Origin of the sequence: Antribacter soli, assembly GCF_021568775.1 — a bacterium.
Taxonomy (GTDB): Bacteria; Actinomycetota; Actinomycetes; order Actinomycetales; family Cellulomonadaceae; genus Antribacter; species Antribacter soli.
Map to the genome: position 1 here is coordinate 1 of NZ_JAKGSG010000025.1, position 114,443 is coordinate 114,443.

Genomic DNA, 114,443 nt, shown 5'->3' on the forward strand with positions numbered 1-114,443 from the left:
GTGCCGGGCGCTGGGGGGTGTGTGTGCGCGGTCTCCCGCCGGGCCGGGCCCCGCGAGGCGCCGCCGGGCCTGTTGCTGCCGGCCCTTCAGTCCTTCCGGGCCATCGCACGGCGCATCATGGATCGCACGATCGGCGCGTGCAGCGCGCCGACCGGTGCCCAGTAGAGGCGTCCGCGCCAGCCATGGAGGCGGACGACCGTGGTGACCTGCAGGAGGCCGCCGTCGGCGGCGACACCCACCCAGAAGTCGAGGTGGCGGTCGCTCTCGTGGGCCATGGCCTCACGGTCGTCGGTCGCGTCGACGGCGAAGACCTGCGCGCCGGTGCGCCGTGTGTCGGCGCCGACGACGACGCCGGCGAGGAGCTGGCGCAAGCCCGCGAGGATGCGCACGGGCCAGGGCACCGACCGGATGTCGAACAGCCGGTCGAGCCACCAGGCGGGATCGGTCGGGCTGCCGGCGGGCAGCGGGAGGGCCTGGACGTCGATGACGTCCGGCGCAGGGCAGGCATCGATGGCGAGCGATCGCACCAGCGGGCTCCTGACGGCGGATCGGCAAAGGCGGGCGTTCCGGGGCGGGTCCAGTCTGCCCCACCGCGCGGGAGCTCACTCCCCCGCGCTGTCGCAGATCGCGCAGACCTCGCGGATCGGCCATCTGCACAGGATCCGCCCAGGTTGCTACCGGTGATTCCGTAGGGTGCTCCGGCAGGCTTCTCACCAGCCCGAACACCTGGAGGACCGCTGTGACCGCCGTACCCGACGAACCGCTTCTCGTGCTGGTCGGTGGCGTGCCCGGCGCCGGCAAGAGCACGTTGCTCGCCCGCGTCGCCGACGACCACCCCGGCGCCCGCGTGCTCGACCCCGACCCGTACCGGCGACGGCTGGCCGCGCTGCTGCCCGGGGTGCCGTACCGGTTCTGCAGGCCGGTCGTCCATACCCGGCATGCCGTGACGACCCTGGGCGCCGTGCTGCGCGGACCGGCGGCGTCCCCGGAGGGCGTCATCCTGGTGCACGACCCGGCGACGCGACCGGGCCGGCGAGAGGCGCTGGCGCGGCTGGCCCGGTCGTGCGGCTGGCGCCCGGTTCTCGTGGTCGTCGACGTCCCGCGCCAGGCTGCCCTGGACGGCCAGTCCGAGCGCGGCAGGGTGGTCCGTCCACGGTCGTTCGCCAGGCACTGGGAGCGGTGGGCGGCGCAGCGGTCAGAGCTCGCAGCCGCGGCCACGCGTCGTCGGCCGCTCGGGAGCTGGGCCGAGGTGCACGTCGTGGACCGCACCACGGCGCTGCCCGCGGTGCGGGGGCTGCTGGGGCGCCGGTCCGGCGACCTGCGCGGCGCCGCCGTCGGCCCCGACGGCGGCGCCCGCTTCGTCCGGGGCCAGGGCCCCGGCCGCGGTCACGAACCGGTCCGGGCCTGCTCTCGCACCGCGTCCGCGACGGCCTCCGCGACCCGGTGGTCGAACACGCCCGGGATGATGTAGGCGCTGTTCAGCTCCTCGGGGCTGACGACGTCGGCGATCGCCACCGCGGCCACGCGGAGCATCTCGGTGGTGATGTCGGTCGCGCCGGTGTCGAGCAGGCCGCGGAACAGGCCCGGGAACGCCAGGACGTTGTTGATCTGGTTCGGGTGGTCGCTGCGGCCCGTCGCCACGACGGCCGCCGTCTGCGCGGCCGCGCGAGGGTCGACCTCCGGCGTCGGGTTCGCGAGCGCGAAGACGATCGCGCCGTCGGCCATCTGGGCGACGTCCTCCCCCGTGAGGATGTCGCCCGCGGACACCCCGATGAAGACGTCCGCGCCCTTGAGGCCCTCCTGCAGCGAGCCGGCGAAGCCGCCGGCGTTCGTGTTGGCGACGATCCAGCCGCGGTGCGGGTCGTCCGTCGGCTCGCCGGCGTGCAGCGCGCCCTCACGCCCGAACGCGACGATGTACCGGGCGCCCTGCGCCGTGAGCAGCCGGATGATGGCGTTGCCCGCGGCGCCCACACCGGAGACGACGATCCGGACCTCGTCCAGCTTCTTGCCCACGACCTTGAGCGCGTTGATCAGCGCGGCGAGCACCACGATCGCCGTGCCGTGCTGGTCGTCGTGGAAGACCGGGATGTCGAGCTCCTCGCGCAGCCGCGCCTCGATCTCGAAGCAGCGCGGCGCCGAGATGTCCTCCAGGTTCACCCCGCCGTACACGGGCGCGATCGCCTTCACGATGCGGATGATCTCCTCGGTGTCCTTGGTGTCGAGGCACACCGGCCACGCGTCGACCCCGCCGAACTCCTTGAACAGCGCCGCCTTGCCCTCCATCACCGGGAGCGCCGCGGCCGGGCCGATGTCGCCGAGGCCGAGCACGGCCGTGCCGTCCGTGACGACGGCGACGGTGTTGCGCTTGATCGTCAGGCGGCGCGCGTCCTCGGGGTGCTCCGCGATGGCGAGGCAGACGCGGGCGACGCCCGGGGTGTAGGCGCGCGACAGGTCGCGGCGCGTCTTGAGCGGCACCTTGGCTGTGACCTCGATCTTCCCGCCCAGGTGCATGAGGAACGTCGAGTCGCTCATCTTCAGCACGTGGGCGCCCTCGAGGGCGTTGATCGCGTCGACGACGCGCTCGCCGTGGCCGGCGTCGACGGTGTCGCACGTGATGTCCATGACCAGGCCGTGGGACGTGGAGTGCGCGATGTCGACGCCCATGACCTCGGCGCCGGCGTCGGTGACGGCGTTCACCACCGTGCTGGTGGCTCTCTGGGACGCGGCGACCTCGACGCGCAGGGTGATCGTGTAGGACGGGCTCGGCTGTGACATGGGAAAGTCCTACCGCCAGCCGAGCTCGGGCGCCACATGGCGCACCACGTTCTCGAGGACGTGCGCGTTGTAGTCCACGCCGAGCTGGTTCGGCACCGTGAGCAGCAGCGTGTCCGCGGCGGCGACCGCCTCGTCCTTGGCGAGCTCCTCGACGAGCCGGTCGGGCTCGCCCGCGTACGTCTTTCCGAACCGGGCCCGGGTGCCGTCGATGACGCCGACCTGGTCGGAGTCGCCCGCCTCGCCGCCGAAGTACGCGCGGTCCCTGTCGTCCGTGATCGGGAAGATGCTGCGGCTCACGGACACGCGCGGCTCGCGCTCGTGGCCCGCGGCCTTCCAGGCATCGCGGAACCGCTGGATCTGCTCGGCCTGGAGCTGGTGGAACGGCACGCCGGTGTCCTCCGTCAGGAGCGTCGAGCTCATGAGGTTCAGACCGCGCTCGGCGGTCCACTCGGCTGTCGCCCGTGTGCCGGCACCCCACCAGACGCGGTCCCGCAGGCCGTCGGAGTACGGCTCGAGCCGCAGCGGGCCCGGCGGGTTGGGGAACATCGGCCGCGGGTTGGGCTCCGCGAACGCCTCGCCCTCGATCATCCGCAGGAACGTCGCGGTGTGGTCCCGGGCCATGTCCGCGTCGCTGCGGCCGTCGGCCGGCGCGTACCCGAAGTACCGGAACCCGTCGATGACCTGCTCGGGTGACCCGCGGCTGATCCCGAGCTGCAGGCGGCCGCCGGCAATGAGGTCGGCCGCGCCGGCGTCCTCCGCCATGTACAGCGGGTTCTCGTAGCGCATGTCGATGACGGCGGTGCCGATCTCGATGCGACTGGTCCGCGCACCCACGGCCGCGAGCAGCGGGAACGGGGAGGCGAGCTGGCGCGCGAAGTGGTGCACGCGGAAGTACGCGCCGTCCGCGCCGAGCTCCTCGGCGGCGACCGCCAGCTCGATGGACTGCAGCAGCGCGTCCGACGCCGTACGTACCTCGGACACCGGCGACGGCGTCCAGTGACCAAAGGACAAGAACCCGATCCGTTTCACGACTCGATTCAACACCCTCAGGGTGATCGGCGGCGCACGATGGCCGGGTGGGCCCGGCGTACGCGACGGCGTCGGGCACCCGGCACAATACGACCGTGCGGATCAGCCTCGACTCCCCCGTGCGCGACGACGTCGGCGCCCTCCTCGACGAGCACCTCGCCGACATGTACGCCACCTCGCCGCCCGAGAGCGTGCACGCGCTCGACCACTCGGCCCTGCTGGCGCCGGGCATCACCTTCTGGACCGCACGGGACGACGACGGCGCGCTGCTGGGGTGCGGTGCGCTCAAGGAGCTCTCCGCGGAGCACGGCGAGATCAAGTCGATGCGGACCGCCGCGAGCGCCCGGGGTGGTGGTGTGGCGTCGGCCGTGCTCGGGGTCCTCCTCGAGGAGGCGCGGGCGCGGGGGTACGGGCGGGTGAGCCTGGAGACGGGGTCGCAGGACTTCTTCGCCCCGGCGCGCAGGCTGTACGCGCGGCGCGGCTTCACGGAGTGCGGCCCGTTCGGCGTCTACGTGCTGGACCCGTTCAGCGTGTTCATGACGATGGAGCTGGCGCCGGGGCTGTGAGTCGGGGCGGTGACGCGGGGCGCGCCCGCCCCGGGGGGGGGGGACGGGGGGGGGGGGCGGCCCCCCCGCGCGGGGGGGGGGGCCCGGGGGCGCCCCTCCGCCCCCCCGGGCCGGGGGGGGGGGCGCCCCCCGGCGGGTTCGAGGTCGGCGACGACCACGGCGTAGTTGTCGGGGGCGCCGGCGGCCTCGACGGCGCCGGCGATCGCCTGCCCGACGGCGTCCGGGTCGGTTCCCTGCACCATGAGGGCCTCGAGCGCGGCGGGGACGATGCCCGCAATCGAAGCTGGAGCCCCTCAGGCGCAGATGGTGAAGCGGAGCAGCGTGCACCCCACCGTGCCCTGGACCAGCCCGATCACCTCGTAGGCGAACCCGGCGAGGAGCACGGCGGCCACGAGCAGGTTGACGATCGGGTAGCGGCGGGCGTCACCTGCACGGAGCGCCGGCTGCAGGGCGTTGGCCGCCCCTGCGAGCACCAGGCCGAGAGTGGCGATCAGCAGCGGCAGCTCGAACGACCACCGTTGCCCGGACCCGAGCACCTCGAGGACGGGTGCGACCCGGCGGGCGATCGTCTCCTGCAGCGCCAGGTACGGCAGCGCGAGCCCGATCGCCGCGGCAGCGCGCCAGTCCACGATCGTCACCTTGATCTTGCCCATGCTGAGCGCCACTCAAACCTCCGACATGTCCCTTTAGTTCCCTTGCGCCCAAGTGTCGGAGACGTCGGCCCGGAGCGCCAGCCCCTCCTGTGATGTCACACGAGCCGGCGCCGGGGCAACGGCACCCGGTCCAGGTCCGACGCGACCGTCAGCTCACCGCCGTACACCGACCGCGCCTCGGCCACGAACTCCCCCATGTCCGTGTACCGCTGCGAGAAGTGCGTCAGCACCAGCGACCGCACCCCGGCGTCGGCCGCCACGCGGGCGGCCTGGAGCGCCGTCAGGTGCCCGTGCTCCTCCGCGAGCGCCCGGTCGCGGTCGAGGTACGTCGACTCGATGACCAGCAGGTCGGCGCCCTCGGCGAGGTCGCCGGCCGCGTCGCACAGGCGGGTGTCCATGACGAACGCGAACCCTTGGCCGGGTCGCAGCACGGACACGTCGTCGACCGTGACCCGGCCCCGTGCGGTCTGGAGCGACCCGTCGCGAAGGAGGCGACCGGCGTCGGGCCCAAAGATGCCTGCGGCCGCGAGGCGGGCAGGGTCGAGGCTGCGCCCGGCGGGCTCGTCGAGGCGGTAGCCGAAGGCCTCGAGCGTGTGGTCGAGGCGTGCAGCGCGCAGGGTCGCGGTGCCGTGCCGCTCCCCCGGCACGCGCGGGACGGGTCCGTCGGCGGCCAGCCCTTGCAGGGCGAGGCGCTCGCGGTGGTGGAACGCGGTCGAGTCGCACAGGGCACGCACCCACCGCGCGCCGGACGCGGGGTAGGAGACGGGCACGACGTGCGGCACGCCGTCGAGGCTGATCCGCTGCACGACGCCGGCCAGGCCGAGGCTGTGGTCGCCGTGCAGGTGGGTGATCGCGATGCGGGTCAGGTCGGTCGCGGAGATCCCGGCGTGGAGCATCTGGCGCTGGCTGCCCTCTCCCGGGTCGAGCAGGATCGCCTCCTCGTCCCACAGCAGCACGTAGCCGTTGTGGTTGCGCGTGCGGGTGGGGACCTGGCTGGCGGTGCCGAGGACGACGAGCTCTCTGCGGGACACGAGCGGAATTGTCTCGCGCGGCGGTGCGCGGCGGCATCAGGATTGTCCGGTGAGCGACACCACCGACCCGGACCTGCGCGCCGACTGCTCGCGCTGCTTCGGGCTGTGCTGCGTGGCGCTCCCGCTGACGCTGTCGGCGGACTTCGCGTTCGACAAGCCGGCCGGTGAGCCGTGCCGGAACCTGGGTCCCGGCTTCGGGTGCACCATCCACGAGCGGCTGCGGGACGCCGGCATGGCGGGCTGCACCGTGTACGACTGCTTCGGGGCGGGGCAGCTCGTGTCGCAGGTGACGTTCGGCGGGACGAGCTGGCGCGGGGGCCCGCCCGAGCGGGCGCGGCAGATGTTCGCCGTCTTCCCGGTGGTGCGCGGCCTGCAGGAGCTCGTCGTGCATCTCACCGAGGCCCTCTCGCTGCCCGGGACCGAGCCCGTGCGGGACCCGCTCGGGGCCGCTCTGCGTCGCGTGCGGCGCCTGACGGGTCGTGGCCCGGACGACCTGGTCGGGATCGACCTGGATCCGCTGCGGGGCGAGGTGGGAGAGCTGCTGGAGCGGGCCAGCCGGCTCGCGCGGGCTCGGGCCTGCGCCGGGTCCCGGACGCGGTCCTACCGCCGTGCCGACCTGGCCGGAGCCCGGCTCGCCGGCCAGGACCTGCGGGGCGCTGACCTGCGGGGCGCGCTCCTGGTCGGTGCGGACCTCAGGGGCGCCGACCTGCGGTCGGCGGACCTGCTCGGGGCCGACGTACGCGGCGCCGACCTCACCGCGGCCGACCTCACGGGTGCGCTCTTCCTCACCCAGCCGCAGCTCGAGGCGGCGCGCGGCGGGGCAGGGACGCGCGTCCCGAGCGGCTTGCGGCACCCGGCGCACTGGGCCGTGCCGGATCCCGCCTGAACTGCGGGGCGATTCATCCGGATCACCCGCTTCCCTCCGTCGCCGGTACATGGCATTCTCGGCCCTTGCGCAGGGGTGCGATCGGTGACGTGGCCGGGAGGAGACGAAGCATGGCGTGGGACCAGTCCCCCGGTGGTGCGCCCAGAGCGTCCGCGCCCGTCCGGTCGTCGCCCCAGTGGTTCCCGCTCGCCTCGCCGGTGCCCATCGCCGTCGGCCGACCCGTGTTCGCCACCGTCGGGCTACGCACGACGGGACTGTCGCCCCGCGAGCACCGGGTGCGCGAGATCGCCGTCGTGCGGCTCGACGAGCGCGGCGGCGTCGTCGACGAGCTGTCCACCACCCTTGCCACCGAGGGGTTGTCACCCGGCCGGCCGGCGGGCCCGAGGTTCCATGAGATCGCGCCGGCCCTGCGCGACACCCTCGCCAGGACCGCCCTCGTCGCCCACCACGCACCGCTGGCGACGCACTTCCTGCGCACCGAGTTCGCCCGCGCCGGCTGGGACGTGCCGACGCTGGCGCACGTCGGCACGTTCGAGGCGAGCCTGTACTACCTGCCCGGAATGCGCCGTCGCACCCTCGTGGACTGCTGCCGCGCCGCGGGGGTGCCGTTCGTCGACGTCCGCTCCGCGATCGGCGAGGCACGCGCCACCGCGGGCCTGCTCGGCGCCTATCTCGACGGCCGCTTCGGCGTGCCCGTGATGGACGACCTCGTCCACGTGCCCGTGCGCGCCTGGGTCGTGGCCTGGCCCGACGCGCCCGTTCGACCGGCGGCACCGCCCGACGCGCCCTCGGCGGGCGCCGGCGACGAGGTGGCGTCCTGGCCGCCCACGGCGCGACTCGTGCGCCGGCTGTCCCGCCTCGACCTCACCGCGCTGCCGGAAGCCCGCGCCCCTCACCTCCGGTCCTACCTCGAGCAGGTCGTCCACGCCCTGGAGACCGGGATGATCACCCGGGCCGGGGCGCTCGCGTCGGGCGAGGTCGCGGCCGCGCACCACGTCACGTCCGACGAGGCAGCCGCCGTGCACCGCAACCTCGTCACCGAGCTGGCCCGCAGCGCCATCGAGGACGACGAGTACTCCCAGGAGGAACGCCAGGACCTGTACCAGGTCGCGGCCATCCTCGGCGTGCCGCAAGGGGTCGTCCTCGGCCTGATCCGCAAGGCGACCCCGGTCGACTTCCCCAAGCTCGAGGAGGAGGGCAGCCAGCGGCCGGCCGAGCCCCGCGGGGCCGGCCCGAAGCAGATCCGCGCCTGGGCCGCGGTCCAGGGGTACCAGATCGAGCCGCACGAGCGGATCCCGTGGTCGGTCGTGCGGGCGTTCGAGGAGGCGCAGGCCGCAGGCCGCTGACCGGGCCGACGCACCTGGACGGAGCACACCCGCGCCGCCGCGTGATCGGCAGTTCGTCGCATGATCGGCAACTCGAACTGCCGACCATGCTCTGAACTGCCGATCACGCCGTCGTCCGACGTCGGGTCAGGCGTCCGGGAACCCCTGCGGGTTCTGCGACTGCCAGCGCCAGGTGTCGGCGCACATGTCGTCGATGCTGCGGGTCGCCTGCCAGCCGAGCTCGCGGTTCGCCCGCGTCGCGTCGGCCCAGAACGCCGGCAGGTCGCCCGGACGGCGCGGCCCGATCTCGTACGGCAGCTCACGGCCCACTGCCCGCTCGAACGCGTGCAGGAGCTCCAGCACCGACGTGCCCGTCCCGGTGCCGAGGTTGTACGCGCGCGCCGGCTCCGTCATGGCGTCGAGGTGCTCCACGGCGGCGACGTGCCCCTCGGCCAGGTCCATCACGTGGATGTAGTCGCGCTCGCACGTGCCGTCCGCCGTCGGATAGTCGGCGCCGTGCACGGTCAGGTGGTCGCGGCGGCCGACCGCCACCTGCGCGACGAACGGCATGAGGTTGTTCGGCACACCCTGAGGGTCCTCGCCGACCTCGCCCGACGCGTGGGCGCCCACCGGGTTGAAGTACCGCAGCAGCGCGACCTTCCACCCCTCGCTCACCGCGGCCACGTCCGACAGGACCCGCTCGATCATCACCTTCGACTGCCCGTAGGGCGACGACGACGAGAGGTACTCGTAGTCCTCCCGGTACGGCACCGGCGCCTTCTCGCCGTACACGGTGGCGGACGAGGAGAACACGAACTTCGTCACGCCGTGCGCGCGCATCGCGTTCACCAGCGAGAACGTGCTGTCGAGGTTGTTGCGGTAGTACTCGAGCGGCTTGATCACGCTCTCCCCCACCGCCTTGTACCCGGCGAAGTGGATCACCGCGTCGACCTGCTCGTGCGCGAAGACCCGCTCGGTCTTCTCCGCATCGGTCAGGTCGAGGGAGTGCACCGGGATCCGCTTGCCGGAGAGCGCCTCCAGCCGCCCGATGACGGTCGGCTTGCTGTTCGAGAAGTCGTCCACCACGACCACGTCATGGCCGGCGGACAACAGGGACAGGACCGTGTGCGAGCCGATGTAGCCGGCTCCGCCAGAGACGAGAACGCGCATACGACAAACCTACCGGTCCGCACCCCTGCGGCGGCGTGCGGTGTCCTACCCTGGGCGCCATGACGGTTCCCGAGGCGCTCGCCGGCTTCGGCCTGGTCGCCCTGCTGCTGACGATCCTGCCCGGACTCGACACCGCGCTCGTGCTGCGCACGGCCATCACCAAGGGTCGCGGCCACGCCTACGCCGCTGCCGCGGGGATCGCCGCGGGCTGCTTCGTGTGGGGCGCGGCAGCCGCCGTCGGCGCGACCGCGCTGCTCGCCGCCTCGCGGACCGGGTACCGGATCCTCACGCTCGCGGGGGCCGTCTACCTCGTGTGGCTCGGGATCGGGCTGCTCCGCTCGGCGCTGCGGCCGCGCCCGGCCGCTGAGGCGGCAGCCGGCGAGCCGGGCGGGGGCATCTGGCGGTCGTTCGGCACCGGCGCGCTGACGAACCTGCTCAACCCGAAGGTGGGCGTCTTCTACCTGGCCACGATCCCGCAGTTCGTGCCCGACGGTGTCAGCCCGCTCGCCATGGGCGTCGCCCTGGGGGCGGAGCACAACCTCATCGGGCTGGCCTGGTTCACCCTCCTGGTCACCGCGACCGGCTTCACGCGTCGCTGGCTGTCGGGCCGCACCGCCCTGCGCGTGGTGGACGGCGTCACCGGGACCGTGCTGGTCGGCTTCGGCGCGAAGGTGGCGCTCGAGGCACGCTGAGCGTGGAGGTGCCCTGACCACGGCCGATACCCTGCACGCGTGGCGTACACCGAGCAGCGCACCGACCGGCAGGGGCGCAACGTCTGGATCGGCCGGTTCCGCATCGACGGCCGCCTGCGCAGCACCCGCCAGTTCTCCGCCCGCCGCGACGCCCTCGCCGAGGCGCGTCGCCAGGAGGACGCCGGCAAGCACGCCGAGTGGGTCGACCCGGCCACCGCCCGCATCTCCCTGGCCGAGTGGTTCGCCGCCTGGCAGGCCGGTCGGGCCGACCGTGCGCCCCGCACCCTCGAGAGCGAGCGCGAACGCTTCCGTTCCCTCGTCGCCCCCGCCTTCGGGGAGGTCCCGCTGCGCCGCGTCACCCACGAGGACGTCACCCGGTGGGCGGCCACCATGCCCGCTCCCGGCACCGGCGAGGTCGCCTCACCGGCGCGGCGCCGCGACGCCGTCCGCCTGCTCGTCACCCTCCTCGACGCCGCCGTCGACGCCCGCAGGCTGCGGACCAACCCGGCCCGGACGCGGTCGGGCAAGGTGGGCGCCCTCCCCCGGGCGCCGAAGACGAAGCCGCACCGCTACCTCTCCCACGAGCAGCTACGCCGCGTCGCCGACGCCGCGGGCGACGGTGCGGGCGGCGCCGCCCGCACGCTGATCCTGCTCGCCGGCCTTACCGGCCTGCGCTGGGGCGAGGCCAGCGCGCTCACGATGGCCGACGTCGACCCGCTGCGCCGCCGGATCCACGTCACCAAGGCCTACACGCGCCTCGACGACGGCACGATCCTGCTCGGCGACACCAAGACCCACGCACGCCGCGAGGTCCCGCTGCCCACCACGCTCGCCGAGGCGCTCGCGGCGCAGGCAGCGGGCCGTGGCCCTGGCGACCTGCTGTTCCCCGGCGCCCGGGGTGGTCCGGTGCGCCGCGAGAGCTTTGATCGCGGCTCCTTCCGGCCCGCGGTCCACGCCGCGGGCGGCGCGGTGAGCACTCTCCAGGGGGCGCTCGGCCTGCCGGCGAGCGGGGTGTACGACGACGGGCTGGTCGCCTCGGTGCGTCGCCTCCAGTCGGCTCAGGGGCTGGCTGCGACCGGGGTGTGCGACCCGGGGACGTGGGGCGCGGTCGCCCGGCTGGACCGGGACCGGCGAGAAGGGCTCACACAGGGCGAGAAGGTCAGCCGGACGCGGCTGCTCGCCGTCCTGGGCCGCACGACGCTCGGGCCGGGCGCGGAGGACTTCGCGCCGCTCACGCTGCACGACCTACGGCACACCGCCGCCTCCCTCGCCATCGCGGGCGGCGCGACGGTCAAGGCGGTGCAGCGGCTGCTCGGGCACGAGTCCCCGGTGCTCACGCTGTCCACGTACGCCGGCCTGTTCGAGGACGACCTCGACCGGCTCGGGGAGTCGATGTCGGACGCGTTCGACGCGGCCGTCCCGGGGCAGGTCCCGCGGCAGGTCACGGGCGGCTCCGGTGCAGCGGCTGCACACCATGTGCTCACTGACGGACCGATCAGGGCCTCCGTGATCGCTCTCGCGGCCCAGAACTGAGCCGTTCCTGAACTCTTTGCACACCCGCTTTAGGAAAGCGGGTGTGTAGGGTTCGCGGCTCGAAAGTAGTGGGAGGAGTGCGGTACTACTACGACTACCCGTCTGTTATCTGGTAGTTTGCGCGGTGTGACGACGATGATGAGCGCCCTGACCGCGACGCCGGACGCAGACGAGCCCGCTGGGTCCCGAACCACTGACACGCTCACGACCGACGCCGGCGCTGCAGCCGGCGTAAGTCCCGCGCGCACGACGGACCGCGACCGGGTGTTCGAGGCGGCCGAGGCCATCGCCGCCGAAGGGGGCTCCCCCACCGTGACGCTCGTGCGCGAGCGTGCCCAGTGCTCGAGCGCGTCCGCGACCAGGTTCCTGCGGGAGTGGCGCGAGCGGCGGTCGGCCCGTGCTGAGTTCCCGGCGGTGCCGGAGCCGGTCCGGGCCCTTGCCGACCGCAGCATCGCGGCGCTGTGGGAGGCCGCGGTGAGCACGGCTCAGGCAGAGCACGCCTCCGAGCTGCAGGCCGTCCGGGCGGAGGCCGACGTGGCGCGTGGCGAGGCCGACGGGCTGTCGGAGCGCGTCGACGCGCTCGAGCAGGAGGCCGGCCGGATGCGGTCCGAGCGTGCCGAGGCGGTGGCTCTCGCGGAGCAGGCTGACGCGGCACGGTCGACGGCGGACGGCGAGCGGGACGACGCCCTCGCCGCTGCGGCCCGCCTCGAAGGCGAGCTCGCCGCGACGCGAGACGCTCTCGAGGAGGCGCGCTCCGGCGTCGGACAGGCGCGTCAGGAGGCCGAGCGGGCCGTGGCCGAGGCTCAGGCCCGGGCCCGGGAGGCGGCCGACGATGCGCGGAGCGCGGTCGATCAGGTGCGGGCAGCGGCTGAGGCGGCGACCGCCGGGCTGCGGGAGGCGCTGGCCGACGCGCGGTCCGCCGCGGAGGCCGCCCGGAGCGAGGCCGGGCGGGTGCGCGGGTCGGTCACGGCGGCCGAGCGGGAGCGGTCAGCCGCCGTCGCGGCCGCGGCGCGGCTAGAGGGTGAGCTGTCGGCCACGCGCGACCTGCTCGCGGCGACCCGGGAAGAGCTCGCGGACGTCCGCGCCCTGGCGGGCGAGGCCGAGCGGGCGCGGGGTGCCGCGGAGGCCGGTCGCGCGGCGGCCGAGGCCCGGCTGGAGCTCGCCGGGTCCAAGTAGGGGCGAAACGCCGTCGCTAGGCGGCCAGCGCGTGACCGATCGCCCGGACCAGGCCCGTCGTGTCGATCGCGCCCTGCCGGTACCGGGTGACCACCTCGGCGAGAACCTCGCTGATGTCCCGCGCGCTGCGGGGCGTTCGGGCCGTCGCACGCCAGATGTCCCGGTCGAACACGCGGGTCCTGCGCGCCGGCCCGCGGTACAGGCGCCCGGCGAGGCGCGGCTCCGTGGGTCCGACGGCGGGCGCCGGGCCCAGGTGGACGGGCCCACCCTCGGCGCGGGCAGCCCGGGCGGCGGCGGCGACCACGCTCTCCGCGTCCCGCAGGGCGGCGAGCCGTGACGACCGGTATCGGGCGCCCGGGTTCCAGCGCGACGCGAGATCCGACTCCTCGCTCCGGCGCACCCCGGCGGGTGCGCGGACGGGAGCCGCCGGAGCCGTCACCGGAGGCGCCGCGGGCGCAGGAGGCGGCGGCACGGGGGCGTGTGCCGCCTGGTGCGCGGCGGGCTCAGCAGCGGTGTTCGTGGCGGGCTCCGCAGTCGCAGCCGCGTCCGGCAGCGTGTCGGCGGCCCGGGGCGGGGCCTGCGCTGCCTTGAGGGTGGCGACGATCACGGCGACGTCGTCGAGCGGCTGCTCGGCCGCAGGCTCCGCCGGCGTCGGGCCGCTCGCGCCCGGGTCGTCCGCCGCCTGCTCGGGTGTGGCGTCCTCGTGCGCGTGACCGTGCTGCACGTCGTCCTGCTCCGTCACGTGACCACATCCCCTCGTCGCGACCGGCCAGACCCTCGGTGCTCGATCGGCCCGTGCTGTTCTGCCCGTATCGTCCCGCAGAGGTTCGCCCCTGGGCAAGCCGGACCTCAAAGAACGGTCAAGCCCAGGGCGGCCCGTTCAGCGCAAGAGGTCGAGGAAGCTCGGGGCGGTCGCGAACGGGTCGGCGGGGCCGGCGTTCTCGCGCGCCGCGACCCGCTCCGCGAGGGCCCGGCCGGCGCGGTCGATCCGCTGCGGGAGCGGGTTGACCGAGTCGTCACGACCGTCGTGCTGCGTGGCTCCGGTGGCCCAGTCGTCGGTCGCGGCGAAGACCGACGTGCTCACGACGTCGGCCCGCAGGTAGGTGAACAGCGGCCGCACGGAGTACTCGAGGGCGAGCGAGTGGCGGGTGGTGCCGCCGGTCGCACCGAGCAGCACGGGCATCTGGCTCAGCGACTCCTTGTCGAGGATGTCGACGAACGACTTGAACAGCCCGGAGTACGTGGTGGTGAACAGCGGCGTCACGGCGATGACGCCGTCGGCCTTCGTGAGGGCGTCGACCGCTCGGGCCAGGTCGCCCGTGGGGAACCCGGTGAGCATGGCGTCGATGATCGCGTGCGCGTGGTCGCGCAGCTCGATCTGCTCGATCGTCACGGTGTGGCCGAGGAGCTCGAGCTCGCGGGCGGTGGCGGCCGAGAGGCGGTCCGCGAGAAGGCGCGTGGAGGAGGGCTGCGAGAGCCCGGCGGAGACGACGGCGAGCGTGCGCTGGGTGGTCATGGGGTGGTCCTTTCCGGATCGGGGAGCGTGGCGGGCCGACGGCGGCCGGGCGGCCGGCCGCCGTCGGGCGGAGCGATGTTCGTCGCGCGGAGCGATGTTCAGAGGCCGAAGGCGCTGCCGGCGTTCGCGTGCCGGCCGTCGGCGTTCTCCTCGGCGCGGCGGCCCGTCCACCTGTCCTCGGTGCCGCCGACGTGCGCGGCACCCTGCTCGCCGGCGGCGCGGGCGGCCGCGACGCGCTCGGCGTGCGTGGGCGGGTTGAGCGGCACGTCGTCGGACGGACGCTTGGCGTCGACGATCTTGCGGAGCTCGGGCACGACGTCCCCGGCGAGGAGGTCGATCTGCTCCAGGACGGTCTTGAGCGGCAGGCCGGCGTGGTCGATGAGGAAGAGCTGGCGCTGGTAGTAGCCGATCTCGTCGACGAAGGCCCCGTAGCGGTCGATCACCTGCTGCGGCGAGCCGACGGTGAGCGGCGTCTCGCGCGTGAAGTCCTCCATCGACGGGCCGTGGCCGTAGACGGGCGCGACGTCGAAGTAGGGCCGGAACTCGTTCCAGGCGTCCTGCGAGTTCTTCCGCATGAACACCTGGCCGCCGAGGCCCACGATCGCCTGGTCGGCGCGGCCGTGGCCGTAGTGCTCGAACCGCTGGCGGTAGTACTGCACCATCTGCTTGGTGTGGGTCATGGGCCAGAAGATGTTGTTGTGCAGGAAGCCGTCACCGTAGTACGCGGCCTGCTCGGCGATCTCGGGGCTGCGGATCGAGCCGTGCCACACGAACGGCGGCACCCCGTCGAGCGGGCGCGGCGTGGAGGTGAAGCCCTGCAGCGGGGTGCGGAACTTGCCCTCCCAGTCCACGACGTCCTCGGTCCACAGGCGGCGCAGCAGGGCGTAGTTCTCCACGGCCAGCGGGATGCCCTGGCGGATGTCCTGGCCGAACCACGGGTAGACCGGGCCGGTGTTGCCGCGGCCCATCATGAGGTCCATGCGGCCGTCGGAGATGACCTGGAGCATCGCGTACTCCTCGGCCAGCCGGACCGGGTCGTTGGTGGTGATCAGCGTGGTCGCGGTCGACAGCGTGATGTTCTTGGTGACGCCCGCCAGGTAGCCGAGCATCGTGGTGGGGCTGGACGCGACGAAGGGCGGGTTGTGGTGCTCGCCCGTGGCGAAGACGTCCAGGCCGGCCTCGTCGGCGTGCTTGGCGATGGTCAGGATGTCACGGACGCGCTCGGTGTCGTCCGGGGTGTGGCCCGTGGTCGGGTCGGTGGTGACGTCGCTGACCGTGAAGATCCCGAACTGCATCGTGTGCTCCTGGGTCGTTCCCCGTGCGGCCCGGTCGGCCGCATCCTTCTGGTCCATGCTTTTGCATGTACGAGGGCTCTAACCGAGCGAGGCCCCCGGATGTTCCCGCACCCCGGTTCCGGGTGTTTCCGCGTGATTTCCCGCACATTGCGCCCGGTTTGCCCGAGTCCGCGTTTGCGTGGGAGGCCGTGACGCGTAGCCTGGTCAGGCGCTCGCAGCAGGTTTGTTGTACCCGCTGCAACACCACGCCTGAACGCCCAGCGGAACCAGCCTCGCACGTCTCGTGCCGCAGGCAGGGCCGTACCGGCCACGACGCACACGACCCGGCCCGGAACATCCGCAGGGGCCCGTGCGTTGGTAAGACGGACCTTTTCTCGACACCCTGGAGGACGACATGGCTGACCGCTCCCTGCGCGGTATGAGCATCGGTGCCAAGAGCATGGAGTCCGACGAGGGCGTGGACTTCGCCCCGCGGTTCCAGGCCTACTACGACTGCCCCAATGGGCACACCATCATCCTGCCCTTCTCGACCGATGCCGAGGTACCCCCGGTATGGGAGTGCCGTTGCGGCACGGAGGCGCTGCTGCGCGACGCCGAGCGTCCCGAGCCGAAGGCCACCAAGCCGGCCCGCACGCACTGGGACATGCTCCTCGAGCGTCGCACGGTCAAGGAGCTCGAGGAGCTTCTCGACGAGCGGCTGGAGCTGCTGCGCGCCGGCAAGCTGCGCCGGAGTGCCTGAGCCGGAGCGGAACCGCAGGCTCGGGCACTGACAGGCTCCGCCTGACAGATCCCCAGTCTGAGCGACCGACCTCACGGACGGCCGGCACCCGCAAGGGTGCCGGCCGTCGTGCTGTCCGGACCCTCGTCGTCGGCACCGGCCACGGCCGCGCGTGCGGAGCGCCGCCCGCGGGCGTGCGCCACGACGCCGGCGACCACGAGCAGGGCCCCGAGCCCGCCGGCAACCCACCCCGGCCAGTAGCCCGCGACGACCGCGGGCGTGAGCGTGCTGCGCAGCGGCAGGGCGGCAGCGAACGTGTCGTGCGTGAACAGCTCGGTCGTGTGCAGGAGCGTCCCGTCGGGCGCGATCACGCCGGACACCCCGACGGTCGAGATCTGCACCGTCGCCCGCCCGGTCGTCATGGCCTGCATGCGGGACATCGCGAGCTGCTGCGTGGACTCGGCGGTGAACCCGAAGGACGCGTTGTTGGTCTGCACCACGAGCACCTGGGCGCCGCGCTGCACGGCGTCGCGGATGATCTCGTCGTAGGCGACCTCGAAGCAGATGATCGTGGCCAGGCGGATGTCGTCCTGTCCGGCGCGGCTCGGGACGTCGATGACGGCGGGCTCGGTGCCGGGCAGCATGTCGGTGGTGACGCGGTCCACCTGGTCGGAGAGGAGCCGCGCGAACGAGCGCATCGGGATGTACTCGCCGAACGGCGCGGGGTGCTGCTTGGCGTACCGGGCGGTGACGCCCTGCCCCGCCTGCCACAGCAGGGACACGTTGTACCGCCCGCCGGTCTCGGGCCACTCCTGCGCGCCGACGAGGATCGGCGCCTCGACCTCCTCAGCAGCGGCGTCGAGCGCGGTGGCGACGTCCCGCGTGGTCTGCGGGTCGAGGTCGGAACCGTTCTCGGGCCACAGCACCACGTCGAGCTCGCCCGCGAAGTCGTCGGCCAGCTCGTAGGTGCCCTCGAGGTGGTTGTTCAGCACCTCGGCGCGGTTCGCGAACGACCCGAGGCCGGGTTCGCCCACGTTGCCCTGCACGGCACCGGCCCACAGGACGCCGTCCTCGGCGAGGTCCTGCCCGGCGTCGAGCACGTTCGTCCCCTCGGGGCCGCCGACCGCGCCGGCGACCTGCGAGGTGGGCAGCGGCAGCACGAGCGGTCCGACGACGAACGCGGCGCCCAGCACCGCGGCCGTCAGGGGCGCGCCGAGGCCCGCGGGACGACGGCCGCGGGCGACCTGCGCCGTGTGGGCCACGGCGAGCGCCAGCAGCACGCCGGTGGTCGCGACGAGGAGCGTCACCAGGGTGGGGCCGCCGAGCCAGGCTGCCCTGCCGAGGGGTGCGTCGACCATCGTCCAGGCGAGGCGGCCCCACGGGAACCCGCCGAACGGGATCTCGGCGCGCCACTGCTCGACGGCGGTGAACACCAGGGCGAACGCGGCCGCCTCGGCGAGCCACGCCCACGCCCGGGCGGTCGGGCCCCAGCGTCGCAGCGCCCGCCGCGCCCAGGTCCACAGGGCGCCGAAGGCCGCGAGGAACGCGGCCTCGAGAATGCTGAGGGCGATCCACGGGACGAGAGCCGTCCCCTCGTGCGCCCACCAGATGTGCGGCGCGAAGAACGTGAGCCCGAACAGCAGTCCCGCCAGCGCGTTCCACCATGCTCCGTCGCGGCGTAGCGCGGCCCACAGGAGCGCCACGGCCGCGAACGCCGCGGGCCACCACGCCACGTCGGGGAACGCGGCCCACAACGCGACGCCGCCCAGCGGTGCGAGGAACAGGGACACCAGCCGGGACGGCTCAGGAGTGTGCACGAGGACACCCTAACCAGTAGTCGGAGGGGGTGGTGTCAGTCGAACGTGTCGTAGAGCACGACGCCGTCGCGCACCGTCTGCAGGCACTCGGGCTCGCCGGCGTCGGGCGACAGGTCGGGCAGCAGGGGCTGGCCCGCGCGCGCCTCCTCGCTCCACGACGTCAGGCGGCCGGGAACGCTCTGCACGGCGAGGCGCTCGGCGCGCCACACGGCGAGGTGCGCGGGCGAGCCGACGCGCAGCTCGCCGACAGAGTCGTGACCGGCCATGCGCCACCCGCCGCGGGTGTGCGCGCGGAACGCCGCCCGGGCCGAGACCCGCTGGTCCGGGTCCTCGTGATTCATCGCGGCCCGCACGCCCGCCCAGGGGTCCACGGGCGTCACGGGCGTGTCCGACCCGAACGCGAGGGGCACGCCCGCGCCCGCGAGGTCCGCGAACGGCAGGAGCGCCCCGGCCCGCACGGCGCCGAGACGGGAGGCGTACATGCCCTTCGTCCCGCCCCAGGCGGCGTCGAACGCGGGCTGCAGCGACAGGCTCACCCCGTGCAGCAGCAGGGCGGCCAGGGCGTTCGCGTCGACGAACAGCGCGTGCTCCACGCGGTGCCGCGCCGCGCGCAGCGGGCCAGGGCCGTCGACCTGGGCCGCGACCTGCAGGCCGAGGATCACCTCGTCCATCGCGCGGTCGCCGATGACGTGGAACCCGGCCTGCCGGCCCACCGCCGTCACCGCCGAGAGGTGGTTGGCGATCTCCTCGGCCGACAGGTACAGCTCGCCGTACCAGGCCTGTCCGGCCGGGCCGGCCATGAGGTCGGAGTAGGGCGCCCGCAGCGCCGCGGTGCGCGACCCCAGGGAGCCGTCGACGTTCAGGTCGCCGCCGATGCCCGTCAGCCACGGCAGCTCGGCCAGCAGCGCCCGCGCGTCGTCCGCCGTCTCGCACAGCTCGCCGCGGTACGCCACGACGTGCGGCAGTCCGCACTCGGCCGACGCGGTCAGCTCCATGAGCTCGGTCAGGCCCGCGCGCGTGTCGACGTGCGGCGCGCTCATCTCGTGCACGCTCACCACGCCCTGCCGTGCCCACGCCTCCAGCGCCCACCGGTACGCCCGGGTCCGGCGGACCGGGGTGACGTCCTGCGCCAGGTCCCGCACCACGTGGTGCGCGTCGACAGTGACCAGCCCGTCCTCGGACCAGCCCGGCAGCCCCTCGGCTCCCGCCCGCGCACCCAGCGCCGACGACACGACCGCCGAGTGCACGTCCACCCGCGCCGCGTACACCGGCCGCCCGCCGCACGCGGCGTCCAGCTCGCTGCGCGTGAAGGCGCGCCGCTCCGGCCACGAGAGCTCGTCCCACCCGAACGCGAGCAGGACCTCCTCCCCCGACGGGTCCTCCGCGGCCAGCTTGCGGGCGCCCAGGTGGAGCGCCGCGAGGGCGTCCGCCAGGGAACGCACGCCGGCGCTCGCGGACAGGTCCACGGACTGCCCGGACAGGCCGGTCTCCATGGTGTGCACGTGGGCGTCGACGAACCCGGGGGCGACGAGGGCGCCGTCGAGGTCCACCACGCGGTCGGCGCGGGCGGCCAGGCCGGACGCGGTGTCGTCCGAGCCGATCCACGCGACCACGCCGTCGTCCACCAGGAGGGCCTCGGCGAACGGGTCGGCAGGAGAGTGGACGACGCCACCCCGGTACAGGATCGAACGCGCTGGCTGACTCACGGATGGACTTTACGTGATCAGAGGCTTGAGTACGCGACCACGCCTCGCAGCACCGCGTCCTGCGCCCGCCGCGCCGTGTTGCGCAGGCCGGCGCTGGGCGCGGCGGCAGCGAGCTGGTCCAGCACGTCCACGACCTGCTTGCACCAGCGGACGAAGTCGCCCGCGGCCAGGTCGGTCCCCCGCAGCACGGCGTCGAGGCCCTTGCCGGACGCCCAACGGTGCACGGGGGCGACGAGCCCAAGGTCGAGCTGGCCGGTCGCGGTCAGGCCGTGCGCGTCCTCCAGGTCGTCGACCTCGGACCACACGCGCTGGGTCTCGTCCAGCGCGAGGGCGAGGCGGCCCTGCGGCCCGCCGGGCACGTACGGCTCGCCCGGGTCCTCGCGACGGCCCTGGAACACGACCGCGGACACGACGGCGGCCAGACCGGCCGCGTCGAGGCCGTCCCACGCGCCGCGGCGCAGGCACTCGGCGAGCAGCAGGTCGTTCTCGGCGTACAGGCGGCGCAGCCAGCGGCCGTCGTCGGTCACCCGAAGGCCGCCGGTGCCCGACGGCGCAAGGGCCGCCGCCTCTCCCCGGGCCGCCGTGGCGGCCCCCGTGCGCTCCAGGTACCCGAGGCGCAGCAGCACGTCGCACGTGCGGTCGAAGGTGCGCGCGATCGACCCGGTGCGGCCTTCGACGCGGCGCACGAGCTGGTCGTGCTCCTTCTTCAGGCGGGTCCACCGCTCGGCCCACCGGGCGTGGTCGTCCCGCTCGGGGCAGGAGTGGCACGCGTGCGCGCGCATCGCCTTGCGCAGGCGCGACAGCTCGGCGTCGGACGCCGCGTCGGACCGGCGAGCCGCGTGGAGGCCCGGGCGGCCGCCCGAGCCGGGCGCGTCGTCGTCGGCCAGCGCACCCAGGGCCGCGCGCATGGACGAGGCCAGGTCGCGTCGCTCCTCGGGGCGCCGCGGGTTGAACGCCTTCGGGATGCGGACCGTGGCGACCGTGCGCAGGCCGCCCGGGGCGTCGGCAAGGGTGAGCTTCTTGACCTGCCGCTCCTGCGTGAGCACGGTCGGGCGCGGGCCGTCGAACCCGCCGGGCTCGCCCGGCTCGAGCACGAGGACGTAGCCACGCCGCCGCCCGGCCGGCACCTCGACGACGTCGCCGCGGCGCAGCCGCTCCAGGGCCGTCACGACCTCCGCGCGCCGTGCGCCGCTGACCGCGCGCGACAGGTCCTTCTCCCGCTCGGCGATGGCCTCGCGCAACGCCATGTACTCCGCGAAGTCGCCGCGGTCGCACGCCATCGCCTTCGCGTAGCCGTCGAGGGCCTCCGCGTGCGCCTGCGCCTGCTTGGCCAGGCCGACGACGCCGCGGTCGGCCTGGAACTGGGCGAACGACGTCTCCAGGACCTCGCGGGCCCGGTCGCGCCCCACCTGCGCCACCAGGTTCACCGCCATGTTGTACGTGGGCCGGAAGCTGGACTTCAGCGGGTACAGACGGCGGGACGCCAGACCGGCCAGCGCCACCGGGTCGAGCGCCTGGTGGTCGACGACGACCGCGTGCCCCTCGATGTCGATCCCGCGGCGCCCCGCACGGCCCGTGAGCTGCGTGTACTCGCCGGGCGTGACCGCGACGTGCGCGGAGCCGTCCCACTTGACGAGCTTGTCGAGCACCACGGACCGCGCCGGCATGTTGATGCCGAGCGCGAGCGTCTCGGTCGCGAACACGATCTTGACCAGACCGCGCGAGAACAGCTCCTCGACCGTCTCCTTGAAGACGGGCAGCATGCCCGCGTGGTGCGCCGCGACACCGCGCGACAGCGCCTGCGACCACGACCAGTACCCGAGCACGTCCAGGTCCTCCGGCGGGATCGCGGCCGTGCGCTGCTCCACCAGCAGCCGGATCTCGTTCTCCTCCTGCGCGTTCGTCAGGCGCAGGCCGGCCTTGAGGCACTGCTCGACGGCGGCCTCGCACCCCGCCCGGGAGAAGATGAAGTAGATCGCGGGCAGCAGCCCGTCGGCATCCAGCGCGTCGATCACGGCGAAGCGCGGCGGCGTGCGGCGATGCCCCTGCGGAGGGGTGGGGCCGGCCGGGCGCCGGCCTGCCGGGCCGCGGAACCCGCGGTCGCCCCGGCCCTGGCCCCGGCGCCCGTGGTCGCCCGGCCGGTTGCCGCCCTGCCCGGACCGGAACGCGACCTGCAGGTCGGGGTTGATCGGCGGGTTCACGCCCGGGTCCGTCGGGTCCACGTGCCCCGCGTACAGGTCCAGCAGGCGCGGGGTGCCGCGCGGCTCCGGCGCCGACATCAGGACGTGCTGCCACAGCGGCACCGGCCGGCGCTCGCTGACGACGACGGCGGTGTCGCCGCGGACCATCTCCAGCCAGTCGCCGAACTCCTCGGCGTTCGAAACGGTCGCCGACAAGGACACGAGCTGCACGTCGTCGGACAGGTGGATGATCACCTCTTCCCACACGGCGCCGCGGAAGCGGTCGGCGAGGTAGTGCACCTCGTCCATGACCACGTACGCGAGGCCGTCCAGGGCCGGCGAGCCGGCGTACAGCATGTTGCGCAGCACCTCGGTGGTCATGACGACCACGGGCGCGTCCCCGTTGACGGTGGTGTCGCCCGTCAGCAGCCCGACGTTCTCCGCGCCGTGCCGGCGCACCAGGTCGCTGTACTTCTGGTTGCTCAGCGCCTTGATGGGGGTGGTGTAGAACGCCTTGCGGCCACCCGCCAGCGCCAGGTGCACCGCGAACTCGCCGACGACGGTCTTGCCCGCCCCGGTGGGAGCCGCGACGAGCACGCCGCGCCCCTCCTCGAGGGCCTCGCAGGCCAGGACCTGGAACTCGTCCAGCGTGAACCCGAGCTCCTCGCGGAACCGGTCCAGCTCGGCGGCCGAGCTGCCCGACATCTTGTCCCGGGCGGCCCGCGCCTGTGCGGCGGCGTAGCGCTCGGCGGGGCTGAGCTGCGTCATGCGCCCAGCCTACGGGCGCCGACGCCGCTCATCCGACCGCGATTCGGGACCCCTAGGCCGCGTCGGCGAACCGGCGCTCCGCGCGGCGGTCGTTCAGCAGCGCGACGCCGACGGCCGCAAAGTACAGCACGCAGATCGGCAGCGCGACCAGGATCATCGTCAGCGCGTCCGGCGTCGGCGTCATGATCGCGGCGAACGTGAAGGCGATCAGGATCGCCCACCGCCACGCCTTCAGCAGCGTGCGGCCCTGGAGGATCCCGGCGAGGTTGAGCACCACGAGCACCACCGGTGAGACGAACGCGAGGCCGAACGCGAGGATCAGCCGCATCACGAAGCTCAGGTACTCCTGGGCGTTGTTGAAGTTCGAGGAGCCCTCGGGGACGAAGCTCGCGAGGATCTCGACCGCGTGCGGCAGGACGAGCCACGCCATGAGCCCGCCGCCGACGAACAGCGGCACCGACGCACCCACGAACGTGAAGGCGAACCGGCGCTCGCGGGACGTGAGCCCTGGCGTGACGAACGCCCAGACCTGGTACAGCCACCACGGGCACGTCACGAAGACCGCGAGGAACAGCGCCGCCTTGACCTTGATGTCGAGGGCGGACGCCAGTCCCGTGAAGTTCAGGGTGACCTGAGCGCCGGTCGACTCCGACGCGGCTCGCAGGGGTGCCTGCAGGGCTTCGAGCAGCGGGTCGTACAGCATCCAGCCCAGGACCGCGCCGACGACGAGCCCGAGGGCGATCCGGACGAACCGCTTGCGGAGCTCCAGCAGGTGTTCGAGCAGGGGCATGCGGCCGTCGACCGGCCGCGAGGTAGGTGCCACGCGTCAGACCTTGGGAGTGTCGTTGTCCTTAGGGGCGGTCTGGGGCGTGCTCTGAGGTGCGCTCTGGGGTGCGGCGGTCGGGGCAGCGTCCGTCGGGGTCGCGTCCTTCTTGTCGTCGCGCAGGTCGCTGATCTCGTTCTTGAAGATCTTCATCGACTGGCCGATGCCCTTGGCCAGGCCCGGCAGGCGGTTGGCCCCGAAGAGCAGCAGGATGACGGCGAGCAGAACGATCCAGTGCCACGGCTGCAGTGCGCCCATGGTGACTCCTCTTCCGGTGTTTCGGTGTATGCCCGATCCTACGCAGATCCTGCCGCCTGGGAAGAAGCCGCCCGTAGACAGCGACGGTCCCCGCCCGCGATGCTTCCGCCGTGCTCACGTTCCGCTGGCATCCGGCCCCCGTCCCCGACCACCTGCGGGTCTCACAGGTCTACGGCTGGTGCTTCGCCGACTGCGGTCGCGTGCTGCTGCGCGACGACGCCGGCAAGATCGGCATGCCGGGCGGAAAGCCCGAGTCCGGGGAGTCTCGGCTGGAAACCCTGCACCGCGAGTGCATGGAGGAGGTCCAGATCACGATCTCCCGGCCCGTGTACCTGGGCTACCAGGAGGTCACGCCCGACGACGGCGCCGAGCCGTACGCCCAGCTCCGGTACGCCGCCCGGATCGAGGAGTTCCTGCCGCGCGCCGTGGACCCCGACAAGGGCCGCATGTACCGGCGGCTGCTCACCCCCGTGCACCGGGCGCCGGCGCGCCTCGACTGGGGCGTGCCGAACCTGCTGCAGGCGGCCGCGGCGGCGCTCGTCGCGGAGCGTGAGCTGGGCTTGGACCCGAACGGGACGCCGGAGGACGACTACCGGGACTGAGCCGAGGCTCGTCCGGCTGTCCCGGGCTTTCCCTACCGGATCTCAGAGCGCTCGGGCGGTGTCTCCCACGCCGACCCGGGGGGGGGGGGGGGGGGGGGGGGGGGGGGGGGGGGCCCCCCCCCCCCGGCCGCGGGGGGGGCGCCCCCCCCCCCCCCTCCCCCCCCCCCCCACCTCCTGGTCGGCGGAGTGGGCAGGATGCTGACTGTCCACAGACTCGGCCCAGCGGGCAGCGGGATGCGCCACGATGTGATGATATCGACCATCATGAGACATCCAACACCACTACCCCGGGCGCTCCTCGAGGAGGCACTGCGCCACGGAGGCGTGGTCGGCGTCGCGCAGTGCGATCGGTACGGCGTCGACAAGTTCCGCCGGCACCGGCTGGTCGCGAGCGGGCGATGGACGCGCTTGACCCAGGGCACCTACCTCACCGACGTGGTCCCGACGGGCGTCCACGAGCTCGACCTCGCGCGGCAGCGCGCAGCGTGGTCGGGGTCGTTCGCGTTCCCAGGGGCGATCGTCGTGGGGGCGGCAGCGCTCGTGCTGCACGGGATCAAGGGCCTGCCGCGTACCGTGACGCCGGAGGTCGCCCTGCCCGACGGCGCGCGGGCGCGTTCCCGCGACGGGATCGTTGTGCGGCAGTACGACGCCCGCATGCGCGTGGTCGACGTGGCGGGGCGGCCGGTGGCCGCACCCGAGTGGGCGTTTGCGCAGGCCGCTCCCCTCCTGCCTGTCCGCGAGCTGGTCTCGGCGATGGACTCGGCCGCGAACAAGGGCGTCATCGACGACGTCGGCCTCGCCCGGGCCCACGAGATCGCCAGGGGCCGCCGCTGGATCAGCCGCGCACACCTCGCCTGGCAGGCGTACGACGGACGGGCCGAGTCGCCGCCCGAGACGCACGCGCGGCTGATGTGCAGGGAGGGCGGCATCGGTCCGGACGACCTGCAGCGGGAGATCTTCGACGCGCGCGGCCGGTTCCTCGCCCGGGCGGACCTGGCATGGTTCCTCGGCGGGGACCACGACGCCGGAGCCGACCGGTGGCTGCTCGTGGAGATCGACTCCGACGAGTTCCACACCTCCGCCCAGGAGGTGCGCGCCGACGCCGTGCGGCAGAACGGGCTCCTCGCAGTCGGTCGTCACGTCCTGCTGCGGTACTTTGCGCGGCACCTGCGCGACGAGCGGTCCGTCGTCGGGCAGATCCGTTCGGTGCTCGACGCCGAAGGCTGGGTCCCCGGCCGGTCGCTGCCGCCGGCCTACCCCGTCGTGATCGTGCGGCGGCGGGCCGTCTGACCCCATGTCTCCCGCGCCGACCAGGAGACCCCGCGCCCAGCCCGCCCCGCCGGCGGGAGACTGAGTCCATGGCGACGACGAGTGCGGGCCTCCTGCCCTACCGACGACGGCCCGCCACCGGGCTCGAGGTTCTGCTCGGCCACATGGGCGGGCCCTTCTGGGCCCGCAAGGACGCGGGCTCGTGGACGCTGCTCAAGGGCGAGATCGACCCGGGTGAGGACCCTCATGCCGCGGCGCTGCGCGAGGCGAGCGAGGAGCTCGGGATGGCGCTACCGCCGTCGTCGGGCCCGGACATCGAGCTGGGCGAGGTCCGCCAGCGCGCGGGCAAGACGGTCCTGGCCTGGGCGCGCGAGTGGCCCGAGCCCGGACCCGACCTGGAGCAGATCGCCAGCAACACGGTCGAGGTCGAGTGGCCTCCGCGGTCGGGGCGACGCATCGAGGTCCCTGAGATCGACCGCGTCGCCTGGCTCGAACCCGACGACGCACGCCGCCTCGTCGTAAGCGCGCAGGCTGCGTTCGTCGATCGTCTGGAGGACGCCCTGGCGAGGTGAGTCCGTCAAGGTCGTTCGGAGGGAAGGCCCCGGGCCAACCTCACTCGTTGAAGTGCTTCCACTTCTGCCACGTCGCCTCGTTGCGGGCCCGGCGGGCACCGCGCCGCTCTGCGCGGGCCGCGCGCTGGGCGGCGACGCGCTCGTAGTGCACCGTCATGTCGTCGAACAAGGTCGGCAGGGGGACCGACGACGTCTCCGCCGCCCGGGCGATCGCCTCGCCGACCCGGTCGCTCGCCCGGGCGGCGACCTCTCCTGCCCTGCTGAGCTCCTCCAGGAGCGCCTTCGCCTTGCGCCACAGGTCGCGGGCAAGGAAGGCCGCCCCGACGAGGGTGCCCACCACCAGCAGCGTCCACACCCAGAACCACATGGGCGAAAGCCTAGGTGGGATCACGGGCCCTCGCTCCCGGGTCGCCTCTGATCGTGACCGGACGGAGACCGTAACGGGTCAGTTCCGGGTCAGTTCCGGGTCAGTTCCGGGTACGCGTCCAGGGCCTCGCGCGCCGCGGACCGCACGTCCTGCGCCAGGTCGGCGGGCGCGACGGACCGCACGTGCGGGGCCAGCTCGAGCAGCAGCCGGCGCAGCCAGGCCCGGTTCGTGACCCGCAGCCGCACCTCGAACGTGCCGTCGGGCAGGTTGCGCACCGACTCGACGGGCACCTCCTCGGCCACCCACCGGGCGCCCGACGAGAGCACGAGCGTCGCGACGGGCGCGTCCACCCCGGCGAACAGTGCCGCGAAGTCGACCTCGCCCGACACGTCGTGCTCCTCGACGGGCATGCCGGTGTCGACGGCGTCGAGGATGCGGTCCACGCGGAACGTCCGCGGGCCCACCGCCCGGTGGCACCACGCCGCCAGGTACGCGTACTCGTCCTGCGTGTGCAGCCGTACCGGGTCGACCTCGCGCTCGCTGACCACGTCCGCCGACGTCACGTACCGGATGCGCAGCCGGCGCCCGGCCGCCAGCGCCGCCGAGATGACCGTGACGACCTGCGGGTCGCCGCCCGGGGCGAGCCGCACGTCGACGGCGTTCGCCGCTTCCCCCGTGGCGTCCGTCAGCTTCGCCAGCGCAGACCGCACCACCGCGGACCGCTCCGGGTCCGTCCGCACGGCGTCGGACGCGGCCATGGCCCGCAGCGCCGCGACGAGGGCGACCGCCTCCCGGGTGCCGAGCCGCAGCGGCCGCGTCATGCCGCGCGCCTCCGTCAGGTGCACCACGCCCCGGTCGATCGACTCCGCGTCGAAGTCGAGCAGGTCGTCCGGCCAGTACCCCGGCGTGCCCGACACCCACAGGGAGTCCACGTCCGCCAGGATCTGCCGCGGCGTCACCCCGAACCGCGCGGCCAGGTCCTCCACCGGCACCGGTCCCGCACCCTCCAGGTAGGCCACCAGGCCCAGCAGCCGCAGCAGCCGCTCGTCCGCCCGCTCAGCCACGGGTCGCCTCCTCGTTCGTACCAGTACCGGTGCTCGTGCCCGACGCCGGACCGGTCGCCCCGGTAGCGCCTGTCGCCACGCCGGCGGCCGCGTGCAGCCGCCGCAGCACCTCGGCCCGCAGGTCCGCCGGCTCCAGCACGACCACCGCCGCCCCGTACCCCGCGACCTCGTCCGCGAGGCCCGACCGCCCCCGGAACGGCACCTCGACGACGTCCCGCGCAGGGGTACCGGGAACACGCGGGGGGACGAGCCCGGCGCCCTCACCCCACGAGGTGTCCTCGCTTCGCTGCGGTACCTCGCGGGGGCCCCGGGGCTCCGACACGACCTTGCCCCGCGCCCGCAGGGCACCTGCGCGCTCCGGGAGGATCGCCAGCACGGCCGTGCGCACCTCCCCCGACGCCTTGCCCAGCATCGCGTCCGTGTCCAGGTCTCCCGGGATCTCGTACGCCCCGGCCGGGCCGAAGATCTTCACCCGGCCCTCGACCCGCGACAGGCGGAACACCCGCGGCGCGCGGCGCTCACGGTCGAACGACAGCAGGTACCAGCCCCCGCCCCGCGCGGCGATGCGCCACGGCTCGACGTGCCGCGTGCGCACCTCGCCGGTCGACGCCGCCCGGTACGTGAAGGACACCGCCCGCCGCGCGTCGATCGCCTCCAGCAGCGGCCCGTACGCCGCCCCGACCGCACGCACCCGGGGCGCGAGGCCCGCCAGCGCGTCCTGCGCCGCGTCCCCCGCGCCGGCAGCGCGCAGCTTCGTCATCGCCCGCGCGATGTCCGTCCGCAACGTCTTGTCGGCCCAGAACTGCGCCGCGAGCGACAGCACGCCCAGCTCCGCGGGCGTCAGGTCCACCGGCGGCAGCGCGTACGCGTCCGGGTCGATCCGGTATCCGAGCTCGTCCGTGTGGCCGCCACCGCCAACCGTCGCGATCGGGATCCCCAGCTCGCGCAGCATGTCCTTGTCACGCTCGAACATCCGCTCGAAGGCGTCGTCGCTGGGGGCGCCGGTATAACCGGCCACGGCAGTGCGCACCTGCTGCTTCGTCATCGCCGCGTTCGTGTTCACGAGGGCGATGACCAGGTTGAGCAGGCGCTCGGCGGGATTGAGGTCCTCGGGCATCGGGACAACGGTAGCCTCACCTGGTGATGACGTGGCGTATCGGGACCGTTCTGTCCACAGGCAAGTCGTGGCGCGGTGCCCGGGAGCTCGACGTCGCCCTCGACCGCCCCCTGCCCGGCCGGCCCGAGGGCGACGGACCCGCCACCGTGCGCGCTCTCGCCTACACCGACCTCGTCGGCGACCCCCGCCCCGGCGACGCGGTCCTCCTCAACGTCACTGCCCTCGCCCGCGGCCTCGGCACCGGCGGCTACGCCCTCGTCGTCGGCCCCGCCGCCCGCACCGGGGCGGACCTCCCGCCCGACCCCGCGCCCGGCCCCGGCCACCTCGTCAAGGCCCGCTACACCCCCTTGCAGACGATGGTCCTCGGCGTCGACGAGCAGGAGTCGCCCCACCACGACCTCCTGCGCGACGCCGACAGCCTCGACGCCCTGCCCGTCGTCGTCGCCGACCTGCACTCCGCCCTCCCGGCCGTCGTCGCCGGCGCACGCCACGCCGCGGCGCTCGCGGGCCGCCCCGCTCCGCGCGTCGCGTACGTGATGACCGACGGCGGTGCCCTGCCCGCCGCGTTCTCCCGCACCGTCGCGACGCTGCGCGACGCAGGGTGGCTCGAGGTGTGCGTCACCGTCGGCCAGGCCTTCGGCGGCGACCTCGAGGCCGTCACGGTGCACACCGGCCTGCTCGCGGCCCGCCACGTCGCCGGCGCCGACCTCGCGGTCGTCGCGCAGGGGCCCGGCAACCTCGGCACGGGCACCCGCTGGGGCTACTCCGGCGTCGCCGCCGGTGACGCCGTCAACGCCGCCGCCACCCTCGGCGGGCAGCCCGTCGCGTCCCTGCGTGTCTCCGGCGCCGACGCCCGCGACCGCCACGTCGGAGTCTCCCACCACTCCCTCACCGCCTACGGCCGCGTCGCCCTCGCGGCGGCCGACGTCCCGGTCCCCGCCCCCGCCGCGGACGTCGAGGCCCTGCCCGGCTGGGGCGCGCCCCTCACCTCCCGCATCGCGGAGCAGGCCCGCACGCTCGGCACCGAGGGAGGCGGACGCCACCACCTCGTCGACGTCGTGGCCGACGCCGCCCTGGTCGCCACCCTGCGCACCTCGCCCGCCGCCCTGCGCACGATGGGGCGCGACCTCGACGCCGACCCCGCCTCGTTCGTCGCGGCCGCCGTCGCCGGCGTGCACGCCGCCCGGCTCGTCTGGTCCCGGGCATGAGGCTGCCGGCTTCCGTCCGGACCGGCGCCGCGCTGCTGCTCGTCGCCCTGGTCGTCGTCGCGGCCGCCGTCACCTCACCCTGGCGCTTCCAGATCGACGGGGCCGTCCCCGTGCCGTCCATCAGCCTCGGGGCGCCCGGCGCATCCTTCTCCCCGGCCCCCGAGGGCGAAGAGGGGCGCCAGGACCCCGGAACGGGCATCGAGTGGCTCTCCCTCGTGCTCGGCGTCCTCGCCGTCGTGCTCCTCGCGCTCGTCGGGGTCGCGATAGCCCGCCGCCTGAACGCCCTCAACCGGGACTCCACGAAGCTCGAACCCGACGACCTCGACACGGGCGACACCATCCTGGACACGCCCGACGACGCCGTCGACCTGCCCGCCCTCCAGGACGCCGTCACCCGCGCCCTGCTCTTCATGGACACCCACCCCGCACCACGCAACGCCGTCGTCGCCGCCTGGGTCGCCCTCGAGGAAGAAGCCGCCCGCCAGGGCACCGACCGCGACCCCGCCCAGACCCCCACCGAGTTCGCCGGAGTCCTGCTCGACCGGACCCCCGCACCGGCCGACGCCGTCGGACGCCTGCGCGACCTCTACCACCTCGCCCGGTTCACCTCCCGGCCCGTCACCCCCGACCAGGCCGCCGGCGCCCGCCAGGCGCTCGCCGACATCGCCAGCGCCCTGGAGGTCCGCTCGTGAGGCCCGCCCTGCGCGTCGCAGGCACCGCCGTCCTGTCCGCGGCCGCCGCGACCGCGGCCGCCTGGACCGGCCTGCTCGACCCCTGGCACGCGTTCGCCGCCGGGGGCCTGGTCACCACCCTCGCGATCGTCTGGACCGCGACCGGGACCCCCGTCGACGACCCCGCCTGGCCCCGCCGCACCGAGGAGGTCCGCCCCGGCGGCCGCCACGACGTCTCCGACCTCGGCTGGTCCACCTTCGGCCGCGACGGTCGCGTCACCGACCGCGTCGTGTACCGGGTCCGGGCGCTCGCTGACCGGCGCCTGCGCCTGCTCGGCGTCGACCCGGACGACCCGGCCCAGCGGCCCGAGGTCGAGCGGCTGCTCGGCGCCCGCGTCCTCGCCCAGATGACGTCCAGGCAGCCGCCCACCGCGCGCTCCCTGCAGGCGTGGCTCGACGCCGTCGACCGGCTCGCACCCGAGAACATCCACCACCCCCGGAGGAACCCGTGACCGACCCCGCGCCGCAGCCCGTGAGCGGGTCTGACGTCTCCGTCCTGCCCGTCCCGGAGGTCGCGGCGCTCGGCCGGCGCATCCTCGCCGAGGTCGGCACGGCGGTCGTCGGCATGACCGATTCGCTCAAGATCGCGCTCGCGACGATCCTCGCGGGCGGCCACGTGCTGTTCGAGGACGTGCCCGGCCTGGGCAAGACGCTCGCCGCGCGGTCGCTCGCCACCGCGCTCGGGCTGGAGTTCGCGCGCCTGCAGTGCACGCCCGACCTGCTCCCGGCCGACATCACCGGCTCGTCGGTGTTCGACCCGGCGAGCCGCACGTTCGAGTTCCGGCCCGGGCCCGTGTTCACCGGCCTGTTCCTCGCCGACGAGATCAACCGCACCGCGCCGAAGACGCAGTCCGCGCTGCTCGAGGCCATGGCGGAGCGCCAGGTGTCGATCGAGGGCACCAGCCGCCCGCTGCCGCGCCCCTTCCACGTGCTGGCCACGTCGAACCCCGTCGAGTACGAGGGCACGTACCCGCTGCCCGAGGCGCAGCTCGACCGGTTCATGGTGCGGCTCGCCGTCGGCTACCCGGACCGGGAGCAGGAGGCCGAGGTCCTCGTCCGGCGTCTCGCGCGCCGCCAGGAGGCCGCCCCGGTGCAACGCGTCGCCGACCCCGCGACCGTGCTCGCGATGCAGGCCGGCGTCGAGGCCGTCCCCGTCGACCCGGACGTCGTGCGGTACTGCGTCGACCTCGCCGCAGCGACGCGCGGGCACTCCGCCCTCGAGGTGGGCGCGTCCCCGCGCGGCTCCCAGAACCTCCTGCTGCTCGCCCGCGCGGTCGCCGTCCTCGAGGGCCGCGACTACGTGGTCCCGGAAGACGTCAAGCGCGTCGCCGTGCCCGTCCTGGCCCACCGCCTCACGCTCACCCCGACCGCGTGGGCCTCGGCGCTGCGCCCCGAGACGATCGTGCGCGACCTGCTCAGCACCGTCCCGACGCCCGCGACGGTGCGGGCCGAGCCATGAACCCGTCCGGCGGCGACGGGGTGCCGTGGCCGCGGCGGGCCGACGACGACGCCCTCCGCTGGCGACCCACCTCGGCGCACACCGCGGCGGTCGTGGCCGGCGTCGTGCTGCTGGGCATGGGCATCGCCGCCGGCCGCGCCGACGTCGCGCTGCTCGGCGTGCCCGCGCTGGCCGCAGCGGTGTGGGCCCGCGGGACCCCGCCCGGCCGGCTCGTGCAGGCCCGCCTCGACGAACCCGAAGGCCCCACGCACGCGGGAGAGCTGCGAGCAACCCTCCGCCTCGACGCGCCCGAGGGCGCCGGCCTCGCGCACCTGCGCGTCACGGCGCCCGGGCACCGGGAGACCCAGGTCGTGGTGCGCGCGGCCGACGCCGGCGGGTCGCGCCCCGGCGACACGTCTGCCGTCGGGCGGAGCCTCGACCTGAGCCTCGCGTCCGTGCGGACCGGCCCGCAGGAGACGTTCACCGTCGGGCTGCGCGCCTACGGGCCGGCGGGCGTGTGGGAGCAGACGCCGTCGGACGCCGCCGGGCACAGGCGCCTGGTCCTGCCCGGCGCGCAGCCCCTCGGCCGCCTGCCCCTGCCCGGCCGGCTGCGCGGCCTGACCGGCCCGCACACCTCACGCCGCCTCGGCGACGGGTCCGAGCTGCGCGACGTGCACCCGTTCGCGCCCGGCGACCGACTGCGCCGCATCGACTGGCGCGCCACAGCCCGCCGATCCCCCGACCTCGACCCGCTCTACGTCCGCCGCACCTACGCCACGGCCGAGGCGACGGCGGTGCTCGTCGTCGACTCACGGGACGACGTCGGCCCCGACGTGCGCACCTGGCGCGGCTACGGCACCCAGCGCGTCGACGAGCCGACCTCGCTCGACCTCGCCCGGCACGCCGCGGCGTCCGTCGCGACCGCGTTCGTCGACACCGGCGACCGGGTCGGCCTCGAGGACCTCGCCCGACGGCGACGGCCCCTGCCGCCGGCATCAGGCCGTCGCCACCTGCGGCGCGTGCTGCACGCCCTTGCGCTCGCGCACCCGGTCGACCAGGCCACCGTCCACCGCGTGCGACCGCCCCAGGTGCCCGCCGACGCGATCGTGTACCTCTTCTCCACCATGCTCGACGACGAACCGGTCCGGCTCGTGCGGACCTGGCGCGAGCTCGGGCACGAGGTCGTGCTCGTCGACACCCTGCCCGACGTGCACGCCGTCGCCGAGACGCACCTGCGCATCGGCTGGCGGATCGCCCGCATGGAGCGCGACCTGCGCATCGAGGCCCTCGCCAGCGAGGGCGTGCCCGTCGTGAGCTGGGCCGGATCCCAGCGGCCCCGCGCCGCGGTGCGGCTCGAAGCCGTCGCACGACAGGCGACCAGGAGGCCGCGATGACCTCGCGAGCCACGACGAGGGAGCGCCGATGAGCCGGCCCCTGACAGGACGCACCAGGCTCGCCGACCGTCCGCTGCCCCGCGTCACCGTCGAGACCGGGCCCACCGTGCCCGGCTGGGCACTGCGCGTCGCCCTCGGCGCCGCAGCCGCGCTCCTCCTGGCCGGCGCGGGCGCCCGCACCGAAGAGCTCAGCACCCTGCTGGTCGTGCCCGTCTCCCTGGCGCTCGTGACCCTCCTCGTGGTGCGGCCCCGGCCCGCCGTCGTGGGCGTCGTGCTCGTCGCGTCCGGCGTACTGCTCCTCGGGTCCTCGCTCGCACCCTTCGACCCGTGGGCGCTCGTCCTCGCACCCCTCGCGTACCTCGTCACGCGCCTGGCCTGGTGGGCCGACCACGTCACCTCGTCGGCACACGCCGAACGGGCGGCGCTCGCGGCGTGGTGGCGGCGCGACGCCGTCGTGGTCGCGGGGACGCTCGGGCTGGGGGCCATCGCCCTCGTCGCGTCGGGGGCCTCCGTCGCGGTGGGCGTGCTCGTCGGCGGGATCGCCCTCGTCCTGCTGGCGAGCCTCGTGCTCCAGGGTCAGGATGGACGGGTCTGAGCAGATCCGAGGCACACCCGAGGAGGCTGTCGTGTCCGCCAAGAAGTCTGGTCCCCTGCCCCGCTACACCGTCCCGTCGCTCACCGTCGAGCAGGGCGCGCAGGTCGCGGAGATCCTGCAGGAACGCCTGAACTCGCTCAACGACCTGCAGCTGACGCTCAAGCACATCCACTGGAACGTCGTCGGGCCGAACTTCATCGCGGTGCACGAGATGCTCGACCCTCAGGTCGACAGCGTGCGGCTCATGGTGGACGCCATCGCCGAGCGGATCGCCACCCTCGGCGTCGCGCCCGTCGGGACGCCCGGAGCGCTCGTCGCCGCCCGCACCTGGGAGGACTACCACCTGGGCCGCGCCACCGTGATCGAGCACCTGGGCGCGCTCGACGAGGTGTACGAGGGCGTCATCGAGTCGCACCGCAAGGCCGCCAAGGACACCGAGCAGCTCGACATCGTCACGAACGACCTGCTCATCGGGCACCTGCACGATCTCGAGATGTTCCACTGGTTCGTCCGTGCGCACCTGGAGTCCTCGGCGGGCGTGCTGTCGACGGAGGGCGCCACGACGGAGCTCGAGGCCGCCCGCAAGGCGAGCCAGGGGGACCGGACCACGAAGGCGACGAAGGCGACGAAGGCGCGCTGACGTCGGTTTCCGGAGGGCGGGGCCGCACGCTAGCCTCGCCCGCGTGACCGACGACGTTGTGCAGCCCACGATCCGCCCGTACCGGCCCGGCGACCGCGACGCGGTCGCGGAGATCTGCGTCCGCACCGCCGCGGGCGGCGGCGATGCGCGCGGCCTCTACTCGGACGACCTCCTCATGCCGGAGGTCTACGCCCTGCCGTACGTGGACCACTCCCCGGAGCTCGCCTGGGTCGTCGTCGCGCCCGACGTGGGGGCGGCGCGCGACGCCGACCCGGCCGCCGAGACGCTGAGCGTCGCCGACGGCCGGATGGTCGGCTACGTGATCGGCGTCGCCGACACCGTCGAGTTCGCCGTGTGGTGGGCGCGCGAGTGGGCGCCCGGCTTCGTGGCGCGGCATCCCGCGCCCGGGGTTCCGACGGGCCGCGACCCCCGCTACAAGGAGGCGGACCTCCTGCGGGACGGCGCCGACGCCACGCGCCTGACGAGGGGCCTCACGCCCGAGGAGCTCGCCGCCTACCCGGCGCACCTGCACATCGACCTGCTGCCCGAGGCGCAGCGGCTCGGCCTCGGTGGCCGGCTGCTCGACACGCTCCGGGAGGGGCTCGCCGCGCGGGGCGTCCCCGGGGTGCACCTCGGCATGGACCCCGCGAACGTCGGGGCGCGCTCCTTCTACGACCGCTACGGCTTCGCCGAGCTGCCCTCCCACCGCCCGCACTCGCCGCTGCTGGGGATCAAGACGGCCTGAGCGTCGCCGGGCGGGGGCCGGGCCGGCTCACTCCTCGGTGACCCACGCGCGGCGCACCTGCTCGAACCGCGTCGGCAGGGGCGGGCGCAGCGCCCCGTAGCGGGCGTTGGTCCGGTGGGCGAACCGGCGCCACGACAGCACCAGCCCCTGACGCGTGATGGGCAGGCCGCTCGCCACCGTCGTCCCGTTGTCGTGCGTGTGGTGCACGGTGAGCAGCAGGGCGCGCGGGACGGAGCCCTCGAGCTCGGCGGCGAGCTCCTCCCGGACCACCATCCAGTGCCGGATCACCAGGACGACCTCCGGCGGCAGCGCGTGCCGGCGCTCGGTCAGGTGCTTGCCGTGCCGCACGAGGACGCTGCCCTCCCCCGCGCGCGCGGCGGTCGGGCCGAGGTCGAGGTCCTCGACGCGCAGGCGCAGCAGGTCGCCGTACCGGGCGCCCGTGGACCGCACCAGCCCGGTGATGACGGCCAGGCGGACCGTCTCCGGCTTCGTGCCCGGCCGCAGCGCCTCGACGGACAGCTCGCGCCACACCCACTCCGCCTCCTCGAGCGTGACCGGCGGCCGCGGGTACCGAGCGACCCCCTCGTCCGAGCTGACTGGTGAGACGACGTCGTTACTGGTCATGGGTCTAGTGAAGCGCTTGGCACACTATTTATCCAGGGAGACACGCCGGATAGGCTCGACAGGTGAACCTGCTCCCTGCCCTTCCCGGGACCCTCGCCCGGCCGGTGGACCACGAGCTCGTCGTGAAGAAGTCCCGGTTCCTCGCGCACCTCGCGCCGGTGGCGAGCGTCGGCGAGGCGGAGGCCGTTGTGGCGCGGGTCCGCAAGGAGATGTGGGACGCCCGGCACCACTGCGTCGCCATGGTGATCGGTACCCACGCCGACCAGCAGCGCTCCACCGACGACGGGGAGCCCTCCGGCACCGCGGGCGTGCCCATGCTGGAGGTGCTGCGCCACCGCGACGTGACCGACGTCGTCGCGGTCGTCACGCGCTATTTCGGCGGGGTCCTGCTCGGCGCTGGCGGCCTGGTCCGCGCCTACTCGGGCTCGGTGTCCGAGGCGCTCGACGCCGCGGCCGCCGCCGGGCTGATGCTGCGCCGCGAGGTCCTCACCGAGGTCACCGTCGCGGTCGCCCACGCCGAGGCAGGCCGCCTCGACAACCTCCTGCGCGACTGGGCGGCCGGCCACGGCGCCGTCGTGGGCGAACCCTCCTACGACGCCGTGGCGCACCTGCGCCTGCTCGTCCCGCCCGCGCACCTGCAGGAGCTGCACGACGACGTCGCGGCCGCCACCGCGGGCACGGTCACGCCCGAGACGGGCGCGGACCGCGTGGTGGACGTCCCGGCCTGACCACACGGCTCACGACCGGGCGACCGCCGCCGCGCCGCCCGGGATCAGATCCCGTCCGGGCCCACCGTCGCGCCGTCCGGCACGCGCGCCGGCTCGCCCGTGTCCTCCAGCGCGGCCTTGCCCGTCGCCACGACCCCGGCGCCGAACGTCCAGTCCCCGCGCACCGTCAGCGACTCGGCGTCGGTCAGCGACGGCGCACCCTCAGCAAAGCGCTCGCTGAAGCCCCCGACGAGCTTGTAGTGCTTCGGGTCGAGGTCCACGAGCGGCGCGGGGCCGGTTGCGACGAGGCGGTAGTCCTCGCTCAGCTCGTACACGTCGGACCGCAGCACCAGGAGGTCGTTCGTCGTCTTGACGGGCAGGAACCGGGACCGCTCCACCTCGATCGCGACGGCGCCCTCGAAGACCGCGACGGCCGCACCCATGGCGGACTCGATCTGGATCACCTTCGGCGACGTCGGGTCCGTCGGGTCGACGGTCTTCTCGTTGCGGATGAGCGGCAGCTCCAGGACGCCACCGGTGCGGTCGAGCTCGGCCGCGAGCGACTCCAGGTCGAACCAGAGGTTGTTGGTGTGGAAGTAGCGGTGTCTGGTGGGGTCGAGGGAGACCTCGAGGTCGTCGGGGTGGGTCTGGGCGGTCTCGCGCTGGATGATGCGTCCGTCGGCCTTGCGGACGACGAGCTGGCCGCCCTTGACGTCGGCGGGGGTCTTGAGGCACATCTCGGCGGCGTAGGGGGCGCCGGAGGCAGCGAACCAGGCGGCGATGGTGCCGTCGGGCGCCGCGCCGAGGTTGTCGGAGTTGGAGATGGTGGCGTAGCGGAAGCCGGCGTCGAGCAGGGCGCGGACGACGCCGGAGGCGTGCAGGGCCGCGTAGAGGTCGCCGTGGCCGGGCGGGCACCACTCGAGCGTGGGGTCGGCGGGCCAGGAGACCGGCTCCAGGGTGTCGGCGAGGAGCTTGGGCTCGCGGTTCTGCAGGAAGTCCGAGGGCAGGCCGTCGACGGCGAGGTCGGGGTGCTTCGCGAGGGCGGCCAGCGAGTCGGCCTGCGTGCGGAACGAGTTCATGAGGAGCAGCGGCAGGCGGGCGCCGGTCGCCTTGCGCGCGGCGCGCACCTGCCCGGCGATGACGTCGAGGAACGTGAGCGTCCCGCCGTCGGCCACCTCCCGGACGGGTAGGAGCGACTTCGCCTTGTCCATGCCCATGGAGGTCCCGAGGCCGCCGTTGAGCTTGATGACGGCGGTGCGGGCGAGCGCGTCGGCGGCGTCCTGGGGGCTGACGGTGAGGTCGGCGTGCCGGGGCAGGTCGGGCAGGGGTTCGACGTCGGCCTCGCGGACGAGCCCGGTCGCCCCTGACTCCAGGAGGCCGTAGAACCGCGTGAACGTCTCGATGGCGGCCTCGGCCACGCCCGCGTCGGACATCTTCTGGCGGGCGTGCTGGAGCCCCGTCGCACTCGTCATGCGGCCAGACTATTCGAACCGGGTGGGATCCCCCGCACCTGTCCGGACCACCTCGGGGTAGCCCTCGGACCAGTCGACGACGGTGGTCGGCACGGTGCCGGCGTCGCCGCCGTCGACCACGGCGTCGAGCACGTGGTCGAGCTCCTCCTTGATGGTCCACCCGTCCGTCATCGGCTCCGTCGCGCCCGGCAGGATGAGCGTGGACGACAGCAGCGGCTCCCCCAGCCCGCGCAGGATCGCCTGCGCGACGCGGGAGTCCGGGATGCGCACGCCCACGGTCTTCTTCTTGGGGTGGGCGAGCCGGCGCGGCACCTCTGCCGTCGCCGGGAGGATGAACGTGTAGGGACCGGGCGTGACGGCCTTGATCGCCCGGAACGCGTTGTTGTCCAGCTTGACGAGCTGCCCGAGCTGGGCGAAGTCGGAGCACACGAGCGTGAAGTGGTGCCGGTCGCCGAGGCCGCGGATCGTGCGGATCCGGTCGGCGCCGTCGTGGTACTCCATGCGGCAGCCGAGTGCGTACGACGAGTCCGTGGGGTACGCGATGAGCGCGTCCCCGCGCAGCAGGTCGACGACCTGACCGATCGTGCGCGGCTGCGGGTCGGTCGGGTGCACATCGAAGTACCGGGCCATGCTCGCGAGCCTATGCCCGGTTTGCGGTACTCGCCGTCTCCGGGGCGCCCAGCGCCCGGCGCAGCTCCGCGGTGCTCGCGTTCCCGCCGGTGCAGACGACGCCGACGCGCTGCCCTGCGTAGCGCTCGGGCTGCCCGACGACGGCCGCCAGGGCGGCAGCCCCCGCCCCCTCGGCGACGGTGCGGGCGGCGGTCAGGTAGAGCGCCTGGGCGCGGGTGATGTCGTCGTCGGTGACGAGGACGAAGTCCGCGAGGTGCGCCCGCAGGACCTGCTGCGTGAGGGCGAACCCGGTGCCTGTGGCAAGGCCTTCGGCGCGGGAGGCGTTGGGGCGGGACAGGAGCTCGCCGGCCCGCCACGAGTCGTGGGCGGCGGGCGAGGCGGCGGACTGCACGGCCACGACCTCGACGTGCGGTGCGACGGCCGACGCGACGAGGCATGCGGCGGCCGCCCCGGAGCCGCCGCCGACGGGCACGACGATCGTGTCGAGGTCTGGGGCCTGCAGGAGCAGCTCGAGGTAGAGCGTGCCGACCCCGGCGACGATCGCGGGCTCGTTCGCGGCGCCGACGAGCCGGGCGCCGGTGCGGGCGGCGAGCTGCTCGGCGTGGGCCCGGGCGTCGTCGAAGGTGGCGCCGTGCAGCACGACGTCGGCGCCGAGGTCGCGCACCGCCCGCAGCTTGAGCGGGTTGGGGTCCCGCGGCATCACGATGGTGCACGCGGTGCCGGTGTGCCGGGCGGCGTAGGCGACCCCCTGGGCGTGGTTGCCCGTCGAGTAGGCGACGACGCCGTGGGCGCGCTCGGCGGGGCCCATGGTCAGCAGGAGGTTGGGGGCTCCCCGGGCCTTGAACGCGCCGGTGTGCTGCAGGTTCTCGTGCTTGACGACGACGCTCGCGCCGGTCGCGCGGTCGAGGTCGGCGTACGTCGCGACGGGCGTGTGCACGACCAGGCCCGCGAGCCGGGACCGGGCGGCGAGGACGGCGGCGAGGGTGCTCATGGTTCCCAGCGTGCGCGCACCCCGACCCATAGGTCCAATACCAGTTCATGCCGCTACCGATCGATGGAGCCGATAGGTAAGCGGTAGGCTGGACACATGTCCGCCGAGCTCGACCTCACCCGCCTGCGCGTGCTGGCCGCCGTCGCCCGCACGGGCTCCGTCACGGCCGCCGCGAAGGACCTGCACTACGCGCAGCCGTCCGTGAGCCACCACCTGAGCCGCCTCGAGGCCGAAGCCGGGATCCCGCTGCTGCAGCGGGCCGGCCGCGGCGTGCGGCTGACCGAGGCCGGGCGCCTGCTCGCGACCCGCGCCGAGGAGATCCTCGGCCGGGTCGAGGGCGCGCGGCGTGAGCTGGACGCCCTCGCCGGCCTGCGGGCGGGCCGGGCCCGCCTGGCCGCGTTCCCGTCGGCCCTGGCGACGCTCGTCCCGGACGCGATCACCCGGCTCGTGCGCGACCACCCCGGCCTCTCGGTCGGGCTCGTCGAGGCCGAGCCCCCGGAGGCGGTCGCGGCCCTCGCGTCTGGCGACGTCGACGTCGCCCTCGTCTTCGAGCACACCGACGTGCGCCACACCCGATCGGTCGAGGACCTGTCGCGCTTCGAGGTGACCACCGTGCTGGACGAGCCGGTGCACCTGGTCGGCCCTGCGACGTCGGGCACGCCCTCGACGGGCCCCGGAGGGACCACCGGCGGGACCACCGGCGGGACGGTCCCGGCGATGCCCGGGGGGATGGCCGGGACGAGCCTCGTCGACCTCGCCGATGCCGACTGGATCGCCGGGTGCGAGCGCTGCCGGGCCGACCTCGTGGCGCGCTGCGGCGCCGTGGGCTTCGCCCCGCGGATCGCGTTCGAGACGGACGACTACGTGGCGGTGCAGGCCCTCGTGGCCGCCGGGACAGGCGTGAGCGTGCTGCCGGACCTCGCCCTGCGCGCCCACCGCCATCCCGGCGTGGCGACCACTCCCCTGGCCGGCGCCCAGCGCAGGGTCCTGGCACTCACGGTGGGTGAGCCGGCGCCGCCAGCGCGCGAGCTCGTGCGCCGCCTCGTCGCGGCGGGCCATACCCTTCAGGAGTGACCCGGGCGACACCCGGACCGGATGTTTCGGGCAGGCAAAACCTATGTGAAGGTGCCAGTCCAATAGCCGGAATGTCTCGCCAGGGGGTTTCGGTCCCCTGAGCACCGTGGCACCATTCGGCTCGTGCACCTCATCCGCGAGTTCACCCCGGACGCCTACGAGTTCGCGCTGTCGTCGTGGTCCTGGCTCGGTGTGGAGGACAAGGTGCCCCGCTTCGCGTCGTGCTTCGGCGACATGTTCCTGGAGTCCGCCCAGGGGTGGTGGTTCCTCGACACCGTCGAGGGAACGCTGGAGATGTGCTGGACCAGCATGGACGAGATGTTCGCCGAGCTCGAGAGCTCCGAGGGTCGTGCCGAGTACCTCCTCGAGGAGACCCTCAACCTGGCCGTCAGCGGTGGCATGCAGATCGCCGACGACGAGGTCTTCGCCTTCCTGCCCCCGCCGGCCGTGACCGGCACGATGTCGGTCGACAGCCTCGCGCCGCTGCGCTTCGCGATCGCGGCGAACCTCGCCGGCCGTATCCACGGCGAGCTGCGGGGCATCGTGCCCGACGGCGGCGTGCCCGCACTCGCCGCGAGCATCGTCCCGGCCGCGGCCCACGGCCAGGACGGGTTCCCCCTGCCCGGCCACGACGCCGGTGGCTACGGATCCGGTGGCGGCTACGGGGACAACGGCTTCGGGTCGAACGGGTTCGGCGACAACGGCTTCGCCGGGTACGGGTACGCGGCACCGGTGCCCGCGTCCGCCGTCGCCCCGGCAGCGACCGCGACTCCGGCCGCGCCCCGCCATGGATCGCACTTCGCGGCGGACCAGGTCTACGACCAGGAGCAGGACCCGCACCCCGGCACGTACGGGGCACCGCAGCAGCAGGGCTGGCCCGCCTGGACGTGAACCACCCGACCGCGAGACGGGCGCCCGACGCGCCTGTCTCGCGACCGCACGCCTATCTCGGCGGGGTCCGCGCCAGCTGCTCCGCCCGTCGCGCCACGTCGCGCGGCACGCCGCCCACCGCGTCGTCGGCAGCGACGGGCTCGCCGGCCACCCGGCGGAGCGGGATCACCCCGGCCCACGTGCCGGCCGCCACGTCGGCGGGCTCGTCGACCGGGCCGGTCGCCCGCTCCTTCATCGACGCCTCGGCCAGCGGGAGCGCGAGCACCACGGTCGCAGCCAGCTCCTTGCGGGTCGCGGGCCGCAGGGTCGCCGACCGGCCAGGGATCATGTGGTCCACGATCGCGTCGAGCGCACGCACGCGCTCCGCGTCGTCCTCGACCACCCGCGGCCGGCCGATCACGACGGCCGACCGGTAGTTCATGGAGTGGTTGAACCCGGACCGGGCGGCGACCAGGCCGTCCAGCTCCGTGACGCTCACGCAGACGTCGCGCTCGAGCGCGCGGCCGAGCCAGCCCGCAGCCACCGACCCGTGGAGGTAGAGCGTGCCGCCGTCGTCGGGACCCGAGGGGTCCACCGCGTACGCGACGGGCAGCACCACCGGGTGCGGCCCGCCGTCCACGCCGAGGTGGGCGACGAGCCCGTCGGCGAGGAGGGCGAGCAGCCGACGGCGGTCGGTCACCATGCGGTTGCGGCCGCGGGTGGGGGTCGTGCGCGTCGTCGTCGAGAGGGGGGCCGAGGTGCTCATGCCGGTAGCATCGGCCCCCGGGTGGCCTGCCGTCACGGGCCACTTTCGCACCATCTCGACAGGACACTTCGATGGCCACGCTCCCTGTCCGCCTCGATCGCGACCGGCCGGAGCCGCTGCCGGCCCAGCTCGCGGGCGCGATCCGCGCGCTCGTGGTGGCCGGCACGCTCACCCGCGGCGACCGCCTGCCCTCCAGCCGGGCGCTGGCTGCCGACCTGGGCGTGTCCCGCTCGGTGGCCGAGCAGGCCTACGACCAGCTCCGCGCCGAGGCGTGGCTCGAGGCCCGGCACGGGTCCGGCACGTTCGTCGCCTCCGGCGGCCCGCTGCCCGCCGTCGTGACGCCGCTCCGGCGGGCGACCCCGCCGCCGGCGCTCGTGCAACTCGACGCGGGAACACCCTGGATCGACCCCCGGCACCTCGCGGGCTGGCGCCGCGCCTGGCGCGAGGTCTCCGCGGCGACCCCGCCGCGCGGCTACGACGACCCGCGCGGCCTCCCCGAGCTGCGCTCGGCCCTTGCCGAGCGTCTCGCCCGGACGCGCGGGCTCACGGTCGACCCGGACGAGCTGTTCGTCACCGCGGGCACGACCGACGGCCTGCGCCACCTCCTCCCGGCCCTGCCGCCCGGCCCCGTCGCCCTGGAGGACCCCGGCTACCGGGCCGCGGTGGAGACCGTCCAGACCGCGGGCCGCAAGGTGGCCGACCTCCCGGCGACGGCACCCGTCACGACGTTGCAGGGCTGCGCCGCCGCCTACGTGACCCCCGCGCACCAGCACCCGCTCGGCCGGGTCATGCCGGCAGGCGACCGGCTCGCCCTGCTCGGGGCCGCGCGGGCGGCCGACGCCGTCGTCGTGGAGGACGACTACGACTCCGAGTTCCGGTACGACGTCGCCCCCGTTCCCGCGCTCGCCGCGCTCGACAGGTCCCGCGTGGCCTACCTCGGCACCGCCGCCAAGTCGGTCTCCCCCAGCCTCCGCGTCGGGTGGCTCGTGGCGCCGCCGTCGCTGCGGGAGGACATCGAGCGTCGCCGGGCCGTGACGCACGACGCGCCCTCCTGGCCGGCGCAGCGGGCCCTGCTGGCGCTGCTGCGCGACGGCTGGCTCGACAAGGTGGTGCGGACCGCCCGCCGCGTCTACGCGGAACGGGCCCCGCGGGTGGCGCGGGCGCTCGCGCCCCACGGTGTCCCCGCGGGGCCCCAGGCGGGCATGTACTCCACCTGGCTGCTTCCCCAGGCCGACGCGCTGGCGGCCCGCGCGGCGGCGCGGGCCGCCGGCTTCGACGTCAACCTGCTGACCGACTACTGCCGGTCGGCAACGCTCACCGGGCTGGTCGTCGGCTTCGGCGGCGTGACCGACGACCAGCTCGACCGCGCGCTGGCCGCGATCACGCGCGGCCTGACCGAGGGCCGCTAGACCAGCGAGTCCCGCCAGGCCGCGTGGAGCGCGGCGTAGCGGCCCTCCCCCGCGATCAGCTCGGCCGGCGTGCCGTCCTCGACGATGCGGCCGTGCTCCAGGACCAGCACGCGGTCCGCGATCGCGACGGTGGACAGGCGGTGGGCGATGATGATCGCCGTCCGGTCCGCGAGCAGGGTCTGCAGCCCGTGCTGCACGAGGCGCTCGCCCGGCATGTCGAGCGACGACGTGGCCTCGTCGAGCACGAGCACAGCCGGGTCGGCGAGGAAGGCGCGCGCGAACGACAGGAGCTGACGCTGCCCCGCCGAGACGCGGCCACCGCGCTTGTTCACGTCGGTGTCGTAGCCCTCGGGCATCGCCATGACGAACTCGTGGGCGCCGACGGCCCGGGCCGCCGCCTCGACCTGGTCCTGCGTGGCACCCGGCCGGCCGAGCGCGATGTTCTCGCGCACGGTCCCGCTGAACAGGTACGCCTCCTGCGTCACCATGACCACGGCCCGTCGCAGGTCGCGCGACGCGAGGTCGCGCACGTCCACGCCGTCGAGCCGGACGGCGCCCTCGGTAGGGTCGTAGAAGCGCGTGACGAGCTTCGCGATGGTCGACTTGCCCGCCCCCGTGGTGCCGACGAGCGCCAGGGTCTGCCCGGCAGGGATCGTCAGGTCGAGGTCGGGCAGCACGACCGGGCCGTCGCCGTACTGGAACCGCACGTGGTCCAGGCCGAGCCCGCCGCGCGCGGCGGGCAGCGGGACCGGCTGCTTCGGCTCGACGACGGTCGGCTCCTCGGCCAGCAGGCCCGACACCTTCTCCAGCGCGGCCGCGGCCGACTGGAACGCGTTGTAGAACATGCCGAGCTGCTGGATCGGGAAGAAGAACCGCTTCACGTACAGCAGGGCCGCGACGAGCACGCCCACCTCCATCGACCCGCCCAGGACGCGCCACCCGCCGACGGCCAGCGCCGCGACCACCGTCATGTTGCCGATCAGGACGAGGCCCGGCTGGTAGCGGCCGTTCACGCCGAAGATACGGAGGTTCGCCTCGCGGTACTCGTCGCCGAGCGCCTCGTAGGCGGCCTCGGTGGTGGACTCCCGGCGGAACGCCTGGACGGCGCGCATGCCGGTCATGGTCTCGACGAACTTGACGATGAGACGGGCCGACGCCGTGCGCTGCTCGCGGTAGTACACCCGGGACCGCGCCTGGAACCACCGGGTCAGGAACCACGCGGGGACGAACGCCGCCGCCAGGACGAGGCCGGAGCGCCAGTCGAGCAGGGTGAGGCCGACGAACGTGAAGGCCATGACGAGCAGGGACGACACGACGCCGGTGAGGCCGCCGTCGAGCAGCTCGCGCAGGGCCTCGAGGTCGGACGTCTGGCGGGAGATGATCCGCCCGGACGTGTACGACTCGTGGAACTCGAGGGACAGGCGCTGGGTCTGGCGGAAGACCCGGCGGCGCAGCTCGAGCATGACGGCCTGCGCGATGCGGGCGGCGGAGCGGCGGTAGGCGCCGATGGTGAGCCCGGCGACGACGGCCGCGACGAGGTAGCCGGCGCCGATCGCGACGAGCATCCCGGGGTTGCCGTCGCGCAGGGCGGGCAGTGCGTCGTCGATGGCCAGGGCGACGAGCCAGGGCCCGGCGACCTGCCCGGCGGTCGAGGCGACCACGAGGGCGCCGGACCAGGTCAGGCCCTTGCCGTGGGGGCGCAGGAGGTTGCCGAGGAGCGACAGCGACCGGGACCGTACGGCGCGGCTGGTGGCCTTGTCGAGGCGGGTCTCGTCGTCCGAGGCGGCGTCGGTCGGGCGGCGGGTCTCGGGTGCGGCGGTCACGGGCGGGCCTCCTCGGGCTCGGTCAGCTCGGCGGTGACGTCCTCGACGTCGTCGAGGTCGCCGTCGTGCGGGTGCGCGGCGTAGTCCTCCTCGAGGCTGGAGATGATGTGCCGGTAGTGGGGGTCGGTGGCCAGCAGCTCGGAGTGGGTGCCCACTGCGGTGATGCGGCCGTCGCGGAGCACGGCCACCCGGTCGGCGAGCGCCACGGTCGAGGGCCGGTGCGCGATGACGAGGCTGGTGGTGGTGCGCAGTACGTCGCGCAGCCGCTCGGTCACGGCCTCCTCGGTGGCGACGTCGAGCGCGGAGAGCGGGTCGTCGAGCACGAGGACGCGCGGGCGGGCGGCGACGGCGCGGGCCAGGGCGAGCCGTTGGCGCTGGCCGCCCGACAGGGACAGGCCCTCCTCGCCGATGCGCGTCTCGACGCCCTGCGGCAGCTCGGCGGCGAAGCGCGCCTGGGCGACCTCGAGGGCCTCGTGCAGGCGGGCCTCCCGCTCGTCGGCGGCCAGCTCGTCGGGGACGCCGAGCAGGACGTTCTCGCGCACGGAGGCGGAGAACAGGGTGGGGTCCTCGAACGCGACGGCGATCGCGGCACGTACCTGGGCGCGGGTCCGGTGGCGCACGTCGACGCCGTCGAGGAGCACCTCGCCGTCGGTCACGTCGAACAGGCGGGGCACGAGCATCGCGAGCGTCGACTTGCCCGAGCCCGTGAGGCCGACGAGCGCCGTCGTGGTCCCGGCGGGCAGCACGAGATGGACGTGCTCCAGCACGGGCCGCTCGGCGTCCTCGTACCGGAACGTCACGTCGCGGAGCTCGACGGTGCCTGCCGTGGCGGGGTCGGCCGTGGCGGGGTCGGCCGTGGCGGGGGCCGGTGCGGAGTCGGCCGGTGCCGGGGCCGCGTCGTCCTGGGCCGGGTCCGTGAGCGGGTTGCGGGCGTCCATCACCTCGAAGTACCGGTCGACGGCGGTGCGGGCGTTGAGCGTCATCGACAGCGTCATGCCGAGGTCGACGACGGGGCCGTTGATGACGGCGGTCGTGGCGAAGAACATGACGAGGTCGCCGACCGTGACCTGGCCGTCGGCGGCGAGGAGCGTGCCGAGCACGACGCAGACCGCGATGGTGACCTCGGGGATGAGCGTGAGGCTCGTCATCAGCCCGGCGTCCACGGAGGCCTTTCGCATCTCGGTGCGCCGCAGCTCGTCGGCCTGGCCGGTGAAGGTCTCCAGCGCGTCGCGGCCCCGGCCGAACGCCTTGAGCACCCGGATGCCGTGGACGGACTCCTCGACGGTGGTGGCGAGGTCGCCCGACTGGTCCTGCGACAGGCGCGAGATCAGCCGGTACTTCCGGGAGAACCGGAACACGATGACGACGACGGGGATCGCACCGGCGAGGTACACGAGGCCGAGCCAGCCGGCGGAGGCGACGAGGATGCCGACGCCCACCACCACCGTGGTGATGCTGACCACGAGCTGGAGCACTCCGAAGATGAGCCACCGGCGCAGGAGGCCCAGGTCGCCCATGATGCGGGACAGGAGCTGCCCGCCGGGCCACCGGTCGTGGAACGCGATCGGGAGGTCCTGGAGGTGACGGAAGAGCGCCATGCGCATCTCCGCCTCGACCCGCGTGCCCGGGAACATGACGAGCGTGCGGCGCAGGAGGATCAGGCCGGCCTCGCCGAGCCCGAGGACGAGCACCAGCCCGACCGCGATGGCCAGGCCGCGCCAGTCGCGCTCGAGGGCTCCCGCGGCGAGCGGACCGTTGACCGCCCACTTGAGCGCCTGCGGGATCATGAGCGCCGCGAGGCTCGCGCCCAGGGCGGAGAGCAGGCCGCCGACCAGCCGCGGCAGGGCCGGGCGGACGAACGGGTACAGGCGGCGGACCGAGCCGAACGTCGACAGGTCTGCGGGCGGCGTCGATACGTTTCGAGGATCGTCGGGCAGGGCAGGCGCTGGGGAGGGTGGTGTGGTTGGCATCACCCTCATTATTACTCCAGGTCGTTACTTAGCGTAAGCACTTATCTGCCGGGCGGCCTCGCCTCGCAGCGCCGCCGACACCGCCTCGCCCCGCGCCCTGCCGAGGAACACGAGCTGGGCATCCTTGGGGCCGTGGGCCGACTCGAAGGTGACGCGCTCCCCCAGCTCGAAGCCCAGCTCGGCCACGCGCGCCACGGCCTTCTCGTTGCGGGCGTCGGGCTCCGCCACGAGCCGGTCGGTGCCCGGCCCGGCGAGGAGGAACTCGATGATCGACGGTCCCAGCACCGACCACGTCGCAGGCCGGCCGGGGCCGTGCGCACCAGGACCGTGCGCACCAGGACCGTGCGCACCGAGGAAGAAGTGGAAGCCCAGGTCACCGGGCTGGACGTCGTAGGCCGACGCGACCGGGTCGTCCTCGGGGTGGTACGCCTGCAGCAGCACCACCGGTTCGCCGTCCCAGCGGACGAGGTACGCGTCGTGGGTCGGCAGCGACTCGACGAACTCGTACGTCTCGCGCAGCTCCTCGCGCGTGAGGTCCCCCAGCCCCCAGAACACGGCCCTCGGCTTCGTCACCCAGTCGTGCAGCACGTCCAGGTCGCCGTCCGGGTCCAGGAGGTGCGCCGTCACGGTGCCCGCGGCGCCGAAGTCCCCGCGCCACACCTCCTCGCCGCGGTCACCCTTCAGCAGCCGTCCCTCGCGCCCGCTCATACCAACGTCTCCGTCCGAGTCACAACATCGTTGCGGGCCCGAGCCCAATCGCCCTCCCGGACCCCAGCCCTCTCGTCCATCCGGACCCCAGCCCTCTCGTCCATCCGGACCCCAGCCCTCTCGTCCATCCGGACGGGGCGCAGCCGCGCCCGGTCCGTGGTCACGCGCACGGTCCCGGCCCGCGCCCACGTCTCGTGCTGGTCGGCGAAGTGCGGCGAACGAGGGTCGCCGCTCGCCCCGAAGGGCACGCCCCACCGGCTGCGTTCCCGGTCGGCCAGGTCCCAGACCCAGCGGGCGACCGACCCGCGCCAGGTCAGGTTCGTCGTGCCGGGCACGGTTGCGGTGCAGCGCACCGTGTCGGTGTCGCCGGACAGGGGCAGGGACGGGAGGGCCTGCAGGTCGGCGGCCAGGCCGGCCTCGGCGAGCGCGTGCAGCGGCAGCAGCCGATGGCGGTCGCCCCACGTCGGCTCCTCGTGCCCGACGTCGGACGCCTCGCCCGGGTGCACCACCTCGGCGGCAGCCTCTGCCCATGCGGCCCTCGCCTCCGCGCGGGCGTCGACCGGGCCGGACGCCAGCAGCTGCGCCAGCCCGTCGCCGACCCGTGCCGTCACGGCGAACCACGGCGCGAGCACGCCGGCGAACGCCACGGGCTCGGCGTGCAGCGGAGCGAGCGCCGGGTGGGCGGCGAGCCGACGCACGAGCGCGTGCCGCCACCGGGCGAACAGGGCGGCCTCGGGCGAGGCGGCGTCCATGTGCGCGCCGGCGTCGGCCCAGGCCAGGAGCCGGTCGAGGAGCCGCGCGGTCGCCGGGCCTTCGACGTCGTCGGTGCTGGCGGCGGTCGCCGGGCCTTCGACGTCGTCGGCGTCACGCAGGTAATCGAGCAGCGCGGCCGCCCCGGGGTGGCTCGTGTCGCCGTGGACCGGCTCGAAGCCCTCGGCCGACCAGCCCGGCCGCGGCGAACCCGGGCCGACCAGGACGCTGGTCGCGGTATCCGGGGCAGTTCCGCAACCCAGGTCCTGGTCGGCGGCCGGCAGCCCCGGGCCCGCTGCCAGGAGCCCGGCGATCCGGTCGGCCCGGTGCTCGCAGTACGCCCACCCGAGGTCGTGCCCCGGGCGGGCGGGGCGCTCGTTCGCGTCGACCGCGACGCCGTACACCGGCTCGGGAGCGGGCAGCACCGCCCACGGGCGGGGCCGAGCGGCGTCGGTCCATGCCGGCACGGGCAGCAGGCGCTCGCGCTGCTGCCGCTGCGGCACCCGGCCGGCGGAGAGCCGCAGCACTGTGCCGCCCGCGTCGGCAGTGAGCACCCGGTTGACCGGGTCGACCCAGCCGGCGAACGCCTCGGCGACGTCATCCGCGGTGCGGGCGCGCAGGAGCGAGCGCCACGACGCGACGCCGAGGTCGGCGTCCGCCCGGGCAGCCGTCCGGACGCTGAACACGGGCGTCCCGAGCGCACCGCTGCGGGCGAGTGCGTCGTCGTGCAGGCCGGCCACCACCGGCCCGCGGGACGTCTCCACCCAGGCGACCTCGACGGCCTCGCTCCCCCGGACCGGGACGATCTCGATGCCGGTGACGACCGGCTCCCACCCGTCCGGGCCGTAGGCCCGCAGCTCGCCGCCGACCTCCGCCAGCCGCTCCTCGAAGACGTCGACGTGGTGCGCGAGCGCGTTCGTGATCCCCCACGCCACCGACCCCGCATGCCCGAAGTGCCCCACCCCCGGCACGCCGGGGAAGGCGAGGCCCAGGACGTCGTGGTCGTCGCACGCGAGGCGCACCTGCTGGTACACGCCCGGCAGCTCCATCAGCCGGTGCGGGTCGCCCGCGAGCAGCGGCGCACCCGACGCGGTGCGGGAGCCGTGCAGCGCCCACGCGTTCGAGCCCGAGGACGGGCCGCCGTCGGTGGCGAACAGGCCGACGTGCTCGGGCCCGAGGGTGCGGGCGACATGGTCGCGCCACAGCACGTTCGGGAACCCGCTGAACAGGACGTGCGCGACGAGGAACACCCCGAGCGGGGCCCAGTCGGGCCACGGCTCGTGCGCGGGCATCGCACCGGGCAGCCCCGCCTCGAGGGCGGCGAGCTCAGGGGCGTCGCGCCCGCCGCCCGCACCCGGAGGTCCGGCCAGACCGGCGTTCACGCCCGCCGTGTACGCGGCAAGCCACTCCCGCTCGGCCGGTCCGAGCGCGGCGTGGACGCGCCGCGCCGTGTCGGCGAGCCGGACGCGCACCGCGAACCGGTCCCACTCCAGGCCGCCCGGGCCGAACCGGGCGGCGAGGCGGCCCGCGGCCCGCCACCGGTCCACCTCGATCTGCCAGCCGCGGTCGAGCGCGGTGACGTACCCCTGCCCGTAGGCGAGGGCGAGCTCGTCCGCGGCGCGCACGTGCGGCACGCCCAGGTCGTCGCGGAACAGCTCGAAGTCGGGCGCGCTCATCCCCGCGCCACCGGGTTGGGCATCGTGCCGGCGTAGATGAGCGACGCCGACTGGTCGGCGAGGTTCACCATCTGCAGCGTGTTGCGCAGCTGGAGGCGGTTGAGGCACGAGTGGTCGAACCGCGCCGCGCGCAGGTCCACGCCCGACTCCAGCCCGGGGTGCTCGGCTCGGTGCCGGTCGATCGTCTCGGCGACGAGCGCCCAGAACCGGCCCTCCCGCAGCACCCCGTCCGTGGTGAGGATGCCCGCGAGGTGGCGCAGGACGCCGTCGAACACGTCCGTGAAGACCGCGAGCGCCTTCTCCGTGTCGGGGGCGACGGCCCGGACGCGCTCGATGTCGGCGGGCAGGGGCCCCGTGCCGAGGACGGCGATCTCCTCGCCGATGTCCTTCATCAGGGCGCGCCGTACGACGCCGTCACGCAGGACGAGGATGAGGTTCTCGCCGTGCGGCATGAACGCGAGGTCGTGGGCGAGCAGGCAGTGCACGAGCGGGTAGAGGTACGCGTCGAGGTAGGCGCGCAGCCACTCCTCGGGCGCGATGCCGGAGGCCCGCACGAGGCCCGTCGCGAAGGCCTCGCCGGAGGCGTCGCGGTGCAGCAGGGACGCCATGGTGACGACCCGCTCGCCGGGCGCCAGGCGCGGCAGGGGCGACTCCCGCCAGAGGGCGGCGAGCATCTTGCGGTACGGGTTGGGCTGCGGGGTGCGGTGGTAGACGTCGCCCGTGTAGCCGACCGACACGATCTCGCGCAGCACGCCGAAGCCGGCCGCCTGGAGGGTGGCGTCGCGGGTGACGAGGTCGGCGACCCAGTCGTTGATCGCGGGCGTGGGCCGCATGTACGCGGGCGACAGGCCGCGCAGGAAGCCCATGTTCTGGATCGCGGTGGCGACCTTCACGTAGTGCCGCGCCGGGCGGGTGCGGTTGAACAGCGTCCGGATCGACTGCTGCGGCTGGTACTCGTCGGCGCCGGGGCCGAGGGGCACGAGGTTGCCGCGTGCGACGTCGGCCGCGAACGTGATCGGCACCCGGTGCTCCCACTGCCACGGGTGGACCGGCAGGTACAGGTAGTCCGCGGGGTCGAGGCCGCGCGAGGTGAGCCGGTCGGCGAAGGCGGCCCGCTCGGCGGACGACAGCTCGGCACCGTAGTGGCCCTCCTCCGTCTGGCCGGCGCCGAGCGCGAGGTGGGCGTGCTCGCGCCGGGCGGCGAGCCACATCAGGCGCAGGCGCTCGCCGCGCTCGGGGGCGTACGCACGGTAGTCGCTCAGCGAGAAGCCGATGCGGCCGTTGTTCGCGACGAAGCCCGGGTGGCCCTCGGTCATGGCCGCCTCGGCGGCCTGGAAGGCGGTGGCCGGGTCGGTGCCGCCGGCGAGCGCCTCGCTCGTGATGGCCCCGCTCGTGAAGGCACTGACGAGCTGCGCCGTGGACGGCGACTCGCCTGCCAGCTCACGGTCGAGCTTGGCGGCGGTGCCGGCCAGGGTGGAGGACAGCTCCTCGAGGTACACGGGCAGGAGATCGTCGGGCACGCCCAGGAGGGGCTGCAGCTCGGCGACGAGCTCGAGAGCGTCGACGGGGAGGCGCTCGGTGCCCGCCGGCCCCGCACCCGGTGCCGCGCGCACGAGGGAGGCCTCGTCGATCACCCAGTGCTCCAGCGCGTACCGGCGGGCGGCGAAGCGGTACTCGACACGAGCCCGGCCGAGGTGCCCGGTCTCGATGCCGAGCACGTAGTCGACGGGCGCTTCGTGCACCGCGCACCCGTCTGCGGACGTGCCGTCGGCGCGCTCGGGCAGGAAGAGCCGTTCGTGCGTGAACTCGGCGATCGCCTTGGCGACCAGGTGCCGGTGGGCGCGGTCGGCGAGGTCGGGGCGCAGGTGCCCGGCAAGGTCGGGCTCGGCGCCCCAGCCGGTCCCGAGCGGCGAGGCCGCGAAGTCCTCGCGCGTGCAGACCGACAGCGCGGCACGCTTGCCCGGGAGCGGGACCTCCCGCAGCACCCGGAAGCCGGCGGCCGCGTTCTTCGCCGCGACACGCTCGTTGCGGACGTCCGGCTCGACGACGACGCGCAGGGCGCCGCGCCCGCCGTCGGACCGCGCGCCGAGGCAGAACCGCAGCACGGCCGTGAAGACGGCGTCGGTGAGCCCGGGCAGGTGGCCGCCCCGCGGCGGCGCGACGAGGACGTGCATGCCGAGGTCGCCGGGTAGCGCATCGTGGACGCCGGTGAGCAGGACGCGGGCCGGGTCGTACGTCTCCGCGAAGAAGACCGGCTCGCCGTCGCGGCGGCCGAGCCACGCGTCCTGGTGCGGGTCGGCGACGACGCCGGCGACGTAGTCGCGCACCTCCCCGACCGACAGGGAGCCCATCTGCCAGAACGCCGACGCCGGGTCGGCGAGCCAGCCCTGGAGCAGGGCGGCGTCCCGGTCCGCGTCGAAGGGCTCGATCGAGACAGGGCCCACCCGCGTCGGCGTCGTGAACGGCGGGGCGACGGCGGGGGCGCTCACTCGGCCACCTCCGCGAGGACGGCCGACTGCGCGAGGTGACCTCCGCCGCCCTCACCCCACGACGTTTCCTTGCTTCGCTGCGGAATACTTCGCGGGGACCCCGGTGCGGCTCCGCCGCCCTCACCCCACGACGTTTCCTTGCTTCGCTGCGGAATACTTCGCGGGGACCCCGGTGCGGCTCCGCCGTCGGGCAGCCCGAACTGCTGGAAGGCGACGCGACGCTCGATCGGGTAGGGCTCGCGGCCCGTGACCGACGCGAGGATGACGGAGTTGCGCCACGCGCCGAAGCCCAGGTCGGGCGCCGTGACGCCGTGCGTGTGCTCCTCGGCGTTGACCACGTGGAGGCGGCGGCCGCGGTCGACGGTGTAGTCGCGCGCGACGACGAAGCGGCCGCCGTCGTCGAGGTCGAGCAGGTCGGCGACCGGGTCCAGGAATGCCGGCACGGACGAGCCGTAGCCCGTCGCGACGACGAGCGCGTTCGTCCGGTGCTCCACCTCGGCCTCGCCGCCGGCCTCGGCGAGCTGGGCGTGCCGGAGCCTCAGGACGTACCCGCCCTCGGGGTCCCGGCGGGCCGCGACCACCTCCGTGTCGGTGAGCAGCGTCGTGGGCACCTGCCGGCCGAGGGCGGACTTGCGGTAGAGGGTCTCGTAGATGTCGTCGACGAGGTCGCCGCTGATGCCCTTGTAGAGGTTGCGCTGCTCCCTGCCGAGGCGGTCCCGCAGGACCTGCGGCAGGGCGTGGTAGTGGTCCGTGTACTCCGGCGACGTCATCTCGAGCGTCAGCTTCGTGTACTCCATCGGGAAGAACCGCGGCGAGCGCGTCACCCAGTCGACGCGGTAGCCGTCGTCGATCCCCTCGAGGAGGTCCCGGTACACCTCGGCCGCGCTCTGGCCGCTGCCCACCACGGTGACCGCCCCGCTCGCGACGAGCGCGTCGCGGTGCGGGAGGTAGTCGGAGGTGTGCACGACCGGGCCGGTGCCCGCGCCGTCCCCGGGGCCGAGCAGGCCCGCCAGGGCCTGCGGGACCCGCGGCGTCGTGCCGACGCCGAGCACGACGTGCTTGGCACAGTATTTCTCGACGCCGTCCGCGGTGACCGCTGTGACGGCCCAGACGTCGCCGTCCGGCGTCGTCTCGCGTGTCACCGACGTGACGCGGCGGCCCCAGCGCAGGGTGCCGAGGCGGTCGGCCACCCAGCGGCAGTACTGGTCGTACTCGGAGCGCAGCGGGAAGAACGACTCGCGGATGTAGAACGGGTACAGCCGGCCGGTCGCCTTGAGGAAGGCCAGGAACGAGAAGGGCGAGGTCGGGTCGGCCATCGTGACGAGGTCCGCGAGGAACGGCACCTGGATCGTGGCGCCCTCGAGCATCATGCCGGGGTGCCAGCTGAAGCCGTCGGCCTGGTCGAGGAACACGGCGTCGACGTCCGGCAAGGGGTCGGACAGGGCGGCGAGCCCGAGGTTGAACGGCCCGATCCCGATACCGACGAGGTCGTAGGTGGTGGTCATGAGATCTCGGCGCTCCGGGTCAGTCGGGGGTGGACCGTGCGGCACGGCGGGGTGTCGTCGTCGAGCAGCTCCTCGCCCGCGAGCAGGCCGCGAGCCGCGGAGCGCACCAGGTCGAGCACGGCGCGCACGTCGTCCCGGGTGGTGTCGGGGTTGAGCAGCGTGAGCTTGAGGCAGGGGCGGCCGTCGATCACCGTCTTGGCGACGAGGGTGCGGCCGGAGTCGAACAGGACGCGACGCACCTGCGGCACGAGCGCGTCCGCGTGCTCGGGCGCCAGCCCCTGCGGGGCGAACCGGAACAGGACCGTGCTGAGGTCGGTCTGGCCGATCAGCTCGAGGTCGGGGTCCCCGACCAGCTCGGCATGCACCTCGTCGGCGAGGTCGCAGACGGCGTCGACGAGCGCGCCGATGCCGTCCGCGCCGAGGGCGCGCAGCGTGGTCCAGAGCTTGAGCGCGTCGAAGCGGCGCGTGGTCTGCAGCGACTTGTCGACCTGGTTGGGCTCGGCGTTCTCCAGCGGGTTCAGGTAGTCGGCGTGCCAGGCGACGGCCCCGAGGTCGGCGCGGTCGCGCACCACGAGGGCGCTGGAGGAGACCGGCTGGAAGAACGCCTTGTGGTAGTCGACCGTGACCGAGCGGGCGCGCTCGATGCCGTCCAGGAGATGGCGGCGGGCGTTGCTCACGAGCAGTCCGCACCCGTAGGCGGCGTCGACGTGCAGCCACGTGCCGGTGGCGTCGCACAGGTCCGCGATCGGCGCCAGCGGGTCGATGCGGCCCCGGTCCGTGGTGCCGGCGGTCGCGACGACCGCCATCACGCGGTCCCCGGTGCGTTCGACGTCGACCAGGGCGGCGGCCAGCGCCTCCGGGTCGAGTCGGCCGGTGAGGTCCGTGCTCACCGTGAAGACGGCATCCTCCGGCAGCCCGAGCAGCAGCGCCGACTTGGCGACGCTGAAGTGGCTCGCGTCCGACGCGAGGATGCGCAGGTGCGCCTGCGCCAGGACGCGGTCCATGCCACTGAGGCCCGCGAGGGCGCGCTGCCGGGCGAGGAACAGGGCCTGGAAGTTGGACTGCGTGCCGCCGGAGGTGAAGACGCCGTCGGCGGTCTCCGGGAAGCCGATGCGGCCCGCCGTCCACTCGATCAGCCGCTGCTCCATGAGGGTCGCGACCGTCGACTGGTCGTAGGTGTCGACCGACGTGTTGATCGCCGCGAGCATCGCCTCCGCGCCCACCGCCGGCACCGTGACCGGGCAGTTCAGGTGCGCGACGTACGCGGGGTCGTGGAACCAGATCGCGTGCGTCGCGTACAGGTCCGCGGCCTCCTCCAGGGCTACGCGGGTGCCCGCGCCCGGCGCGTCCAGGTCGACGGCGTCGACCAGCGCCTCGAGCTCGCCGCGGCTCGCGCCCGAGAAGGGCTGGGTCACCGCGGCCAGGCGCGCCGCGACGTCGTCGACCACGGCGTGGACCGTGCGGGCGTAGTGCTCGGCCGTGGCGCCGCGCAGAAGCGCGGTCGGGTCGTGCGGCACACGGCTCGCGGCGGCGTCGATCGCCGAGGGCAGGAGTGACGGCATGCGGGCAGGCTCCTCAGGGCACAGGAAAGAGACCGGCAGCCGGGCCACCGGGGCATAACTTAGGTATGCCTCGCCTAACCTAATGGAGGAACGAGGTCCGTCAAGCGGGGATCCACCGCCGGGTGGCGAACGAATACGAGACGCGCGTCACACGGGCCTTCGCAGGGGCGCCGGACATCGGTACCTTTCCGTCATGACCTCCGACGCGAGAGCCGGGACTCAGGCAGAGCCGGACGAGAGCAAGGAGACCGCGGCCGACGACGGCGTCCCTGCCGCGGCCAAGACTCCCGTGGCCGGGACGCCCGCCGCTTCCATGGGCGACTACAACCTCGACCGACTCGAGCGGCTGCGCGCCCTGCTGACGGCGCCGATCCGGATCCCCGAGTCGGCCACGGCCGCCGCGGCGGAACCAGCCGCCGACGGGGACGACGACTACGCCGCGCCGGTGGTCGAGGAGGCGCCGGTCACCGGTGCTGTACCGGTCGCGCCCGGCACGGGTGCGGCTCGGGTTGCGCCCGCTGATGCCTCCGCTACCTCCGCAAAGCCGGCGGAGCGCTCGGCCGAACGCCCGGCGACCGGTGCGACGCCGAGGGTGTCGGGCTCGCGGAACCGCCGCACGTGGTCGGACGCGTTCCTGGAGCGACCGGTGCGGGCGCTGACCGCCGAGGAGCTGCGCGACGAGCTGGCCGCTCGCCTGGACGCCGCCGAGGCGGCAACCGCCGACGTGCGTACCGAGGCCCTGGCCGACGTCGGCGCGCTGCGCGACCAGGTGGAGGTGAACGAGACCCTCGTCGCCGAGCTGAGCGACCTCCTGGACTCCGCCCGCGTGGACGCCGAGACGGCCCGGGCCGACGCCGAGCGTTCCCGCTCGCTCGCGCTGGCCGCGGGCCGCTCGGCGACGCGCTCGACAGTGCTCGCCGTCGTTGCGCTGCTGATATCTCTGGCCGGGGCCGCCGCAGGCGCCCTGCTCCCCCTCTGACGCCGGCCCCGGGCGTCAGAACCCGGGGTCGTCCAGATCGAGGCCGGCGCGCAGCACCATCCGCGCGGGCCGCGCCTCGGCGACCTTCCAGTGCGCGCCCTCAGGGCCCACGACCAGCCGCAGCCGCCCGGGCCGCACGACGTCCGCCCGGAGCTCGTAGACCACCGCCGCCAGAGGCGGCGCCCCGGCCGCGGCCAACAGCGTGGTGAACGCCTCCTCGACCGCCGAGCGCTCGTCCTGTGCCGCCTGGGTCTCCTCGTTCGCCTGCATCCCCACGCACCCCCTCAGCGAGTAGTACACATGTTCTACCCTACCCCTGCCCCACCGAACCCACCACCCCAGATCGCCTGGCAGACGCCAGGGTGCGACCCATGACGCGCGGTGCTCGCGCCCGTCTCGCGGTCCTCGCGTCTGCCTCGGCGAGCCGAACCCGGTACGGTCCTCACCCATGGTCACTTCGACTCCCCCCGAGGACCCCGCCGACGCCGCGACCGAGATCTTCTCGTCGGCGGGCCCACGCCACGCGACCCCGCGGAAGCGGACGTGGGCGAAACCCCTGACGGACCTGCGTGCGAGCGTCCAGGCCCAGCTCGGCCGCCTCGACGTGCCGGGCTCCATCGACGACGCGTTCGCGGGCTCGCCGGACGTCGGACCCGCCGCGCCCGACACGCGCGGCTGGTCCGCCGAGGATGTCGCCTCGCTCGCCTCCAGCGCGCTCTCCCTCGCCGACACCGCCGCGTCCGAGGCGTGCGCCGCCCGGGCGGAGGCTGGAGCGGCCGCGATGGCCGCGGAGGCCGCGCGCATGGAGACGATGACGGCCCGGTCCGAGATGTCGGCCGCGTACGGTGCGGCGGCCGCCGCCCAGGCCGAGGCGGCGGCCGCACGCGCCGAGGTGGACGCACTGCACGCGGAGCTCGACACGCTGCACGCCACGACGGCGCGCAACGCGACGATCGCGTGGTCGGCGGCGGGCGGCGCGGCACTGCTCGCGGTGGTCTCGCTGGTGATCGCGCTGATCTGAGCCCGACGGCGGCGCAGCCGCGTCCGCCCGTGCCCAGGGACGCGTCTCAGAACCGGGCTGGTCGTGACTCGAGCCAGGCAGTCAGCTCCCTGGCGATGATGGCGGGGTCCGCGGCGGTGATCGTGTCCTGCTGGCCGCTGCGGGGGTCATTGCGTGCGACCTCATAGTCACCGGACGCACCGGCCCGCAGGGACACCGAGACGAACCACTCCGCGTCCTCGTCGACGGGGTACACGACGAAGAAGCTGTTGTCGCTCGTGTTCAGCGCGCCGACCAGCCTGATCAGGTCGTCGTGGTCAGGATCTTCGACACGGTCGCCGCCCTCGGCCCTGGCGTAGTAGTCCACGCCTCCCAGGATGCCAGCGCTCGGGCCGCCGGCCATGGCCAGGACGAACCTGGCTCGTCCCAGCGGCACGGTCCGGCACCGATGAGTCCCGCCGCGCCGACCGGTCCACCCCGGCATGGAACGGATGCTCCCTGTGCGCGGCGCGGTCCTCTGCGTCGAGACGTTCGGCGAACCCGAGGACCCCGCGATCCTCCTCATCAGCGGGATCACCGCCCCGATGGACGGGTGGGACGACGACCTGTGCGCCGCGCTCGCCGACGGCGGCCGGTACGTGATCCGCTACGACCACCGCGACACCGGCCGGTCCACGACGGACCCGCCGGGGCACCCGTCATATACGGGCCGCGACCTGGCCCTCGACCCGCTCGGCGTCCTCGACGCCCTCGGCATCGCCCGCGCGCACCTCGTCGGGATCTCGATGGGCGGGGGCATCGCGCAGAGCCTCGCGATCGACCACCCGGACCGCGTCGCGAGCCTGACCCTGGTCGCGACCAGCCCGGTCACGAGCACGGGACGCGACCTGCCGATCGGTCCGGCCATGCGTGCCGCATTCGCCGACCCGCCACCCGCCCCGGACTGGTCCGACCCGGAGGTGGTCGTCCGGCACCTCGCCGACGGCGAGCGCGTCTACGCCGGACCAGGCTTCGACGCGGAGCGTGGGCTGACGATCGCGCGCCGCATCGTCGCGCGGTCGGTGAACCCGGCCGCGGCGGCCAACCACTGGCTCGTGTCCGGCGGGGACCCGGGAGGCACCCTGGCCGACGTCGTCGCCCCGACGCTCGTGCTGCACGGCGCCGCCGACCCGTTCTTCCCGCTCGAGCACGGCCAGGCGCTCGCCGCCGCGGTGCCCGGCGCGCGTCTGGTGGTCCTCGAAGGCACGGGCCATCAGGTCCCGCCCCGCTCCACCTGGGACGTGGTGGTCCCGGAGATCTTGCGGCACACCGCCCTCAGCTGAGGCTGCCCGGCGCCGGCCGCGGCCCCGAACCTGTATCGGCGTGCGCGAAGCGCCGGGCCGTGCCGTCGAGGAGGTCCTGGACGTGGGCGCGGAAGCGCGGGCAGGTCGCGACGTCGTGCGACCGGCAGCTCAGCGCGTGCAGCGCCATCGCGCGGGAGTGCGCCATGTCGTCCATGCGCCGGTCGAGGTCGGCCACGTGGTCGACGAGGACGCGGTGCCGGTCCGCGGCTCCGGCGTCGAGCATGACCTTCACCTGGTCGAGGGTCATGCCCGCGGCCTTGCTGCGCAGCACGACGCCGACCCGCACGAGGTCGGCGGCGTCGTAGCGGCGCCGACCCGCGCCGTCGCGTCCGGGCCGGAGCAGGCCGACGTCCTCCCAGTAGCGCAGCACGTGCGTCTCGAGGCCGAACCGCTCGGCCACCTCGCCCACCGACCATGTCCCGGAAGACCCGCTTGACTTCATGTCAACATGAAGTCACATCCTCGTGACGACCGCAAACGGCCACCAGAGGAGACACCCATGGCACCCACCACCCCCTACGACGCCGTCGTGCTCGGCGGCGGGCCCGCCGGCCTGCAGGCAGCCCTGACCCTGGGCCGGATGCACCGGTCCGTCCTCCTGCTCGACTCGGGGGCGTACCGCAACGCCCCCGCCGGCCATCTGCACAATTTCGTCACCCGGGACGGCACGCCGCCTGCCGCGTTCCGCGCCGCGGCGCGCGCCGAGCTCGCCGCGTACACGACGGTCACCGTCCGCGACGCGACCGTGACCTCGGTCTCCCGGTCCGACGGCGACCGTGCCGCCTTCCGCGTCGACGTCGACGGTGCCGGGCCGGTGCACGCCCGGGCCGTCGTCCTGGCGACGGGCGTGCGCGACACGCTGCCCGGGCATCGCGGCCTGCCCGCCCTCTTCGGCAGCGTCGCGGCCCACTGCCCCTACTGCCACGGGCACGAGTTCGCCGGCACGCACGTCGCGGTGCTCGGGTACGGCCCGCACGTCGCGCGGGTGGCGCTGCTCGTGGAGCGGATCGCCACGCGGCTGACGGTCCTGGCCGACGGCGCCGAGCTCGACCCGGACACCCGCGCCACGCTGGACCGCGCCGGCGTCGCAGTGCGTCCCGAACCCGTCACCGGCTTCTGCCGCAGCGCGACGGGCGCCACGGTGTCGTTCGCCGACGGCCCTGCAGAGGAGGTGGGCGGCGTGTTCGTCGCCACCACCATCGCCCAGGCGGCGCCGTTCGCGGAGCAGCTCGGCCTGACGATGCTGCCGTCGGGCTGCGTGGAGGTCGACCCCCTGGGCCGCACGAGCGTGCCGGGCGTCTACGCCGCCGGGGACATGGCGCACGTCGCGAGCCTGCCGATGCCGCTCGCCGCCGTGCTGACGGCCGCAGCGTCGGGCCTGGTCGCGGCCACGTCCGCCGACGGCGACCTGCTGGCCGCCGACCACGGGCCGACCCGGCACTGACGAGCTGTGGCTCGAACCCGACCGCGCACGGGCGTGTCCTGCCACGGCCCGGCGTGCGGGGCTGCGACGATCCGCACGAGGACCCGGGGACCCCCGGGCCACGACCGTCGCGGCGCCCGCGCCGCAGGAGGAGCTACCCGATGATCGTCGTCGGCCTGGTGCTCGCGGGCGTCGCCGCGCTCGTGCACGTCTACATCTTCGTGCTGGAGTCGCTCGCCTGGACCAGCCCGCGGGCGCGCGCCACCTTCGGCACCTCCCGGGAGCTCGCCACTGCCACCAAGGACCTCGCCTTCAACCAGGGGTTCTACAACCTGTTCCTCGCCATCGAGGCGGTCGCGGGCATCGTGGTGCTCGCGCTGGGCGCGACCGCCGTCGGCGCGACGCTCGTCTTCGTCGGAACCGGGTCGATGGTCGCGGCCGGGCTCGTGCTGCTGGTGTCGTCCCCCTCGAAGGCGCGGGCGGCGATCGTGCAGCTCACCCCGCCCCTCCTGGCGATCATCGCGCTGGCGGCCGGGCTCGTCACGGCGTGAGGTCCGGAGGCTCCCGCACCGGCCGGACGCCGGGCGAGCGAGCCGGGACCGTGCCTACGGTGGCATTGCCGGGGCCCGTCCGTCGGCCCCGGCGGAAGGAGGCGGTCATGGCCGATCGACACGACGGTGATCTGCCGCACCGCGACGAGACGCTGCCGGAGCCGGAGGACCGCCCGCTCGTCGACGATCCCGCGCTCGACGAGAAGCTCCGGCACCTGCGGAAGGAAGGGCTGCGCCCGGAGGACGCGACCGTACCCGGCGAGTATCCGGTGGACGACCCGGACCGCACGGGCGAAGACCGGTTCGACGCGGGGTGAGCTTCCTCGTCAGCGAAACATCGCGACGCCCGCGACCAGCGCGAGCGTCGCGATGACGTGTCAGGCGCGGTCGGCGGCCGAGCCGATGCCCGGGCCGCCCGTCCCGGTGGCACGGGCCACGGGGAACGACTCGACCGAGTCGGGCTCGCCGTCACCGTCGAGGTCCACGGAGATGGTCTGCACGCCACCGGCGGTCTCGACGACGACGTCGGGCACCCCGTCACCGTCCGTGTCGTAGAACTCCGCGTCGGCGACGCCGTCGCCGTCGTAGTCCTCGAGCCGCGCGTCCACCACGCCGTCCCCGTCCGCGTCGACGAGCTCGACGTCGGCCCGGCCGTCACCGTCCAGGTCGAACCTGCCGGGTGCCGGGGCGCCTGCGGTGTCGGTCACGTGCTCGGTCATCTGTTGCTCCTCCAGGTCGTTGCACCAACCCTACGCCGCGCGGCACGGTGATCCGGCAGGCAGCATGGGCATCGGCGAGGGGGGCGGGATGAGGCGTCTGGTGGTCACCCTTCTGATGTGCGTGAGCGTCGCGGCCGGTTGTAGCGCTGACGGCTCCGGCTCCCCGCCCGACGTGACGACGACCGGACCGGCCAGCACGTCGCCGGCAGACGGAGCCACCACCGGACTGGTCGGGTCCTGGCATCGCGCGCAGAGCTGCGCCGAGATGCTCGCTGCGTTCGAGGCGGCGGGGCTCGCCGGTTCGCACCGCGGCTGGCTGCAGGGGAACTTCTACGGCGGTGAAGCCGGACCGGCGGCCGGCGACCCGTGCGAGGGAGCTGCCGGACCGCTGGAGCACGACCACTTCTTCACCGACGGCGGCGAGTTCGGCTCGCACGACGAGATCGGCGAGGAGGTCGACGGCGGCGACTTCGAGGTCGTCGACGACGACACCGTGAGCTTCCCCTCCCACGCGACGGAGTTCGGCTACGACGGCGAGCTGGTCGTGGACTACTCGATCGCCGACGATGTCGTCATGTTCGACGTCACGCTTCCCGAAGGGTGCGCCGACGAGTGCGCGGACGCGTACGCCTGGGCTCTCTCCGCGTTCGCGTCGGGTCCGTGGGACCGCGGCGACGTTCCGTAGCACCCAGACCTCCCCCGGTGGCTGTCGCCGCGACCGCCACGCCGAGCCCGGCAAGTCCGAGCGGCGTGAGCCCCTCGCCGAGGACGACCCAGCCCAGGGCGGCGGCGACCAGGGGTGATACCGGCGCGAGGTACGCCAGGGTCGCAGGTCCCAGCCGACAGGCACCGTACGTCCACGCGAGGTACGCCGCCCCGGTCCCGATCAGCCCGAGCCACGCGTAACCGACCGCGCCGCGGACCGAGATCGCGGGCGGCGCACCCTCCGCGACGAGCGCGACCGGCAGGAGGAGCAGGCCGGGTAGGTCGACCCCCGGGCGACGGGGGCTGCGGCCGCGGCGAGGACCGGACGGAGCGGGAGGCCATCCCTACTCGGCGGGCGGGTGCGGCGGGACGGTCGCGGGGGCGAGCTCCCGCTGCAGGATCGCGACGTCGTGCCAGCGGCCGAGCTTGTAGCCGATCCGCCGGTGCACGCCGACCTCCTCGAACCCGAACCGCCCGTGCAGGGCGAGGCTCGCGTCGTTCGGGAGCGCGATCCGCGCGACGGCGACGTGATAGCCGAGCCCCGTCAGGTCCTCCAGCAGCGCCCCGTAGAGCGCGCGCCCGGCGCCGGTGCGTCGCCGGCCCTCCTCCAGGTAGACGCTGACCTCGCACGCCCACCGGTAGGCCGGGCGCGTCGCGAAGGGCCCGGCGTACGCGTACCCGACCACGCGGCCGTCGACCTCGGCGACCAGCCAGGCGTGCGCCGCGGCGATGCGCTGGGCCATCTCGTCGGCGGCGGGCACGTCGACCTCGAAGGTGATCGGCGTGTCCCGTACGTACGGGTCATAGATCGCCGCGCAGACGGCGGCGTCGTCCGGTCCGGCAGGCCGGATGGTGAGCGGGGGGACGGGGCGTGGGTCGTCGTGAGCCATGCCACTATCGTAGACACGACTTTCGACTATAGTGACACCGTGACCACGACCGACGCTCTCACCGACTCGCTCGCCAGGACCCTGCGCACCGCCCGAGAGGCGCAGGGGCTCTCCGTGAGCGCCCTTGCCGACGCCTCCGGCGTCTCCCGCGCGATGATCGGCAAGGTGGAGCGCGGCGAGGCGCAGCCGACCGCGGTGCTGCTCGGCCGTCTCTCCGCAGCGCTCGGCCTGACCCTCTCCGAGCTGCTCGCGCGTGCGGAGGGGGGCACCGGGCGCCTCGCCCGGGCCGCCGACCAGCCGGTCTGGCAGGACCCCGAGACGGGCTACACGCGGCGGAACGTCTCCCCCATGACGACGGGCGCGATCCAGCTCGTCGACGTGACCCTCCCGGCGGGCGCCCGCGTGGCGTACCCGGCCGAGGCATACACGTTCGCCCACAGGCAGGTCTGGGTCCTCGAGGGCACGCTCGTGTTCGACGAGGGCGACGTGCGGCACCTGCTCGCCGCCGGCGACTGCCTGGAGCTCGGCGCGCCCGCCCCGTGCACCTTCCGCAACGAGTCCGGCGAGCCCGCGCGGTACGTCGTCGCGGTCGCGCGGCGCCACGGCTGACCCGGCGCCACGGCTGACCCGGCGCCGCGGGCGACCGGCACGCAGGTCAGCCGCCGAAGCCGCCCCACACGGCGCGGGAGCCCGAGTCGCCCGTGAGCACGAGGAGCCACGACGTGCCGACCGCGACGACGACGCTCGCGACCGCGAGCACCCACCAGACAGCCCTGCGGCGCCTGGCGGGGCGGCCCGGCGACCGGTAGCGCGGCTCGCCCCAGCGGAACCACACCCACTGCGCGACGGCGACGACGAACAGGCCGATCACCCACGGCAGGAGCTGCTCGCCGTAGGCCTGGTGGGTCGCGACGGCGGGGATCGGGCCCACGGCCTCGGCGAGCTCGCGTCCCGCCCGCACCGTGACCGGCACGAGCACGAGGACCGCGAGCGCCCCGAGCGGGGTGACGACGCCGAGGCGGCGGCGCGCGGCCGGCCAGACCTGGGCGAGAAGGAGGGCGAGCACCACGAGCGGCGTGAGCACGACGACGGCGTGCACGAGGAGCGGGTGGAGCGGGAGCCCGGCGAGCTGCAGCGTATCGTCCATGTGAAGGACACGATGCCGGGCCGCTTGTGGTTCGGTGTGCCACGCGGTTCGTCCCGAGCCCGCAGATTGAACCGTCGGGGCCGCGGTCTCGTTCACCGGACGAGGCTGTGAAGGAGGCGCGATGCCGATCGACGACCACGCGGCGCTCCGCGAGCTGCACGACCGGCACGCGGCTGCGGTGTGGCGCTACGTGGTGCACCTGACGGGCAGCCCGGCGAACGCCGACGACGTCGTGCAGGAGACGCTGCTGCGCGCCTGGCGGAGCCCGCGCATCATCGGGCAGGACCCGGCCACGGCACGGTCGTGGATGTTCACCGTCGCCCGGAACCTGGTGATCGACGACGCGCGCAGTGCCCGCCGTCGGCACGAGCTCGTCGACGAGCCGCCCGAGCTGGCCGTCGACGACCGCACCGACCAGCTCTTCGACACGCTGCTCGTGGAGGAGGCCCTCGCGGGCCTCAGCGCGGACCACCGTGCGGTGATCGCGCGTGCCTACTTCGGCGGCCGCAACACCGCCGAGCTCGCGTCCGAGCTCGGCATCCCCGAGGGGACCGTGAAGTCGCGCCTGCACTACGGGCTGCGCGCGCTCCGGCTCGCCCTCCAGGAACGAGGGGTCGTGCGATGAACCGTGATCATCCGGCGTTCGCCGACTGGGACGCCGCCTACGTGCTGGGGGCGCTCACACCCGCGGACCGGCGCACGTTCGAGGAGCACCTGCTCTCGTGCGAGCTGTGCCGCGTGGCGGTGGCGGAGCTCGCCCCGCTGCCGGGCCTGCTGGCGCGCGCGGCGGCGCCGGAGCCCGACGCACAGGACCCCGGCCGGCCCGGGCCTGCCGCGCAAGCGGTCTCGCCGCGGGCCGACCTGGCGGACCTGGTCGCGCGCCGCGCCGTGCGCGAGCGCCGCGCCGAGCGCGAGCGCCGCACCTCGCGCGTCCGTCGCGGCCTCGCGGCCGTTGCGGTGACCGCGGCCATGGTGCTGGCCGTGGTCCTCGTCGTCCCGCGTGGCGGCGAGGCCCCCGGTCCGACGACGGCGCCCGACGCCACGGTGACCCTCGTCCAGGCGGCGGACGTGTCGCTGACCGCGAGCGTCCGCCTGACGTCCGTCGCGTGGGGCACGCGCATCGCGATGGAGTGCGACTACCCGGCCGGGAACCCGCAGGGCCCCGGACCGTACCCGGGGAGCGGTGACTCGTACGCGCTGGTCGTCACGGACTCGGCGGGGACGTCGAGCCAGGTCTCCACGTGGACCGCGGTCCCCGGGCGGACGGTGCACCTCGACGCCGCGACGGCGGTGCCCTTGGCGGAGATCGCATCGGTGGAGGTCCGGTCGGCCCAGACCGGCCGGCTGCTGCTGTCCGCCGACCTCGGGTGAGCCGGGGGTGAACCTGCCGCCGCCGGGTGTCGTGTACCGGGTGACAGACCCGGGTGACAGACCGGGTGACAGGCCGGGTCACAGACCCGGTGACATTGTCCGACCAACCGGAGGACCCATGAAGTCGCGCATCAGGACCACGATCGCCGCCGTCTCGCTCGCAGCCCTGCTCGGGCTGACCGGCTGCGGGTCCGGCACGGAGGACAGCCCCGCGGGTGACGACGGCGGGTACGGCGCCCCGGCGGAGTCGCCCGCCGCGACGGACGAAGCAGAGGACATGGCGGCGGAGGACGCCGTCACGACGCTGTCCACGGCCGACACCGACCTCGGCACGATCGTGGTGGACGGCGACGGGTTCACCCTGTACCAGTTCGACAGCGACACCCAGGGCGGCGACTCGTCGTCGTGCACGGGCCAGTGCCTCACCGCGTGGCCTCCGGCGCACGGCGGGGACGAGGCGCCGACGCTGGACGGCGTGACCGGCGAGGTGGGCACCATCACCGGCACCGACGGCCTGCCGCAGCTCACCCTCAACGGGTGGCCGCTGTACTACTTCGCGGGCGACGCTGCCGCCGGCGACACGACCGGGCAGGGCGTCAACGGCATCTGGTGGGTGCTGACCCCGGAGGGCGAGCGCATCACCGGCTGACCCTCGGCCCGCGCGGGCCGGCCCGCCCAGGCCTCGGGCGGGCCGGCCCGACTACGCCGTGAACTGCACCGGCAGGCTCGCCGGGTACGACGACCAGATCGACCCGACGGGGTCGAGCTCCGACGGGTCCACGGCGAGCGTCATGCCGCCGAGCCGGCGCAGCACCACGTCGACGGCGATCTGCGCGATGAGGCGGGCCGGCCGGCGCACGGGGCACGCGTGCGCCCCCGCGCCCCACGTCATGTGGGACCGGTTGCCGACCTCGAGCCAGAGGTCGTCGGCACGCAGGTCGTCGTCCTGGTTGGCTCCGTGGATGGCGGTCACGACGGCGTCGCCGCGTGCGATCTTCCGCTCGCCGATGACGCAGTCGGCCGTCGCGAACCGCGGCATGTTGTTCGACGCCGGCGGGTGCCGCCACAGGACCTCGTCGAGCGCCTCGGCCGCCGAGAGGAAGCCGCCGCGGTGGCCGTCGTAGCGGGCGTCGGAGAGCACCATCCGCAGCGTCTGCGCGATCCAGGCGACCTCGTACTCGTTGCCGATCAGGAGCATGGTCGAGATCGTGGCCTGCGCCTCGGCGTCGGTCGGTTCCGTGGGGTGGTGCACGAGGCGGGAGGCGACGTCGTCGGCCGGCGCGACCCGGCGCGCCGTGACGTGGTCGAGCACCACCTTCGCCTGCGCGGCGAACGCCTCGGCGACGTCGCGCCCCGTCCCGGCATGGATCGTGCGGGAGTGCCGCAGGACGGCCCAGGACTGGTCGGGGCTGAGCCCGAACATGCTCGCCATCGCGAGCAGCGGCACCGCCATGGCGTAGTCGAGAACGAGGTCGGCGTGGCCGTCCGCCCGCACGCGGTCGAGGATCCCCTCGCACCGTGCGCGCACCTCGCGGGCGAGCCGGTGCTCGTCGAGCCCCTCCAGGGCGTCGTCCACCTGGGTGCGCAGCTCGCGGTGCCGGGGACCGTCGACGTAGTAGAGGCTGTCGCGCGGCGCGAGCCGTGTCGCCAGGCCCGACGCGGGATCGAGCCGGTCGAGCTGGGACCACGCGCGCGAGTCCCGCGAGAACAGCTTCCCGGCGCGCAGCACCTCCGCGACCTCGCTGTGGCCGAGCACGAGCCACGCGGGAACGTCCGGCGCCATCAGGACGGGCGCGACGGTGCCCCAGCGGGCGCGCAGCTCCCGGTGCAGGCCGGTGGGGTCGAGGCTCCGGGTCGTGTCCGTGAGAAGGAGGAGCGGCTCGGCGGCGGCGAGGTCCTCGAGCCGCTCCGAGAACGTTGTCGTGAGCAATGTCGTCTCTCCGTCAGGGCCGTGGGGTCGCCGGCGTCAGGGCGTGCGAGATGTGGGCGGAATCTACACCATTGAGATGTATGTCCCCTGGCCAGACCGGTCGCGGACCACCCCATCGTCACGACTGGCCGACTACGTCGGCGAGGTACCGTGCGAGACATGACGGACGAGGCCGCGCCCGACGGCGGACTCGTCGACGTCCTGCCCGCGAACCAGGTCTCGTGGCAGGACCTGCAGGCCGTGCTGGGCGTGCGCGGCGAGGCCAGCCGCTGCCAGTGCCAGTGGTTCCGCACCACGGCCGCCGAGTGGCGCGGGCTCACGCCGCGGGAGCGCGCACTGCGCCTGCACGAGCAGACGGCGTGCGACGACCCGGACGCGCCCACGACCAGCGGGCTCGTCGCCTACGTCGACGGCGAGCCGGCCGGCTGGTGCGCTGTCGAGCCCCGGACCGCCTACCCCCGCCTGCGGACCAGCGGAGGGCTACCCGCTGACGCTCCGGCCCGGCGAGGTCGCGTCGTGGGGCGAGCTGTACGTGGGCAGCCCGAGCGTCTTCGCCGGTGCGGGGTTCACCGAGGTGAGCCGCCCGACGGACCGGCGGGTCGTGATGCGGCGGGAGCTGTAGGAAGCGTCTGCGACGGCGCGCCCGGCGACCAGGACATGGGTTGCGGAATCGGGGGCCTTTCCGCAACCCATGTCCTGGTCGGCCGGGATCAGTCGGCCGGGATCAGTGGGCCGGGATCAGTGGGTCCGGCGGATCAGTGGGTCCGGCGGATCAGCAGGCGACGCCCGCGTAGGAGTGCTCGGTCGTCGCACCCCCGGCGGTCACCTCGACGGTGCCGGCGGCGAGCGATGCGGACCGGGCGGGGAAGACCTGCTCCCAGCGCCGGCCGGCAGCCACGTCCTCGCCCGTCCGCGTGCCGAGCGGGCTTGCGACGGTGACGTCGACCGGACCGTCCGACACGTTCGTCACCCCGACGGTGAGGAACACGCGCGGCCCGAGGCACCCGGCGGTCGCCTCGACCTGCACCGGGAGCGGGATGCTCAGCGGCGAGACGGTGATCCGGTCGACGACCGGCGCCTCGTCGGCGCGCAGGAGGATGCCGGGCCACGTGTCGGAGGCGTAGGTGACCCCGTCGAAGTTCGGCAGCTCCTGCGATCGCAGCGACACGGTGTTCTCCCCCGCATCGAGCTCGAGCACGACGGTCCGCTCCCAGAAGTTGTTCGCGTGGAACGTCGGCGGGAACATCTCGCGCTGCGGCTCGCCGCCGTTCACGGAGATGTCCGCGTGCCGCCCGAGCGGGTTGGGGTTGTAGTGGGTGCCCGGGACCTGCTCGGGGTTGGAGAACCGGAACGTCACCGCGTGCGGGCCGGCGGTGCCCGCCTGGACCGTGAACGTGAGGGCGCTGTCGTTGCCCGGCTCGCCGCCGATGCCGCTGACGGCCTTGCCGCCCTCGGCGAGCGAGTACGGGGTGACCGTCGCGCTCCCCGCGAGCGCCGCGTCCTCGGCCTGGTGCTCGGTCGTGTCCAGCACGCCGGCGCCCGGGGACACCGTGAGCCGGTCGAGCAGCACGCCGCCCGCGCCGCCCTCGACAGTGACCTTGTTGACGCCACCGGAGAGGTGGACGGCGACGGCGGGTGCCTCGGCGAGGTCGAGCACGTCGCGGCCGTTCACCGTGACGGTCGCGGCGCCGCGCACGGCCCCCCGGCGGACGGTGTCCAGCGACAGCGTGGCCTCGGCGTCCTCGGCCGCGTAGACCCAGAAGGTCGCCTCGTCGCCCGCGGCGAGCTCGACCGCGCCCGAGCCGCTGATCTCGGCGGCCTCGGCGCCGTCGGGCACCCTGTAGAGCGGGCTTCCGCCGTCGAGCGCGGCCAGCTCGGCCTCGTACACCGTGTCGGCCGCGGCGGGGTCTGCCAGCGACAGGGTGATGCGGTCGACGATCGTGTCGCCGCGCGTCGCGCCCGTGCCGTCGAGGCTGCGCGCCGCGAGCGAGAGGGTGTGGGTGCCGGCGCTCAGCTCCACGGTCGTGTCGGCGTGGTCCCAGACCACCCACTTGTACCCGAGCGGGAGGAACAGCTCCTGCTCCTGGCCGCCGTCGACCCGGACGAACACGTTCGTGGGGCCCTGCTCGGCGACGAGGCCGAAGGTGTTGAGGCTGCTCGCGAACACGCCCAGGTCGTACGTCCCGTCCGCGGGCACGGTCACCTGGAAGTCGAGCACGCCGTTCGAACCCGTGCGCAGGCCGCCCACGTCGTAGCCGCCCGACGTGTAGAACTTGCTCACGTCCCTCGGCGAGCCCTCGGGCCCGTTGCGGCTGTACCCGGAGCCCGTGTACGTCGCGTCCTCGGCCTCGTAGCCGGCCTCCCACGTGGTGGGCGTCACCGACGTCGAGGTGCCCTCGCCGGCGGGGGTGACCACCAGCTCGTATGCCGACGACTCGTCGAGCAGCGGCAGGTCCGTGCCGTCGAGGTCGACGGTCACGGTGCCGTCCGTCACCGGCAGCGTGAGCTCGGCGACGTGCCGCGGCTGTGCCGAGTCACCGAGCTGGCCGGTCCACGGGATCTCCCGGACCCACACGCGCACGTCGTCGCCGAAGACGTCCTGGGGCACGTTCACCAGGTCGACCGGCGCCGCGCCGTCGGCCCCGCCGAGGAGCACCCGCGAGACGGCGCGCTCCTCGTCGAGGGTGGCCACGCCCTGGAGCGTGTAGTTCTGCCCGGGGTAGGGCGGGGTGACCCCGACGGTGTGCCCGGTCATGGACCCGTACGCGTTGTAGAGCCACCACTGGCCGTTGCCACGGTTCGACTGGACCGCCGAGTCGGACAGGTTCCCGTTGATGTTCCAGAACGCGATCATCGCGTCGACCTTGGAGTCCTCGATCGCGGACATCCACTGGATCATCTGGCCGGGGACCGACGTGTGGTAGTTGAACGCGTACTCGTTGACGTTGATCGGCAGGTGCGTGCCCTCGAGCTCGGTCCCGGCGAAGACCTCGTCCTCCCACTGGCGGAACCGCGCCACCGAGTCCCGGACCTGCTGGGGGTGGCTGAGCTCGTGCCAGGTGATCACGTCGGGCACCGTGCCGGCCACCACCGCGTGCTCCAGGAAGCCCTTGACCTGGCCGAACAGCACGCTCGTGCCCGGACCGCCGACGCGGAGCCCCGGGTCGGCGGCCTTGATCCGCCGGTAGGCCTCGTCCCAGGCCGCGAAGTAGTCGGCCGGGTCGTCGAGCCAGCTCGTGCGGTCGAGGCTCCACCCGCCCGTGCCGAACATGTTGCCCTCGGGCTCGTTGAACGGCTCGATCACGAGGTGGTCGCGGTGCGCCGGGTCGATCTGGGCGGCCATCGCGAGCTGCTCGTCGAGCACGCAGAAGTAGTCGGCGAGCTTCTCCTCCGGGGTGTCGCCCGGCCACTGGTAGGGGAAGCCGCGGTACCAGTCCGTCACCCGCAGATAGACGTCGCCGCCGGTGGTGTCCGCGAGCGGGCCGAGGACCTCGAACGCGTCCGACCCGGGGTGCTGGGCACCGTCCTGCGCCTTCGTGGCGACGGTGCGGACGTTCATGCCCTCGATGAGGTTGTCGGTGGGCATCCCGTCGGCGTAGAGCCCGTAGAGCAGGCCGGAGGCACCGCCGAGGAACTCACCGGTGTCGTTGCCCAGGTCGACGCGCAGCTCGCCGCGCGTCACGGTGACCGTGGCCGTCACGGGTGCCCCGGCAGCCTGGCCGACGACGGTGAACGCGCCGGAGCTCCCGTACTGCGCGGGGTCCACGGCCTGCCACGTCACCGCGACGTCGCGGTCGTAGCCGTCGGAGAACGAGGCGCGGACGGCGGACGGCAGCTCGGGCGCGACGCCGACCGTCGTGCGGACCTCGAAGGCGTCGTCGGCCAGGCCGGTCAGTGTCGGGACCGCGTCCCCTGCCAGCTCGGCGACCTGCGTCGCCGTGAGGGCCGCGCGGTAGATCCGGAAGTCGTCGACCGCGCCGTCGAAGAGCGGGTCGGGGTAGAAGGACCTGCCGATGTACCCGGCCGATGTCGCCGACGCGGCCAGCAGCGCGCCGGCCGAGACGGTCGTGGGCGCCGAGCCGACGGCGACGCCGTCGAGGTAGGTCGTGACGCGGTCCGCCGCCGTGTCGAGGGTGACCGTGAGCGTGACCCAGTCGCCCCCGGCGAGCGGCCCGTACCCGGTGACCTTCGCCTCGCCACCGGCGAACGTGGTCGTCACGGCCGTGCGCAGCCGGCCGTCGCTGTTCGACGGCGTGGAGAACAGGTAGCGCTCGGTGCTCGTGCCGAGGGCGTAGGCCCACTGCCACGGCCCGCCGGCGCCGTCCCAGCGCAGGCGGGTCGACACCGTCAGGTCCGTGGCGCCCGCGAGCGCGCCGCGCGGGATCGTCACGTAGCCGCCGCCGGCGCCGCCGAGCAGGTCGAGCGCCTGGCTCCCGCCGGCGTCGGCCGTCGACGTGCTGCCGGCGACCGTCCCGTCCAGCCCGTTGCCGGAGCTGTCGGGCACCGTGGTGCCGGCGATGTCGTCCATCGTGTAGTGCAGGTCCGGTTCCGGCGTCGCGGCAGCCGCGGGGAGCGCGAGCGCTCCCCCGAGCGTGCCGGCGAACAGCGCCGTGGCCGCGGACAGCGCGACCGCCGTCCGTCGCGGCGTGCGCCGCGCGGGTGTCCTCATCATCGAGTCCCTTCATCGGTGTACTACGGGTGGGTGCTGCGGTGGGTGCTGCGATCAGGATCGGAGCAGGGTGCGCTACGCGGTCGGGACGAAGACGCGCATGGTCGAGGCCCCGCGCTCGGCCCACCGGTGGTACGGCACGAACCTCGCCTCGAGCTCGGCCCGGGCTGCCGGCGGTGCGGGGTCCGGCCCGAACGGCGGCCGCCCTGGGCGGTGGTCCGGCGGGCCGACGACGAACGCCCGCGCCACCGCGCCGTCGTCCGCCGGGCGTGGCGGCGTGGCCGGGTCGATCCTGACGTCCTCCATCGCGAAGCCGTCCGGCAGGTCGCCGGACTCCAGGCACAGCACGAGCGGCCCCCGCTCGACCGCCACGGAGCCGCGCACCGCGTCCACGCGCGGGTCCGGCCAGGTGAACCGCGGCGCCGTCGGGAGCACGAGCGTCACGACGTCGCCCGGCACCAGGACGCGCCGCACCTCGGCCCAGCCCGGAGCGACGGGCGCCGGCGGGCTGCCGGGCACCGCGCCCGGCGCTGCGCCGGCGACCGTGGCGACGGCGACCGTGGCGACGGCGACCGTGGCGCCGTCGGCCCAGTGCGGGACGCGCAGTCGCAGCGTGACCGGCCGGTCGGGGGCAGCGGTGACCTCCACCCGGACCGTCCCGTCCAGCGGGTACTGCGTGCGCACCCGGAGCCCCACCTCGCCGCCCGCGTCCAGCGTGAGGGACAGGTCGGCGGCGGCGTACTGCAGCAGGGTCACGGTGTCGCCGTCGACGGACGCGGCGTAGGTGTGCCAGGACGCGAGGGTGCGCGCGACGTTCGTCGGGCAGCACGAGACGTCGAACCACGGCGCGCGGACGCCGCCCTCGGCGCGGGGGTTGACGGCGTCGGGCAGGACGTCCGCCCCCGCGACGCGCTGCTGCAGCGGGTTGGCGTAGAAGAACGCCCGCCCGTCCGTGCGCGGCGACGTCGCGACCACGTTGTGCAAGGTCCGCTCCATGAGGTCGGCGTAGCGGACCTCGCCCGTCGCGAGGAACAGCCGCCACGAGACCATGACCGACGCGACGCCCGCGCAGGTCTCGCAGTAGGCGCGGTCCGGCGGGAGCTCCCAGTCGTCGCCGAAGCCCTCGTCCTGGTGCCGCGAGCCCATGCCACCGGTGAGGTACGTGCGCCGCTCGACGGACCGCGTCCACTGCCGCTCGACGGCGGCCAGCAGGTCGTCGTCGAGCGTGTCGACGGCCACGTCGGCCGCGCCGGCCGCGAGATAGAGCGCGCGCACCGCGTGCCCGCGCCACGCGTCCGCCTCGCGCACCGGCACGTCGTCCTGGAAGTAGGCCGGGCCGAGCAGCGCGATCGGCCTGAGCGTCCCGCGCCCGCGCCGCTCCACGAACAGGCGCGCCTGCTCCGTGTACCGCGGCTCGCCGAGCGCCCGGCCCAGCTCCGCCAGGCCCAGCTCGATCTCCGGGTGGCCGCACAGCTCCTCGCGCGCGCCCTCGCCGAACTCGCGGCAGACGTGGTCCGCCGCGCGGCGGGCCACCGCCACGAGGCGGTCCTCCCCCACGGTCCGCAGGCGCGCGACCGCCGCCTGCAGCAGGTGCCCGGTGCAGTACAGCTCGTGCCCGCTGGACAGGTCGGTGTACCGGCCGGGCTGCCCGGCGTGGCCGAAGCACGTGTTGAGGTACCCGTCCGGATCCTGCGCCGCCGCGACGCGCTCGGTCAGCGCCTCGAGGAGCTCGTTCGCACCGGGGTCCCCCGTCCGGCCGTGCTCCCACGCCAGCGCCTCGAGCAGCTTGTAGACCTCCGAGTCGGAGAACTGCCAGCCCGGCCGCTCCCCGCCCGTGGTGCCCGCCGCGACCCGGTCGAAGTTGGCGACCCAGCCGAGCCGTTCCATCCAGTCGAGGCAGTGCCGGAGCGTCGCCCGGCCGTTCGTCTCCTGGAGCCGGCCCCAGAACCCGCCGTCGAGCCGGACCTCGCCGATGCCCGCCCCCCGGTGCGTCCCGGGCGGGACGACGGGCCGGGCGGCAGCCGGCCCGGCAACGGGCACCGCGGCGGAGCCCGCCGACGAGCCCGAACCCGGGCGGGCGATGGTGTGGTCGGTCACGTGTCAGTCCTTCACGGCGCCGGCGGTCACGCCCGCGGCCACGTAGCGCTGGGCGACGACCAGGAGGATCGCCGCGGGGACGGAGGCCACGACGGCGGTCGCCATGATCGAGTTCCACTGCGTCGTGTTGTTGCCGATGTACTTGTAGATCCCGAGCGTGATGGGGATCAGGTCGCCGTTGCGGTTGAGCGTCGACGCGAAGATGAAGTCGGACCAGGCCCAGAGGAACGCGAAGAGCGCCACGGTGAGCGTGGAGTTGCGGCTCACCGGCAGCACGATCGAGCGGAACGTGCGCCACGCCCCCGCGCCGTCGATCCGGGCGGCCTGGAGGAGCTCGCGCGGGATGCCCGACATGAACGCCGTGTAGAGCAGGACCCCGAACGGCACGGCGATCGTCGAGTCGGCGACGATCAGGCCGCCCACGGTGTTGAGCAGGCCGAGCCGCACGTAGATCGCGTAGAAGCCCATGGCCATGACGACGGCGGGGATCATCTGCGCCACGAGCAGCACGAAGTTGAGCGCCCGTCCGCCGCGCAGGTTCAGCAGCGCCAGCGCGTACCCCGCGGGGGCGGCGACGACGATCGTGAGCGCCACGCACCCCAGGCCGACGAGCAGGCTCGTGCCCAGGGACGGCAGCTGCTGTTCGAGCACCGCGGCGTAGCCCTCGAGCGTGGGGTTCCAGGGGAACCAGTGAGGCGGGTCGGCCCGCAGGTCGCTCGTCCGCGTCAGCGAGACGTTGGCCATCCAGTAGGCGGGGAAGAGCATCAGTGCCGTGAAGAACACGCCGAGGGCGGTCTTCCACCAGGTCTTTCGCAGTGGCCTACGGCCTGTCATGACCCCTCCTGACGGTGCTGGAGCTGCAGGTGCAGGAACCCGAAGACCAGCGCGATGAGGATCAGCACGTTGCCCACGGCCGCCGCGGGCGAGAAATCAGGCTGTCCCGTGCCGAACGCCTCGCGGTAGGACCAGATGGCGAGCGTGGTGGTGGAGTTGCCCGGTCCGCCGGTCGTCATCACCCAGATGACGTCGACGACCTTGAGCGTGTAGATGAGCCCCAGCAGGAGCGTGATGGCCGAGACCGGGCGCAGGAGCGGGAACGTGATGCTCCAGAACTGCTTCCACGCGCCGGCGCCGTCGAGCGACGCCGCCTCGGCCAGCTCCCCCGGGATGTTCTGCAGCCCGGAGTACAGGATCACGAGGTTGAACGGGATGCCGAGCCAGATGTTGGCGACGATCACCGACAGCAGCGCGGTGTCGGGCGACGTCAGCCAGTTGATCTGCGGCACGCCGAACGCGCCCAGCACCGAGTTCACGATCCCGTTCTCGCTGCTGAGCATCCAGGCCCAGGTCGAGGCGGACACGATGAGCGGCAGCAGCCACGGGACCAGGAACATCGCGCGCAGCACGCCCGAGAGGCGGAATCCCGAGCGGAAGAAGACCGCCAGCGCGAGCCCCGCGGCGTACTGGAACAGGATCGACACGAGCGTGAACACGGCGGTGTTCAGGAGCGCCGTGGGGAACGTCGTCGACCCGAAGACCTCGGCGTACTTGTCGAACCCCACGAACTCGGCGTTGCCCTGGACGAACGCGCGGATCGTGTAGTCGTGCACGCTGAGGTCGATGTTGCGCCACAGCGGGTAGGCGTAGAACAGGACGAGATAGACGAGCAGGGGGGCGGCGAAGCCGACGGCCGTCCACCCACCCGCGCTCGGTCCACGGCGCGCGCGCCGCGCACCCGCACGCCCGGACCGGTGAGGGCCGGAGTGCTGGTCATCAGCTCGTCGCCGTCTCCGCCTCGGTCTGCGCGGCCTTGAGCGCCTCCTCGGGGCTGCCCGCACCGGAGAGCGCGTTCTGGACGGCGGTCCAGAGCTGCTCGGAGATGATCGGGTAGTCCGTGCCGAGGTCGTCCGACGTGCGGCCCTTCGCGTCCTGCACCGCGCTGACCCACGGCTCGAGCTCGGGGTTCTGCTCCAGCAGAGCCGCCTGGCCCTCGGCGGTCGGCGGGATGTAGTACGCGAACGTGGTCGCCGTCTCGACGAAGCCCTCGGGAGTCGTCATGCACTCGACGATCTGGCGCGTCACCTCGTAGCGCTCGGCGTCCTCCTGCACGGGCGCGACGATGAACTCACCGCCGGTCGGCGCGGGCGCGCCGCCGCCGTCGCGGGCCGGGATCTGGATGATGCCGGTCTCGAAGCCGGCCTCGGCCGCGCTGTTGACCTGCCAGGTGCCGTTCTCCACGAAGGCGTACTCGCCCGTCAGGAACTCCTCCCAAGTGGTGTTCTGGGAGTTGGTGATGACGGTGTTCGGCGCGTAGCCGGCGTCGAGCCAGCCCTTCCAGAGCTCGACGGCCGCGACCGCCTCGGGCGAGTCCAGCTCGCGCAGGTCGGCGCCCGCGCCCCAGAACCACGGGAGGAACTGGAACGAGCCTTCCTCGGTCCCGATGCCGGCGAACGTGATGCCCTTGCTGCCGGCCGCGGTGACCTTCTCCAGCGCGGCGGTGAGCGAGGCCCAGTCGGTGACGGCGGCCGGGTCGACGCCGGCCGCGTCGAGGACCTCCTTGTTGTAGTAGATGGCGAGCGTGTTGGCCCCGATCGGGACGCCGTACGCATCGCCCCCGGCGACGCCCGCGGCCAGCAGGTTCTCGTCGATCGCCGACGTGTCGAGCCCGAGCTCGTCCACCGTGCTGAGCATGCCGGTGTCGGCGAGGGTCGACACCGCCGGGTTGTCGATGAGGATGACGTCGGGCGACGTCCCCTCCTGCGCGGAAAGCAGCGCCTGGTTCGTCAGCGCCGTCGTGTCGTACGCGGTGCGCTCGATCGTCACCCCGGCGTCGGTACCGCACTGCTGGACGCGTGCCGCCCAGTCGGACGACTCGTCGTGCTGGGGGTACGGGTCCCACCAGGTGTAGGTGTCGCTGCTGCCTTCCGACGCCTCGTCCGGCGCGGCGGCCGAGCAGGCCCCCAGAAGACCCGCCGTGGCGGTCGCGAGGGCGACGGTGGTCGCGAGGGCGGCAGGCCCACGCCTCGTGTGCTGCATGATGTTCCTCCTTGAACGACAGGACTGACCCAGCCCAGGACAGGGCTTGCGGCAGGACTCGACGACGGACCGGCCGACGGCGTCGGCGGCCAGGCTTACCGACGCGGCGCCCCCGTGCTGCGACGGTCGACGAGCTCGGGCGAGACGAACCGCACGACGTGCGGCTCGTCCGGGCCGACCTCGCCCTCGATCCGGCGCACGAGCTGGCGGACCGCCATGCGGCCCAGCCGGTCGGGTGCGCTCTCGATCGACGAATAGGGAAGGGAGAAGGTGCGCGCGAACTCGTCGGAGTACCGGCCGATCACGGACAGGTCGCCGGGCACGGACAGGCCGCGCGCGTGCAGGACCGTGGGCAGCGCCGCGGCGGCCGCCTCGTTGTTGATGAGCAGGCCGGTCACGCCCGGGTGGGCGTCCAGCAGGTCGTGCAGCTCGCGGCCGACGTCGGGCTGGTGCGCCGACGCGAAGATGGCGTGGAGCGTGATGCCCCGGACGCGCGCCGCCTCGGCGGCCGCGTTCTGGAGGCGCCACACGTAGGCACCGCCCCGCTCGATCACGTGCTCGGGCTGGGAGACGAGCGCGAGCTCGCGGTGCCCCAGCCGGTGCAGGTCGTCGACCATGAGCCGGCCGGCCTCCTCGAAGTCGAGGTCGAACACGTCGACACCGGTGCAGTCGGCGGGCAGGCCCACGAGCGCTCCTGGCTGCGACGCGGCGCGCAGGATCGGGAGGCGGTCGTCGTGCTCGGCGACGTTGAGCAGCACGACCCCGTCGACCATCCGGGAGTCGGTGACGCGCCGCAAGCCGCGCGTGCCGTCGACCTCCGTCACGAGCAGGATGTCATAGCCGAGCTCGCGGGCGGTGTTCGCGACGCCCTGGATGTACTGGAGCATGGCCGGCGCGAACTCGTCCTCGAGGAACTGGGCGAGCAGGCCGATCACCATGGTCTGCGAGGTCGCCAGGGCACGGGCGCCTGCGTTCGGCGTGTAGCCGAGATCGCGGACGGCCTCCTCGACGCGGCGCCGCACGTCGGCGGAGATGGAGCGCTTGCCCGACAGCGCGTACGACGCCGTGCTGCGCGACACGCCTGCCGCGCGGGCGACGTCCCCGATCGTGGCCACTCTGCCTCCTCATGCGGGTCTCCCCGCAGCTCTCGCCGTGCTGACTCGCGTCCGTTGCGAACCGGTTCGACTCTAGCCACACAGTCTTACGCATCGCAAGTACGGATTTTTCGCACTCTTGCGCCGGACAGTGTTCGAAACTAGCGTCCTGGTGATCCGGAATGTCGAACCGGTTCGCAATCTCAAGGAGGAGATTCCATGAAACGAGTCCTGTCCCGCCTCAGCGTCCTCACCCTCGTCCTGGGGGCCACGCTGGCCTCCCCCGTCGGTCCGGCCCAGGCCGCCGGCAACACCCTCACCGTCGATGTCGGCACCGTGGTGCGACCCGTGACCCACGTCGGGTCCGGCGGCCTCTACGGCGTCGGCTCGGACACCAAGCCCACCACCGACCAGCTCCTACCCCTGAGCCCGAACGGGTTCACCCAGCCGGCGCCGGGCACCACCCACCTGGGCAACGGGGCCACGGAGCCCTGCTGCGACGCGCTCGACGTCGCGAACAACATCACGCGCGCCGGCGCGCAGCAGTTCATCCGCATGCCGGACATCTACCCGACGTTCCCCTACGAGTGGCAGGGCTGGGCGGACTGGGAGCAGAAGGTCCGGACCATGGTCCAGGCCCGCCTCGCGGCCACGACGACGACGAACATCCGCGGCTGGGAGCTGTGGAACGAACCCGACTGGACGTGGGACACCGCGGACGCGGGCTCGTTCAACTCCGGCTGGACGCGCACCTTCAACGTGATCCGGTCGCTCGACTCGGTGACGCCCATCGTCGGGCCAAGCGACGCGGTCTACAACCACGACCGGATGCTGTCGTTCATGACGAACGCGCGGAACACGGGCACGCTGCCCGACGTCATCGTCTGGCACGAGCTCGACGACATGAACTGGAACGCCTTCGACGATCACGTGGCCGACTACCGGGCCATCGAGACCTCGCTCGGCATCAGCCCGCGCCCGATCGCGATCAACGAGTACAACTCGTTCAACCAGATGGATATCCCGAGCGTGGCCGTGCACTGGATCTCGGTGCTTGAGCGGCACGGCGCCCGGGAGGCGCACCGCGCGTACTGGTTCGAGGCAGGCACGTTCGATGGCCTGTTCACGCTCAGCGGCCAGCCGACGGCCTCGTACTGGGCCTACCGCTGGTACGGCGCCATGGCCGGCAACGTCGTGCGGACCACGCCGCAGAGCTGGCTCGACGGCGTCGCGGCGTACGACTCGAGCCGCAAGATCGTGAACGTCGTCCTCGGCGGCGACAGCGGCAACAACAGCGTGCGCGTCAACGGCCTGGGGTCGTTCGGCTCGTCCGTCCAGGTGACCGTGAGCGCCGTCCCGGGCAGCGGGCGGAACACCCAGGTGTCGGCCCCGACCGTGCTGTCGAGCTCCACCATTACCGTCTCGAACGGCACCGTCACCGTCCCGGTGAACGGGATGACGGCCGAGGGCGCCTACCAGGTCCTCGTCACGCCCGCCGCCGGCCCGACCACGAGCTGGCAGCAGGTCTACGAGGCCGAGAACGCGAACGTCGTGAACGCGCAGACGCGCGCCGCGTCGGGCGCCTCGAACGGCTCGTACGTCGGTGGCATCGACGGCTCGGCCGACATGCGCTCGCACAGCTTCGTGGACTTCACGGTGAACGTGCCGACGGCTCGCACCTACACGATGACGATCCGGTACGCGAACGGCACCGGCGCGACGTCGACCCACGGCCTGGCCTACAACGGCGGCGGCTGGTCCACCGTGTCCTACCCGCCGACGGCGGGCTGGGCCCAGTTCTCGACGACGACCGTGACCGTCTCGCTGCGCGCCGGGTACAACCAGATCCGGCTGGCGAAGGGCTCACCGTTCTTCCCGGGCGGGACCGGCTACGCAGAGCTGGACAGCATCACGCTGTCGTAGGCCCCACTGCGGATCGGAGACTGCGGCCCTGACCCGGCGACGCACCAAGTATCTGGTGCACCAGGTACACACCGAGTCAGGCCCGCAGTCCGCACGTGGTACCAGCTCAGGCCTGCCGGCCGCCCATCCCGAGGTACTCGCCGAGCTTGTACTCGAGATCGAGCCCGAGCTGGGCGGCGAGGGCCTCGAATCCGGCGGCGCGGGACAGGAATCCGGGCAGCGTGAGCGAGTGGGTGAACTCGCCGTAAGCGGTGACGAGGTCTGCGTCCGGCGGCAGCGACGCGCGGTTGACCATGGCCTTGGCCGACGCGAGGGAGGCCCTGTCGAACGAGGCGAGGCGAGCTGCCATCGTGTCGACGAAGCCGTCGAGCTCGGTGTCGGGCAGAGCCCGTGTCACCCAGCCCCAGCGCTCGGCGGTGTCGGCGTCGTAGTCGTCGCTGCTCAGGATCACCTCGAGCGCGCGATCCCGGCCGATGAACCGGGGCAGTCGCTCGGTGCCACCACCACCCGGCAGCAGGCCGCCGCCGACCTCCGGCTGCCCGAAGATCGCCTTCTCACGGCTCGCGTAGCGCAGGTCGAGCGCGAGGGTCAGCTCGTCGCCGCCACCGCGGGTCCGGCCTCGGATCGACGCGATCGTGATGTACGCAGCCTTGGACAGCCGCAGCACGATGTCCGTCCAGATCGGCACCCCATCCTCGCCCTCCGGCGTCGGGAACTCGGCTGCGGCCGCGAGGTCGAAGTGGTTGAAGAAGAAGTCGGGCGTGCTGCTGTCGAAGACGACTACCTGGATGTCCGGGTCGGCTTCGAGCTCACGAGTGATCTCGTCGAGCCGACGGACGGTATCGCCGACTATCAAGTTCACGGGCGGGTTCTCGAACGTGATCCTTGCGATCTGTGGTGTGGTGCGTACGAACGTGATGGTGCTCTGCTCGGGCATGGGGTCCGCTCCGTTCACTGCGATGACGGTTCAGGGTGATGACTGCTCTGGATGGTCCGGCGCAGGGTTCGTGCCCCGACACGGCCCGCCCGGCGAGTTCAGAGTACGCTCATTTCTGAGCGGAGTCACCTTTCCATACCGCAGGGTCAAATTTCACCTCGCTACAGTCCGCACGGCCCGCGCCCCAGCGCGCGTCTGTGCGAGCCGGAACAGTCCGAGGGGGACCTGGGCTTCGCATTCACTTCACCGCGGCCGATCTGGTGCGCACGAGAGTGGTCACGCGGCTGGATCCCATGTGGGAGCTCGTTCTGAGCATCCATCAGGTGGCGATCCCCGCGTCGGCCGGGCTGCGGACCCCGCCCCCGTCGTCAGAAGGGGTACGGCGCGATCCGCGACTGCACCGTGACCCACTGGGTCTCGGTGAAGGCCTCGATGTTGGCCTCGTGGCCGCCGAAGCGGGCGCCCGAGCCGGAGAACCCCGTGCCGCCGAACGGGGCCTGGGCCTCGTCGTCGACCGTCTGGTCGTTGATGTGGAGGATCCCGCAGGGGATGCGGTCGGCGAGCTCGAGCGCCCGGAACGCGTCGCCCGCGAGGACCGCGACCGACAGCCCGTAGCCGCTCGCGTTGACGAGGTCGATCGCCTCGTCGACGTCCTCGAAGCGCACCACCGGAGCCACCGGGCCGAAGATCTCCTCGGCGAACGCCGGGTGCTCGGGCCGGACCTCGGCGAGCACCGTCGGCTGGTAGAAGAGGTCGGTGTACGTGCCGCCCGCGACCAGCCGAGCCCCGGCGTCGACCGAGGCGGTGACCAGGCCGTGCACGCGGTCGCGCTGGCCAGCGTCGATGATCGGGCCGAGCGGCGTGCCGGTGGACGGGTCGCCCGCCGGCAGGGCCTTCGCCTTCTCGGCGAGGAGCGCCACGTACTCGTCGTGGACGTCGGCGTGCACGAGGTGCCGGCCGGTCGTCATGCAGATCTGGCCCTGGTGCAGGAAGGAGCCCCAGGCGCCGGCCGACGCCGCGGCCGCGACATCGACGTCCGGCAGCACGATCATCGCGTTGTTGCCGCCCAGCTCCAGGTGGACCCGCTTGAGCAGCCGCCCGCCCCGCTCGCCGATCGCGCGCCCGGCCTCCGTGGAGCCGGTGAACGAGATGATCGGCACCTCCGGGTGGTCCACGAGCGCGGCGCCGACGTCGGCGCCGCCGGGGACCACGGCGAAGACCCCCGCCGGGAGACCCGCCTCCTCGAGCGCGGCCGCCAGGAACAGGCCGCCGGACACGGTGGTGCGGGGATCCGGCTTGAGCACCACCGCGTTGCCCAGCGCGAGCGCCGGGAAGACCGACCGGGACGCCAGGATCGCGGGGAAGTTGAACGGCGCGATCACGCCGACCACGCCCGCCGGCCGCCGTCGGGCCATGCTCAGGCGGGGGTGCGCCGTCTGGAGAAGCTGGCCGTAGGGCATTATCGCCGTGGCCGCGGCCAGGTGGAGCTCGGCGACCACGAGGCCGACCTCGAAGGCCGCCTTGCCCTGGCCGGAGCCCGCCTCGTCGACCAGCCAGCGCACGAGCGTGTCGGCGTGCGCCTCGACCGTGGTGGCCGCGCGGCGCATCACGGCGGCGCGAGCGTCGGCGGGCAGCGCGGCCCACTCCCGCTGCGCGGCCGCGGCGCGGTCCACGGCGTCGGCCAGCTCGGCCGCGTTGCCGGTCGCGACCGTCGTGAGGGTGGCGCCCGTGGCGGGTGACACCACCGCGACCGTGGCCTCGAGCTCGGTCCAGCCGCCCACGTAGGCGCGGCCCTCCCAGTCCTGCTGTGCGAAGAACGTCATCGTCTCTCTCCTGCTCGTCCACCTCGACGCTTCCCGACCCTAAGGACAGGGCGCGCCGCCGACCCGGCGTTTTGTGCACGTCTCCGCCGTTGACCGTTCGAGCGGAGCGTGCGTACGATCTCGCAACACGTGTGCGGGAGGCGAACGTGGTAGTTCTCGAGGCGGAGAGCGCCGACACCTGGGAGGCGGTCGTCAGCGGCTGCTTCGTGCCGCTCAACTGCGCAGGCTTCGAGCCGGACTTCACCGGGCGCATGGAGCACACCGCCCTCGACGAGCGGCTCTCCGTCTCGCTCGTCACGACCTGCGGCACGAGCGCCGAGCGCAGCCCGCGCCTCGCCGCGCGCGCCGCCACTGACGACCTGCACCTGTCGCTGCAGCGCTCCTCGACGGGCCGGGTGGTCCAGGACGGCCGCGTCACGCCCGTCCGTCCCGGCTCCGTCACGGTGTACGCCACGGACCGCCCGTACTACCTCGACTACTCCCCGCCCGGCCAGCAGCAGCTCATCGTGCAGGTCTCCGGGTCGTCCCTCGGCCTGCCCGCCCGGATGATCGAGGCCGCCACCGCGCGGCTCGCGGTGCCCTCCGGGCAGCGCTCCTCCGCCGCCGGCAGCCTCTTCTCGTACGTGGCCGCGCTGGCGGGCGCCGGCGGGGACCCGGCCGGTGCGGCGGGTGGCGAACGGGGGGACGGCCCGCGGCCGGGCGAGGCGGCCGACGTCGCCCGCGACCTGGCGCAGGTCATGATCCGGGCGTCGTTCGGCGGCGGCCCCGTCGTCCCGCGGACTGCGGGCGGGCTGCGGCACACCGTCCAGGAGTTCCTGCGTGCCCACGCGACGACGCCCGGCCTCGACGTCGAGGAGGTGGCGCGCTGCCACTTCGTCTCGCGCCGCAAGCTGTACCAGGTGTTCGGCGAGGCGGGCCTGGCGCCCGCGGAGTTCCTGCGCCGCGAGCGCCTCCGGGCCGCGGCCCGCCTGCTGCGCGCCGGCGGCCCCGGCGCGCGGCCGGTCGAGCAGGTCGCGTACGCGTGCGGCTTCGACGACCCGACGACGTTCACCCGGGCCTTCCGCCGCGTGTACGGCTGCACCCCCCGGGAGTGGCGGGCCCGCCCCGCTCCGACGCCGCCGGCGACCTTGTAGTTGTTCACCTCTTCGACCGCAAAGCGTGAACAACTACAAGGTCGCGGAGGCGGGTGGTCGCCTGGTCGCGGAGGCCAGACGTCGGCCCCCCACCTGGGGCGCCCACGGCAGCGCCCGTCCGGGCACCCACCCTGCGCGGCGCAGGACGCCACCGATCTCGCCGGTCACATAGCCCGGTTCGCGCAGATGGCAACCGGCGCCGGCCGCTGCCGGGGGTCGTCCACCGGCGGCCGACGCCGGGGCAGTGCCCGGTCCCGGGGGCGAGCCGACGTCGGGCAGCGCGGGGTGTGGAAAGCGGTCGCCCGAAACGCGCGCTCCGTGCGGGAGGATGCACCGTGGAGGTGCCGGCCCGTGCGCCGGCGCGAGGGGAGACGGCGTGACGAACGAGCTGACGACCGGACCGGGCGGCCTCGCCGGCCGCGGTCACCTGCTGCGCCTGGGAGCACCGCGCGACACGGCGGCGGTGCGGCACCTGGTGACGTTCCTGGTTGCGAGCGTCGTGACCGTGCTCGGCACACGGGCCTACCTGGCCGCGACGGGCTACCCGCAGATCGGCGGGGGCGGGCTGCACCTTGCCCACGTGCTGTGGGGCGGGCTCCTGATGGCTCTGGCGATGATGCTGCTGCTGTCGTACGTGGGCCCGGTGCCGCGGTCGCTGGGAGCGGTGCTCGGCGGCGTCGGCTTCGGGCTGTTCATCGACGAGGTCGGCAAGTTCGTCACCTCGGACAACGACTACTTCTACGCCCCCACGGCCGCGATCATCTACCTCGTCACGGTGCTGCTCGTCCTGGTCGTGGAGGGGCTGCACGGCCGCCGGGCGCACCACCCGGCCGAGTACCTCGCGGTGGCGGCCGACCGGCTCGCCGCGGGGCTGGCCGGCGGGTTCACGCCGGCCGCCCGCGAGGAGGCACGGGCACTCGCCGCGAAGGGCGCCGGCGAGCCCGGCGCCGCCCTGGTCGCCGGCCTGGTCGACGCGGTGCCCGACGACGACGCGGACGTCCCCGACCTGGTGCGCGCCGCCGTCGACCGCGTCGTCAGGTGGCTGGACGCGCTCGTGGACCGGGCGTGGGCCGCGTGGCTCGTGATCTGCGCCCTCCTGGTCGTGTGTGCGGCGGAGGCGATGGTGGGCGTGCGCGTCGTGCGCGGGCTCGTGCCCGGGGTGCCGGAGTGGACCGGGGCCGCGATCCTCGCCGCCGTCGGGGCGTCCGTCGTCCTGCTGGCCGTCGGCGCCGTCGTCGGCCGCCGTGATCACCTGCGCGGTGCCGTCTGGGTGCGCCGGGCGGTCCTCGTGAGCCTGCTGTTCACCCAGCTCCTCGTGTTCCGGGCGGTGCGGTGGACGGCGTCGTTCGGGCTGGTCCTGGACGTGCTGGTGTTCATGGGGCTGGAGGTCGCGCTCCGCGAGGAGCGGATGGAGCAGACGCGCAGCGCCTGAACGCCGGCGGCGCTACTTGAGGCTGCCGATGGTCACTCCGGAACGCCAGTAGCGCTGCATCGCGATCATCAGGGCGACCATGGGGATCGTCGAGATCAGCGAACCCGTCACGACCAGGCTCGTGAGGTCCACGGTGCTGTCCGTGCCCCGCTGGAGCCAGGAGTACAGACCGAGCATGACAGGCCACTTCTCCGCGCCCTTGAGGAACACGAGCGGCCACATGAACGTGTTCCACGATGCCACGAAGTGGAGCAGGAAGATCGTGGCACCGGCAGTCCCCATCAGGCGGGCCGCGATGGACGCGAAGATGCGGTACTCCCCCGCGCCGTCGATCCGCGCTGCCTCGATCAGCTCGCTCGGGACGGCGCCCTCGGCATAGACCTTGGCAAGGTAGACGGAGAAGGACCCGAACATGCCGGGCAGGATCATCGCCCAGATCGTGTCGTAGATGCCGATCCGCGAGAAAAGCACGAACGACGGCACGATCATGAGAGAACCCGGGATGAGGAACGACCCGATGATCAGGCCCATCGTCAGCGCGCGCCCCCGGTACTGGTACTTGGCGATGCCGTACCCGGCGGCGAGCGAGACCGCGGTCAGGCCCAGGGAGCCGAGCGTGGAGTAGACCACGGTGTTCCACAGCCAGAGGCCGAAGATCCCGTCCTGGTAGGTGAACAGGGTGGCGAGGTTCTCGGACAGGCGGAAGTCCGCGAACCACAGACCGTTCGTCGTGTACAGCTGACCGTTCGACTTGGTCGCGGCGACGACGAGCCACCACAGCGGCCCCACGGCGTAGGCGGCCAGCGCGACCAGGACGGCCAGCACGAACCAGCGCGACGCTCCCCGGGCCTCGGCCGCGGTCGGCTCGTCCGCGCTGCGCCTCACTGCCGCGCGGCTCACGGCTCGCTCCGGTTCAGGAAGCGGTAGATCACCGCGGAGCCGGCTCCGACGACGAGCGCGAGCACGATCGACAGCGCCGTGGCGTAGTTGACGTTACCCACCTGGAACGCCTGGTTGAAGATCATCATGGCGGGAGTGAAGTCCTTCGTGATCGATTCCGGGGTGACCGCCCGGAAGAGCAGCGGCTCGTTGAAGATCTGCAGCGTGCCGATGATGGAGAGCAGGCTCGTCAGCACGAGCGGACCGCGCACGAACGGCACCTTGATCGACCAGGCGATCCGGGCCTCCGACGCACCGTCGAGACGTGCGGCCTCGAAGATCTCGTGGGGTACGGCCTGCAGCGCGCCGTAGAGGATGAGCATGTTGAACCCGATGCTCCCCCAGACCGCCAGGTTGCCGATGGAGACCCAGGCGAGGCTGCTCGAGTAGAAGTTCACGTCCAGGCCGAAGAGCTCGAAGAACTCGTGCAGCGGACCGACGACGGGGCTGTACAGATAGATCCAGATCATCGTGGCGACGATGCCCGGCACCATGTACGGCAGCAGCAGCGCGATGCGGAACCTCGCGCCCACGCGGCGGCTGGCGGCGTCGAGCACGAGCGCCATCCCGAGGCTGACCACCTGCGTGAGGGGCACGACCACGACGGCGTAGAGGCCGACGCGCCCCATGCCCGCCCAGAACACGGTGTCGGCCCCGGCGCGGAGCAGGTTGTCGGCCCCGACGAACGTGACCGTCGAGCCGCCGAAGCCCAGGCCCGACGTCTTGGTGCTGTAGACGCTCTCACGGAGGGCCATGACGATCGGGACGAGGACGAACAGCGTGAACCCCGCGAGGAACGGGAGGCTGAACGAGGCGCCCTTGAGCGCCTGCAGGGTGCGCCATCGCGGACCCCGGCGCCGGACAGGAGGGGACGCTGCCGGAGGCCGCCCCGGGGTGGGTGGCGCGAGCCCCGGCTCGTCTACGGTGGTGGTCGATGCGGACATGAGCGTCCCCTCCTGTGTCGTGCGCGTGCCGGCGGTCGTCGTCAGCTGGTGTGCGCGATGCCTTTGCTCTCCAGGTCGCTCTCCACGAACTTCTGGACGGCGGCCAGCGCCTCCTCGACGGTGATCTCGCCGGCCACGGCCTTGCCCCACTGGTCCTGGAGCTCCGGGAACCACGCGTCGTAGTTCGGCCCGAGCTCGAACTTGCCGACGGTGGCCGCCTGCGCCTCGACGATCACGTCGGCCGCCGCGGCGTCGTCGGTGAAGAAGCCCTCCGGCACCACGTCGGCGACGTACTCCGACGGGTCGGGGATCTGGGTCGGGAAGCCGACGGCGCCGGTCTCGGGGTTACGTCCCGCCTCGATGCCCTCCGCGGTGGTCCCCCAGTCGACGAACGTCATGACCGCGTCCGGGTTCTCGCATCCCTCCGGGACGAACGACGGCGTGGTGCGGCCCGGCGTCACGGTCTCGTCCGCGTCGGCGAACTGCGGGATCGGTGCCGCCTTCCAGTCACCCGCCGACTGGACCAGGTTGGTCTGCAGGCCGGTGATCGACCACCACTGGGTCGTGGTGGACGCCATGTTGCCCGAGTCGAAGTACGAGTACAGCGCGGGCTTGTCCTGGTAGGTCTGGTTGGAGACCAGATCCTCGTCGATGAGCGTCTGGACCACCTCGGCGGCCTCGAGGGTCGCGTCGTCGGTGAAGTTCACCTTCCACTGGTCGCCGTCGATCGCGAACCACTCGGCGCCGGCCTGCTGGGCGAGGTTCATGAGCGTGCTCGGGTCCTCGCCGGCGAGGTTGGTCACGTCGACGCCGCCGGCCTTGAAGGTGCGGCCGGCCTCGAGGAACTCGTCCCAGGTGGTGGGGACGTCCACGCCGAACTTGTCGTACGTCGCCGTGTTGACGATCAGGAACTGGCCGTCGGCGCCGCTGGGGAGCCCGTAGTACCGCTCGTTGACCTGGGCGGCGGCGAGCGCACCCTTGCTGTAGAGGTCTGCCGACGGCTCGACGGCGTCGGTGATGTCCTGCGCCCAGCCGTTGACGACCATCGTCGTCAGCGGGGCGAAGCCCTGGACCAGGCACGGCACTGCCGAGCCCGCCTCCACGGCGTTGCGGAAGTTCGTCGCCGTGGCTGTGTTGCTGGCCTGGAGGACGTACTCGACGACGACGTCGTCCTGCGCTGCGTTGAACGCCTCGGCGTACTGCTGACCCGTCTCGGCGTTCCAGCCCCAGACCTCGATGGTGACGGGCCCCTCGGGCTCGGCCTCGGCCGTCGCGCCGCCGGCACCGGCTCCGCCGTCGGAGCACCCGGCCAGGGCAGCCGTGGCCGTCGCCGCAGCGACGAGGCTGAGCCACCTGTTCCTCGTGATGTTCATGCGTCTTCCCTCTCCCTCGGGTTCCCCGCCGTCTCGGCGGGCAAAGAGTTCTCCCCCAGTGACCGTTCAGGCACTGTGGTCGTGCTGGGGCGCCGCCGTCCGGTGCCGGGCGCGCAGGGCGCCCGGCACCGTTCCCCGTCAGCGCCGGGTCAGCAGCTGGATCTCCGCGATGTTCACGTTGCCCCCGTGCTCGTCCACCACCCGGACGCGGTCGTACTGGACCCGCTGCGGGAGCTCGAACAGGTACCAGTCGGGGTTCGTGATCCCGTTGAACGTCCAGAACGTCTCCCAGGTCGCACCGCCGTCGTTCGACCCCTGGACCTCCGTCCCGATCGCCCGGGACAGGTGCGTCGACCGCGGGTGCATGCGGATCAGGTCGACGGTGATCGGCGTGCCGTCGGTCGGGGTGACCGTCACCCACCCGTTCGACGCCGTCGTGTCCGTGAACGTCGTGATGTCGCCGTCGAACATCCGCCAGCCGTTGGCCTGCGTGGTCCCCGTGCCCGGCCAGAGCGGCGTCGAGGCGTTCACCCACTCCGGCACGACGGGGACCTTGACCAGGCTGCTGTTCCAGAGCCGGAGCGAGGACCCGTCGGTGGTCGACAGCACGGTGGCGCCCTCGAGCCCCGCGGCGGTCCGGTAGTCCACCACGAAGCGCAGCGTGCGGCCGAACTCGACGTCGTCGGGCAGGACCACCTGTGCGCGCCACGTGCGCGGGTCGGTGCTCGTCACGGTGGCCGGGACGCCCTCGACCGTCGCCCGGACCTCCGCCAGGGGCTCGAGCGCGACGACGTCGAGGGTGACCGTGTCGCCGTCCACGGCGAGGCCCGGGTCGGCGTTGCTGCTCGAGATCGTCACCGACTCGATCACCCGGGCCATCTCGTGGCGCTCGCCGTGGATGCGCACCTCGCTGAAGGACGAGATGCCGGGATACGCCGGGTCGGTGGGGACACCGGGGTGGTCCACCTGCACCTTGAGGAACCGGAACGTCTGGCCGCGCACCTCGGCGCGCACGGGGATCGTCTCCATGACGAACCCGGCCGCGGCGGTGTCAGTGGTCTCCCGCTCGGTCAGGAGCGTCCACGTGCGCCCGTCGTTCGACCCGTAGGCGTTGGCGCCCTGCGACCGGTTGGCGAAGTTGTACCGGGCCTGCAGGCCGATCGCGTCGGCGCGGAACCGGAACTGCTGGCCGAGGTCGAGCGTGAACGGGGCGCGGAGGTCGCCGGTCGTGGTGTTGAAGTCGCCGTCGACGAGGTTGTTGACGTTCACCGTCGCGGGCGAGGACGTGACGAGCCCGCGCAGGTCGACCGCCCCGTCCGCGAGGCGCGGCGTGAGCAGCTTCAGCCCGCGCACCGCCTCCTGCAGCCGCACCAGCCCGGCGAGGAACGTGGCGTCGTCGCCCGAGTCCAGGGCGTCGACGGCCTCCTGGCGGACCGCCTCGAACGCGGCCAGCGAGTCCGATACGTACGCCGCGTCCGCGTCGTAGCCCACGAGGGCCTCGTCGAGGGCGGCCGCCCGGTCGGGCGCGACGACGACCGTGACCCGCAGGACGGACACCGACTGCCCGTCGTCCGCGGCGACGTCGAAGGTGCGCACCCCGGCCTGGGACGCGCGCGGCGTCCACGTGAGCTCACCGGTCGCCGGGTCGAGCCGGGCTCCGGCGGGCAGCCGCACGCCCGTGTACCGCAGGGCGTCGCCGCCCGCGTCCGTCGCTGCGAGCGAGCGCACGAGGGGGGCACCGGCGACAGCCAGCACGCGGCTGTCCCCGACGGCGTCGAAGCGCGGGACGGTGAGGCTCGTCTTCGCCGTGAGGTCCACGTAGTCGAGGTCGACCCGCACGTCCGCCTCGCCGAGCACCGTGAAGTAGGCGAGGTTCTCGCCACCGAGGCTGCCCGGCAGCTTGGCGGCGTCGACGTCGAACGTGACGTATCGCCACTGGCCGCGCGTGTTGGGCACCAGGACGTTCAGGCGGCGTGCCGGGTCGCTCCCGATGGCGACGGTCGCCTCGCCGTCGGTGCGGACGAGCACGCCCACCGGGCTCTCCCCCGACCGGCTGACGTACATGAGGGTGCGGACCGCCACCGTGTTGTTGCCGGCCTTCGACGCCTTCATCCGGACGAACGACCGGTCGCCCTCCGTCAGGACCGCCGAGCTGCCGGCGACGGCGGAGCTGCGCGTCTCGAGCTGGACGCGGGCGTCGGTCGCGACGGGACGCGTCTCGCCGGCGATCTCGGCCGGGAGCGACAACCAGTACTCGGGGCTGTAGTCGGGGTTCGACTCCCAGGAGTTGTACGGGAGCGTGCCCCAGAAGAGCTTGGGCCCGTCGGCCTTCGCGTGCAGCTCCGCAAGGTGCGGCGCCTCCGTCTCGACGTCGACGCCGAGGTCGTACCTGTACACGTGGTACAGCTCGTCGATCGGGTTGAACACGCGCCCGCGGTAGGCCTCCGACAGCGCCCCGGGACCACCCGTCGTGTCGATCCACGGGACGTCATGGCCCAGCATGTAGGCGACGAACGTGTCGGCGCCCGCGAGCAGGCGACGGTCGAGGAACTCGTAGGGCGACACCGCGTCGGGAGCGTCCGACACCGTCCCGGCCACCGGGTCGAGCGTGGTGCCCTGCACCGTGAGGAAGCGCGCGAGCGCACCGAGGATGTTGACGCCGTCCCACGCATGGGCCTGGTCGCGGCCCATCTCCTGGTGCTGCACGAACGAGTACCCGTACGGGTTCAGCGGGTCATCGGCCTCGATGCGGCGGAACAGGCTCGCCATCGCGCCGTTCTGCTCCGGCCGCGTCGTCGTCGCGTTGACGGTGTACCACTCGACGGCCTCCTCGTAGCGCTCGCGGTTGCCCGTGAAGATGTACCCCGCGATGGCCCCGGTGAGCGGGTACCCGTGCTGGTTGAGGTAGCGCCAGTTGGTGTGGAGGAACGTCTCCGTCATCGGGACGATCAGGTTGTCCGTCAGCAGCTGGTCGTCCTGCTCGTGCCAGGCAAGGTCGTAGGCCGCGTGGTCCGCGTCGAAGCTGGTCGCCCTGAAGATCTCCGCCGCCGCGAGGAGCCGGTACAGCGGGACACCCGAGTGGATGTGGGCGTCCGGGTAGTACGCGTACTGCGCCGGATCCATGTGGCTCCAGATCCGGATGATCCGCAGGCCGTTCTCCCGGTACACCGGGTCGCCCGTCATCACGTACAGGATCGCCTGCGTGTAGGCGCCGAACGCGTCGCGGATGAGCAGGCTCTGCGTCCCCTGCGACGCGAACACGGCCGTCTTGGGCCGGTCGAGCACCGTGCCCGCGTTCGCCGAGCGCAGCGTCCGGGACGCGAACGCCGTCTCGTTCATCGCCGCGTAGTAGCTCGCCCAGGGTTCGACGCCCGCCTGGACCTGGTCCCGGGCATTTCGCAGGCTGTCGGCGTCGACGCCGATGCCCGGGTGGACGAAGCCGTTGCTCACCGTCTCGGTGATGACGACGGGTTCGGGGACCGCGGCGGCGGCGGTCGCGGCCGGCACCGTCGCGATCACGGCGGCGGACGTCGCGAGGGCGAAGGTCGTCCCGACCGCGACCCACACGCTGACCGCACCCCGCACCCTCGAGCGCCTCGTCTTCGAGCGCTGTTCCATGGAGTCCTCCTGAGTGACTCGCCGGCGCACCTCTGCGTCGGCGTGTCCCGGCGACGTCGCCGGTGACCGAGTCCCAGGAAAGCGTTATCCTGGCTCCACGTCAAGGGGGGTCCGCAGAACGGTGCCCAGCGGGACGACGTCGCCGGTCGCGCGGCGGCGTCACATCGTCGTCGCCAGGGTCCGGGGCGGCGCGCCCTCCGCCGTCCCGGAGCCCCGTCCTGGGGAGGTCTGCGCGGACGGGCCGGCGAACACCACATGGCGCTGGACCGTGTACGCGGCCAGGAACAGCGTCGCGTCCGTGACCACCTTGGCCACCAGCAGCGGCACGCCCAGCGTCCCGTTCAGCGCGTCGAGCATCCCGTAGCTCGCGGCGAGGAGCAGGCCGGCGAGCGCCGCGTACTGCACGGCCGAGCTGCGGACCGTCGAGGTGCGCCCGGCGCGGAACACCACGCTGCGGTTGATCGCGAAGTTGACGCTGCCCGACACCAGGCGCGCGCCGACGACCCCGGCCAGGAGGGAGCCGGTCAGCGCCTGCAGCGCGACGAGCAGCACGGCGTCGAGCGTGAACGCGATGAGCCCGGACGCGGCGAACGCGAGCATCGGCCCGAGCACGCTCGCCGAGTCGTGCAACGGACGGAAGTGCGACGACGCGTTCCGGTCCAGGTAGACGGTGCTGATCGGCACCTGGCCGATGGGGCCGCCCCAGCGCGTGGCCTCCAGCAGCACCCGGAACTCGTAGTCGAACCGGTCGCCGCGCACGGCGAGCAGCCGCGGCAGCGTGCCCGCACGGAAGCCGCGCAGCCCGGTCTGGGTGTCCCCCACCCGCACCCCGGTCGCGAGGCGGAAGGTCAGGGCGCTCACGGCGTTGCCCACGCGGCTGCGCAGCGGCACGTCACCGGCGAAGCCGCGCACGCCCAGCACGACGTCGGCCGGTCCGTCGCGCAGCGCGTCGGCGACGGCACGCACGTCGTCGGGCAGGTGCTGCCCGTCGGCGTCGGCCGTGACCACGTCGGCGCCGGGACGACGCCGGACGACGTCGTCGAACGCCGTGCGCAGCGCCGCCCCCTTGCCGCGGTTGCGCTCGTGTCTGAGCACGCGCGCGCCGCGCTCCTCGACGGCGGCGAACACGGGGGCGAAGGCCGGGCCGGAGCCGTCGTCGACGACGAGCACCTCGTCCAGGCCTCGCTCGGCGAGCTGGTCGACGAGGGTGAAAAGCCGGGCGTCAGGACGGTAGGCGGGGATAACGACGATCATCGTCATCACCCGGCCACGTACAGGATGTCCGAGGTGGCACGCTCGCCGCCGTTCGACGGCTGGTTCACGACCTCGCCGTTGAAGTACAGCGTCGAGGAGCCGCCGCCGTCCAGGTTGTACGCCGTGGTCGCGCCGTTGTCGATCATGATCTGCGCGAGCTCGGTCATGGTCACGCCGCGGCTGTAGCCCTCGTCGCGGCCGTCGACCACGACGATGATCAGGTGGTTCTCGTCGACCACCCCGATCGCGGTGCGGGGCTGCTCGCCCTGGATCGAGTGGTTGCCGACGTTCGTGTCGATCTCGACGTCCTCGATGCCGTCCACGATCTCGCCGCCGGTGACGACGGCCGGGCCGAAGGACAGGGTGTTCCACACCCCGTCGGCGAGGAGCTCCTCCGCCGTCGTCGTGGTCTCGTCGTAGACCTCGACGCGCCCGTCCGTGTAGAAGGCGAGGCCCTGGCGGGCGCCCTCGTCGCGGTAGACGACGCCGTTGCGGATGACGATGCCGCTGTCGCGGAAGCCGTAGTAGTCGCCGTTGACGGCCAGGACCGCTCCGACGTCCTGCGCGATCTCGCTCGTCAGCGCGGTGATGTTCTCGCCGAACTGGTTCTGCGCGAACGCGGACCGCAGCTGGGTGGCGTCGTCGAGGACGACGTCGGCCACGTAGTACGTGACGGTGTCGTCGCCCGAGCCGGTGGTGACCTGCTCGATCGAGATCGACGTGTCGTCAGAGGTGTACGTGGTGTCGGTGACGGTGGCGTCCGAGGTGGCGTCCGACGTCGCGCCGGCCGATGCCGTCGTGCCCAGCGCCGCCTCGTACGCGGACACGTCGCTGATCACGACGTGCTCCACGAGGAAGCGGTCGGCCGCCCACGCGGCGCCGCCGGCGACCGGGAGCAGGAGGCCGACCGTGACGCCGAGGGCGATCCTGCGACGACGACGGCGGAGCGTGGGGTCCGGCCTGCCGGGGATCTGGTGCGCGGTGTCGTGTCTCATAGGACCTGATCGAAAGGCAGCGCCCTGTGGCGGCCGTCCGACAGCCCTGTGACCTGGCTATGAGCGGTCTGGATCTAATCCATGGTGTGGCCGCCATTGACGGTTATCCGCTGCCCCGTGACGAAGCTTGCCGCGTCGGAGGCGAGATAGGACACCGCGGCGGCCACATCTGCGGGACTTCCGATGCGGCCCAGAGGGACCTCGGACCGATATCCGGCCAGATCGACGTCCGGGAGCGCGCCGTGTCGTTCGACGGGCACCCAACCCGGCGCCACGAGGTTCACGGTGATCCCGTCGGCGCCCAGCTCCCTGGCCCACGAACGGGTCAGCCCCCACTGTGCGCCCTTTGCTGCCACATACGCAGACTGACCGGGCAGCGCGCGCTCGAAGATGTCCGACCCGATCTGAATCACCCGCCCGTTTCCGGCCGCCCGCATGTCCGCCAGTACGGCGCGGAGCAGCAGGGTGGGGCTCTTGACGAAGAATTCCAGCTGGTCCAGATGATCACGCCATTCGAGCCGGCCGAGGGGAATCTCCGGTTGAGGGCCGGTCGCGTTGGCTACCAGCACCTCCACCGGGCCTAGTGCGGCACGAACACGCTCGACCAGGTCTTCCACGGCGGACTCGTCGGTGACATCTGCGCCGAACGCCTCGGCGATTCCGCCGACCGCGCGGATGTCGGCGACAACCTGCTCGGCCCGCGACCGACCCGCGGCGTAGTTGACCGCAACGGCGAACCCGTCGGCGGCGAGCCGTCCGGCGATGGCGGCGCCGAGGCCGCGGGAGGCACCGGACACGAGTGCGACGGTCATGGGTACACAGTGCTACACCAGCCGCGCTCGTGTCTGCGTCAGTCCTCCCGCAGGACCACCTCGACGAGCAGCAGGTCGCCGCTGTCCGCGCCGTCCACCGCCTCGACGCGGAACACCACCTCGCCCGGGGCACCCGCCTCGCGCACGGCCCCCGTGAGGTCGTACTCGTGCTCGGCGAACCCCTCGCGGTCGGCCGGGGCCGTCGGCGCCGTCACCTCGAGGCCGTTGAGGAGGATCCTCCGCCGGCTCGCAGCGCGGTCGACGAAGCGCGCCCGCACCGCTGCCGGGCCGTCCGGGCAGCGGAGCCGGTACTCGAACCATCCCGTCGTGCTGCGCCAGTGGATCCCGCCGCTGCCGCCGGCCCGGGTCCGCTCCCCCGTGAACCCGTGGTCCACCTCGGGCTGCTGCTCGCCGGCGGCCACCTTGTCGAACACCGTCGCGGCGGCGTCGGCGGCGGCGTCGAGGCTCCGGAGCGTGTCGAGCGCGCGGGACGGGTCGGCGTCGGCCGCGAAGTAGATGCTGTACCGCTCGTCGTGGATGCCGGCGAAGGGCTCGAGCAGGACGGCGCCGGGGACGAGCTCTCCGGACCGCTCCCGGAGCACCGCGAGCTCGAAGGTCAGCGTCGGCTCGTCGACGGGCGCCACCGCCGACTCCGGAGGCTCGGCAACGACGATGGGACTCTGCCGCATCGGCACCATCCGGCCGTGGGCGACGTGCGCCATCCGGTCCGGCCCCGCGACGAGCCCCGCGAGCTTGCCTGCGCCGCCGCGTGACGCGAGCACGACAGGGCCGTAGCGGAACGCCACCCAGCCGGACCCGTCGGGCAGCGCCTCGGCGACGAGCCGGGGCTCGAGCCGGATCGCGACCGACGTCGTACCGCTCCACGTCCGGGTGAGCTCGACGTAGCCGTCGACGACGACCGGCTCGACCGGCTCGCCGTCGACGCGCAGGCCCACGAGCTCTGCCCAGGACGGCACGCGGAGGCGCACGGTGCGGGCCCGGGGCGCGGCGGACGTGACGCGGATGAGCGCCTCGTCGCGGTACGGCAGCGCCGTCGACACCTGGACCCGCAGGCCCTCCTCCGCCCACTCGAGGACCGAGGGCGCATAGAGCTCGACCCGGAGGTCGGGCCCGTCGTGCGTGTAGATCAGCTCGTTGTACCGGGTGTGGCCCTCCAGGCCGGACCCGACGCAGCACCACATCGACAGGTGCGGGCGGGAGTACACGCGGTAGTGCACCGGCCGCATCGGCGTGAAGTAGACGAAGCCGCCGCGCCGGGGATGGACGGACGAGACGAGGTGGTTGAACAGCGCCCGCTCGGCGAGATCGATGGCGGCGACGTCGTGCCGGCGGTCGAGCCGCAGTCGCGCCAGCTCGACCATGTTGTGGGTGTTGCAGGTCTCGGGCCCCTCGCGATCCGTCATCACCTCGGTGAAGTCGGAGGACGGGTGGAAGTGCTCACGCACGCTGTTCCCGCCGATCGCCAGCGTGCGGCGCTCGACCACCGACGTCCAGAAGGCGTCGGCCGCGGTGGCGAACCGCGCCTCCGGGTCGCCGTCCGGCGCCAGGTCGGCCAGGCGCTGGTAGCCCAGCACCTTGGGGATCTGTGTGTTGGCATGGAGCCCGTCCAGCGGGTCTCCCCCGTCGGCCAGCGGGTCCAGCAGCCTGCGGTGGGACAGCCGCCGCCCCTCGGCGACGAGGTCCTCGCGGCCGGCGAGCGTGCCCAGCTCCACGAACGACTCGTTGAGCCCGCCGAACTCGGCGGTGAGGATCCGCTCGACGTGCTCGTCGGTGAGGGCCTTCGTGACCGACAGCCACCAGTCGGCCCAGCGCGTCGCCATGGTCAGCGCGCGCTCGGAGCGCCCGTGGGTCGCCGCGTCGATGAGGCCGGCGAGCGTCTTGTGCAGGTTGTAGACCGGCACCCACCGGCCGTTGAGGGAGAACAGGTCGGCGTCGATGCGCCCGGCGGCGAGCTCCTCGCCCAGGGCAGGCCCGTCGGGCACGCCGCCGACGTAACCCGTGCCGACGGCGTCCTGGCAGCGCTCCAGCACGTCGAGCAGGTGCTCCATGCGGTCGTGCAGCACGTCCAGGCCGGTCACGGCCCAGAGCTTCGCGTGCGCGGACAGGACGTGGCCCCCGATGTGGCCGTCGAGCCCGCCGCTCTCCCAGTCGCCGTAGGGCTCGGCCTCGCCGTCGAGCCCCGCCGCGGCGAGGAACGGCGCGAGGAGCCGGTCGAGATCGATGTCGAGCACCGCTTCCAGCGCCCGCTGCTGGGCGACGGCGAACGGTCCGGGGCCGAGCCGGACGGTCCCCAGCGGGAACGTCCGGCCGCTGGTCGTGGCCGGTGTGGTGCTCATGGACGATGCGACTCCTTGCAAGGTCGCACGGCTCCGTCGCCGGGCCGTGCTGGGGACGGCGCGACTCTACGGGAAACGGTCACGCCCCGGTCGTCCGTGCCGAGGTCAGGGCCACCTCCACCGCCTCGGCCGGCGTGGCGGCGGCAGGCGGCCCGTCGGGCAGCGGCCGCCCGTCGCCGTCCAGCACCTGCCAGCCGCCCAGGGTGACCACGGGGACACCGCGCCGCATCGCGAGGGCGAGCTCCGAGAGCGTGCCCCACGAGCCGCCGACGACGATCACGGCGTCCGCCGACGCGACCAGGATCGCGTTCCTCGCCTCCCCCATGTTCGTGACGACCGCCGCGCTCAGGGGGCTCGCGTCTTCGCGTGAGCCCCCGGGCAGGATGCCGATCACGAGCCCGCCCTCGGAGCGGGCACCGGCGGACACGGCCGCCATCACGCCCGCGCCTCCTCCGTTCAGCACGGTCACGCCCGCCCGGGCGAGCAGCCGTCCGACGGCGTACGCGTTCTCCTCGTCCTGCGCCGTGCCGTCGCGCGGCCCGCAGACGGCAACCTGGACGGTCATGGCTTGGTCCTCTTCATACCCATAACCATGCACCTCCGGTCGCGCGGAATACCCCTCGGGGGTATATGGTTGCGGCAGACGCACACACCGAACAGCACGGACGATTCCAGTCCAGGAGGTACGGCTATGACGCACGACCACTCCCACGCGCACGAGGCACCCACGATGCCGCCGGAGGCGGGCGCCGACGAGACGGAGCACGCGCAGCACGCGGGCCACGGGGCTCACGCGGACCACGCAGGGCACACCGCTCACGCGGACCACGCGGAGCACGCCGGTCACACCCGGCAGATGGACCACGCAGGCCACACAGGCCACGCCGGTCACACCCAGCAGATGGACCACACGGAGCACGCCGGCCATGCGGGCGGCGGTCACGCCGGCCACGGCGCCGACCACGTCGGCCAGTTCCGTCGCCTGTTCTGGATCATGCTCGTCCTCGCCGTGCCCGTCGTCGCCGCCTCGCCCATGTTCGCGATGGTGCTCGGGTACGCGCTGCCCGCGATCCCCGGGCTCGGCTGGGTCTCGCCCGTGCTCGGCACGGTGATGTACGTGTGGGGCGGGCGCCCCTTCCTCACCGGCGCCGTGTCCGAGCTCCGGGCGCGGACGCCCGGGATGATGCTGCTCATCGGCCTCGCGATCTCGGTCGCGTTCGTCGCCTCCTGGGGCGCGAGCCTGGGCCTGCTGGACCACCAGCTCGACTTCTGGTGGGAGCTCGCGCTCCTGATCGTCATCATGCTGCTCGGGCACTGGATCGAGATGCGCTCCCTGGCGCAGACGACCTCAGCCCTGGACTCGCTCGCCGCCCTGCTGCCCGACGAGGCCGAGCGGGTCGAGGGTGGCGACGTCGTCACCGTGCCCCCGGCGGAGCTCCGCGCGGGCGACGTCGTCGTCGTGCGTCCGGGCGGACGCGTGCCCGCCGACGGCCGGATCACCGAGGGCTCGGCCAGCATGGACGAGTCGATGATCACCGGGGAGTCGCGGACGGTGCGGCGCGAGCCCGGTGACCCCGTCGTGGCCGGGACCGTCGCGACCGACTCCGGGCTGCGCGTGGAGGTCACCGCCGTCGGCGAGGACACGACACTGGCAGGGATCCAGCGGCTCGTCGCCGAGGCCCAGAACTCGTCCTCCCGGGCGCAGCGGCTCGCCGACACCGCCGCAGGCTGGCTCTTCTGGTTCGCCCTCGGTGCGGCGGCCCTGACGGCCGTGGTGTGGAGCATCGTCGGGCTGCCGGACAGCGCGGTGGTCCGCACCATGACGGTCCTCGTGATCGCCTGCCCCCACGCGCTGGGTCTGGCGATCCCGCTGGTCGTCTCGATCGCCACGGAGCGGGCCGCCCGCGGCGGCGTGCTGGTCAAGGACCGGCTCGCGCTCGAGACGATGCGCACCGTGGACACCGTGCTGTTCGACAAGACCGGCACCCTGACCAAGGGCGAGCCCGTCGTCGCCGACGTCGAGCCGGCCGAGGGGTATTCGGCGGACGACGTGCTCTCGCTGGCCGCCTCGGCCGAGCGCGACTCCGAGCACCCGCTCGCCCGCGCGATCGTCCAGGCCGCCGCGCGGCACTCCCTGACGACCGCCCCCGCACAGGACTTCCGGTCCTCGCCCGCCGTGGGCGTGCGCGCCGTCGTCGCCGGCCGGGTGGTCGAGGTCGGCGGGCCCAACCTGCTGCAGGAGCGTTCGGCGCTCGCGCTTCCCGTCACCGACCCGTGGCGCGAGGAGGGCGCGACCGTCCTGCACGTGCTGGTCGACGGGAAGGTGGCGGGTGCCCTGCGGCTCGCGGACGAGATCCGCGAGGAGTCCCGCGAGGCCGTAGCCGCCCTGCACCGCCGCGGTGTCCAGGTCGTGATGATCACCGGGGACGCCGAGGCGGTCGCCGCGTCGGTCGCGTCCGAGCTGGGCATCGAGCGGTACTTCGCGGGGGTGCGCCCGGAGGACAAGTCGGCCTCCGTGCAGGAGCTCCAGCGGGAGGGTCGCAAGGTCGCCATGGTCGGCGACGGCGTCAACGACGCCCCCGCCCTCGCCCAGGCCGACGTCGGGATCGCGATCGGCGCGGGCACCGACGTGGCCATCGCCTCCGCGGGAGTCATCCTCGCGAGCGACGACCCCCGGTCGGTGCTCTCGGTGATCGAGCTGTCGCGGGCCGGCTACCGCAAGATGCAGCAGAACCTGTGGTGGGCGGCCGGGTACAACCTCATCGCCGTGCCGCTCGCCGCGGGCGTCCTCGCCCCGGTCGGGTTCGTGATGCCCATGTCGGTCGGCGCCTTGCTGATGTCGGCGTCGACCGTCGTCGTCGCGCTCAACGCCCAGCTCCTGCGGCGGCTGGACCTCCGGCCGGAGGTGAGCGCCCGGCGGGGCTGAGCCGGTTTCTCCCCCCGGCCGAGGTAGTGGCTCCGTCGGACGGCGGAGCCACTACCTCGCCAGCGGGCTTTCGGTCACGACCCTCCGTGCCGGGTGAGTGCGAGATGGTGCGCGGCCCGGCGGTCGAGTTCTCCGTCCGGGTCGCTGCCGCCGAGGTCGTCATCGAGAGCGTGCGACAGCCCGTGGCGGGCACTGCGACGTCGTAGCGATCCATGAGTACGCGAAGGTGCCCGGGCCGACCTGCGGCCCGGGCACCCTCGGCGACCTACCCGCGGATCAGCCGCAGGTCACCCCCGGGTTCGCCGGCGGCGCCCCCGTGCCGACGTACCCGAACGACGTGCTCGCGCCCGCCGCGAGGTTGCCGTTCCACGCCAGGTTCGTCGCGGTGGCGGTGGTGCCGGACGTGGTGACGTTCGCGCTCCAGGCCTGGCTCAGCCCGCCCGGCGCGAGGTTCCACGACACGGTCCAGCCGGTGATCGCCGTCGCGCCGGCCGTCACCGTGATCTCGCCCTGGTAGCCGCCGCTCCACGAGTTCACGGTGCGGTAGGTCGCGGTGCACGACCCCACAGGCGTCGTCGGGCTCGTCGTGGCCGTCACCGCGGCCGAGGCCGCCGACACGTTCCCGGCCGCGTCGCGGGCGCTCACCGTGTACTGGTACGCGGTGCTCGGTGTCAGCCCGGTGTTCGTGTACGACGTGCCGGTCACCGTCGCGACGAGCGTGCCGCCCCGCCGCACCTCGTACCCGGTCACCGCCACGTTGTCGGTCGACGCCGTCCAGGAGAGCGACACCGACGTCTGGGTCACGCCCGTTACCTGCAGCCCCGTCGGGACGGTCGGGGCCTGGGTGTCCGGCTCACCCGTGTCCGCCCCGAAGAGGCGGTCGTAGTCGGCGAGCGCCGTCGCGACCGCGGTCTGCGCCCAGAACCGGTGGTAGCGGAACTGGGGCGCCGCACCGCCGTCGAGGTGCGCCTGGACCTTCGACCACTCCGGGTCGTCCAGATAGAAGGACCGGATGTCGAGGAAGGTGGCTCCCGGCGCGACGATGTCGCCGTTCGGCATGTCGCCCGACCAGCCCGACGGCACGTACAGGCCGTTGCCGCCCGCCACGTACTCGTCGTCGAAGCGCGCGTAGTCGCCGCGCGTCTCGTTGGCAGCCACGCCGATCGCGTCGCTGTTCTGCGTCCAGATGGCGTCGAGAAGCTCGCGTGCCGTGTCCTTGGCCTCCACGTCTCCCGACGCCGCGGCGTAGTACATGAGCGTGCGGGCGAGGGCGCCGGCGACGCCGACGTCCTGGCCGTAGCTCCGGACGCTCACCGACAGCCCGGAGTTGCTGCCCGGGTTCGCCGGGTTCCAGGTGTCGGGCTGGCCCGACCACGTGAGCTCCGAGGGGATCTGCCACGAGGTGGCGGTGACGGTGATGTTGTCGACGACCCAGGGGACCCACTTGTCGAGCAGCGCCTTCGCCCGCGCGTCGCCCGTCTCGTGGTAGAGCTGGGCGACCCGCTCCATGCCCCAGCCCTGCATGCCCATCCACTGGTTCGACGGCGGGTCGTGGTAGACGGGCGCCACCTGATATCCCATGCCGTAGAAGGTGGCCGTGCCGGCGGGACGCGCCCCGTACGCGCCGTCCCAGCTGTTGGTGGCGCCGCCCGCGATGCCGCCCTGCGGCGACTGCAGCCAGGTGTAGAACTCGATCTGGCGGTCGAGGCTCTCCTGCCAGTCGGCGGCCGCGGTGGGGGACGACGGCTCCAGCGCCGGGTCGTTGGCCAGCGCCCACGCCGCCATCGGGTTCTGGTAGCCGAAGTGCGCGTGGCTCGACCCGATGCGCCACGCCCACGGGCTCGACGTGCTGAGCGACCCGCCCCACGCGTAGTACCACGACATCAGGTAGTGGGCGCTGTCGCGCCCGGTCCCCGCGGGGCAGGAGGGCGAGGTACAGCCCATCGTCTTGAAGTACTTGTCGAACATCGCGTAGCGCAGGTAGTCGCCCATCTTGGACGCCTTGCCCACCGTCGCCGCGACCGCCTGAGGCTGACCCTGCTCGGTGGCGAACTTGTTCGCCCAGTAGGCGGCCTCGACGGCGCGCGCGTCGGCGTCGGGCGCGTTGGTGTACTTCCACTGCCGGGCGTAGGCCGCGTCGCCGGTGAACAGGTCGAGGTACCCGTTCGGGCCGCCGAAGCTGAAGTCTTCGATCGACGGCTGCGGGACCGTCTCCCACACCGACTCCTGCGGACCGCGCTGGAACGTGTTGATGTACGACGTCCCCTCGTAGGTCGGGCCGAGCAGGCTCGACGAGCCGGGCGCCGCACCGAACCCGTAGACGTTGTCGACGTCGGCGAGCCAGTGCATGCCGTAGACCTCGGACGTGCCGTAGGTCGAGCGCAGCTCGGCGCCGAGCGGGTCGCGGCCCACGGCGACGCTGTTCGTGAGCTGGGACGGGTACTGGCTCGGGTGGTTGTACTCGGAGGCGTACGTCGCGGGGCTGTTGGGGTTGTACGACCCGTTCGTCGGCTGGTTCGCCGTCTGCGGGATCATGTACTCCTCGAGCGTGTCCCACGCGTGGTTGAACGGTGCCCAGTCGCCGGTGACCTGGCCGTAGGAGGTCTCGAGCCACAGCCAGAACGAGTACGCCTCCGACGTGGTCTCGTGACCGTAGTCGGGCGCCTCGACCATGAGCGTCTCGACGGCGTGGTACGGGATGCCCTGCGGCGAGAAGTAGCCGTTGGCCGGGTCGTGGATCTTGGCGTAGAGCTCGAGGAATCGGTCCGTGTACTCGCCGGCCGCCTGGACGGACACGTCGGCCGCGGCTGCCTGCGCCGCTGCGGGCTGCGCCGTCGTCGGATCGGCCGTTGCCGGCTGGACGGCCATGAGGCCGCTCACCGCGAGCGCCGTCGTCGCGAGCACCGCCGCGGCCCCCGCGCGCCGGGACCGGTGTCGGGATCGGGTCGGCGGGTGATCCGCCGGCAGTGTGAGTGGTTGTCGTCGCATCGTTGCGCCCTCCTCGGTCGGGACGCTCGACCCCAAGGCCTCCACCAGGTCGAGCCGGGCCCAACTGTCACCTCCCGCCCCGGGGAGGACAACGAACCTAAACGGTTCAGTGACCGGCGCGGCGGCGGGAGCTCGGTGCTAGCGACGGGCGGCCAACCGCTGCCGGCGTGCCTCGTAGAGCACGATCGACGCGGCGTTCGAGGCGTTCAACGAGCTGGCCGACCCCGTCATCGGGATGCTCACCGTGAGGTCCGCTGCCTCACGCCACGCGTGCGACAGTCCCTCGGTCTCGTTCCCGATCAGCAGCAGGACCGGCCCGGTCAGGTCGGCGTCGGCCACCTGCGCGTCGCCGCTCTCGTCGGTCGCCACGACCGCGACCGGGCGGCCCTCCGCTCGCTGCGTGGCCACCCAGTCCAGCACCTCCCGGTGCGACGGAGCGCGCACCACCGGGACGGAGAACAGGGACCCGGTGGAGGCACGGACGGACTTCGGGTCGTACGGATCCGCCGCGTGGCCGGTCACGATCAGACCGTCCGCACCGAAGGCGTCCGAGGATCGCATGATCGTCCCGATGTTCCCCGGCTGCGTCGGCCGGTCGAACACGACCCCGAGGAACGCTTCGTGCACCTCGATCCGCGACAGGTCGTCCTTCGGCATCTCCACGACGGCGAGGACCTCCGCCGATCCCTCGGCCTTCTCCGACAGCTCGGCGAGCAGGGCGGGTGCCATGGCGATCCGTTCCGCCTTCGTGGACCGCAGCAGGTCCTCCGCCCACGCCGACAGGGGCTTGTCCGCGTCGTAGAGCAGCGTCCGGATCTTCCAGCCGTGCTGGACCGCCATCGAGATCGGCCGTACCCCCTGCACGAGGAACTCTCCGGCGCGGCCGCGCTTGGTCCGGTTCGTGATCAGCGTCTGCAGCTGCTGGAACCGGGCGTTTCGCACGGTGATCTGCAGGGCAGCCACAGAGCCTCCAAGGGTCGAGCCGCCGGGCGGCGGAATGTCGTCCAGAGTACCGAGGCACCGGTGTCGCGCCGACGTCGACTCCCGGTGCGCCCGATCAGGCCCCGCTGTGGGCGGAGAAGGTGCCGGGTTGGAGGCCCTCAGCCCGGCACCAGCTCCGCCCCCCGCGCGGGGGGGCCGCCCGGGCCGGGCGGGGGGGGGGGTGGGGGGGGGGGGGGGGGGGCCCCCCCCCCCCCCCCCCCCGCCCCCCCCCGCAGCGAGGGGGCGCCGACCGGGCAGTGCGAGACTTCCCGCATGGCGGACGACGACTGGGCGAGGCAGCGTGGCGAGGCGGTCCGCGTGCAGGCCGAGCGGCTGCGCGCGCGCCAGGACGCCGAGCACGCCCGGGCGGGCGCGCTGCTGCACAAGTTCGTCGGGGCAGCGTCGGCCGCGGGCCTGGCTCCCGAGGACCTCCGCGTCCGTGGGTACGGCGGCCGCGGGACGGCGCGCACGCCGCTGCGCGGCTGGTACCTGCGCGCCGACAGGACCGCTGGGGTGAGCACCGACGGCGACTTCTACGTCCTCACCGCACCGCTGAGCCTGTTCGACCGGGTGCGCGGCGTCCGACCCGTCCCGACGAACCCGCCGCTGATCCTCGGGGCGGGCGGCAAGGACGGCGAGTCGGTCGCGCTTGTCGAGGCGCTGGACCGCCTGCTGCCGGGCTGGCGGTCGCGGTAGGGCACGACGGCGACGGCGGCCGGGCGTCGTCCAACCGCCCGGCCGCCGTCACCCTCGGTCCGTCACTCGTACCGCAGCGACGAGATCGGGTCCTGCCGGGCCGCCCGCAGGGCGGGCAGCGTGCCGGCGAGGAAGGCGATCGCCATGACACTGAGGACGACGACGGCCACCGAGACCGGATCGAACGCGATCAGCGTCAGTCCGGGCAGGTTCGCCAGGAGCGACCCGGACACACTGCCTACGAGCTCCCCGACGCCGATCGCGGCGAGGACACCCAGGGCGCTGCCGGCCAGGCCGATGACGACGGCCTCGATGCTGAACAGGGAGAAGACCCGGGCGCTCGACAGCCCCATCGCCTTCATCAGCCCGACCTCGCGCGTGCGCTCCTGGACCGCCATGAAGAGGGTGTTGACGATCCCGATGCCCGCCGCGATCAAGGCGATCACCGCGAACCCGTTGAGCACCAGCACGATGGCGTCGATCACCGAGGTGATCGTGCCGAGCTGGTCCTCGAGGGTGCTGCCGGTGTACCCGGCCGCCTCCAGCCGGTCCTGCAGGGCCTGGGTCTCCTCCTCGCCGGCGTCGGCGTCGAACCACACGGACGCCTGGGCGTACTGGGTGGGCTTGGACTCGGGTGCGCCCGCGGCCTGCAGGTCGTAGAGCGTCTCGGTGAGGGCGTCGTTCGGGATCGCGCCGCCCATGGTGATCAGGCCGGGCTCGGCGACGCCGACGACGATCGCGTCGGTCGTCGTCCGAGTTCCGGTGGCATCGGTGACGGCCAGCGTCACGGTCTGCCCCACGGCGTCGTCGGCGGTGCCCAGACCCAGCGGCTCGAGGTAGCTCTCGGGCAGCACGAGCTGGGCCTCGTCGGCGTCGAGGTCGACCTGTTCGCCGGCCGCCAGCTCGACCTTCATCCCGGGCACGAACTGGGCCATGGACAGCTGGTACCTGGTCCCGTCGTCGTACTGGACGTAGTCGGTCATGACGCTCTTGGTCGGCAGGACGCTCAGCACGCCGTCGATGCCGGCGATGGTGTCGATGTCGTCGTCGTTCAGCGCCGAGACGGTGGAGCCGGGCGGGCCGTCGGCGGCGATCTGGTTGGGGTCGTACTCGGCGGGGCCGCCGTCGGTGGGTGCGGTCTCGCTCGCCTTGGTGACCGTCATGACGTCGTCGACCCCGACGGAGGCCACCGTGTCGTCGATGTACTGGTTGATGCCGGTGCCCAGGCCGTTGGTCAGGGAGAGCGTGAAGGCGCCGATGAAGATGGCCAGCACGGTCAGGCTGGTACGCAGCCTGGACCGGAAGGCGTTGCGGAACGCGGTTCCGACGATGTCGACGGCCTTCATGCCGCCACCCCCTCGTGCGCGGCGATGAGGCCGTCGCGGATGTAGATGCTGCGGTCGCAGCGGGACGCGAGGTCCTCGTCGTGGGTGACGACGACCAGGTTGATGCCCTGCCGCCTGTTGAGGTCGAAGAGGATGTCCTCAACGACGGCGCCCGTGGCCGTGTCCAGGTTGCCCGTCGGCTCGTCGGCGAAGATCACGCGCGGCTGGTTGATCAGCGCCCTCGCGATGACGACGCGCTGCTTCTGCCCGCCGGACAGGTCGTTCGCCTTGTTGCCGGCCTTGTCGTCGAGCTCGAGCTGAGCGAGGGCCGCCATCCCGCGGGCGGTCCGCTCGCGTCGCGAGACCCCCGCGATCTTCAGCGGGAGCGTCACGTTGTCCAGGACGCTGGCCTGGGCATTGAGGAAGAACTGCTGGAAGACGAACCCGAAGGCACTGTTGCGGGTCTCGTTGAGCTGCTTGGCGGACAGCCGGGACGTGTCTGTCCCGTCCAGCGTGATTGCCCCTGAGGTGGGTCGGTCGAGCAGGGCGAGCAGGTGCATCAGGGTCGACTTGCCCGAGCCGCTCTTCCCGACGATCGCGATGGACTCGCCCTCGGCGATGTCCAGGTCCAGCCCCTTGAGCGCCTCGAACGCGTTCGGCCCGGACCCGTAGGTCTTGTGCAGGTTGGTGACGGAGATCAGTGGGGATGCCACGTCGGACTGCCTCTCGTGTGGCGGGTGATGCTGACGGGTCAACACTCCGCCAGGGCAGCTCCGCGCGAATCGCCCCTGCGGGGACACCTGCGTACCGCGGTCGTGGTACGGCCGGATACCACGAGGGCCGGACGCACGAGGGGCGGCGCGTGCGCGATGCTTGGAGCGGCGCCGCTAGCGAACGGGGACGGGATGACACGCAGCACAGACGTACGGCTCGGCCCCGCGCGCCGCGTCCCCGGGTGGGTCGGTCACGTCGTGGTGTCCGTCATGGTCCTCGGGGCGAGCGTGCTCCCGTCCGACGAGGCCGGGTCCGCCGAGTGGCGCGGCGACCTCGCCGCGCTGAACCTCGTCGCGGTCGCGCTGCTCGTCGCGCGGCGCCGGCTACCGGTCCCGGCGCTCGCGGCGATGACGGCCCTCGTCTGGCTCACCGTCCCGCTCCAGCTCTTCAACCCGGGCACGGTGCTGGCGACCGCGGTCGCCACCTACACCGCGAGCCGGCAGTCGGACCGCCGGCGGGCGTTGTGGCTCACCATCACCGTCGCGGTCCTCGTCGCCGGCGCGACGGCCGTCGCCATCCGCTACGGCACCGTGCAGTTCCTGCTCCTCATCCTGCTCGCCGGCGCGCTGGGCGACGTCGTCCGGGTGCAGGGCGAGCAGTTCCTCGCGATCACCGAGCGCGCCGAGCGCGCCGAGGCGACCCGGGAGGCCCTCGCGCTCCAGCGCGTCGCGGAGGACCGGCTCGCGATCGCCCGCGACCTGCACGACGCCGTCGCGCACCAGATCGCCGTCATCAACCTGCACGCCGGCGTCGCAGGGTCCGCGCTGCGCGACCGGCCGGACGACGCGGAGCACTCGCTGGCCGTGATCCGCCGCGCCTCGAGGACCGTGCTCACCCAGATCGGCGACCTGCTGGCCACGCTGCGTGATCCCGGCTCGTCGGGCACCGGGCCGGTCGGGCTGGCCCAGCTCGACGACATCGTGCGGGAGTTCCGCGGTCACGGCCTCGACGTGACGGTGCGCCGGCTGGGTGACCCGCGCGAGCTGCCCCCGGCCGTCGACGTCGTCGCCCTGCGCGTGATCCAGGAAGCGCTCACGAACGCCCACAAGCACGGCACCGAGCACCGCGCGCACGTCGTCATCGAGTACGCGCAGGGCGGGCTGCGCCTCACCGTGACGAATCCTGTGCCCACCCGGCCCGATGGGACGGCGGAGAGCGCCCGCTCAGGTCATGGCCTCGTCGGGGCGCGCGAGCGCGTCGAGTCCGTGCGCGGGACGCTCAGCCATGGCCGGACCGGGTTGAGCTCCTGGCAGCTCGACGTCGACCTGCCCACCGATCCGGGAGACAACGCATGATCTCCGTCCTCGTCGCTGACGACCAGGCCCTCATCCGCTCGGCGATCACCGATCTCATCACGCACAGCGGCGACCTCACGGTTGCGGGCGAGGCGGCCGACGGGCACCAGGCTGTCTCGCTCGCCCGGGAGCACCGCCCCGACGTCGTCCTGATGGACATCCGCATGCCCGGCATGGACGGCATCGCCGCGACACGGGCGATCTGCTCGGACCCGGAGCTCGCCACCGTCCGGGTCCTGATCCTGACCACCTTCGAGGAGGACGAGTACATCGTCGCCGCGCTGCGCGCCGGTGCGAGCGGCTTCATCGGCAAGGGAGCCGAGCGCGACGAGATCGCCGCCGCCATCCGAGCGGTCGACCGGGGCGACGCCCTCCTGTCCCCCACCGCCACCCGCAGCCTCATCGACCGGTACGTGCACACGTCCCGCCCGCACACGAGCGAGCCGCCCCCGGAGCTGCACGACCTGACCGAGCGTGAGTCCGAGGTCCTCGCGCTCGTCGGTACGGGACGGTCCAACAACGAGATCGCCGACCTGCTGGTCATCTCCCCGCACACCGCCAAGACCCACGTCAACCGCATCATGACGAAGCTGCACGCTCACGACCGCGCGCAGCTCGTCATCGCCGCGTACGAGAACGGGCTCGTCCAGCCGCGCGAGCGCTAGATCCAGCCTTCCTCCCAGGCCCGGTGGGCGGCCGCGTGCCGGGTGGCGACGCCGAGCTTGGCCATCGCGGACGAGAGGTAGTTGCGCACGGTCCCCGGCGCCAGGTGCACGGCGGCGGCGATGTCCGCCACCGGCCCGCCCGTCCGCGCCTCCCGCAGGACCTCCAGCTCGCGGTCCGTCAGCGGGCACTCGTTCTCCGTGAGCGCGGACGCGGCGATCTCCGGGTCCACGTACCGGCGACCGGCGGCGACGTCACGCACGATCTGCGCGAGCCGTGCCGCCGGCGTCGACTTGGGCACGAAGCCGCTCACCCCGGCGGCGAGGGCGCGGCGCAGGACGGCGGGGCGGGCGTGCCGCGTGACAATGATGATGCGGGGCGTCGTCCCGTCGGTGCGGGCCAGGATCTGCCCGGCCGCGCTCAGCCCGTCGGTGGGCGGCATCTCCAGGTCCAGCACGGCGACGTCGGGCCGGTGCCGCTCGGCAAGCTGCACGGCGTGGGTGGTGGTGGCGGCCTGGGCCACGACCTGCAGGTCGTCCTCGAGGTCGAGGAGGGCGCAGAGCGCTCCGCGCAGCAGCTCCTCGTCGTCGGCCAGCAGCAGGCGGATCATCCGGCCACCGTCGCGGTGACCACGAACCGGTCGTCCTCGCTCGTCCAGGACAGGCGCCCGCCGACGGCGTCGAGCCGCTCCGCGAGGGACGCGAGACCGGTGCCGTCGCCGGTCCCCGCCCGTCCGCCGCCCGGCCAGGTCCCACCTGCGCCGTCGTTGTCGATCACGAGGCGGGCGCCGGCGTCGTCGGGCACGAGGACGATCGCGGCGCGGGTGGCCCGGCTGTGCCGCAGCACGTTGGTGGTCGCCTCACGCACCACCAGGCCGAGCAGGCTGCGCGGCCCGTGGGTGAGGGACGCCGCGAGGTCGGCGTCGACGTCGGCCCGGACGTTGACGCCCGCGGCGGCCAGGACCCTGGACGCGTTGGCGATCTCCGCGTCGAGCGTGGTGCGCCGGTAGCCCTGCACCAGCGCGCGGGTCTCGCGCAGGGCGTCCCCGGCGAGCTGCTGCACCTCGCGCATCTGCTCGGCCGCCCGCGTCGGGTCGGCCTCCGCGAGCCGCGCCGCGAGCTCGCTCTTCAGGGCGATCACCTGGAGGTGGTGCCCCTGGATGTCGTGCAGGTCAGCGGCGAACCGGAGGCGCTCGTCCGCCACGGCGAGCTCCCCGGCGAGCCGCCGGGCGTCGTCGAGCCGGGCCGCGACCTGCCAGGCGTGGAGCATGCCGACCATGGCGGGGCCGAACGCCAGGACCATCAGGGCGGGCATCCACGTCGCGTGCCCCACGCGGGGCTCGCCCATCGCCACGGCCGTGACCAGGCCGATCGCCGGCAGCACGACCAGGGCGGCGCCGAGCGCCGACCACGCCCGGCGGGCGGGCAGGAACGTGACCAGCACCGAGATCGTGGCGGCGGGCGCGAGCGGCCAGATCCCGAAGCTGCCGAGCGCGAGCGGCACCGCGGCGGCGACGAGCGCCGCGCAGCAGGCGGTCGCGAGCCAGGCGGCCGACGGCACCTCGTCCCGGATCCGCCGCGCCAGCAGGACGGCGCATGCCACGATCGTCGTCGCCGTCGCCAGACCCGTGACGGCGCGGAGACCGGCATGGACGTCCGGGTCCAGCACCCAGTCGCCGACCGAGAAGCCCAGCACGCACGCCACCGTCCCCGCGAGGACTCCCCACGTGTTGCGGCGGAAGCTCACGAGGCCGCTGCCGCCGTCGTCCGCGACGGCCCGGGCGGTGCTCATGACGCCATCCTGCCAGCGCCGTCGTCGGGCCGGGGCGACCCGCGGGACCTTCATGACATCTGTCATGCCAGGTCGTGACAGGTGCCCGCGCCCGGGTGCGGTCCGGCACTACTGGCCGCGGGCGCCGTCGGACAGCGTGGAGACCAGCGCGGCGAGGAGCGCCGCCCGAGGCGAGGAGACGAAGATGACGGAGTCGATGGAGGGGACGACGGAGCGGGTCGAGCCGGCGGCGGCGTGCGGGGCGCACGTGCAGGGGGCGCACGGCTACGGGGCGCACGTGCACGGGGCCGGGTCGGCGACGCGCGGCCGGAAGGTGGTGCGGTTCCTCGCGCACCTGGCCGAGATGGTCGTGGTGATGGTGCTCGGCATGATGCTGCTGGCACCGGCGTGGGGCTGGGCGGGAACGGTCCTCGGGATCGAGGCCCTGCTGGACCGGCCGGACGTCTCCGCGGTGGTGATGGTGCTCGACATGGTGGCCGCCATGACCGTGTGGATGCGGGTCCGGCGGCACGGCTGGGCCGCGATCTGGGAGATGAACGCCGCCATGGCTGCGCCGTTCGCGGTGCTGCTGGTGCTCTTCTGGGCGCGCGTCGCCACCGCCGGCGACGTGATGCTCTGGGGGCACGTGCTGATGGTGCCGGCCATGGCAGGGGCGATGCTCCTGCGGCGGGCGGAGTACACGGAGCACGTCCACGGCCTCGACCTGGTCTGGCTGGGGCCCCGGTGGCCCATGGTGCTCGGGCTGGTGCTGCTGTTGGCGGCGGCGGTGGTCGCGGTCGCTCGCTGATCCCCGACGGCCAGGCGATGGTGAGCGGGACCCTCCGGTGCCGCTCACCATCGCCTGAGCATAGGGTGCCCCCATGCTGCGAGGACTGACCACCATCAACTTCTACGCCGACGACCTGACGGCGGCCCGCGACTGGTACACGGAGGTGCTCGGCATCGAGCCGTACTTCGCGCGCGAGATCGAGGGAGCCCTGGCCTACGTGGAGTTCCGGATCGGTGACTACCAGCACGAGCTCGGGTTCATCGACCGTCGGTTCGCCCCAGCCGCCCAGGGGCCCGGCGGAGCGATGACCTACTGGGCCGTCGACGACGTCGCTGCCGCCTACGAGCGGCTTCTCGCCCTGGGCGCCACGGTTCACCAGGAGCCCCGGGAGCACGGGCCCGGATTCGTCACGGCGTCCGTCGTCGACCCCTTCGGCAACGTGCTCGGCGTGATGTTCAACCAGCACTACCTGGACGTGCTCGCGGCGCGCACGGAGGCGTGAGGACGACCCGGGTGTCGGCCGTGGCACCGGCCAGGATGACCCGCAGACTTGCCCTGGTTCTCGCGTCCGTGCTGCTCCTCGCGTCGTGCGCCGCACCGGGTCCCGCGGCGCCCGTGGCGCTGCCGCCCACCCACGGGACGTTCGACTACCAGCTCGGCGGCACGTACACGCCACCCGGCGGTCTCGATGTCGTCGTGCGCGACGCGACCGCCGAGCCCGCCGGGGGCGCCTACACCATCTGCTACGTCAACGGGTTCCAGACCCAGCCCGGCGACGACCGCTGGCTCGATCACGAGGACCTGCTGCTGCACGACGGCGACGGCCAGGTTGCCGTGGACCCGGACTGGCCCGACGAGTACGTTCTCGACCCGTCGACGGCAGGGCAGCGCGAGCAGATCCTCGCCCTCGTCGGTCCGGCCGTGACGGGGTGCGCGGACGCGGGGTTCGACGCCGTCGAGCTCGACAACCTCGACACCTGGACGCGGTTCGACGACCCCGCGACCGGCGTCATCGACCCGGCGGGCGCGCTGGCGCTCGCGGCCGCGTACGTCGAG

General features: G+C 73.6%; 104 protein-coding genes (1 of these 104 running past the window's edge). 44 read left to right on the forward strand and 60 right to left on the reverse strand.

Translation table 11 applies throughout. The annotated features are described in order from the left end of the window. Positions 1-86: 86 nt before the first annotated feature. The gene (locus L1785_RS07455) at positions 87-527 is read right to left on the reverse strand and encodes a DUF2867 domain-containing protein (protein ID WP_236088587.1); all 441 of its coding nucleotides are present in this window, start codon (positions 525-527) and stop codon (positions 87-89) included. A 212-nt stretch (positions 528-739) separates the two neighbouring features. Between L1785_RS07455 and L1785_RS07460 the strand changes: the two genes are divergently transcribed. Continuing rightward, positions 740-1,471 (forward strand): AAA family ATPase, encoded by a 732-nt coding sequence (locus tag L1785_RS07460; RefSeq protein WP_236088588.1) that lies wholly within the window; start codon positions 740-742, stop codon positions 1,469-1,471. Here the strand turns inward: L1785_RS07460 and L1785_RS07465 are convergent. Together L1785_RS07465 and L1785_RS07470 are read right to left on the reverse strand one after the other, a co-directional pair. Then, the gene (locus L1785_RS07465) at positions 1,387-2,775 is read right to left on the reverse strand and encodes an NAD-dependent malic enzyme (protein ID WP_236088589.1); all 1,389 of its coding nucleotides are present in this window, start codon (positions 2,773-2,775) and stop codon (positions 1,387-1,389) included. The two genes, L1785_RS07460 and L1785_RS07465, sit on opposite strands and share 85 nt — an antisense overlap. A gap of 9 nt (positions 2,776-2,784) precedes the next feature. Further along, positions 2,785-3,804, reverse strand: coding sequence for an LLM class flavin-dependent oxidoreductase (locus tag L1785_RS07470; protein ID WP_236088590.1), 1,020 nt, complete (start codon positions 3,802-3,804; stop codon positions 2,785-2,787). 47 nt (positions 3,805-3,851) lie between these two features. On the opposite strand from L1785_RS07470, the gene L1785_RS07475 reads away from it, so the two are divergent. Next, on the forward strand, positions 3,852-4,370 hold the full coding sequence (locus L1785_RS07475; protein WP_372461826.1) for a GNAT family N-acetyltransferase: 519 nt from the start codon (positions 3,852-3,854) through the stop codon (positions 4,368-4,370). Between the two features lie 293 nt (positions 4,371-4,663). On the opposite strand, the gene L1785_RS07480 is transcribed toward L1785_RS07475, so the two are convergent. Next, positions 4,664-5,035, reverse strand: coding sequence for a hypothetical protein (locus L1785_RS07480; protein WP_236088591.1), 372 nt, complete (start codon positions 5,033-5,035; stop codon positions 4,664-4,666). Between the two features lie 83 nt (positions 5,036-5,118). Then, on the reverse strand, positions 5,119-6,054 hold the full coding sequence (locus L1785_RS07485) for a ribonuclease Z (RefSeq protein ID WP_236088592.1): 936 nt from the start codon (positions 6,052-6,054) through the stop codon (positions 5,119-5,121). 49 nt (positions 6,055-6,103) lie between these two features. Between L1785_RS07485 and L1785_RS07490 the strand changes: the two genes are divergently transcribed. Both L1785_RS07490 and L1785_RS07495 read left to right on the forward strand, forming a co-directional pair. Beyond that, a complete protein-coding gene (locus L1785_RS07490) occupies positions 6,104-6,940 on the forward strand; it encodes a pentapeptide repeat-containing protein (RefSeq protein WP_236088593.1) in 837 nt (278 codons plus the stop codon). 110 nt (positions 6,941-7,050) lie between these two features. Beyond that, the gene (locus tag L1785_RS07495; RefSeq protein ID WP_236088594.1) at positions 7,051-8,286 is read left to right on the forward strand and encodes a hypothetical protein; all 1,236 of its coding nucleotides are present in this window, start codon (positions 7,051-7,053) and stop codon (positions 8,284-8,286) included. Positions 8,287-8,412: 126 nt separating this feature from the next. On the opposite strand, the gene galE is transcribed toward L1785_RS07495, so the two are convergent. After that, on the reverse strand, positions 8,413-9,435 hold the full coding sequence (galE, locus tag L1785_RS07500; RefSeq protein ID WP_236088595.1) for a UDP-glucose 4-epimerase GalE: 1,023 nt from the start codon (positions 9,433-9,435) through the stop codon (positions 8,413-8,415). A 59-nt stretch (positions 9,436-9,494) separates the two neighbouring features. Here galE and L1785_RS07505 point away from each other — a divergent pair, with 59 nt between their 5' ends. The 3 genes from L1785_RS07505 to L1785_RS07515 all read left to right on the forward strand — a co-directional run bounded on the left by L1785_RS07505 (position 9,495) and on the right by L1785_RS07515 (position 12,836). Next, positions 9,495-10,127 carry a LysE family translocator gene (locus L1785_RS07505; protein ID WP_236088596.1) on the forward strand — a complete coding sequence of 211 codons (633 nt, stop codon included), beginning with the start codon at positions 9,495-9,497 and terminating at the stop codon, positions 10,125-10,127. A gap of 39 nt (positions 10,128-10,166) precedes the next feature. Next, positions 10,167-11,660: a site-specific integrase gene (locus L1785_RS07510; protein WP_236088597.1), complete on the forward strand. Its 1,494-nt coding sequence runs from the start codon at positions 10,167-10,169 to the stop codon at positions 11,658-11,660. Positions 11,661-11,795: 135 nt separating this feature from the next. Beyond that, the gene (locus L1785_RS07515; protein WP_236088944.1) at positions 11,796-12,836 is read left to right on the forward strand and encodes a DNA-binding protein; all 1,041 of its coding nucleotides are present in this window, start codon (positions 11,796-11,798) and stop codon (positions 12,834-12,836) included. A gap of 16 nt (positions 12,837-12,852) precedes the next feature. On the opposite strand, the gene L1785_RS07520 is transcribed toward L1785_RS07515, so the two are convergent. The 3 genes from L1785_RS07520 to L1785_RS07530 form a co-directional block, all read right to left on the reverse strand. Continuing rightward, the gene (locus tag L1785_RS07520; RefSeq protein WP_236088598.1) at positions 12,853-13,578 is read right to left on the reverse strand and encodes a hypothetical protein; all 726 of its coding nucleotides are present in this window, start codon (positions 13,576-13,578) and stop codon (positions 12,853-12,855) included. Positions 13,579-13,716: 138 nt separating this feature from the next. Beyond that, positions 13,717-14,352 carry an FMN reductase gene (locus L1785_RS07525; protein ID WP_236088599.1) on the reverse strand — a complete coding sequence of 212 codons (636 nt, stop codon included), beginning with the start codon at positions 14,350-14,352 and terminating at the stop codon, positions 13,717-13,719. A 98-nt stretch (positions 14,353-14,450) separates the two neighbouring features. Beyond that, positions 14,451-15,647, reverse strand: coding sequence for an LLM class flavin-dependent oxidoreductase (locus L1785_RS07530; RefSeq protein ID WP_236088945.1), 1,197 nt, complete (start codon positions 15,645-15,647; stop codon positions 14,451-14,453). A 394-nt stretch (positions 15,648-16,041) separates the two neighbouring features. On the opposite strand from L1785_RS07530, the gene L1785_RS07535 reads away from it, so the two are divergent. Further along, the gene (locus L1785_RS07535; protein ID WP_236088600.1) at positions 16,042-16,386 is read left to right on the forward strand and encodes an RNA polymerase-binding protein RbpA; all 345 of its coding nucleotides are present in this window, start codon (positions 16,042-16,044) and stop codon (positions 16,384-16,386) included. A 71-nt stretch (positions 16,387-16,457) separates the two neighbouring features. Here the strand turns inward: L1785_RS07535 and lnt are convergent, their stop codons facing one another. From lnt to tatA, 5 genes are read right to left on the reverse strand one after another with little or no spacing between them, the layout of a single operon-like run. After that, a complete protein-coding gene (lnt, locus tag L1785_RS07540) occupies positions 16,458-18,182 on the reverse strand; it encodes an apolipoprotein N-acyltransferase (protein WP_236088601.1) in 1,725 nt (574 codons plus the stop codon). A 35-nt stretch (positions 18,183-18,217) separates the two neighbouring features. Then, entirely contained in the window at positions 18,218-19,888 is a 1,671-nt protein-coding gene (locus tag L1785_RS07545; protein ID WP_236088602.1) for an amidohydrolase, read from the reverse strand. 17 nt (positions 19,889-19,905) lie between these two features. After that, a complete protein-coding gene (locus L1785_RS07550; protein WP_236088603.1) occupies positions 19,906-22,836 on the reverse strand; it encodes a DEAD/DEAH box helicase in 2,931 nt (976 codons plus the stop codon). 52 nt (positions 22,837-22,888) lie between these two features. Next, positions 22,889-23,659, reverse strand: a complete 771-nt coding sequence (gene tatC, locus L1785_RS07555) for a twin-arginine translocase subunit TatC (RefSeq protein WP_308113290.1) — start codon at positions 23,657-23,659, stop codon at positions 22,889-22,891. A 3-nt stretch (positions 23,660-23,662) separates the two neighbouring features. Then, positions 23,663-23,917 (reverse strand): Sec-independent protein translocase subunit TatA, encoded by a 255-nt coding sequence (gene tatA / locus L1785_RS07560; RefSeq protein WP_236088604.1) that lies wholly within the window; start codon positions 23,915-23,917, stop codon positions 23,663-23,665. 110 nt (positions 23,918-24,027) lie between these two features. On the opposite strand from tatA, the gene L1785_RS07565 reads away from it, so the two are divergent. The 3 genes from L1785_RS07565 to L1785_RS07575 all read left to right on the forward strand — a co-directional run bounded on the left by L1785_RS07565 (position 24,028) and on the right by L1785_RS07575 (position 26,360). Then, a complete protein-coding gene (locus L1785_RS07565) occupies positions 24,028-24,519 on the forward strand; it encodes an NUDIX hydrolase (protein ID WP_236088605.1) in 492 nt (163 codons plus the stop codon). A 264-nt stretch (positions 24,520-24,783) separates the two neighbouring features. Continuing rightward, entirely contained in the window at positions 24,784-25,809 is a 1,026-nt protein-coding gene (locus L1785_RS07570; RefSeq protein ID WP_236088606.1) for a type IV toxin-antitoxin system AbiEi family antitoxin domain-containing protein, read from the forward strand. A 68-nt stretch (positions 25,810-25,877) separates the two neighbouring features. After that, positions 25,878-26,360, forward strand: coding sequence for an NUDIX hydrolase (locus L1785_RS07575; protein ID WP_236088607.1), 483 nt, complete (start codon positions 25,878-25,880; stop codon positions 26,358-26,360). A 40-nt stretch (positions 26,361-26,400) separates the two neighbouring features. Here L1785_RS07575 and L1785_RS07580 read toward each other — a convergent pair whose 3' ends face one another. From L1785_RS07580 to L1785_RS07590, 3 genes are all read right to left on the reverse strand, one after another. Next, positions 26,401-26,727: a hypothetical protein gene (locus L1785_RS07580; RefSeq protein ID WP_236088608.1), complete on the reverse strand. Its 327-nt coding sequence runs from the start codon at positions 26,725-26,727 to the stop codon at positions 26,401-26,403. Between the two features lie 89 nt (positions 26,728-26,816). After that, a complete protein-coding gene (locus L1785_RS07585) occupies positions 26,817-27,791 on the reverse strand; it encodes a helix-turn-helix transcriptional regulator (RefSeq protein WP_236088609.1) in 975 nt (324 codons plus the stop codon). After that, complete coding sequence (locus L1785_RS07590; protein WP_236088610.1) at positions 27,784-28,908, reverse strand: helix-turn-helix transcriptional regulator; 1,125 nt, start codon at positions 28,906-28,908, stop codon at positions 27,784-27,786. The genes L1785_RS07585 and L1785_RS07590 overlap by 8 nt, the downstream gene beginning before the upstream one ends. Before the next feature lie 23 nt (positions 28,909-28,931). On the opposite strand from L1785_RS07590, the gene L1785_RS07595 reads away from it, so the two are divergent. The 8 genes from L1785_RS07595 to L1785_RS23185 are packed head-to-tail and all read left to right on the forward strand — an operon-like array spanning position 28,932 to position 35,659. Beyond that, positions 28,932-30,116 carry a DUF3866 family protein gene (locus L1785_RS07595; protein ID WP_236088611.1) on the forward strand — a complete coding sequence of 395 codons (1,185 nt, stop codon included), beginning with the start codon at positions 28,932-28,934 and terminating at the stop codon, positions 30,114-30,116. Beyond that, a complete protein-coding gene (locus L1785_RS07600) occupies positions 30,113-30,808 on the forward strand; it encodes a DUF4129 domain-containing protein (protein ID WP_236088612.1) in 696 nt (231 codons plus the stop codon). Before L1785_RS07595 ends, L1785_RS07600 begins: the two co-directional genes overlap by 4 nt. Further along, the gene (locus tag L1785_RS07605) at positions 30,805-31,299 is read left to right on the forward strand and encodes a hypothetical protein (protein WP_236088613.1); all 495 of its coding nucleotides are present in this window, start codon (positions 30,805-30,807) and stop codon (positions 31,297-31,299) included. The genes L1785_RS07600 and L1785_RS07605 overlap by 4 nt, the downstream gene beginning before the upstream one ends. Then, the gene (locus tag L1785_RS07610; protein WP_236088614.1) at positions 31,296-32,306 is read left to right on the forward strand and encodes an AAA family ATPase; all 1,011 of its coding nucleotides are present in this window, start codon (positions 31,296-31,298) and stop codon (positions 32,304-32,306) included. The genes L1785_RS07605 and L1785_RS07610 overlap by 4 nt, the downstream gene beginning before the upstream one ends. Continuing rightward, positions 32,303-33,679, forward strand: coding sequence for a DUF58 domain-containing protein (locus L1785_RS07615; RefSeq protein ID WP_236088615.1), 1,377 nt, complete (start codon positions 32,303-32,305; stop codon positions 33,677-33,679). Before L1785_RS07610 ends, L1785_RS07615 begins: the two co-directional genes overlap by 4 nt. Before the next feature lie 28 nt (positions 33,680-33,707). Further along, positions 33,708-34,274: a hypothetical protein gene (locus L1785_RS07620; RefSeq protein WP_236088616.1), complete on the forward strand. Its 567-nt coding sequence runs from the start codon at positions 33,708-33,710 to the stop codon at positions 34,272-34,274. Between the two features lie 31 nt (positions 34,275-34,305). Further along, positions 34,306-34,914: a Dps family protein gene (locus L1785_RS07625; RefSeq protein ID WP_236088617.1), complete on the forward strand. Its 609-nt coding sequence runs from the start codon at positions 34,306-34,308 to the stop codon at positions 34,912-34,914. Between the two features lie 43 nt (positions 34,915-34,957). Next, on the forward strand, positions 34,958-35,659 hold the full coding sequence (locus L1785_RS23185; RefSeq protein WP_236088618.1) for a GNAT family N-acetyltransferase: 702 nt from the start codon (positions 34,958-34,960) through the stop codon (positions 35,657-35,659). Between the two features lie 27 nt (positions 35,660-35,686). Here the strand turns inward: L1785_RS23185 and L1785_RS07635 are convergent, their stop codons facing one another. Then, on the reverse strand, positions 35,687-36,283 hold the full coding sequence (locus L1785_RS07635) for a tyrosine-type recombinase/integrase (protein ID WP_236088619.1): 597 nt from the start codon (positions 36,281-36,283) through the stop codon (positions 35,687-35,689). Positions 36,284-36,351: 68 nt separating this feature from the next. On the opposite strand from L1785_RS07635, the gene L1785_RS07640 reads away from it, so the two are divergent. Continuing rightward, positions 36,352-37,011 carry an IMPACT family protein gene (locus L1785_RS07640; protein WP_236088947.1) on the forward strand — a complete coding sequence of 220 codons (660 nt, stop codon included), beginning with the start codon at positions 36,352-36,354 and terminating at the stop codon, positions 37,009-37,011. A gap of 44 nt (positions 37,012-37,055) precedes the next feature. Here L1785_RS07640 and L1785_RS07645 read toward each other — a convergent pair whose 3' ends face one another. Genes L1785_RS07645 through L1785_RS07655 form a run of 3 tightly spaced genes read right to left on the reverse strand, consistent with a single transcriptional unit; the run spans position 37,056 to position 40,083 of the window. After that, complete coding sequence (locus L1785_RS07645) at positions 37,056-38,462, reverse strand: UTP--glucose-1-phosphate uridylyltransferase (protein ID WP_236088620.1); 1,407 nt, start codon at positions 38,460-38,462, stop codon at positions 37,056-37,058. A gap of 9 nt (positions 38,463-38,471) precedes the next feature. After that, positions 38,472-39,092 carry an L-threonylcarbamoyladenylate synthase gene (locus L1785_RS07650; protein WP_236088621.1) on the reverse strand — a complete coding sequence of 207 codons (621 nt, stop codon included), beginning with the start codon at positions 39,090-39,092 and terminating at the stop codon, positions 38,472-38,474. Positions 39,093-39,102: 10 nt separating this feature from the next. Beyond that, on the reverse strand, positions 39,103-40,083 hold the full coding sequence (locus L1785_RS07655) for a threonine ammonia-lyase (RefSeq protein ID WP_236088622.1): 981 nt from the start codon (positions 40,081-40,083) through the stop codon (positions 39,103-39,105). A 96-nt stretch (positions 40,084-40,179) separates the two neighbouring features. Here L1785_RS07655 and L1785_RS07660 point away from each other — a divergent pair, with 96 nt between their 5' ends. After that, entirely contained in the window at positions 40,180-41,157 is a 978-nt protein-coding gene (locus L1785_RS07660; protein WP_236088623.1) for a LysR family transcriptional regulator, read from the forward strand. A 123-nt stretch (positions 41,158-41,280) separates the two neighbouring features. Further along, the gene (locus L1785_RS07665; RefSeq protein ID WP_236088624.1) at positions 41,281-42,048 is read left to right on the forward strand and encodes a DUF1851 domain-containing protein; all 768 of its coding nucleotides are present in this window, start codon (positions 41,281-41,283) and stop codon (positions 42,046-42,048) included. A 52-nt stretch (positions 42,049-42,100) separates the two neighbouring features. Here L1785_RS07665 and L1785_RS07670 read toward each other — a convergent pair whose 3' ends face one another. Next, complete coding sequence (locus L1785_RS07670) at positions 42,101-42,793, reverse strand: pyridoxamine 5'-phosphate oxidase family protein (protein ID WP_236088625.1); 693 nt, start codon at positions 42,791-42,793, stop codon at positions 42,101-42,103. 71 nt (positions 42,794-42,864) lie between these two features. On the opposite strand from L1785_RS07670, the gene pdxR reads away from it, so the two are divergent. Next, entirely contained in the window at positions 42,865-44,202 is a 1,338-nt protein-coding gene (gene pdxR / locus L1785_RS07675; RefSeq protein WP_236088626.1) for a MocR-like pyridoxine biosynthesis transcription factor PdxR, read from the forward strand. Here pdxR and L1785_RS07680 read toward each other — a convergent pair. Genes L1785_RS07680 through L1785_RS07710 form a run of 7 tightly spaced genes read right to left on the reverse strand, consistent with a single transcriptional unit; the run spans position 44,199 to position 56,685 of the window. Beyond that, a complete protein-coding gene (locus tag L1785_RS07680) occupies positions 44,199-46,025 on the reverse strand; it encodes an ABC transporter ATP-binding protein (RefSeq protein ID WP_236088627.1) in 1,827 nt (608 codons plus the stop codon). The two genes, pdxR and L1785_RS07680, sit on opposite strands and share 4 nt — an antisense overlap. Further along, entirely contained in the window at positions 46,022-47,995 is a 1,974-nt protein-coding gene (locus L1785_RS07685; RefSeq protein WP_236088628.1) for an ABC transporter ATP-binding protein, read from the reverse strand. Before L1785_RS07685 ends, L1785_RS07680 begins: the two co-directional genes overlap by 4 nt. Before the next feature lie 24 nt (positions 47,996-48,019). After that, on the reverse strand, positions 48,020-48,703 hold the full coding sequence (locus L1785_RS07690) for a GNAT family N-acetyltransferase (RefSeq protein WP_236088629.1): 684 nt from the start codon (positions 48,701-48,703) through the stop codon (positions 48,020-48,022). Then, positions 48,700-51,129 (reverse strand): penicillin acylase family protein, encoded by a 2,430-nt coding sequence (locus tag L1785_RS07695; protein ID WP_236088630.1) that lies wholly within the window; start codon positions 51,127-51,129, stop codon positions 48,700-48,702. The genes L1785_RS07690 and L1785_RS07695 overlap by 4 nt, the downstream gene beginning before the upstream one ends. After that, a complete protein-coding gene (locus tag L1785_RS07700) occupies positions 51,126-53,618 on the reverse strand; it encodes a GNAT family N-acetyltransferase (RefSeq protein WP_236088631.1) in 2,493 nt (830 codons plus the stop codon). Before L1785_RS07700 ends, L1785_RS07695 begins: the two co-directional genes overlap by 4 nt. Beyond that, positions 53,615-55,123 carry a lysine N(6)-hydroxylase/L-ornithine N(5)-oxygenase family protein gene (locus L1785_RS07705; RefSeq protein ID WP_236088632.1) on the reverse strand — a complete coding sequence of 503 codons (1,509 nt, stop codon included), beginning with the start codon at positions 55,121-55,123 and terminating at the stop codon, positions 53,615-53,617. Before L1785_RS07705 ends, L1785_RS07700 begins: the two co-directional genes overlap by 4 nt. Beyond that, entirely contained in the window at positions 55,120-56,685 is a 1,566-nt protein-coding gene (locus L1785_RS07710) for a pyridoxal phosphate-dependent decarboxylase family protein (protein WP_236088633.1), read from the reverse strand. Before L1785_RS07710 ends, L1785_RS07705 begins: the two co-directional genes overlap by 4 nt. 193 nt (positions 56,686-56,878) lie before the next feature. Between L1785_RS07710 and L1785_RS07715 the strand changes: the two genes are divergently transcribed. Next, positions 56,879-57,664, forward strand: a complete 786-nt coding sequence (locus L1785_RS07715; protein ID WP_236088634.1) for a hypothetical protein — start codon at positions 56,879-56,881, stop codon at positions 57,662-57,664. 15 nt (positions 57,665-57,679) lie between these two features. Here L1785_RS07715 and L1785_RS07720 read toward each other — a convergent pair whose 3' ends face one another. After that, positions 57,680-57,940: a hypothetical protein gene (locus tag L1785_RS07720; protein WP_236088635.1), complete on the reverse strand. Its 261-nt coding sequence runs from the start codon at positions 57,938-57,940 to the stop codon at positions 57,680-57,682. 172 nt (positions 57,941-58,112) lie between these two features. Between L1785_RS07720 and L1785_RS07725 the strand changes: the two genes are divergently transcribed. Continuing rightward, the gene (locus L1785_RS07725) at positions 58,113-58,685 is read left to right on the forward strand and encodes a hypothetical protein (protein ID WP_236088636.1); all 573 of its coding nucleotides are present in this window, start codon (positions 58,113-58,115) and stop codon (positions 58,683-58,685) included. 46 nt (positions 58,686-58,731) lie between these two features. Here the strand turns inward: L1785_RS07725 and L1785_RS07730 are convergent, their stop codons facing one another. Beyond that, positions 58,732-59,100: a hypothetical protein gene (locus L1785_RS07730; RefSeq protein ID WP_236088637.1), complete on the reverse strand. Its 369-nt coding sequence runs from the start codon at positions 59,098-59,100 to the stop codon at positions 58,732-58,734. Positions 59,101-59,155: 55 nt separating this feature from the next. Between L1785_RS07730 and L1785_RS07735 the strand changes: the two genes are divergently transcribed. Continuing rightward, positions 59,156-59,986: an alpha/beta fold hydrolase gene (locus L1785_RS07735; protein ID WP_236088638.1), complete on the forward strand. Its 831-nt coding sequence runs from the start codon at positions 59,156-59,158 to the stop codon at positions 59,984-59,986. Here L1785_RS07735 and L1785_RS07740 read toward each other — a convergent pair. Beyond that, complete coding sequence (locus L1785_RS07740) at positions 59,979-60,449, reverse strand: helix-turn-helix domain-containing protein (protein ID WP_236088639.1); 471 nt, start codon at positions 60,447-60,449, stop codon at positions 59,979-59,981. The two genes, L1785_RS07735 and L1785_RS07740, sit on opposite strands and share 8 nt — an antisense overlap. A gap of 57 nt (positions 60,450-60,506) precedes the next feature. Here L1785_RS07740 and L1785_RS07745 point away from each other — a divergent pair, with 57 nt between their 5' ends. The 3 genes from L1785_RS07745 (at position 60,507) to L1785_RS07755 (ending at position 62,298) form a co-directional block, all read left to right on the forward strand. Continuing rightward, a complete protein-coding gene (locus L1785_RS07745) occupies positions 60,507-61,451 on the forward strand; it encodes an NAD(P)/FAD-dependent oxidoreductase (RefSeq protein ID WP_236088640.1) in 945 nt (314 codons plus the stop codon). A 140-nt stretch (positions 61,452-61,591) separates the two neighbouring features. Beyond that, on the forward strand, positions 61,592-61,981 hold the full coding sequence (locus L1785_RS07750) for a DUF1304 domain-containing protein (protein WP_236088641.1): 390 nt from the start codon (positions 61,592-61,594) through the stop codon (positions 61,979-61,981). Positions 61,982-62,088: 107 nt separating this feature from the next. Continuing rightward, positions 62,089-62,298, forward strand: coding sequence for a hypothetical protein (locus L1785_RS07755; RefSeq protein ID WP_236088642.1), 210 nt, complete (start codon positions 62,089-62,091; stop codon positions 62,296-62,298). Positions 62,299-62,358: 60 nt separating this feature from the next. Here the strand turns inward: L1785_RS07755 and L1785_RS07760 are convergent, their stop codons facing one another. Then, positions 62,359-62,700, reverse strand: a complete 342-nt coding sequence (locus L1785_RS07760) for a hypothetical protein (RefSeq protein ID WP_236088643.1) — start codon at positions 62,698-62,700, stop codon at positions 62,359-62,361. A 100-nt stretch (positions 62,701-62,800) separates the two neighbouring features. Here L1785_RS07760 and L1785_RS07765 point away from each other — a divergent pair, with 100 nt between their 5' ends. Further along, a complete protein-coding gene (locus L1785_RS07765) occupies positions 62,801-63,385 on the forward strand; it encodes a hypothetical protein (RefSeq protein ID WP_236088644.1) in 585 nt (194 codons plus the stop codon). Here the strand turns inward: L1785_RS07765 and L1785_RS23375 are convergent. Both L1785_RS23375 and L1785_RS07770 read right to left on the reverse strand, forming a co-directional pair. Next, positions 63,285-63,677: an EamA family transporter gene (locus L1785_RS23375; protein ID WP_372461844.1), complete on the reverse strand. Its 393-nt coding sequence runs from the start codon at positions 63,675-63,677 to the stop codon at positions 63,285-63,287. The two genes, L1785_RS07765 and L1785_RS23375, sit on opposite strands and share 101 nt — an antisense overlap. 72 nt (positions 63,678-63,749) lie before the next feature. After that, positions 63,750-64,295, reverse strand: a complete 546-nt coding sequence (locus L1785_RS07770; protein WP_236088645.1) for a GNAT family N-acetyltransferase — start codon at positions 64,293-64,295, stop codon at positions 63,750-63,752. 39 nt (positions 64,296-64,334) lie between these two features. On the opposite strand from L1785_RS07770, the gene L1785_RS07775 reads away from it, so the two are divergent. Beyond that, positions 64,335-64,904: a helix-turn-helix domain-containing protein gene (locus L1785_RS07775; RefSeq protein WP_236088646.1), complete on the forward strand. Its 570-nt coding sequence runs from the start codon at positions 64,335-64,337 to the stop codon at positions 64,902-64,904. A 46-nt stretch (positions 64,905-64,950) separates the two neighbouring features. Here the strand turns inward: L1785_RS07775 and L1785_RS07780 are convergent, their stop codons facing one another. Next, positions 64,951-65,442, reverse strand: a complete 492-nt coding sequence (locus tag L1785_RS07780; RefSeq protein WP_236088647.1) for a DUF2231 domain-containing protein — start codon at positions 65,440-65,442, stop codon at positions 64,951-64,953. A 121-nt stretch (positions 65,443-65,563) separates the two neighbouring features. Between L1785_RS07780 and L1785_RS07785 the strand changes: the two genes are divergently transcribed. The 3 genes from L1785_RS07785 to L1785_RS07795 all read left to right on the forward strand — a co-directional run bounded on the left by L1785_RS07785 (position 65,564) and on the right by L1785_RS07795 (position 67,462). After that, positions 65,564-66,067: a sigma-70 family RNA polymerase sigma factor gene (locus L1785_RS07785; RefSeq protein ID WP_236088648.1), complete on the forward strand. Its 504-nt coding sequence runs from the start codon at positions 65,564-65,566 to the stop codon at positions 66,065-66,067. Next, positions 66,064-66,813 carry an anti-sigma factor family protein gene (locus L1785_RS07790; protein ID WP_236088649.1) on the forward strand — a complete coding sequence of 250 codons (750 nt, stop codon included), beginning with the start codon at positions 66,064-66,066 and terminating at the stop codon, positions 66,811-66,813. Before L1785_RS07785 ends, L1785_RS07790 begins: the two co-directional genes overlap by 4 nt. A 118-nt stretch (positions 66,814-66,931) precedes the next feature. Then, positions 66,932-67,462, forward strand: a complete 531-nt coding sequence (locus L1785_RS07795; RefSeq protein WP_236088650.1) for a COG4315 family predicted lipoprotein — start codon at positions 66,932-66,934, stop codon at positions 67,460-67,462. Between the two features lie 51 nt (positions 67,463-67,513). Here the strand turns inward: L1785_RS07795 and L1785_RS07800 are convergent, their stop codons facing one another. The 7 genes from L1785_RS07800 to L1785_RS23190 form a co-directional block, all read right to left on the reverse strand. Beyond that, a complete protein-coding gene (locus L1785_RS07800) occupies positions 67,514-68,743 on the reverse strand; it encodes a cytochrome P450 family protein (protein ID WP_236088651.1) in 1,230 nt (409 codons plus the stop codon). 772 nt (positions 68,744-69,515) lie between these two features. Further along, positions 69,516-73,412, reverse strand: a complete 3,897-nt coding sequence (locus tag L1785_RS07805; RefSeq protein ID WP_236088652.1) for a LamG-like jellyroll fold domain-containing protein — start codon at positions 73,410-73,412, stop codon at positions 69,516-69,518. 75 nt (positions 73,413-73,487) lie between these two features. Further along, positions 73,488-75,509, reverse strand: a complete 2,022-nt coding sequence (locus tag L1785_RS07810; RefSeq protein ID WP_236088653.1) for a glycoside hydrolase family 127 protein — start codon at positions 75,507-75,509, stop codon at positions 73,488-73,490. Positions 75,510-75,512: 3 nt separating this feature from the next. Next, the gene (locus L1785_RS07815; protein WP_236088654.1) at positions 75,513-76,343 is read right to left on the reverse strand and encodes a carbohydrate ABC transporter permease; all 831 of its coding nucleotides are present in this window, start codon (positions 76,341-76,343) and stop codon (positions 75,513-75,515) included. Next, the gene (locus L1785_RS07820; protein WP_236088655.1) at positions 76,340-77,119 is read right to left on the reverse strand and encodes a carbohydrate ABC transporter permease; all 780 of its coding nucleotides are present in this window, start codon (positions 77,117-77,119) and stop codon (positions 76,340-76,342) included. Before L1785_RS07820 ends, L1785_RS07815 begins: the two co-directional genes overlap by 4 nt. A 163-nt stretch (positions 77,120-77,282) precedes the next feature. After that, positions 77,283-78,545 (reverse strand): sugar ABC transporter substrate-binding protein, encoded by a 1,263-nt coding sequence (locus L1785_RS07825; protein ID WP_236088656.1) that lies wholly within the window; start codon positions 78,543-78,545, stop codon positions 77,283-77,285. Between the two features lie 95 nt (positions 78,546-78,640). Further along, positions 78,641-79,660: a LacI family DNA-binding transcriptional regulator gene (locus tag L1785_RS23190; RefSeq protein WP_236088657.1), complete on the reverse strand. Its 1,020-nt coding sequence runs from the start codon at positions 79,658-79,660 to the stop codon at positions 78,641-78,643. Positions 79,661-79,858: 198 nt separating this feature from the next. Between L1785_RS23190 and L1785_RS07835 the strand changes: the two genes are divergently transcribed. Beyond that, entirely contained in the window at positions 79,859-81,562 is a 1,704-nt protein-coding gene (locus tag L1785_RS07835; RefSeq protein WP_236088658.1) for a carbohydrate-binding protein, read from the forward strand. A 106-nt stretch (positions 81,563-81,668) separates the two neighbouring features. Here the strand turns inward: L1785_RS07835 and L1785_RS07840 are convergent, their stop codons facing one another. Both L1785_RS07840 and L1785_RS07845 read right to left on the reverse strand, forming a co-directional pair. Continuing rightward, complete coding sequence (locus L1785_RS07840) at positions 81,669-82,499, reverse strand: enoyl-CoA hydratase/isomerase family protein (RefSeq protein ID WP_236088659.1); 831 nt, start codon at positions 82,497-82,499, stop codon at positions 81,669-81,671. Between the two features lie 368 nt (positions 82,500-82,867). After that, positions 82,868-84,322: an aldehyde dehydrogenase family protein gene (locus tag L1785_RS07845; RefSeq protein WP_236088660.1), complete on the reverse strand. Its 1,455-nt coding sequence runs from the start codon at positions 84,320-84,322 to the stop codon at positions 82,868-82,870. 146 nt (positions 84,323-84,468) lie between these two features. Here L1785_RS07845 and L1785_RS07850 point away from each other — a divergent pair, with 146 nt between their 5' ends. Together L1785_RS07850 and L1785_RS07855 are read left to right on the forward strand one after the other, a co-directional pair. After that, positions 84,469-85,455 carry an AraC family transcriptional regulator gene (locus tag L1785_RS07850; RefSeq protein WP_236088661.1) on the forward strand — a complete coding sequence of 329 codons (987 nt, stop codon included), beginning with the start codon at positions 84,469-84,471 and terminating at the stop codon, positions 85,453-85,455. Between the two features lie 376 nt (positions 85,456-85,831). Beyond that, positions 85,832-86,887 (forward strand): hypothetical protein, encoded by a 1,056-nt coding sequence (locus tag L1785_RS07855; RefSeq protein WP_236088662.1) that lies wholly within the window; start codon positions 85,832-85,834, stop codon positions 86,885-86,887. Positions 86,888-86,899: 12 nt separating this feature from the next. Here the strand turns inward: L1785_RS07855 and L1785_RS07860 are convergent, their stop codons facing one another. The 9 genes from L1785_RS07860 to L1785_RS07900 form a co-directional block, all read right to left on the reverse strand. Beyond that, complete coding sequence (locus tag L1785_RS07860; RefSeq protein WP_236088663.1) at positions 86,900-87,787, reverse strand: carbohydrate ABC transporter permease; 888 nt, start codon at positions 87,785-87,787, stop codon at positions 86,900-86,902. Continuing rightward, positions 87,784-88,770, reverse strand: a complete 987-nt coding sequence (locus L1785_RS07865; protein WP_236088664.1) for a carbohydrate ABC transporter permease — start codon at positions 88,768-88,770, stop codon at positions 87,784-87,786. Before L1785_RS07865 ends, L1785_RS07860 begins: the two co-directional genes overlap by 4 nt. A gap of 41 nt (positions 88,771-88,811) precedes the next feature. Further along, complete coding sequence (locus tag L1785_RS07870; protein ID WP_236088665.1) at positions 88,812-90,143, reverse strand: type 2 periplasmic-binding domain-containing protein; 1,332 nt, start codon at positions 90,141-90,143, stop codon at positions 88,812-88,814. Between the two features lie 138 nt (positions 90,144-90,281). Continuing rightward, positions 90,282-93,761 (reverse strand): putative Ig domain-containing protein, encoded by a 3,480-nt coding sequence (locus L1785_RS07875; RefSeq protein WP_236088666.1) that lies wholly within the window; start codon positions 93,759-93,761, stop codon positions 90,282-90,284. Positions 93,762-93,920: 159 nt separating this feature from the next. Then, on the reverse strand, positions 93,921-95,021 hold the full coding sequence (locus tag L1785_RS07880) for a bifunctional glycosyltransferase family 2/GtrA family protein (protein ID WP_236088667.1): 1,101 nt from the start codon (positions 95,019-95,021) through the stop codon (positions 93,921-93,923). Continuing rightward, a complete protein-coding gene (locus L1785_RS07885; protein ID WP_236088668.1) occupies positions 95,021-96,010 on the reverse strand; it encodes a phosphodiester glycosidase family protein in 990 nt (329 codons plus the stop codon). Before L1785_RS07885 ends, L1785_RS07880 begins: the two co-directional genes overlap by 1 nt. Before the next feature lie 74 nt (positions 96,011-96,084). Continuing rightward, positions 96,085-96,822, reverse strand: a complete 738-nt coding sequence (locus L1785_RS07890) for an SDR family oxidoreductase (protein WP_236088669.1) — start codon at positions 96,820-96,822, stop codon at positions 96,085-96,087. A 38-nt stretch (positions 96,823-96,860) separates the two neighbouring features. Further along, a complete protein-coding gene (locus tag L1785_RS07895) occupies positions 96,861-99,179 on the reverse strand; it encodes a beta-L-arabinofuranosidase domain-containing protein (protein ID WP_236088670.1) in 2,319 nt (772 codons plus the stop codon). Positions 99,180-99,258: 79 nt separating this feature from the next. Then, positions 99,259-99,744, reverse strand: a complete 486-nt coding sequence (locus L1785_RS07900) for a TIGR00725 family protein (protein ID WP_236088671.1) — start codon at positions 99,742-99,744, stop codon at positions 99,259-99,261. 126 nt (positions 99,745-99,870) lie between these two features. Here L1785_RS07900 and L1785_RS07905 point away from each other — a divergent pair, with 126 nt between their 5' ends. Beyond that, on the forward strand, positions 99,871-102,105 hold the full coding sequence (locus L1785_RS07905; protein WP_372461829.1) for a heavy metal translocating P-type ATPase: 2,235 nt from the start codon (positions 99,871-99,873) through the stop codon (positions 102,103-102,105). Between the two features lie 276 nt (positions 102,106-102,381). On the opposite strand, the gene L1785_RS07910 is transcribed toward L1785_RS07905, so the two are convergent. Both L1785_RS07910 and L1785_RS07915 read right to left on the reverse strand, forming a co-directional pair. Beyond that, positions 102,382-105,009, reverse strand: coding sequence for a glycoside hydrolase family 48 protein (locus tag L1785_RS07910; protein ID WP_308113292.1), 2,628 nt, complete (start codon positions 105,007-105,009; stop codon positions 102,382-102,384). Positions 105,010-105,231: 222 nt separating this feature from the next. Further along, positions 105,232-106,056, reverse strand: coding sequence for an RNA methyltransferase (locus L1785_RS07915; protein WP_236088672.1), 825 nt, complete (start codon positions 106,054-106,056; stop codon positions 105,232-105,234). Positions 106,057-106,347: 291 nt separating this feature from the next. Between L1785_RS07915 and L1785_RS07920 the strand changes: the two genes are divergently transcribed. After that, positions 106,348-106,770: a hypothetical protein gene (locus L1785_RS07920; RefSeq protein WP_236088673.1), complete on the forward strand. Its 423-nt coding sequence runs from the start codon at positions 106,348-106,350 to the stop codon at positions 106,768-106,770. A gap of 62 nt (positions 106,771-106,832) precedes the next feature. Here L1785_RS07920 and L1785_RS07925 read toward each other — a convergent pair whose 3' ends face one another. Next, positions 106,833-108,116: an ABC transporter permease gene (locus tag L1785_RS07925; RefSeq protein ID WP_236088674.1), complete on the reverse strand. Its 1,284-nt coding sequence runs from the start codon at positions 108,114-108,116 to the stop codon at positions 106,833-106,835. Beyond that, entirely contained in the window at positions 108,113-108,808 is a 696-nt protein-coding gene (locus L1785_RS07930; RefSeq protein ID WP_236088675.1) for an ABC transporter ATP-binding protein, read from the reverse strand. Before L1785_RS07930 ends, L1785_RS07925 begins: the two co-directional genes overlap by 4 nt. A 192-nt stretch (positions 108,809-109,000) precedes the next feature. Between L1785_RS07930 and L1785_RS07935 the strand changes: the two genes are divergently transcribed. Both L1785_RS07935 and L1785_RS07940 read left to right on the forward strand, forming a co-directional pair. After that, on the forward strand, positions 109,001-110,164 hold the full coding sequence (locus L1785_RS07935) for a sensor histidine kinase (RefSeq protein WP_236088676.1): 1,164 nt from the start codon (positions 109,001-109,003) through the stop codon (positions 110,162-110,164). Further along, complete coding sequence (locus L1785_RS07940; protein WP_236088677.1) at positions 110,161-110,829, forward strand: response regulator transcription factor; 669 nt, start codon at positions 110,161-110,163, stop codon at positions 110,827-110,829. Before L1785_RS07935 ends, L1785_RS07940 begins: the two co-directional genes overlap by 4 nt. On the opposite strand, the gene L1785_RS07945 is transcribed toward L1785_RS07940, so the two are convergent. Both L1785_RS07945 and L1785_RS07950 read right to left on the reverse strand, forming a co-directional pair. Continuing rightward, the gene (locus L1785_RS07945; protein WP_236088678.1) at positions 110,826-111,437 is read right to left on the reverse strand and encodes a response regulator transcription factor; all 612 of its coding nucleotides are present in this window, start codon (positions 111,435-111,437) and stop codon (positions 110,826-110,828) included. The genes L1785_RS07940 and L1785_RS07945 overlap by 4 nt on opposite strands. Further along, positions 111,434-112,618: a sensor histidine kinase gene (locus tag L1785_RS07950; protein WP_236088679.1), complete on the reverse strand. Its 1,185-nt coding sequence runs from the start codon at positions 112,616-112,618 to the stop codon at positions 111,434-111,436. The genes L1785_RS07945 and L1785_RS07950 overlap by 4 nt, the downstream gene beginning before the upstream one ends. 184 nt (positions 112,619-112,802) lie before the next feature. Between L1785_RS07950 and L1785_RS07955 the strand changes: the two genes are divergently transcribed. The 3 genes from L1785_RS07955 to L1785_RS07965 all read left to right on the forward strand — a co-directional run. After that, on the forward strand, positions 112,803-113,405 hold the full coding sequence (locus L1785_RS07955) for a hypothetical protein (protein ID WP_236088680.1): 603 nt from the start codon (positions 112,803-112,805) through the stop codon (positions 113,403-113,405). Between the two features lie 73 nt (positions 113,406-113,478). Beyond that, entirely contained in the window at positions 113,479-113,889 is a 411-nt protein-coding gene (locus L1785_RS07960) for a VOC family protein (RefSeq protein WP_236088681.1), read from the forward strand. Beyond that, positions 113,886-114,443: the 5' portion of an endo alpha-1,4 polygalactosaminidase gene (locus tag L1785_RS07965; protein WP_308113294.1), read on the forward strand. Its footprint extends 297 nt past the window's final position; 558 of the gene's 855 nt are visible here — the first part of the coding sequence; its start codon is at positions 113,886-113,888; its stop codon lies beyond the right edge, outside the window. The genes L1785_RS07960 and L1785_RS07965 overlap by 4 nt, the downstream gene beginning before the upstream one ends.

Coding starts and splice junctions, on each gene's coding strand:
- L1785_RS07505 (WP_236088596.1), top strand. CDS start 9,495: ATGACGGTTCCCGAGGCGCTCGCCGGCTTCGGCCTGGTCGCCCTGCTG.
- L1785_RS07735 (WP_236088638.1), top strand. CDS start 59,156: ATGCTCCCTGTGCGCGGCGCGGTCCTCTGCGTCGAGACGTTCGGCGAA.
- L1785_RS07760 (WP_236088643.1), bottom strand. CDS start 62,700: ATGACCGAGCACGTGACCGACACCGCAGGCGCCCCGGCACCCGGCAGG.
- L1785_RS07895 (WP_236088670.1), bottom strand. CDS start 99,179: ATGAGCACCACACCGGCCACGACCAGCGGCCGGACGTTCCCGCTGGGG.
- L1785_RS07790 (WP_236088649.1), top strand. CDS start 66,064: ATGAACCGTGATCATCCGGCGTTCGCCGACTGGGACGCCGCCTACGTG.
- L1785_RS07465 (WP_236088589.1), bottom strand. CDS start 2,775: ATGTCACAGCCGAGCCCGTCCTACACGATCACCCTGCGCGTCGAGGTC.
- L1785_RS07660 (WP_236088623.1), top strand. CDS start 40,180: ATGTCCGCCGAGCTCGACCTCACCCGCCTGCGCGTGCTGGCCGCCGTC.
- galE (WP_236088595.1), bottom strand. CDS start 9,435: ATGCGCGTTCTCGTCTCTGGCGGAGCCGGCTACATCGGCTCGCACACG.
- L1785_RS07570 (WP_236088606.1), top strand. CDS start 24,784: ATGAGACATCCAACACCACTACCCCGGGCGCTCCTCGAGGAGGCACTG.
- L1785_RS07840 (WP_236088659.1), bottom strand. CDS start 82,499: ATGCCCGAGCAGAGCACCATCACGTTCGTACGCACCACACCACAGATC.
- L1785_RS07960 (WP_236088681.1), top strand. CDS start 113,479: ATGCTGCGAGGACTGACCACCATCAACTTCTACGCCGACGACCTGACG.
- L1785_RS07865 (WP_236088664.1), bottom strand. CDS start 88,770: ATGTCCGCATCGACCACCACCGTAGACGAGCCGGGGCTCGCGCCACCC.
- tatA (WP_236088604.1), bottom strand. CDS start 23,917: ATGGGCGCACTGCAGCCGTGGCACTGGATCGTTCTGCTCGCCGTCATC.
- L1785_RS07880 (WP_236088667.1), bottom strand. CDS start 95,021: ATGACGATGATCGTCGTTATCCCCGCCTACCGTCCTGACGCCCGGCTT.
- L1785_RS07770 (WP_236088645.1), bottom strand. CDS start 64,295: ATGGCTCACGACGACCCACGCCCCGTCCCCCCGCTCACCATCCGGCCT.
- L1785_RS07785 (WP_236088648.1), top strand. CDS start 65,564: ATGCCGATCGACGACCACGCGGCGCTCCGCGAGCTGCACGACCGGCAC.
- L1785_RS07745 (WP_236088640.1), top strand. CDS start 60,507: ATGGCACCCACCACCCCCTACGACGCCGTCGTGCTCGGCGGCGGGCCC.
- L1785_RS07695 (WP_236088630.1), bottom strand. CDS start 51,129: ATGAGCGCGCCCGACTTCGAGCTGTTCCGCGACGACCTGGGCGTGCCG.
- L1785_RS07750 (WP_236088641.1), top strand. CDS start 61,592: ATGATCGTCGTCGGCCTGGTGCTCGCGGGCGTCGCCGCGCTCGTGCAC.
- L1785_RS07885 (WP_236088668.1), bottom strand. CDS start 96,010: ATGAGACACGACACCGCGCACCAGATCCCCGGCAGGCCGGACCCCACG.
- L1785_RS07650 (WP_236088621.1), bottom strand. CDS start 39,092: ATGGCCCGGTACTTCGATGTGCACCCGACCGACCCGCAGCCGCGCACG.
- L1785_RS07755 (WP_236088642.1), top strand. CDS start 62,089: ATGGCCGATCGACACGACGGTGATCTGCCGCACCGCGACGAGACGCTG.
- L1785_RS07900 (WP_236088671.1), bottom strand. CDS start 99,744: ATGACCGTCCAGGTTGCCGTCTGCGGGCCGCGCGACGGCACGGCGCAG.
- pdxR (WP_236088626.1), top strand. CDS start 42,865: ATGGCCACGCTCCCTGTCCGCCTCGATCGCGACCGGCCGGAGCCGCTG.
- L1785_RS07590 (WP_236088610.1), bottom strand. CDS start 28,908: ATGCCCGAGGACCTCAATCCCGCCGAGCGCCTGCTCAACCTGGTCATC.
- L1785_RS07705 (WP_236088632.1), bottom strand. CDS start 55,123: ATGACCACCACCTACGACCTCGTCGGTATCGGGATCGGGCCGTTCAAC.
- L1785_RS07905 (WP_372461829.1), top strand. CDS start 99,871: ATGACGCACGACCACTCCCACGCGCACGAGGCACCCACGATGCCGCCG.
- L1785_RS07655 (WP_236088622.1), bottom strand. CDS start 40,083: ATGAGCACCCTCGCCGCCGTCCTCGCCGCCCGGTCCCGGCTCGCGGGC.
- L1785_RS07740 (WP_236088639.1), bottom strand. CDS start 60,449: ATGAAGTCAAGCGGGTCTTCCGGGACATGGTCGGTGGGCGAGGTGGCC.
- L1785_RS07620 (WP_236088616.1), top strand. CDS start 33,708: ATGAGCCGGCCCCTGACAGGACGCACCAGGCTCGCCGACCGTCCGCTG.
- L1785_RS07525 (WP_236088599.1), bottom strand. CDS start 14,352: ATGACCACCCAGCGCACGCTCGCCGTCGTCTCCGCCGGGCTCTCGCAG.
- L1785_RS07795 (WP_236088650.1), top strand. CDS start 66,932: ATGAAGTCGCGCATCAGGACCACGATCGCCGCCGTCTCGCTCGCAGCC.
- L1785_RS07600 (WP_236088612.1), top strand. CDS start 30,113: ATGAGGCTGCCGGCTTCCGTCCGGACCGGCGCCGCGCTGCTGCTCGTC.
- L1785_RS07890 (WP_236088669.1), bottom strand. CDS start 96,822: ATGACCGTCGCACTCGTGTCCGGTGCCTCCCGCGGCCTCGGCGCCGCC.
- L1785_RS07780 (WP_236088647.1), bottom strand. CDS start 65,442: ATGGACGATACGCTGCAGCTCGCCGGGCTCCCGCTCCACCCGCTCCTC.
- L1785_RS07845 (WP_236088660.1), bottom strand. CDS start 84,322: ATGACGTTCTTCGCACAGCAGGACTGGGAGGGCCGCGCCTACGTGGGC.
- L1785_RS07940 (WP_236088677.1), top strand. CDS start 110,161: ATGATCTCCGTCCTCGTCGCTGACGACCAGGCCCTCATCCGCTCGGCG.
- L1785_RS07710 (WP_236088633.1), bottom strand. CDS start 56,685: ATGCCGTCACTCCTGCCCTCGGCGATCGACGCCGCCGCGAGCCGTGTG.
- L1785_RS07690 (WP_236088629.1), bottom strand. CDS start 48,703: ATGAGCGGGCGCGAGGGACGGCTGCTGAAGGGTGACCGCGGCGAGGAG.
- L1785_RS07535 (WP_236088600.1), top strand. CDS start 16,042: ATGGCTGACCGCTCCCTGCGCGGTATGAGCATCGGTGCCAAGAGCATG.
- L1785_RS07550 (WP_236088603.1), bottom strand. CDS start 22,836: ATGACGCAGCTCAGCCCCGCCGAGCGCTACGCCGCCGCACAGGCGCGG.
- L1785_RS07825 (WP_236088656.1), bottom strand. CDS start 78,545: ATGCAGCACACGAGGCGTGGGCCTGCCGCCCTCGCGACCACCGTCGCC.
- L1785_RS07515 (WP_236088944.1), top strand. CDS start 11,796: ATGATGAGCGCCCTGACCGCGACGCCGGACGCAGACGAGCCCGCTGGG.
- L1785_RS07645 (WP_236088620.1), bottom strand. CDS start 38,462: ATGACGAGTGCGACGGGGCTCCAGCACGCCCGCCAGAAGATGTCCGAC.
- L1785_RS07950 (WP_236088679.1), bottom strand. CDS start 112,618: ATGAGCACCGCCCGGGCCGTCGCGGACGACGGCGGCAGCGGCCTCGTG.
- L1785_RS07530 (WP_236088945.1), bottom strand. CDS start 15,647: ATGCAGTTCGGGATCTTCACGGTCAGCGACGTCACCACCGACCCGACC.
- L1785_RS07670 (WP_236088625.1), bottom strand. CDS start 42,793: ATGAGCACCTCGGCCCCCCTCTCGACGACGACGCGCACGACCCCCACC.
- L1785_RS07945 (WP_236088678.1), bottom strand. CDS start 111,437: ATGATCCGCCTGCTGCTGGCCGACGACGAGGAGCTGCTGCGCGGAGCG.
- L1785_RS07935 (WP_236088676.1), top strand. CDS start 109,001: ATGACACGCAGCACAGACGTACGGCTCGGCCCCGCGCGCCGCGTCCCC.
- L1785_RS07615 (WP_236088615.1), top strand. CDS start 32,303: ATGAACCCGTCCGGCGGCGACGGGGTGCCGTGGCCGCGGCGGGCCGAC.
- L1785_RS07635 (WP_236088619.1), bottom strand. CDS start 36,283: ATGACCAGTAACGACGTCGTCTCACCAGTCAGCTCGGACGAGGGGGTC.
- L1785_RS07875 (WP_236088666.1), bottom strand. CDS start 93,761: ATGGAACAGCGCTCGAAGACGAGGCGCTCGAGGGTGCGGGGTGCGGTC.
- L1785_RS07685 (WP_236088628.1), bottom strand. CDS start 47,995: ATGCCAACCACACCACCCTCCCCAGCGCCTGCCCTGCCCGACGATCCT.
- L1785_RS07870 (WP_236088665.1), bottom strand. CDS start 90,143: ATGAACATCACGAGGAACAGGTGGCTCAGCCTCGTCGCTGCGGCGACG.
- L1785_RS07955 (WP_236088680.1), top strand. CDS start 112,803: ATGACGGAGTCGATGGAGGGGACGACGGAGCGGGTCGAGCCGGCGGCG.
- L1785_RS07805 (WP_236088652.1), bottom strand. CDS start 73,412: ATGAGGACACCCGCGCGGCGCACGCCGCGACGGACGGCGGTCGCGCTG.
- L1785_RS07925 (WP_236088674.1), bottom strand. CDS start 108,116: ATGAAGGCCGTCGACATCGTCGGAACCGCGTTCCGCAACGCCTTCCGG.
- L1785_RS07725 (WP_236088636.1), top strand. CDS start 58,113: ATGGTCACTTCGACTCCCCCCGAGGACCCCGCCGACGCCGCGACCGAG.
- L1785_RS07815 (WP_236088654.1), bottom strand. CDS start 76,343: ATGACAGGCCGTAGGCCACTGCGAAAGACCTGGTGGAAGACCGCCCTC.
- L1785_RS07580 (WP_236088608.1), bottom strand. CDS start 26,727: ATGTGGTTCTGGGTGTGGACGCTGCTGGTGGTGGGCACCCTCGTCGGG.
- L1785_RS07575 (WP_236088607.1), top strand. CDS start 25,878: ATGGCGACGACGAGTGCGGGCCTCCTGCCCTACCGACGACGGCCCGCC.
- L1785_RS07715 (WP_236088634.1), top strand. CDS start 56,879: ATGACCTCCGACGCGAGAGCCGGGACTCAGGCAGAGCCGGACGAGAGC.
- L1785_RS07835 (WP_236088658.1), top strand. CDS start 79,859: ATGAAACGAGTCCTGTCCCGCCTCAGCGTCCTCACCCTCGTCCTGGGG.
- L1785_RS07495 (WP_236088594.1), top strand. CDS start 7,051: ATGGCGTGGGACCAGTCCCCCGGTGGTGCGCCCAGAGCGTCCGCGCCC.
- L1785_RS07920 (WP_236088673.1), top strand. CDS start 106,348: ATGGCGGACGACGACTGGGCGAGGCAGCGTGGCGAGGCGGTCCGCGTG.